Here is a 109,510-nt window from a genome sequence, read left to right as displayed (position 1 = left end):
GCGGCGGCTGTTCTCGGCCAGGCGTATGCTCACTCCGCTGGCCTTTTCCCTCGAAGACGCGCTGGCGGGTCGTACGCGCGCCGGGGTGAGCCCGACAGCGGACGGGGTGCGCGTCCTGTCCGCGCCGGTTACGATGGCAGACACTATCGCGGCACGCTTTCCCGGTCATGTCGTCGGCGCACGCGAGGATTTCCGCCGCCACTACATCGCGATGGACGGCAGTTTCGACGATTACCTCGCCCGCTTTTCGGGCAAGACTCGCAGCACGCTGCGGCGCAAAACACGTAAGTTCGCGCAGGCCGATGGCGGCATGCTCGATGTGCGCAGCTATTCCACGCCGAAGGAGGTCTCGCGCTTCCTCGATCTGGCTCTGCCGCTGTCGGAGAAGACCTATCAGGCCCGGCTTCTCGATGCCGGGCTGCCCGATAGCGAGCAGGAGCGGGCCACAATGCTGGCCGATGCCGCGGCGGACCGGATGCGCTGTTTCCTGCTGTTCCTGCATGGCGAGCCGGTCGCGTACCTGTCGCTCCCGGTGCGCGGGGATACGCTGGTCTATGCCCATCTCGGCTACGACCCCGCGCATGCGGCCCTGTCCGCCGGGACGGTGCTTCAAATGGAGGCGCTGCGGATGCTGTTCGAGGAAGAGCGCTTCCGGTTCTTCGATTTCACCGAGGGGGAAGGCGCGCACAAGGCGCTGTTTGGGACGCACGCCATTGCCTGCTGTTCCTTCGTGCTGCTGCGACCGACCCTCGCCAACCGGATGCTGCTCGGGGCGCGCGCCGGATTCGATGCGGGCGTCGCCTGGGGGAAGGCGCTGGTGCAGGGCAATCGCTCGCTGGCTTCAGCGCGCAGGCTGCTCAAGGCATAGCAAAAGGCCGGAGCGTTTCCGCCCCGGCCTCCTGAAATTTCCAGAGAAGTGAAAGGCTTACGCGCCTTCGACTTCGCTCAGGTCGATCTTCAGGCCCGGGCCCATCGAGGAGGTCAGGGTGACCTTCTTGACGTACTTGCCCTTCGCGCCCGAGGGCTTCGCCTTGACGATCGCATCGGTGAAGGCCTTGAAGTTGGTCTTCAGCTCTTCGTCCTTGAACGACAGCTTGCCGAGGCCCGAGTGGATGATGCCCATCTTCTCGACGCGGAATTCGACCTGGCCGCCCTTGGCGTCCTTCACGGCCTGTTCCACGTTCGGGGTCACGGTGCCCAGCTTCGGGTTCGGCATCAGACCCTTGGGGCCCAGCACCTTACCGAGGCGACCGACGACACCCATCATGTCGGGCGTCGCGATCACGCGGTCGTAATCGAGGTTGCCGGCCTGCATGTCTTCCATGAGGTCTTCCGCGCCGACCTTGTCGGCACCGGCGGCCAGAGCCTTGTCGGCATTGTCGCCCTTGGCGAACACGGCGACGCGAACGGTCTTGCCGGTGCCCGAGGGGAGCGAGACCATGCCGCGGACCATCTGGTCGGCGTGGCGCGGATCGACGCCGAGGTTCATCGCGACTTCGACGGTCTCGTCGAACTTCGCCTTGTGCTCGCGCAGCGTCGAAAGCGCTTCATCGAAGGTGTACAGCTTTTCGGCGTCCAGCTTCTCGGTCAGCGTCTTCTGCTTCTTGCTCAAAGTAGCCATCGGTTAGCCCTCCACCACTTCGATGCCCATCGAACGGGCGGAACCGGCGATGATCTTGACCGCCTGGTCGATGTCGTTCGCGTTGAGATCCTTCATCTTGGTCTCCGCGATCTCGGCCAGCTGGCTGACCTTGATCGAGCCGATGATGTTCTTGCCCGGCTCCTTGGAGCCCGACTTGATCTTCATCGCCTTCTTGATGAGGAAGCTGGCGGGCGGCGACTTGGTAACGAAGGTGAAGCTGCGATCCGCATAGACCGTGATCTTGGTCGGGATCGGAGCGCCCTTTTCAAGGTCCTGCGTCGCGGCGTTGAACGCCTTGCAGAATTCCATGATGTTCACGCCGCGCTGACCCAGCGCAGGGCCGATCGGCGGCGAGGGGTTGGCGGTGCCGGCGGGCACCTGAAGGTTGATGTAACCTTCGATCTTCTTGGCCATGAGAGGCCTCCTTTTCTCACTGTCGCGTGGGCGATTTCGCGCCACGCTCATGGTAAGCGGTGAGCGGCGATCCAGGGATCGCCTCCCGCATGGGGTTTTCCAAAGCTGTGCTCGGGAAGCGGCGCAGATAGCGATTTTGCCGCGAAATGCAAGCGATTCGCCGCCCGGCAAGCCATTGCGCCGAGCCGGTCACGGCCCGGTTCAGGCAAAGGTTTCTCCCTAGGCGACAGGGTGACACGCGTCACCCATGTGTCACCCTGGACCAAGCCTGGTGGCAGCCGCCCCAAGTCCCTGACAATCAAACCTTTTCCAGCACCACCTCTCACCCCGGGGTGACACATCGCCACCTTTGCGGCCTCTTTTCCGAACGGCGATCGCTCCCGAAGGAGCGCCGCGCGGATCATCGCAGAGCGGATCGCAGTAGGAAACCCCGCCGGAGCCTGCGTGCGGTTGCGAAACCGCAGCCGATCCTACACGTATAGGACTAGATGAAGCAGCGCTCCCTCGCCCGAAACCGCCTTCGCCGCCTCAGCTGGCTGCGGTTCGTGCTTCAGCTTGCCACCGTCGCCGGGGTTTACCTTGGTGTCTCGGTCGCAGTGCCCTTCGGCTTTCTGCTGGCGAGCGGCGGGGACGCGCAGAATTTCGTGATGACCAATCCCATGCTGCTGTCCAGCGCAGTGCTCAGCATGGCCGCCGCGCTAATCGTGGCGCGCGCCTGGCTGGCATCCGACGGTTGCCTGCGTCATGCGTGGAGCATCCGCCCGCCGGTCAATCCGCGGCGCACGCTGGGGCTGGCGGCGCTGGGCCTGGGAGGCATCGTCGCGCTGTTCGGACTGGGCGGGATGGCGATCGATGCGCTGGACCTGCCCAAGGTCGATATTTCGATGATCACCGATCTGGCAACCGCCGGACCGGTCAGCTTTGCGCTGTGGATCGTGCTGGTCGCGTGGTTTGCCGCAGGCTTCGGCGAAGAACTGCTCTATCGCGGGTTCCTGATGGACCGGCTGATGCGGCTGCGCGGAATGCGCGGCGCGAAGTGGCCCGCCGCGATCATCCAGGCCACCATCTTCGGGCTGGCGCATCTCTATCAGGGGCTTGGCGGAGTGCTGGTGACCGCGACGGTCGGGCTGTTCCTCGCCTGGCTGCGGATTGCCAATCGCGGCAATCTGTGGGCCTGCATCCTCGCCCACGCGGCAGTCGATACGCTGATGCTCAGCCTTGCCTATAGCGAGAGCCTGGGCTGGCTGAGCTAGCCGGGCAGCTTCAGGAACGACGGAGTTCGGGGCCCGGCAGTTCGGGACGCCCCAGCTCGTGGCGCGGGATCTGCATCCCCTTGGTCCGGCTGGTCAGATGGAACTGGCGGCACAGCTCGCAGCGATAGGCACGCAGCGTGAAGGGTGCGGCCTGCGCCACCCGTTCGGCAGCCTCACGGCTGGCAAAGCGTTTCTTGCGATTGCAGATTCCGGGCCGCGTTTTCATGCAACGCGCCCGGCAGCGGCTTACTTGACCAGTTCGACCTGTTCGAAGTCGAGTTCGACCGGGGTCGCACGGCCGAAGATCGAGACCGAGACCTTGACCTTCGACTTGTCGAAATCGAGTTCCTCGACCACGCCGTTGAAGCTGGCGAAGGGCCCGTCGAGCACCTTGACCTGATCGCCGATCTCGTAATCGATCGAAACCTGCTGCCTGGGTGCGGCCTTGGCCTCTTCCACCCCGCCGAAATAGCGCGCGGCCTCTTTCTCGGAAATCGCCTGCGGCTTGTTGCCCGCGCCGAGGAAGCCGGTGACCTTGGGCGTGTTCTTGACCAGGTGATAGATATCGTCGGTCATGTTCAGCTTGGCCAGCACGTAGCCGGGCATGAACTTGCGTTCGACCTGCACCTTCTTGCCGCGCTTGAGCTCGGTCACCGTTTCGGTCGGCACTTCGACCTCTTCGACCCCTTCGGAAAGGCCAAGGCGCTCAGCCTCGGAGATGATCGCGTCGCGAACCTTGTTCTCGAAACCGGAATAGGCGTGAATGATGTACCAGCGTGCCATTGATTGTCTGCGGGCCTCAGGCGAGCGTGAGAAGGAAGCGGACGACCGCGCCGAAGAGCGTGTCGATACCGAGGAAGAAGACCGAGAGGATCAGCACCAGAATGCTGACGAAGATCGCGGTCTGGATCGTTTCCTGACGGGTGGGCCAGACGACCTTGCTCGTTTCCGCACGCACCTGGCGCGCGAATTCGCCGATCGAGGTTTTCCGCTTGCTGCCTTCGGCCATCGTCGCCGCTCTCACCTGTCTAGAATCAGAACCTGTTCGCGTCTCTCTTTCGGGAAGCCGGGATCGCCTTCCCAATCTCGTGATCGGGCGGGCGGGTCTTGAGCTTCGATGTCGAGAGACCCGGTCGCATCTAGGCCCGCTTGCGCGCAAACGCAAGCACCGGGGAAAATGCGTTGCGCTGCCCGGCACGCGGTTATAGCCTCGCGCGCTTCAAGGGACGCTTCAGGGGGAAATTCGAATATGGCTGCGGATCCGCAGATGACACTGGACGAGCGACTGCTCGGCCCGGTCACCAATGTCGCAGACTTTATCTGGGGCGGAACCTGGGACGGGGCAGAGGTTCTTCCCTTCCCGCCACTCGCGATCGTGCTCCTGGGCGCTGGCCTGTGGTTCATGATCGGCCTCAGGTTCTATCCGATCACCAATCTCGGATCGGCGGTGAAGAACCTGTTCGCTGGCCGCAAGAAAGGCGGCGCGGGCGAGATTTCTCCGTTCGCCGCGCTCTCCACCGCGCTATCCGGCCAGGTCGGCACGGGCAACCTTGCCGGTGTCGCCACCGCGATCGCGCTGGGCGGGCCGGGCGCGATCTTCTGGATGTGGGTGACCGCGCTGTTCGGCATGGCGCTCGCCTTTGCCGAGGGCGCACTGGCGATCCGCTATCGCGAGACCACCAGCGAGGGCACCTATCGCGGCGGCCCGATGAGCTACATCATGATGGGTCTGGGCCCGAAGTGGACCTGGCTCGCGGTGTTCTTCTGCATCGGCACGCTGATCAGCGGGCTGGTGACCGGCAACGCGATCCAGGCCAACGCGGTGGCCGACGGCCTCAATGAACTGTTCGGCATCCAGGAATGGCTCGGCGGGCTGATCGTCGCCATCCTCGTGTTCATCGTCATCATCGGCGGGATCAAGTCGATCGGCCGTGTTGCCGAGAGCATCGTGCCCGTGATGGCGCTGGCCTATATCGTGATGGCGATCATCGCGATTGCGTTGAACATTCAGGACATCCCCGAAACCTTCGGCCGTATCTTCGGCGGCGCGTTCAACGTGCAGTCGGCCAGCGGCGGTTTCGTCGGCGCGGCGGTGATCCTCGCGATCCGCGCCGGCGTGGCGCGCGGCCTGTTCTCGAACGAGGCGGGCCAGGGTTCGACCCCGATCGCGCACGCCGTGGCGCAGACCGACGATCCTGAGTTCCAGGGCCGCATGGCGATGCTGGGCACCTTCATCGACACGATCGTGATCTGCACCATGACCGCGCTGGTGATCCTGACCGTGGAAGGCAACTTCACCCACGCAGGTCAGCCGGTGCTGCATGCGTGGCAGGCGGACCTCGATGGCTTCGCGGTGACCAGCGGCGCGTTTGCCGCCGCCTTCCCCTTTGCGATCGGCAGCATCCCGCTGGGCACGCTGGTGGCCAGCCTCGCGCTGCTGCTGTTCGTGTTCACCACCCTGCTCACCTGGAGCTATTACGGGGAACGCGCGATCACCTTCCTCTACGACCGGATTCCGGGATCGACGCTGGGCGGGGAGAAGATCCTCCACCGGATCTGGCGCGTGCTGTGGTGCGTGGGCATCTTCATCGGTGCGACCCGCGAATCCGACCTGATCTGGCGAATGGGCGATATCGCCAACGCGGTGATGGTGCTGCCCAACCTGCTCGGCCTGCTGCTGCTTTCGGGCGTGGTCTTCGCACTTGCCCGCGGCAACCGGACGGCGGGCAAGGACTTCCACGCGGACACGCCGGAAGAGCCCGAGGAATACTAGCAGGCAATCTCACCCACAAGGAAAAGGGCCGGAGCGCACCCAAGCGCCCCGGCCCTTTTCATTTGGGTTTTCGCGGTTGTCAGACCGCGCCGAAAAGCCGTTCCCAGAAGGTCGGCTGGTGCATCGGCTGGATCTTGCCGTACTTCATCATCCGCATCGTTGCGTCGGTGTGCGGCTGAGGGGTGGTCCAGCTGTCCGGACGGCTGCTACGAAAAGGCATGCTCGACATTGGTCAACTCCTGATTGGGGCACCGAAGTGCATCATGCCGCGAAAAATGCACGCCTCGTGAGTCCCGTTCCCGAGAATCCTGTGGGAACAAAAGGGAGTCATCGCGAACCGCGCGCAAGGCGAGCGATTCCGCGGGGTTCCCGGGCGGCGGCGATTTTCCGAATGTGTGGCAATCGGGGCGCAATGCCCGATGAGGCTACCAGGTGACTACCAAGTCCCGGTGTTTTCCATCGACGCCCACGGCTCTTGCGGGGGCAGCGATTCGCCCTTCTGGAGCAGCTCGATCGAAATCCCGTCGGGCGACCGGATGAAGGCCATGTGCCCGTCGCGCGGGGGGCGGTTGATCGTCACCCCGGCGGAGCGCAACCGCTCGCAGGTCGCGTAGATATCGTCCACCCGGTAGGCGAGATGGCCGAAATTGCGGCCTCCGCTGTATTCTTCCGGGTCCCAGTTATAGGTCAGCTCGACCGTCGGCGCCTTGTGCTCACGCGCGCGTTCCTCGTCGCCGGGAGCGGCCAGGAACACCAGCGTGAAACGTCCCGCCTCAACTTCCGTACGCGCAACCTCGACGAGGCCGAGCTTGCCACAGAAGAAATCGAGCGATTCGTCGAGGTCGCTCACCCGGATCATCGTGTGGAGGTATTCCATCGTCGCGATTCCCCGGTTGGCTGACGGTAGAGAAGGGAATGGCAGGGGCGAAGGGACTCGAACCCATGACCCTCGGTTTTGGAGACCGATGCTCTACCAACTGAGCTACACCCCTGCAGGCGGATGCGCGCTCTAGGGCGCAGGCGGCGGATTGGCAAGCACCTTGCGCGTCCAGTGTATTATCTCGCGCATCTTATGGCATGCGATGGCCTGTGCTAGAATAACAGGTGACCATGCTGCCGATCGTCCCCCCTCCGGTCCTGCTCTCCGCCTACGCCCAGGGCCTGTTCCCGATGGCGGAAAGCCGCCGCGATCAGGATATCTTCTGGGTCGAACCGCGCGAGCGGGCGATCATTCCGATCGGCGGCTTTCACTGTTCGCGCTCGCTCGCCCGCACGATCCGGCGCGATGTCTTCACCGTCACGGTCGATTCGGATTTCGCCGGCACGATCGTCGAATGCGCAGCCCCGCGCGCTGATGCGGAGGACACCTGGATCAGCGGACGGATCGCGGCGAGTTACCAGCGGCTGCACGAGGTCGGCCATGCGCACTCGATCGAGTGCCATCAGAATGGCGAGCTGGTCGGCGGGGTTTACGGAGTCGCGTTCGACCGGGTGTTCTGCGGAGAAAGCATGTTCAGCCGCCGCACCAACGCGTCCAAGGTCGCGCTCGGCTGGCTGCTGGCGCTGCTGGAGCGCGCCGGATGCGAGCTGTTCGACTGCCAGTTCATGACCGGCCATCTCGCCTCGCTCGGCGCGATTCCGATCCCGCAGTCCGAATATCTGGAACGGCTTCACGCCGCACGCGGGCCGCAACGGCTGAGCTTGCCGGAGGCGCTCGCCGAAGTGCAGGCAGAGGCGGCTCAGTCTTCCTCTTCGCCCGGGAAGCTCATCGCGCAGCTCTTGACCCAGACATCATAGATCGGGTGTTCGACCACGTTGAGGCTGGGCGAATTGCGGAACAGCCAGCCCGAGAACACCTTGTTCCAGCTCCGCTCCGTCTCCGCGCCGCGCCGCTCGCGCACGAAGACCTGCACGAAGGCGCCTTCGTCCTGCGGCAGCTCCCACGGGGCGGTCTTCTCACAGGCGCGCAGGCGAATCACCACATCGCCCACCCGAGTCGCCTCGCCCGGCTTCATCTCGAAGTCGCGGCTGACATTGTTGCGCTTGTTGAGCAGGCCGATCGTCGCCACCCGCTCGGCCATCGGGGTGCCGATATCCTCGCCATCAGGCCGGCTGGTCGCGGTGCCGCCCTTGGCCAGCTCTTCGGGAACCTCGGTCTCGATCGGGGTGGGATCGGGCGTTTCGGAGTTGCACGCCGCCAGGGTCAACACGGACAGCGGCAGTGTAGCCAGCAGCAGGGAAACAGGCCTGCGCATGGTCATTACTCGCCCGGAGTCCACGCCTCGTAATCGCCGGTCGCACGCGCGCGCCGACCGCCGCGTTCCAGCGCGCCGCTGGGCAGGTAGGCCTGCGCCGATCCGGTGGCGTTGGGCGAATAATCCGCTTCCCAGATGCGCGGCGGGGGCAGATGGCTCTCGGGCACATCCTCGCCCGCACCGTGGAGCCAACCGTGCCATTCGGAAGGCACGCGGCTGGCATCATTGGCGCCGTCGTAGATCACCCAGCGCCGCTCGGTACCGGTGTAGGAGCCTGCGGTGGGCGTATGCTTGCGCTTCGCCTTGGCGCGATAATACTTGTTGCCGAACGCGTCGGTGCCGACGTGCTCGCCATTGCGCGAGGTAAACAGCGCGGTGCCGATGGTCGCGCCATCCCACCAGGTGAAGATCTTGCCGAGGATGTTCATTGCGGTTGGCGGACTAGCGCAAGCCCGGTGCCGGGCCAAGCCGCTTTCACACGTGGTCTGAAGTCGGGCCGACTACTCGCCCCTACCACTCGACCGCGTCGCCCGGCCCGATCCCCAGCTCCGCCGCGCGTCCGCCGGGAATCTCGAGCACGGCGGAGGTCGGCCCCAGCGCGCTGACGCTGTTGAGCGAATAGGGCGTGGTCTCGGCGGCGATATTGATGATCTTGCGGTCCTGCCCGATGAAAATGATGTCGAGCGGGAGCGGGGTGTTCTTCATCCAGAAGCTGGCGACATCGCCCTGGCGCGGGAAAATCATCGCCTCGTCTGGCCCCAGCTGCGTGCGGAACATCAGCCCGCGCGCCTGCTCCTCCTGCGTGGCTGCGACTTCGGCGGCGAAGCGATGCTCGCCCTTGTCGGTCGAGATGGTGACCGGAACGATTTCCAGCCCCGACTCGGGATGGACTGTCTGCTCCGCCGCCGCGCTCGCGCCGGTCGCCTGCGAATCGGTGGCGGTCTGCGGCGAACACGCTGCCATCAGCAGCATCGCCGCCCCGCTCAGTATCCAGCGTCCGATGCCCATTCCTCTGCCTCTTGCTCGCTCGCGGCGTCGATCAGCGCCCGCGCAGTGTCGAAATCATGGCCCGCGCGCAACAGCGCGGCAAGCTGCTTCTCGCGGCGCTTGGGATCGCCGGAGCGTTCCCCGAACGGGCCCAGCCGCCGTCTGCGAGCGAAGGCCAGCGCGGCCGCACGGCCCTCCGCCTCGCTCGGCTCCACGCCTTCCAGCGACTCGGTATCTACGCCGGCATGGTGCAGCGCCTGGCTGACCCGCCGCGCGCCATAGCCGCGCCGCAGCAGGTCGCGCGTGCGCACTTCTGCAAAAACCTCGTCGTTGACGTAACCGAGCTCGACCAGCCGCTCGACCAGTTCGTCAAGATCGGGTTCATCATCCCCCGCCCATCCCCGCTGGCGCAACTTGCGTTGCAGATAATGCTTGAGTCGGGCCGCAGTGGTCGCGTAGCGGCCTGCATAGCCAAGCGCGAGATCGCGCAGCGATGTGCCGTCCAGAGGCGGCACAGGCTTTCGCTGGCGTCGCGAAGTCTGGTGGGGTTCGCCCATGGGACATAATGATGCCACACTCCTTGAGGATTGGAACCGCCCTCATGAAGGGATTGATGAAAGTTAATGCTGGCACGACCGCCCCAGACCACGCGCATTCGCGCCAGATCTCTTCACGGTTCGGATAACGGGTGACGATAACCCCTATGCTCAAAGAAACACTGGCTCCCACGCCCAATGATTGCGCTCTGCCGCGCCGTCGTGCCGATTTCGCCACCTTCAGCGAGGCGATCGATTACGCGGCGCGCAGCGAGAAGGGCCTCAATTTCCACGACATGCGCGGCACGCTGGAGCGGGCCTATACCTACCGCGAAATGCGGACCGACGCGCTGGAGATGGCGCAACGGCTGGTCGCATCGGGGATCGAGCCGAGGGATCGCGTCGCGCTGATCGCGGAAACCTCGCCCGAATTCGCCGCGCTGTTCTGCGCCTGCATCTATGCCGGGGCCTGGCCCGTGCCGCTGCCGCTGCCGACCGGCTTCGGCGGCAAGGACGGCTATATCGACCAGCTGGTGGTCCAGCTGCAAAGTTCTGACCCCAAGATCCTGATCTACCCGCCCGAAATCGACGAGATGGCGAAGGCCGCGGCGGACCGGCAGGGCTGCGAGGGGATCGACTGGGACAGCTTCGCAACCCGCGACAAAGCGGATGCCGAGCTGCCGCAGGTCAACCCGGAAGACATCTGCTATCTGCAATATTCCTCCGGCTCGACCCGCTTCCCCACCGGGGTCGCGGTGACGCACAAGGCGCTGCTGCACAATCTCTACGGCCATGCGAGCGCGATGGACCTTGGCACCAATGACCGCGTGGTCAGCTGGCTGCCGTGGTATCACGACATGGGGCTGGTCGGCTGTTTCCTCAGCGTGATCGCCAACCAGGTCTCGATCGACTATCTCAAGACCGAGCATTTTGCGCGCCGTCCGCTCGCCTGGCTCGACCTGATCAGTCGCAACCAGGGCAACACGCTCTCCTACTCGCCGACCTTCGGCTACGACATCTGCGCGCGGCGCATTTCCAGCCAGAGCAGCGTGGCCGACCGGTTCGACCTGTCGCGCTGGCGCACCGCGGGCAACGGCGCGGACATGATCCGACCCGACGTGATGCAGAACTTCGTCAACGCCTTTGCCGAAGCGGGCTTCAAGGCGTCCGCCTTCACGCCCAGCTACGGCCTTGCAGAGGCGACGCTGGCGGTCACCGTGATGCCGCCGGGCGAAGGCATCCGGGTCGAGCTGGTCGAGGAAGAGCGCCTGTCTGGCGCGCGCCGCAATCTCAACCGGCCCGCGCGCTATCGCGCGATCGTCAACTGCGGCAAGCCGCTGCCCGACATGGAGGTCGAAATCCGTGGCGAGGGCGACGAGGTCAAGTCCGACCACCAGATCGGCAAGGTCTGGTGCCGCGGCCCCAGCATCATGCATTCCTACTTCCGCAACCAGGAAGCGACCGAGGAATGCCTGATTCCGAGCGATGACGGCAAGGGATCATGGCTCGATACCGGCGACATGGGGTACATGGCCGACGGCTATCTGTTCATCGTCGGCCGGGCGAAGGACATGATCATCATCAACGGCAAGAACCACTGGCCGCAGGATATCGAGTGGGCGGTGGAACAGCTCCCCGGCTTCAACCACGGCGACATCGCGGCCTTCTCTGTCGAGCGTGAGGATGGCGAGGAAGCGCCCGCCGTGCTGGTCCATTGCCGCGTCTCCGACCCCGAGGAACGCCGCGTGCTGCGCGAGCGGATTCGCGAGAAGGTGCAGTCGGTCACCGGGATGCAGTGCCTGGTCGAACTGGTGCCGCCCCGCACCCTGCCGCGCACCTCGTCGGGCAAGCTCAGCCGCGCGAAGGCGAAGCGGCTGTATCTCTCCGGCGAAATCCAGCCCTACAGCCTGGCGGCCTGACCCCTAACCCGGCGAATCATTCCGGAAGCAGCCATTCGGGCTGCACGCCGTCGGTTTCGTCGCCGCCCACCTCGTCGACCGGCTCTATCCCGGCCTCGGCCAACGCCTCCCGAACGCGCGCAACCTGCGTTTGCGGGCCACGCAGGCGCAGCGGGATGCCGATCCTGCGCTGTGCCCAGATCGTGAGGGCGATCGCGCGGCGACCTGCGGCATCGGGCTCTGCGTCTTCGCTGAAGGTGATCTCCGGCAGGCCGCGCAATGGCGGCACGATGCGGATGTCCCACTCGGGCTCCGTCGCCGCGACCCTGCGTTCCAGTTCGCGATAGGCGGCCAGCGTCGCCCCTTCGAGCGGCTGCGCGGTCACCAGCGCGCGGCGGCGTTGGAGATCGATGGTGATGTCGTCCACCGGCACGCCGGCGAGGATCGAGAGCCGCTGCGCAATGGTATCGGCCTGCTGCCTCGCATCCTGCTGGCGCTCGCTCGCCTCGCGCAGCTGGAGCCGCTGCGCCTCGACCGCGTCGGCGCTTTCGACCTGCATGATCTGCACGCTCACCGGACGCCCCAACGCCTCTTCCAGCTCCGCCCGCGCGCGGTCCTCCACCTGTGCGGTGCGGAACAGCGTGTCGGTGTAGACCTGCGCGGTGACCTCGATCGAATCGTCGAGGAAGCGCACCGTCGGGTCGACGCTCTGCGCCTTGCCCTCGAACGCATCGAAAAGACCGTCGCGGATCGTGCGCTCCGCCTGCGCTTCCCAGCCGATCTGGTACAGCGAGAGGCCAAGCGGCACGGCCAGCGCCACGAAGGCGGCGAAGATCAGGAACGCCTGAAAGCGGCTCTGTTTTTCTGTCAGCCGGGTGCTGAAGCCATAGCCGCGGGCCATCGCGGTGGCGGTCAGCGCGATCGCGGTCAGGTTGGTGACGAACAGCAGCAGCGCGCCGAAGAAGACAGTCGAATTGAGCGTCGCCAGACCGTAGCCGACCGCAGCCAGCGGCGGCATCAACGCGGTCGCGATCGCCACGCCGACGATCGTCCCCTCGCGCCCCCGGATCACCGCATAGGCACCCGCGATCGCGGAGAAGATCGCGACCATCAGGTCGAACAGGTTGGGCTGGGTGCGCGAGGCGATCTCCTCCGTCACCACCTGGATCGGGGAGAACATCACGATCAGCGCGCAAAACAGGATCGCGATCACCGTGCCCAGCACCAGCGAGCGCACAGCCCGGCCCAGCCACCTGAAATCCCCCACCGCAAGCGCGAAGCCGACCCCCATGATCGGATCCATCAGCGGCGCGATCAGCATCGCCCCGATGACCACCGCAGGCGAGGACAGCAGCATGCCGAGGATCGCGATCCCCGCCGACATGCAGACCATCAGGACATAGCGCCCGGTCAGCTCGCACTCCGCGCGCCGGGTCTCGATCACCGCCTGCTGGTCGACCGTGCCCGCGACCTCGATCGTCCACCAGCGATTGAAGGCCTTGGCCACGTAGTCGATCCCGATACGACGTTTGCCGGTCGAATTATCCGCGACAGACTGGTCCGTCGTCTGCGAAGGAGAACTGGTGGGCGATTGCATATGTGCGCCATATCGCGGAAAACGCGCCCGGCCAAAGCTTGAAACGCGTGTCTTGCGCGACTAATACAGTCATTGAAGCAGAAGGATTTTTGACCTCTCATGGCGACCCAGAGCGACACCGCAACCGCGACCGAGCTGAACCTCACCCCGCCCGAGCCGATCCCCACCGTGGATGTGGAGAAGGCGGTCGGGCTGGTGCCGGTCGACGAAGGCAAGAAGACCGAGCTGGATTCCAAGGTCGACAGCTTCGTCGCCGATCTGATCGCGCATGACACCCGCTCGCCAGAGTTCAGCAAGCGGGTCGACGAGATTTCCAACATGGGCCGCAAGGAAATCGCCGCCGCCTCCAGCATGTCGAACCGCTTCCTCGACCGGCCGGTTCGCGCGATGGACCGCGACCAGGGTGTGGGCGCGAACCTCGCCGAATTGCGCGTCACGGTGGAAGAGCTCGATCCCGCGCGCCGGGGCAAGAGCGGCATTCTGTCCAAACTGCCCTGGGGCAACAGCCTGAAGGGCTATTTCCGCAGCTACCAGAGCGCGCAGAGCCAAATCCAGGCGATCCTCGACAAGCTGCATTCGGGCCGCACCGAATTGCAGAAGGACAATGCCGCAATCGATGTCGAGCGCCAGCACCTGTGGGAAGCGATGGGCAAGCTCGAACAGATGATCCATATCTCCAAGACGCTCGACGAACGGCTGGAGGACAAGGCCAACGAACTCGACGCGACCGACCCGGAAAAGGCCAAGGCGATCCGGGAAACCGCGCTGTTCTACGTCCGCCAGCGCACGCAGGACCTGCTGACGCAGATGGCGGTTTCGGTGCAGGGGTATCTCGCGCTTGATCTGGTCAAGAAGAACAATGTCGAGCTGGTGAAGGGCGTCGACCGTGCCAGCACCACCACCGTCAGCGCGCTGCGCACGGCGGTGACCGTCGCCGAGGCGATGACCAACCAGCGCCTCGTTCTGAAGCAGATCACCGCGCTCAACGACACCACGGCGGGAATCATCGATTCGACCGGTAAGCTGCTGCGCGAACAGACCGGCAAGATCCACGAACAGGCCGCCGCCAGCACGATCCCGATGCAGACGCTGCAGAACGCCTTCCAGAACATCTACGCGACGATGGACGAGGTCGACACCTTCAAGCTGAAGGCGCTCGACACGATGAAGCAGACCGTCACCACGCTTTCGAGCGAGGTCGAGAAGTCCAAGGAATATATCGCCCGCGCCGAAAGCCAGGCGCAGGCCCAGGCGCAGCTCGACGCATCCGAAGACGCGCTGCTCAAGCTGGAGGGCTAGGTGAACGACCTGACCCGCGACAGCGAGCGACTGCTCAGCGACAGCCGCCAGTTGCTGATCGACAACCGGGTCGGCGGGCGCCACCGCCGGGTCACCGCGATCGGGCGCGAATCGGCGCAGGTGCGCAACCGGCATCGGCTCAAGAAGCTGCGCAATATCGTTATCGCTGCGGCGGCAATCCTCGCCTTTGCGACCATCGCCGGGATCGTGATCGACGGGATCGGCTTTGTCGGCATCGTGCTGACGTTCTTCGCGCTGATCGCGGCGGCGGGCATCTTCTCGGTCTTTCCGCGCATCTCGATCCCGCAGGCGGGCGACCTCAACAAGGGCACACCGCGCCAGATGGTCGCCCGGACGGAGCTGTGGCTGGAATCGCAGCGCGCCGCCCTGCCCGCGCCCGCCGTGGCGCTGGTCGACGATCTGGGCGTGAAGCTCGACCTGCTGGGCCAGCAGCTGGAAACCGCCCCCGCCAGCCATGATTCGATCCGCGACATTCGCGAACTGGTGGGCGAAACGCTGCCCGAAATGGTCCAGTCCTACACCCGCGTGCCCGCCGCTATGCGCAAGGAGGAACACGCCGGGGCGACCGCCGACGAGCGGCTGGTCGAAGGCCTCGCCAGGATCAGCGGCGAGATCGACTCGATCAACCGCAAGATCGCGAACGGCGCGCTCGACGATCTGGCGGTCCAGCACCGCTATCTCGGCTATCGCTATGGCGACGGGCCGGCGGCAGCTGAAGGCTCCAGCGAAGAGGCGCCCCGCTGATGCGCGTCCCGATCAAACACGACCTGCCCAAGGAAGAGGTCCGCCGCCGCCTGCGCGAGCGCATGCCCGAGCTGCCGCAGCACATGCCCGGCGGCGCGGCTGAGATGACCAGCGAATGGCCGAGCGAGGATTGCATGAAGATGTCGGTCGCCGCGATGGGCCAGACCGTGCGCGTCGCGATCGAGATCGAGGAAAAGCAGGTGGTGGTGGCGCTCGACCTGCCGCCGATGCTGTCCTTCTTCAAACCCCTGATCGCCGCGGCAGTGACCGAAAAAGGGACCAAACTGCTCTCCGGCCCGAAATCCTGACTTGATAATGGTTAGCCTGGGAACTTACCTCTTCCTTTGCGGATAGAACAACTTATCGCGCCTTGTGGCTGGTGGCACAGGCTCAGTTTTGGACGGGAAGAGGAACGCGCGAATGACTGCCAGGTGCGGCACAGCACCCGCGTTGCGCGCTCGGCTGCGCGCAGCGACACAAGACGATCACCAGGTACTGGACGATGCACTCGGTCGGCTCGATCTCGCCGATCGGCACGATTACGCCTGCTTTCTGCGGGTGCAATCGCGCGCGCGAATCGGCGTGGAAAGCTGGCTGGCGCGCTGTTGCCCGCCGGAATGGCTGCCACCTGCGCAGACAGGCCTGATCGAGGCCGATCTTGCCGCGCTCGGCTGTGCCGGGAGCGACACGCCCGATGAGGACGTGCCCGCATTCGCCCACGCCGACGAGGGCCCGGTCGCGTGGCTCGGCGCGGCATGGGTGCTGGCAGGCTCCTCGCTCGGCAACCGGATGATGGAGCGCGAACTGACCGGCCGCGCCCCCGAAGGCTGGCCGATGCAGTTCCTGCGCGACGAAACGATGCCCGCTTTTTTCAAGGCGCTGCGTCCGCTGCTCGCCTCCGACGAAATCAACCCGGGCGCGGAGCGGACCGCGCGCGCCGTGTTCGCCCATTTCTCCCGCGAAGCCGATCGCCAGCTTGTGGCGATCGCTGCATGAGTGCGGTCGAAACCCAGGTCGATCTGACCAGCTGCGACCGCGAACCGATCCACCAGCTTGGCCATGTCCAGTCATTCGGCGCAATGCTGGTCGTCTCGTCGGACCATTACATCGCCCACCATTCGGCGAATGCTGCCGAATTCCTCGGTCTGGAAGCGATTGCGCGGGGGGATTCGCTGGATTCGATCCTGCCGGCGCAGACGCTGGAGACCATTCAGGACGCGGCGAAGTGGCTGGCCGAGCCGGACGATACCGAGCGGCTCTTCTCGATCGCCTCGCTTGGGTCCACACGCGAACGCTTCGATTGTTCGATCCACCGCACCGCCGGACTACTGGTGCTCGAATTCGAGCGGCACGATCCGGCAGGTTTCGGCAATCACGTCGCCTCGATCCGGCCGATGATGAACCGACTGGAAGGAATTGAAGGGGTCGAGGATCTGTGCCAGGCCGCCGCAAAGCGGCTCAAGGCGCTGCTCGAGTTCGACCGGGTCATGGTCTATCGCTTCCACGCCGACGGTTCGGGTGAGGTCATTGCCGAAGCGCGCGAGAGTGCAGTCGATAGCTATTCCGGCCTGCGCTATCCCAAGAGCGACATTCCCCAGCAGGCGCGCGATCTTTACCTGCGCAACCGTCTGCGGATCATTGCCGATGTGAAGGATACGCCGGTCCCGGTGGTCCCCGCGCAGCGGCTCGATGGCGATCCGATCGACCTCAGCCTCTCGACCCTGCGCTCGGTCTCGCCGGTTCATATCGAGTATCTGCGCAATATGGGCGTGCGCGCCTCGCTCTCGATCTCGATCATCGTGCGCGGGCGGCTGTGGGGCCTGTTTGCATGCCACCACTATCAGCCCCGCGCGCTGCCCTTTTCCAAGCGGACCGCGGCGGAGGTGTTCTCGCAGCTGTTCTCGCTGACGCTCGACCGGGCGGTGCATGATAGCGGTGCGGCCCGGCGCGCGCTGGGGCAGAACCTGCACGAGCGGCTGATGACCCGGCTCGCGGCCGGGGCCGACCTGCGCGAAACGCTCGAACAGATCGGCCGCTCGATCGGCGATTCGATCCCGCACGACGGGGCGAGCATCTTTATCGACGGCGATTACCGGGCGAGCGGCCATGCTCCCTCCGAAGACGAATTCCGCCAGATCCTGCCCGCCTTGAACAGCGGGCCGGCCGGGCGCATCCTTGCGCGAACCGATCTCACAAGCGCGATTCCCGAAGCGCAGGCTTTTGCCGGGCGCGCGACGGGCGCGTTGATCATTCCCGTTTCGCGCCAGGCGCGCGACTATTTCATCCTCTGGCGGCGGGAACTCAAACAGGTGGTGACTTGGGCGGGCAATCCCGAAAAACCGGTCGAACGCACGGCGGAGGGCGAACGCCTCGTCCCGCGCAAGAGCTTCGCCGCGTGGCAGGAAACGGTCGAAGGGCGCAGCGCCGACTGGACCCAGGCGGAGCTGGATCTCGCCGAAACGCTGCGCATCACCCTGCTGGAGGTGATCCTGCGGCTGACCGACGCCGCCGCGCAGGAACGCAAGCGCGCGGGCGAGCAGCAGGATCTGCTGATCGCCGAGCTCAACCACCGGGTCCGCAACATCCTCAATCTCATCCGCGGGCTGGTCAATCAGTCGCGCCACGAGACGGGCGATGCGGCCACGCTGACCACGCTGATCGGCGGACGGATCGGCGCGCTGGCGGCAGCACACGACAACCTCACCCGCGACAACTGGGGCCCGACCTCGCTCAAGAAGCTGATCGCGGACGAAGCCGACGCCTATCTCGGTGCCAAGACCACCCGACTGGAAGTCGAAGGGCGCGACGTGCTGATCGTGCCGCAGGCCTACACCGTGCTGGCGCTGGTGCTGCACGAGATGATTACCAACTCGGCCAAGTACGGCAGTCTGTCGGACCAGTCGGGCGATCTGCTGATCTCGCTGGAGCGCAACGAGGCGGGCGACCTGCTGCTTGGCTGGCAGGAACGCGGCGGGCCGCCGGTGCGCGCGCCCGAGCGGCGCGGTTTCGGCACGACGATCATAGAGAAGTCGATCCCGCATGAATTGCAGGGCGAGGCCGAGGTCGATTTCGCGCTGGGCGGCCTCAGGGCCCGCTTCACTGTGCCTACACGCTTCCTCGAAGAAACAGACAAGGATCATGTGGTGAGCGACCTGAAAGACCACGCGGATGCAAGTGCGGGCGCAGAAGCTGCGACCGATCTGCCGCAGCGGGTGCTGCTGATCGAGGACAACATGATCATCGCGCTCGATACCGAAGAGATGCTGCGCGAGCTCGGCGTGCCCGAGGTGCTCGTGTCGGGCAGCGTGACCCAGGCGCTCCGCGCGATCGAGAAGGAGGCGCCCGATTTCGCGGTGCTCGACTTCAACCTCGGCGAAGAATCGAGCGAGCCGGTGGCGCGCGAACTTGCCCGCAGGGGTGTGCCCTTCGTTCTTGCAACCGGATACAGCGCCAAGGAAGTGCGGTTCGAGGAGCTGGGCGCCACGGCGATTCTGAAGAAGCCCTACGACAAGTCCGATCTGGCGAAGGCGCTGGCCAAGGGCGCGTAACAGCGCCGGTCAGTTCCCCCGGCGCTCGAAATAGCTCTGCTGATAGAGGAAGCGCGAGGGGACGGGATTGCCCGCAGCATCTCGCGCAGGTTCGAAGCGGATCTGCGTCGCCGACAGCTCGCAAACCTTGGCGTCGGTTTCGGGGAAGCCGCTGCTGCGCGTTACGCGGCAACCGGTCACCCGCCCCTGTGCGGAAACCTCCAGCGCGACGATCGTACGCGTGCCCACCCGCGCGGCACGCCCGCCCGGTGGAATGCCGAAGGCGGAGACGTCGCTGATCCAGCGCGTCAGGACCGGCTCGGTTACCGCACCACCACCACCACCACCCTGCCCGGTGCCGCCCGCGCCGGTTCCGCTGCCCTCGCCGGACGCACCGGTGCCCTCACCCGCGTCTGCCGCGCCGGAGCGGTTGGCGTCGCCGGTAGAGGCGGCGCGCGGGGCCGGGTTGCGGCTGGGGAGCGGGATCGGCGGCTGCGGGGCAGCAACCTCGCGCGGTTTTGCACGCTCGCCCGGATCGCCTTGCGCACCGGCGGCATCCTCTGGCGGGCCCGCCGCCTGTGCCGCGGCGGCAGTCTGGGTGGGTGTCGGGCTAGGCGAGGGGCGCGGTTGGGTGAGGTCGAACGCGGCAAAGCCGGCCTCCTGATCCAGCGGGATCAGGTCGGGCGCGAACGCGCGGATCAGCCCGTAGAAGATGGCGGCATGCAGCAGCACAATGCCGCCCAGCACCGGCAGGCTGGGTCTCGCCCTGTCGTCCGAAAATCCCCGTGCGGTGTCCATGTCCTGCGAAACTCCGCGCGCGCGGCACGGGTTCCACGGGGACATGGTCTCCCGAAAACGAAAAACGGCGGCCTCCCGCTGTGGGAGGCCGCCACCTTTCAAATCGAACGTTGCCGTTCGCGTGTCTGGATCAGAAGCCCCAGATCAGCGAAGCGGTGATCGCACGCGGCGGGCCAATGTTCACGAACTCGCCGCTGGTGGTCAGGCCGGTCGAAGCCGAACCGACATAAACCTCGTCGAACAGGTTCGTGACGTTCACCTGGAAGTAGGCCTTCTCGAGATCCTCGTTGAAGGTGCCCAGCGGCAGGCGGACGTCGATATCGGCCACGGTGTAACCCGGCAGGGTGATCGTGTTGATATCGTTCAGGTAACGATCGCCGGTCCGCTTGACCTGGAAACCGATCTCGACCGGGCCGAGGTTACCCTGGGCGCGCGCACCGATGGTGTATTCCGGAATGCCTGCTTCACGCTTGCCGGCGGTCGGAGCGAAGGTGGTCGCACCGGTCTGCACGTCGTCCTTGATGTCGGAGGCGACATAGGAACCCCAGACATACAGCGACAGCGCACGGATCGGCTGCCACGCGATGCTGCCGTCCACACCGTACTTGTCGACCTGACCCAGGTTGCGGGTGATGGTCCGATCGAGGATCGGATCATAGGCCGACTTCAGACGGTCCTGGTAGCGGCTGAACCAGCCCGAAAGCTGCGCCTGGACCGTGCGGGTCTGGTAGCGAACGCCCAGATCGAACGCGTCCGAGGTTTCCGGAGCCGGAGCCACGCCGACGTAGAGCGAACCGTACAGGTCATCCGTGCCGGGAACCGAGAGGTTCTTGGCGTAGCTGGCGAAGACGCTGGCTTCCGGGGTGAAGTTGTAGGTCAGCCCGACGTTCGGGAGCAGCTTGTTGTAGTCGTACTTGACCGAGGTCGGTGCGACGGCGTTGGGGTTCGCAGCCAGATAGGCGGTGATGTTCGCATCGCCGTTGATGCAGTTCACGTTGCCCGAAGCATCGGTGGTCACGCAGTACTGGTTGAGGTCGCGGGTGAAGAACGGCGCACGGACACCGACCTGGGCGACCAGATCGCCGAACTCGCCGCGATACTCCGCCGAAGCCTGATGCAGGGTCGCGAACGACTTGCGGTTACGCTTCTGCGGAGCAATCCCGCTGCTGTCGAGCAGCGGATCGTCGATCGGGAAGACGCTCACGGGTTCGCCATTGGTCAGCAGCGAACCGGAGGTGCCGGTCTGACGGTGACGCGCACGGTCGAAGGTGTAGGCGAGACGGATGCGCTGACCTTCGGCGATGTCGTAGATCAGGTTGGCGATCACGCCGTACCGGTTCGTCTGCGTGTTGCTGGGCGAGCCGATCGTGACGTAATCCAGCGTGTCGCCGTCGCCGTTCAGGTCCGTACCACCGAAGTAGTAGTACTGGGTCGAACGGGTGCTGCGCTGCGGGTTGCGCGGATCGGTGCGGTAGATGCCGCCGGTGAAGCCGTCGGGCGAGAAGCCTTCGTAGCCGATCGAGGTGCCGCCGCCATTTGCCTTCACGTACTGGAAGCTCGGGTCGACGGTCAGCGTCAGGCTGTCGCTGAGCGTGAAGCGCGAGTTCAGGCGGATGTTGGCGGTGTTCGAGGGGTTGTAACGACGCTCGAACGGGGTGCCGCAGTCGTTGTACTCGTCCTGGACGCCCGGGGTGGCCGGGGCCAGCGTGCAGGGCGTGCCGTCGGACAGCTCGTAGAAGCGGTCTTCGGGGTCGGTGATCGCATAGCCGTCGGCACCGCTGAACCGCGCGGGCGAGCCGTTGAAGTTGTTGCGGTTGATATTGTAGTGGCCGGCGAGCGAGATGAAGTCGCCGTTCACGCCGATCGGCTGGAAGATCTTGGCGTTGTACTGCTGCTTGTCGACGCCGCCGTAGTTCGAGAACACCGAGTCGTTCTCGGTCCGCGAAGCGGTGACGTAGGCGCGCAGGCCGCCCGAGGTGATGTTGCCGGTTTCGAGCTTGGCGAAGCCGCGATACATCATGCGGTCGCCCGGGTTACCGCGCGCGATGATGTTGCCGTAGGTGATGCTGGTCATCACGCCGAACTCTTCGTCCGGGTTCTTCGAACGGATGTTGATCGTGCCGCCGGCGGCCGATGCGGTCGGGCTGTCGACGTCGGTCGAGCCGAGCGTGACGGTCGCGTACTCGATGATTTCCGGATCGAGCATCTGGTTGGTGTAGAGCGCGTAGTTGCCCGAGTCGTTCAGCGGAATGCCGTCGAACGTCTGCGAGATACGGTCGGACGAGAACCCGCGGATGGTGAAGCTGCCACCGAGCGAACCGAACGGGTCGTTGTTGGTGAAGCTGACGCCGGGGACGAGGTTCAGCGTGTCGTTGATCGTCTGGCCGGGAGTCTGACGACGGATCAGTTCCGAGTCGACCTGGACCTTGGCCTTGGGCGAATCGGGAATGTCGATGCCGGCGACGTCGGTCGAACGGGCGCCGCTGACGATGATGACGTTTTCATCATCGAAGTCGACCGAGCCGGTCGACTGGGCATAGGCCGGGGCCGAGGCCGCGGCGGTGAGGCCGACAACACTGGTTGCCAGCAGATATTTGAGCTTCATGGAAGGTTCCTTTGAGGACGCTCTGGACGGGAATCGCAAATGCTACGGGCCGACCCCCAGGGCCGGTCGAGCGCCCCCTAACGCCAAATTTGTGACAGGCAAATTACGCCCCGGGGGTTGCGAGCCCCTTGCGCCACTAGTGGCACCCAAGCACTTGAGAAAAATGGATTTTTAAGTGTTGCCGCAGCGCAACATACGGGAGATTAATGTGATTGTCACATTATGACGCCCGCGAAACGCCGATTTCAGGCCAGTTTGATCTCGCGCAGACGCTGCATCAGGAAATCATGCGCCAGAATCGGTTCCGGCGCGGACGCCTCCTCCCCCTGCGCGATGCACGAGGGCAGCGGATCGATCAGGTAGTCCGGGCGGAAGTGGAGGAAGAAGGGCATCGAATAGCGCGCCCTGCGCACCGCATCGCCGCGCGGATTGACCACCCGGTGCGTGGTCGAGCGCAGGCGGCCATTGGTCAGCCGTTCCAGCATATCGCCGATATTGACCGCCAGCGCGCCCGCCGGGGGGCTGACCGCGAGCCACTCGCCCTTCTTGGTCAGCAGTTCCAGCCCTGCCTCTTCCGCGCCCAGCAGCATGGTGATCGCGTTGATATCGCCGTGCGGCGCCGCGCGGATCGCGCCATCGGGTGCATCCTCGGGCAGTGGCGGATAGCGCAGCAGGCGCAGGACCGAATTGCCATCCTCTATCGCGGGATCGAAGAAGCGCGGGTCTTCACCCAAGTGGATCGCGATCGCGGAGAGCACGCGCCGCCCGCTCGCCTCCAGCGCGAGGTAAAGCTCGCGCATGGTCGCCTCGTACTCGGGCACCTCGGCGGGCCACACATTGGGCTCCATGAACTGGGCCAGTGGGTGGTCGGCAGGCAGATCGCGGCCGACGTGCCAGAATTCCTTGAGGTCGAAGACCTCGGCATCCTTGGCCTGTTCCTGGCCGAACGGAGTGTAGCCGCGCGCGCCTCCGATCCCTTCGATCTTGTAGGAGCGCTTGGTCTCTTCCGGCAGGGCGAAGAAGGCGCGGCTCGCCTCTTCGGCGCGGGCGATCAAATCGTCCGGCACGCCATGATCTCGCACGATGGCGAAACCATATTCGGCGAAGCTCTCGCCCAGATCGCGGGCGATGTCTTCGAGCGGACGGTCGAGCGAGACGGATGCGATAGTCGACATTGGTAACCTTCTAGGCGGGCAGGAAGAGCCCGGCCAGCGCCGCGCTCATCAAATTGGCGAGTGACCCGGCAAGCAGGGCGCGCACGCCGAGTTTGGCGATCACCGGCCGCTGGTTGGGCGCCAGCCCGCCGGTCACCGCCATCTGGATCGCGATCGAGCTGAAATTGGCGAAGCCGCACAGCGCGAAGGTGATGATCGCGCGGGTCCGCTCCGAAATATCGGCGGCACCGATCTGGCCGAGGTCGATGAAGGCGACGAATTCGTTAAGCACGATCTTGGTGCCGAACAGGCCACCTGCGACGCCCGCGTCTTCCCACGGCACGCCGATCAGGAACATGATCGGCGCAAAGATGTAGCCGAGCAGCTGCTGGAACGAGAGGTCGGGATAGCCGAACCACATGCCGACCCAGCCAAGCACGCCGTTGGCCAGCGCGACCAGCGCCACGAACGCCAGCAGCATCGCGCCGACCGCGACCGCCAGCTTGACCCCGGTCTGCGCACCCTGGGCCGCAGCCTCGATCACGTTGGCGGGCCGCTCGCCTTCCTCGAAGGTGTCGGTGGCCTCCACCTCGTGCGTCTCGCGTCGCTCGGTAATGGCGGCGGGCCCTTCGGCGCTGATCCGGCCGCGCGGCAGGTTCAGCTCGCCTTCGGCCTCGGGCGAGGCTTCGTCGACATCGGGCATGATGATCTTGGCCATCAGGATGCCGCCGGGCGCGGACATGAAGGCGGCGGCGAGCAGGAAGGGCAGGTATTCGTTGCCCAGCAGCCCGGCATAGGCGGCGAGGATGGTGCCCGCGACGCCCGCCATGCCCACGGTCATCAGCGTGAACAGCCGACTGGGGGCGAGCGCGGCGAGATAGGGCCGCACCACCAGCGGGCTTTCCGACTGGCCGACGAAGATGTTGGCCGCCGAACCCAGCGCCTCGACCTTGCTGATCCCGGTGAGGAAGCCGATCGCCCCGCCCAGCCAGCGCACGACCACCTGCATGATGCCGAGGTGATAGAGGATCGAAACCAGCGCGGCGAAGAACACGATCACCGGCAGCGCGCCCAGCGCAAAGGTGTTCTGCAGCGGGTTGTCCGCCCCGAACAGGAAGGCGGTACCCGCATCGGCGTAGGAAAGCAGCGCGGCAACCCCGGCGCTCATCTCGCGGATCACCATCCGCCCGCCCGAGGTTCGCAGGATCAGAAAGGCCAGCAGTGCCTGCAGCGCAAAGGCCGAGACGACGACCCGCAACCGGATCTTGCGTTTGGCGTTGGAGAGCAGGAAGGCGAAGGCAAGGATCGCAACGATCCCAAGCAGGCTGGCAAGCACTGGCGGCATATTTGGCTTTCGGGTCGTCTGCGGGAAGAAGTCGCCCCTTCGCCTGTTCGGCGGAGGTAGTCAATTCGTGCGGTGACAACAGGTTCCCGCCGTCATCCCTTTTCTTTTGCCCGCGCCGATCATAAGCGGAGGCGGATGGATCACACAGCACCTGCGCCGGCCCCGGCGATTCCCCGCCCGCTTTTCGTCTATGCGCTGCTTTACGGCGGGATGACGGTGCTGGCGGGCGTGCTCGGCTTCAAGCAGATCGCGCTGCCGCTGGGCTTCACCACGCTGGCGGTCGAGTCGGGGATTTTCGCGTTCCTGATGCTGGTCGCGATTTCCAGCGCGATTTCCCAACTTTACGGGCGCGGCATGGCGAACCGGCTGGTGCTATGGGGATTCGCCCCGCTCGGCCTGTCGATCCTGCTGATCCAGCTGGTCCTCGCCTTTCCGCCCAGCCCGCAGATGCCGCCGGAAAACCTCGCAGCCTTCGAAACCGTGCTCAGCCAGACCGGGCGAATCATGATCGCCGGTCCGATCGCCTATGGCGTCTCGCTGCTGCTCAACGTCTGGCTGTTCGAGAAACTGCGCGGCGACGGAGCCAATGAGAATGGGGGCGGCGGCTTCTGGATGATGCTGCGCGGCGGGCTTGCCTCGGCGGTCAGCCAGGCGGTCGACACGCTGATCTTCATCACAGTCGCGTTCTACGGCCAGTTCGACATCGTGCCGCTGCTGATCGGTCAGGCGATTGCCAAGGTCGTGCTCAGCTTCGTGCTGGTGCCGCTGATCATCTGGGTGCTGGTCCGCTTCGCCAGAGAGGGCTGACGCAGCTGCGTCGGGTCAGGCGCCCAGCGCCTCGACGAAATTCTCGCGCCAGCGCTCGACATTGGCGGTCTTGACCACCTCGTTGAGCTTTTCCCAGCGCGCTTTGCGCTCTTCGAGCGGCATGTCGATCGCGGTGCGGATCGCCTCGCTGGTTTCTTCCATGCTGTAGGGATTGATCATCAGCGCGCCCTCTCCATCGAGCTCGAGCTGCTCGGCCGCGCCCGCAAAGCGGGACAGGACGAGCACGCCGGGGTCCTCCGGGTCCTGCGCGGCGATGTATTCCTTCGCCACCAGATTCATCCCGTCGCGCAGAGGCGTGACCAGCCCGACATGGGCGGAACGGTAGATGCCGAACAGTTCCTGCCGCGAATAGCCGCGGTTGACGTAGCGGATCGGGACCATGTCGACCTCCGACCGCTCGCCGTTTATCTGCCCCGCCTTCTGTTCGAGCGTGTTGCGGATTTTCTGATAGCTGGCGACATCCTGGCGCGAGGGCGGCGCGACCTGAACGTAGAGCGTCTCCTTCACCCGCTCGGGATAGGTATCGAAGAAGCGCCCCAGCGCATCGAAGCGTTCGGGCAGGCCCTTGGAATAGTCCAGCCGGTCGACCCCGATGATGACCTTGCGATAGCGCGAGCTCGAGCGCATTCGCTGCTCCGCCTGCCGCGCATCGCCGGTCTGCCCGCCTTCAAGAAATTCGTCGTAGTCGAGCCCGATCGGGAAAGCGGCGACCTTCACCGATCGTCCGTCGAAGGTCACCGTGCCATCTTCGGAAACCTCCGCCTGCAATTCCTTGCGGCAATAGCCGAGGAAGCTGTCGACCGATTCCTCGTCCTGAAACCCGATCAGGTCGTAGGCCAGCATGGTGCGCACCAGCCGCTCGTGGAACGGCAGCGCGACCAGAAGATTGCGGGGCGGCCAGGGGATATGGAGGAAAAACCCGATCCGGTTCTTGTTGCCTCGCGTGCGCAGCCGCTCGCCCAGCGGGATCAGGTGATAGTCGTGCACCCACACGGTGTCTTCGGGATCGATCAGCGGGCCAAGACTGTCGGCGAAGCGCTGGTTGACCCGCTCGTACCCCTTTCCGAAGCCGGATTCGTATTCGGCCAGATCGATCCGGTAGTGGAACAGCGGCCACAGCGTACGATTGGCGTAGCCGTTGTAATATTCGTCGACGTCCTGCGGTTCGAGGTCGATCGTCGCGGTGGTCACCCCGTGGTTCTTCTGCATGTCGAGATGGCCGGAGAAGGTCTGGGTTTCCTTGCCGGACCAGCCGAACCAGATCCCGCGTCTCTCGCGCAGCGCCGATCCCAGCGCGACCGCCAGCCCGCCCTGAGATCCGGCGGCGCCCCGCGCCTTGGGTACGGATACTCGGTTCGAGACGACGATCAGGCGGCTCATCTTATGAAGCTCCATGGTCTGGAAAGAAGGGTGGCACAGTTGATGATACCCACCAGAGAGTATGTCTGGGGGAAGTTGCCCCAAAGTTCTCCATTGTTAAAATCGAGGTCTTCGGAAAGCAGGCCCGACCTGGTTCGGTGTGACAGCATGGTTTCGAACAGCGCCCGCGCCTCGGTTTCGCGGCCTGCCAGGTGGAGCGCTTCCATCAGCCAGAAGGTGCAGATGTTGAACGCGGTCTCGGGCAGGCCGAAATCGTCCTCCGCATCGTAGCGCAGCATGTGCTCGCCACGTCGCAGCCCCTTCTCGATCGCGGCGAAGGTCTTCTGAAAACGTTCGTCCTCTGGCTTGAGGAAGCCGAGGTCGATCATCTGCAGCAGGCTCGCATCGAGATGACTGCCTCCCAGCGCGGAGGCGTAGTGCTGCCCTTCCTCGTGCCAGGCATCTTCCTCGATGCGCGCGCGGATTTTCGCTGCCCGGTCGCGCCAGAATTCACACTTGTCGATCAATCCGAGCCGTTCTGCGACGGTCGCGATGCGCCCGCATGCGGCCCAGCTCATCAGCACCGAATAGGTGTGGACCTCCTGCCGGGTGCGGAACTCCCACAGGCCTGCATCGGGCTGGTCGTGCATCTTCCACGCCATCTCGCCGACCTGCTCGAGGCTGTCGAAATCCGCCTCTCCCGCCAGGCGATAGAGGCGCTGGTCGAAGAAGGCCTGCACCGTGGGCAGCACGATCTGGCCATAGGCGTCGTGCTGAACCTGGCTGAAGGCGGCATTGCCTTTGCGGACCGGGCCCATGCCGCGATAGCCCGCCAGATGCTGCGCGAAGCTCTCGGTCAGCTCGGGCTCGCCCATCACCGAATAGAGCGGCTGGACCGCGCCGCCTTTCGCATTGTCGACGATGTTGCGCAGGTAAGCGAGGTACTTCTCCAGCACGTCGAGCGCGCCGAGGCGATTGAGCGCCTGCACGGTATAATAGGCATCGCGAATCCAGCAGTAGCGATAGTCCCAGTTGCGCTCGCTGCCCGGCGCTTCGGGAATGGACGTGGTCAGCGCGGCGACGATAGCGCCGGTTTCCTCGTGCTGGCAGATCTTCAGCGTGATCGCGGCGCGGATAACCGCCTCCTGCCATTCCATCGGCGTCGCCAGCCCGCGGACCCAGTGGCGCCAATAATGGTCGGTCAGCTCAAGCATGGTCTCCGTCTCACGCCCGACATTGCCGCCGAACGGCTCGTCCGGGCCGAGGAAGAAGTGCAGGTCGCTCTCCAGCCGGAACGTGCGCTTTTCGAGCACGTAGCCGACCGGCGCATCGGTGGTCATGCGCAGCGCCTGCTGGCCGACCAGATAGCGGACGTGATTGGTGCCGTTGGTGGTCTCGGCGACTGCCTCGCCATAGTTCTTCATCGGCGTGCAGTTGACCGTGATGCGCGGCGTGCCCGCCACGGGCCGCACGATCCGCACGAAGGCGACCGGGCGGTACATCCGGCCCGAGCGGCGAAACCGCGGGGCGAAATCGATGATCTCGATCGCGCTGCCGTCTTCCGCCTCGAGCCGGGTCTTCAGCACCGCCGTGTTGCGCTGGTACTGCTGGGTCGATCTGGCAAAGCCTTCGAGCTCGATCCGCCACACGCCCTCGTGCTGCCGCTCTCCATTGAGCAGCGCGCAGAACACCGGGTCGCCATCGACCCGCGGCACGCATCCCCACACCAGTCCGCCAGTCTCGTCGATCAATCCGGTGACCTGGCAATTGCCGACCGGCCAGAGTTCGAGCGAACTGTGGGTAGGTGTTTGTATCATGCAAGCTCCAGCCATTGGTGCACCGCCTCGACGCCCGGCAGACGATATCGGGCGGCGGTTTCTCGTGGTTCTCCCACAAGCACACCGAACCCGCCTAGTTCCTGCGCGGCGCGAAACCCGTCTTCATCGGTGGTATCGTCGCCGAGGAAGACAGGGGTGCCTCCTGCAAACGGCGGATCGCCCATGATCGCCCGCAGACCGACGCCCTTGTCGCTATCCGTGGTCGCCAGTTCGACCACCATCTTCCCCTCGCGCACATGCAGGCCGTGCTGGCGCGCAAGGTCCTGCGCGAAGGCGCGGATATCGTCCCTTCGATCGGGGCAGTCGCGATAGTGCAGCCCCAGCCCCAGCGTCTTGCGCTCCAGCAGCAGGCCGTGGGTGGAGCGCTCGAATGCGCGGGCCGCATCCCATGCTTCGTCATGGAGCGAGGGCGGCGCGTGTTCGCTGACCGGCGAGCCGTCCGGGCTCGTCACCTCGGCCCCGTGCGAGCCGCTCATCACGATCGCGCAGTGCGGCAGGTATTTGCGCAGATCGGCGATATGGCGGCCCGAGACCAGCGCCAGCCGCCCGTCCAGCTCCCTCGCCTTGCGTTCGAGCGCGGAGGCCAGATGCCCGGGTACGTCGATCGCATCGGGGCTATCGGCCAGTTCGACCAGCGTGCCGTCGAAGTCGAGAAACAGCGCCGGGCTGGAAATCGCTGTCAGATCCGGAGGCGGGGCGAGATCGGCTGCGGCCATGCCCACAGACATAGGGGCAACCAATGCTGCAGTGCAAACTGTTCGTCCCGAAGGCCCCCTAACGCACCCGGGCGCGCGGCTATTCGACCTGAGAAACCATCGCCAACCGCGCTTTCTTCAGCGCATCGGCCTTCAGCTGGTGGACGCGCGGCACACTGACGCCGAGCACGGCGGCGATCTCGTTGAGGTTTAGTTCCTCGATGAAATAGAGCTTGAGAACCAGCTGCAGGCGTTCGGGCAGAGCGCCGATCGCCTGCGCGAGCACGCCGCTATCCTCGCTGGCAAGCAGGTTGGCTTCGGGATCGGGCCGGTGGTCGCTGAAGGCGGTATCGCTGTCCGAATAGCACTCGTCGATCGAGGTCGCGCTGGTCGAGGCGGCAAGGCGCATCGATTCGTAGCGGTCGAGCGGCATTTCCATCGCCTGCGCCATTTCCGCCGCATTGGGCGCGCGACCCAGCTCGGTCCGCAATGTCTGTTCGGCGACATCGCGCTTGCGGGTCCATGCCGCGGCACTGCGCGGGCGGTGCGACTGGCCGCGCAGCAGGTCGACCATCGCGCCGCGCACGCGCATCTTGGCATAGGCGGCAAAGCCATCGTCGCTCGGCCGGTCGTGGCGCTGCGCAGCCTCGGTCAGCGCCATCATCCCGACCTGCATCAGGTCGTCGACGTCGACCGTCGCGCTGCCATGCCCCTCGTAATACCACGCGAGCTTGCGCACGAGCGGGAGGAACTGCGTCACCTTCTCCTGCACGGTGGAGCTATAGGCATGGCGGACGGCGAAAAGGGCTTGGTCGTGCTTCATGCGGCAAGTGCCTCTTGCGGCTGCATGTGCTGGGTCTGGTCGGGCGGCGGCAATTGCGGCTGCTGCGGTGCCGCCTCGGCATCGTCACCGATGACGGCGATCACCTCGATCGGCTGCGCAGCAGGCAGTTCGTTGATCGAGAGGACCAGCAGCCCCGGCGCACGCAGCTTGAGCAGGCTGGCGAGCGCGCGGCGGGCGCGCGGCTGGACCACCAGGGCCGGGGTCAGCGCGCCTTGCGGGCGGGAATTGAGCAGCGCCGAAATCCGCTCGCCGATCGAGCGGGCGAGATCGGGCTCGATCACGATCTCGCCCGTGGTCGGGTCCTGCATTCCGCCCACGACCATCTCCTCCAGCCGCGCGGCGAGGGTCAGCACGGGCAGACGCTCGTCCGGGCCGCAGATCGTGCCGACCAGCATCGAGCCGAGATCCGCGCGCATCAGCTCGACGATCTGCGCCGGGTCGTTCGTCCGCTGCGCGGCCTGCGACAGGCTGGAGAACACGCGCACCGAATGGGTGAGCGAGATGCCGTCCGCCAGCAGCGCCTTGAGGACCGCGGTGATCGCAGCGAGCGAGAGCGGCTGCGGAGTGATCGTGTCGATCAGCTGCGCATGGCGTTCGCGCAGCAGGTCGAGCAGTTCGCGCACCTGGTCCGGCCCCAGCAGCTCGGCCGCGCGGCCTGCCAGCAGCTGGTGGACCTGCGTGGCGATGACGCTTTCCGGGTCGACCACCAGATAACCTTCGGCCACCGCGAGATCGCGCGAACCCTCATCGATCCACTTGGCATCGCAGCCGAAGCTCGGGTCCTTGGTGGGTTCGCCTGCGAGGACATGCGAATCGAGCACCTCGCCGGTGTCGATCGCGAGCAGCTTGCCGCTGCGCAGCGTGCCCGAACCGACCGGCGCTCCGCCGAGCATAATCCGGTACTGGTCGGGCGCGATGTCGAAGCTGTCGGCGATGCGGAACTGCGGGACGACGAAACCGAAGGCCTGGCACATCTGCTTGCGCAGGCCCGTGAGGCGGGCGACCAGCGGCGCGCCTTTCCTGTCGTCGGCCAGCTGGACGAGGCCGTAGCCGAGCTGGATCGTGACCAGCGTCTGGTCCGACACCTCGCCAATGGTGATCCGCGAGGGATCGGGCTTTTCCTCGGGCTCGGGAACGATGATCGCCGCGGCGATCTCGCGCTTCTTGAGCCCGCGCCACAGCAGCAGCGCGCCTCCCGCCAGCGGCAGGAAGATCATCTGCGGCATCGCAGGAATGCAACCGATCGCGCCCAGGATCACGCCGACCGGCAGCCAGATCTTGGAATCGGCCAGCTGGCCGCCGATCTGGCCGGTCAGGTCGCGGGTGTCGGACACGCGGGTGACGATCACCGCGGCGGCGATCGACAGCAGCAGCGCGGGGATCGATGCGACCAGCGCATCGCCCACCGCCAGCGTGACGTAGAGCGATCCGGCCTCGCCCGCGCTCAGCCCGTGGCTCGCCATGCCCAGCACCAGGCCGGCGATGACGTTGACGAACAGGATCAGCAGCGCGGCGATCGCATCGCCCTTCACAAACTTGCTGGCACCATCCATCGAGCCGTAGAAATCGGCCTCGGTCGCGATTTCGCGGCGGCGGGCCTTGGCTTCCTCGGCGGTCATCAGCCCGGCGGCGAGATCGGCGTCGATCGCCATCTGCTTGCCCGGCAGGGCGTCGAGGGTGAAGCGCGCGGTCACTTCGGACACGCGGCCCGCGCCCTTGGTCACCACCACCATGTTGATGATGGTCAGGATGATGAACACGATCAGCCCGACCGCGAAATTGCCGCCGATCAGGAATTCGCCGAAGGCCTCGATCACCTTGCCCGCCGCCGCGCCGCCCTCGTGCCCGTTGAGCAGCACGATGCGGGTCGATGCGACGTTCAATGCGAGGCGCATCAGCGTGGCAAACAGCAGGACCGAGGGGAAGGACGAGAAGTCGAGCGGCTTTTGCGCATTCATCGCCGCCATCAGGATCGAGACCGACAGCGCGATATTGAGCACGAAAAACAGGTCGAGCATCAGCGACGGGATCGGCACGACCATCAGCAGGATGATCGCGAGAATCCCGGCGGGAAGCGCGAGCGCGGGCGAGATGAAGCCAGGCAGCTTCACAGGCCGAGCGCCGCGAATTTGGAGTAGGCTTCATCGATCCGGGCACGCGCGCGTCCGCCCACACCGCCCGAATCACTGCCCCTGAAGGTGGAGCGCAACGTCTCCGCCATGGACGGGCGCGTCTGTGGGCCATCGGTTGCGGCGATCGCCACCGCGCGCGCGCTGCGCCCCGGCATCATCGCGGTGCTGGCGTAGCGCGCCTGGGCGAATTCCTGCGACAGGCCGCCGGTCGCGGGGACGGTGCCGGGTGTGAACGGCATCGCGCCGCCCTGGTCCATCGCGTTGGCGACCTTGGTCTGCAGCAGGCTCATCACCTCGGCGACCGAGCGCGGACGGCCCCGGTCGTAGAAGATCGGGCGGTTGGCGGCGGCGGCCTTGGGCATCAGTGCCGGGGCCGACTGGCCCGCATCGGTGCGATAGGCGTTGAGGAAGGTCTGCGCCCCGCCGAGGCCGAGGAAGTGGGCGAGATAGAGCTCGGCAGGTTCGGGCTCGCGGCCCAGCACGCCGCGCAGGCCGTCGGTATTCTCGCGCGCCAGCTCGGCCGCCATCAGCGCGGAGGTATCAGCATCGTAACGCAGCGAGAGCAGCTGTGCGCGGGTGCCCGCATCGGACACGCCGCCGCGCGGGTCGATCCGGTCGCTGGCCCAGGCATAACCGTATTTGGAGCCGTGCCGGTCCATCGTGCGCAACCAGGTGGAATCGATGAACTGGTACAGGCCCGTGGCGCTGGAGGTGCGCGCCTTGGCATCAGGGTCCAATCCGGATTCGAGCCGCGCCTGCGCCAGCAGGTAATCGAAATCGACCCCGGTCTTCTCGGATGCACGCGCAATCGCGGTTCGCACGTCCGCCGAGCGTGTCGGAGCGGCAGGCGCTTGCGCGGGGCTTGCGGCAGGTACTGGACTTGCGGTGGGCACTGGACCTCCGGAACTGAACTTCCGAAGGTACTAAGCAATCTTCGTGCCAGTTAAGGTCCGGGCGGCAGCCCCTGAGTCAGTAAGACAGCCCGGCGGGGCGCTCGATCCCGCCATTATAGGTGCCCGCAACGCCCGCCATCGCGTCGATCCGCGCCTGGACATTGGTGGCAATAAGGTTGCGCAGACGGCGGTTGATCGTGTTCAGCCGGCGCACCGCGTCGAGCAGGCCGAGACATTCCTCGTCCAGATCTTCCGGGCGCACTTCATCGAGCCGCGCGCAGAGATTCATCTTGTCGTTCGAACAATTGTTGATCCGGTCGATATCGAGGGCGGCAAGAGCCTGCCGCTCGCCTTCGAGGAGGGCAAGCATTTGCCGCAAGGCAGTACGCGTCGTCATCCCGGGTCTCTTACTCGCCGCTATTCTGGAACAGGCCGGAGGCGATGATGCCCTCGGCAATCTCGGTCGGGACCAGCGGATAGGCACCGCTTTCGATCGCGCCGCGAATCCGTGCCACGCGATCGCTGTCGACCGGAGCGCTGTCGCCCGCGTCCGGCATCGAAACCGCGCTCATACCCTGCGTGCTGGCCGCCTGATCGGCCGTCTTTTGCGGAGCGGACACGCGCTCGACCGGCGCGACGCCGCGGCGCAAGCCAGCTGGTCCTCCGATGTTCGGCAATCCGAAATCTCGCATTGCTTGTGTCCTTCCTCATGGCCGTTCGATGGAACGGTCGCTTCACACCCTAGAACGGCACCTGCGCAATGGCTTTAAGGGCCGCGAAACTTTTTTCTCACCGTGCTCAAAACGCACGCATTTCAGCGCAGGCGGACCGCGACCTGGCCGGGGCGGACGACCTGCGCGCGCAGCGGTTCGGCCTTCCTGTCCTGCGCCGGGCGGACCTTGATCCACGATCCGATCGCGCCCTCTTCCAGCGCGACCGCCTGGCGCGAGAGCGAGAAGCCACCGCCCTCGACTACGATCGCCACGGTCTCGCCCCGACTGACCACGATCTCTCCGCTGCCCGGCTGATCGGCCAGCGCGGCCTGCTGCGCCCCCTGCGATACCGCCACGTAGATCCGCCACCCCGCATCGGGGCACAGCACCTGCACGCTGTCGCGGTTCTTGCCGAACCATTCGAGCTGCAGCGGCGTGCCACAGGCATTCAGACGCATCCGCCGATCGACGGGCAGGCGCGCGCCGCCCGGCTGGCCGATCCCGGCGCCGGTGAATTCCATCACCGCACGGTCGATCGCCGCCGGGTCCATCGGCCCGCTGGCGATGGCCGGGGATGCGGCAGCGATTGCGGCCAGCAGGCCGCCAGCAAACAGGGGGGAAAGCTTGGGCATGATCGCAGTGCTCCGGGTCTGGCGTGTCGCGGCGGGCGACGCGCCCACCTCTATTCACCGCGTATCTGCAATTTGCGTGCCATAATCAGGCCGGTCGTGGGCGATCGTCACCAGCGTTTCCGGCGCAGCGGAGGTTTCGACCACCAGCCGCGCATGATGGCCCGCCCGCTCGATCTCATCCGCGAGGCGCGCGGCCTCGCTCGCCCCACGCGCCGCACTGCCGGGCCGGTGGCGCACGATCACCGTCGCGAGCGCGCCCTCGTCCAGCTCTTGCGCGGAGAGCCAGCGGGTCAGATCGGCATCGCCACCCGGTCGGAACACCGCCATCGGCTGACCGAGCGCGACGTCGAGCGCCTGCTCGACCTCCTCGGGCCTCGGCACAGCCTCCTCTGCCGGGTCCCCGCGATAGGACGCGGCGACCACCGCGAACAGGATCAGCGAGAGATCCGCCAGCGAGGTCTGCCAGCCGGTGAGACCGCGAATGCTCACACCACTTCCCGCAAGATGCGCCGCCCGGCGGATGGATCGGCGACCGGTCGCGGGGCCGCCGCGCGAACCCCGTTTTCGAGCCAGTCGAGCACCGCCTGACGGTCGCGTTCCTCCCGCGCGGAGCGGCGCTCGATCGCGGCGGCAAGCGGGCTGAACAGGAAGTTCGCGGCGGCAATGCCGTAGAGCGTAGTGACCACCGCCATCGCGATCGCGCCGGTCATCCCGCCAGCGGTCCCATCCGGCGTCATCGTGCCCAGCGCAACCAGCGTGCCCGCGAGGCCCAGCACGGGCGCCAGCTCCGCCGCCTGGCCCAGCACATGCACCGCGGTTTGCGCCGCCTCGACGCGGGCGCGCGTCTGCTCCTGATGCTCGCAATGCAGCGCGTCGATCGAGCGGCGGCTGATCAGCACGTCGGCCAGATGGTCGAACTCGCCATCGCCGAACCGGACCGGCTCCGCCCGCACGAAGCCCTCTTTCGCAATGTCGCGGATCTGCCGCGCCATCTGCGCGCGGGCGCGGTCGGGATCGAAGGGTCGCGCGGCAAGCGCGGCGATCTTCGCCAGTGCCAGCCGCGTCTCGGCCAGCCCGCAGCGCAGCACCGTCGCCAGCACAGTGCCGCCCAGCACGATTCCCAGCGAGGCGGGGTCGAACCAGTGGTCGAGAAATGTCGCAATCATGTTCACGGCAACAAGAACGGCAGGGTTTCGCGCGGTTTCAGGGTTGAGCGCCCGATTTTTGCCGCCGACCGGCAATCGCTTGCCGCCCTACCCGGCAAGCCTCGCGTTTCTGCGCCTTTCGCACAAGTTGGCACGCCCCTTGCTTACTGTGAGCGACACACGAAGGCGTGGAGACGATTGCAATGAACGAGGGCCTTTTCGGCATCCATGGAGCAGCGCTGGAAGTCCGTGCGCAACGCATGGCCGTGCTCGGCTCCAACATCGCCAATGCCGGCACCCCCGGGTACAAGGCGCGCGACATCGATTTTGGTGCCGCGCTGCAGGCACGCCTGGCGGGCAGCGAAAGCGAAAGCGCCGCCCAGCGCGCCACCGTCTATCGCATTCCCACCATGGCCAGCCTCGACGGCAACACCGTCGAGATGGGGACCGAACAGGCCGCCTTCGCGGAGAACGCGGTCGCCTACACCGCCACGCTCGGTTTCCTGAAGGGTCGCGTCGAAACGCTGACCCGCGCGATCAGGGGCGAATGACCATGCCGGGAAACACCAACGCGCCGATGAGCATGTTCCAGATGGGCTACCGCGCGATGTCCGCGCAGATGGTCCGGATGAACGCTGCCGCGTCCAACCTCGCCAATGCGGGCAGCGTCGCGGGCTCTGCGGACGAAGCCTACCGCCCGATCCGCACGGTCTTTGCCGAGGAACTCGACAAGCAGAGCGGGCTCAGCTCGGTCCGCGTCGACCGCGTCGTACGCTCCGACACCGCGCCGGTGCGTCGCCACGATCCGGGCCACCCGCTCGCCGACGAGAACGGCGATGTGTGGGAAGCGCCGGTCGATGAGAACGCCGAGATGATCGAGATGCTCGAAGCCTCGCGCCAGTACAGCAACATGGTCGAAGCCATGTCCACCGCCAAGCAGCTGATGCTGGAAACGATGAGGATGAAATGACCAGCGTGAACCCATTTGCGAGCGCGGCCGCCGCCTCGAGCACATCGAACACCAACACCCAGGGTCGCACCATGGACCAGCTGGGCCAGGGTGATTTCCTGCGCCTGCTGACCGTGCAGATGCAGCAGCAGGACCCGTTCGACCCGGTCGATAACAAGGAGATGCTGGCGCAGATGGCGCAGTTCTCCTCGCTCGCCGGCACCGCCGAAACCAACACCACGCTGGAGAAGATCGTCGAGAAGCTCGACGCGCTGATCGCAGCCACCGGGGTCGACGGCGCAAGCCCGGCCGCGAACGACGCCTAATAAGGGAGCCTTCACATGTCCTTCTACACCTCGCTCAACGGCCTCAAGAACGCGCAGTCCTCGCTCGGCACGATCGCGCACAACATCGCCAACTCGGAGACCTACGGGTTCAAGCGCGGGCGCACCGAATTTGCCGAAATCGTCGCCGGGTCCGCGCTCAGCAACCCCCGCACGATCCAGGGCATCGGCTCCTCGGTCGAGGCGATCACGCAGAACTTCTCGCTCGGCCCGATCGAACAGACCGGCTCCGCGCTCGACATGGCAATCACCGGCGACGGCTTCTTCACCATGCGCGGCGAGAACGGCGGCACGCTGTATACCCGCGCAGGCTCGTTCACGATCAACGAGAGCGGCGGGATCGTCGACAATGACGGTAACCGTCTGCAGGCCTACGCGGTCGATGCCAATGGCGAGCCGACCTCGAACGCGCTGCAGGATGTCCAGATTCCGGTGACCAACGCCGCCGGTGCCGAATATGCCGGGGTCACGGTGGGCAGCGACGGAGTGATCCGCGCATCCTACGCCGATGGTTCGAACGAACCCGTGGGGATGGTCGCTCTGGCGACCTTCATGGCCCCCAACGGCCTCAAGCCCGTCGGCTCGTCCAACTGGGAATCGACCGGCTTTTCCGGCGCCGCCAGCTACGGCGAACCGGGCAACGGCCAGTATGGCGCGCTGCTGTCAGGCTCGCTGGAGCGCTCGAACGTCGATATTGCCGAGGAACTGGTCGGCCTGATCACCGCGCAGCGCAATTTCCAGGCCAATGCGAAGGCGATCGACACCGCGACCCAGATTTCGCAGACCGTCATGAACCTGCGGACCTGATCCGATGGACCGCCTGATCTACACTGCGCTTTCGGGCATGCAGGCCTCGATGGACCGCCAGCGGGCGATCGCCAGCAACATGGCGAACACCGATACGCTGGGGTTCCGGGCCGAGCTGATCGAACAGCGCGCGATGACCATCGAAGGGCACCCGAACGAGGCGCGATCGATGCAGGTCGCGCGGGTGACCGGTGCGGACATGACGGGCGGCGAGGTGATCGAGACCGGCCGCGATCTCGACCTCGCCATCGCGACCAAGTCGCTGATGGCGGTCCAGGCAGACGACGGCACCGAAGCCTATACGCGCCGCGGAGACCTCTCGATCTCCGCGACCGGGCTGCTGGTGACGGGGGACGGCCACCCGGTGTTGGGGGACACGGGGCCTATCACGGTCCCGCCGGGTGGCCGCATTTCCATTTCTGAAGACGGCACGGTGACCCGCAGCGATCCCGACGCGCCCGAAGCGCCGCCCGCGGAAGTCGGCCGGATCAAGCTGGCGAGCTGGGAAGGTTCGCCCATCGCCAAGGGGCTCGACGGGCTTTTCCGGGTCGAAGGCGGCGGGATCCTGCCCCTCGATGAGGAGGCGCGGGTCCACTCCGGCGCGCTCGAACAATCCAATGTGAAGCCGACCGAAGTGCTGGTCGCGATGATCGAAGAGCAGCGCCTCTTCGCGATGCGCTCCAAACTCGTGTCGACCGCGCGCCAGCTCGACGAGAGCGGCGCACAGCTCATGCGTCTTACCTAACTAGAGGATTTAAGGACATGCCCACATCCGCACTCCAGGTCGCCCGTACCGGGCTCGAGGCCCAGGACGCGCGCATGCGTGTCATCGCCAACAACCTGGCCAACGTCGGCACCACCGGCTTCAAGCGCGACCGCGCCAATTTCGCGACGCTCGCCTACCAAGATGCGCGCGTTGCCGGGCAGAAGTCCTCGGGCGAGACCGCCTATGCCACCGGCCTGAACCTGGGCACCGGCGTCGCGGTCCAGTCGACCAGCCAGATCATGACGGCAGGCACGCTCGACACCACGAACAATGCCTTCGACCTTGCGCTGGACGGGGACGGCTTCTTCCAGATCGCCATGCCGGGCGGCCGCACCGGCTATACCCGCGCGGGCAATTTCACCCGCTCCGCCGAAGGCATGCTGGTGACCCAGCAGGGCTTTGCCGTGCAGCCGGAAATCACCGTGCCCGAAGGCGCGAGCGCAATCGCGATCGCGCCCGACGGCACCGTGTCGGCCACCATCAACGGCGAATCCGAACCGACCGAACTGGGCCAGATCCAGATCGCGCGCTTCACCAACCCGTCCGGCCTGCAGGCGATCGGCGACAACTTCCTCGCCGAAACCGCCGCCAGTGGCGCTGCCGAACTGGGCATCGCGGGCGAAGGCGGGCGCGGCCAGATCCGCCAGGGGATGCTGGAAGGCTCCAACGTCAACATCGTGGAAGAACTGGTCGCGATGATCGAGGCGCAGCGCGCCTACGAAATCAGTTCGAAGATGGTCTCGGCAGTCGACGAGATGCTGCGCAACGCGAACCAGACCCTTTAATCAGACCGCTCGAGGCCCGCTTTCATGAATATCCGCATCCTCCTCGCCATCCCGCTCGCCATGTCGCTCGCCGCGTGCGCGGGCGATACGCGCCCGGCCGGGTTCAGCGCCACGCTGCCCCCGCCGCCCGCCGCGCCGATGCAGCAGGTGGCCGCGGTCACCTACGGCAATGACGGTGCGATCTATCAGGCGAGCCAGGGTTACGCCCCGCTCTACAACGGCACCCGCGCCGCGCGCGTGGGCGATCTCGTCACCATCGTCCTGATCGAGCGGACCAGCACGACCAAGGCGACCAGCGGCAAGACCCAGCGCGACGGCAATGCCGGGCTCGACCTGCCGGACTTCATCCCGGTCGACCCGGGCGATCTCAACGCCTCCGCCGCCGCCTCCTTCACCGGCGCTGGCAATGCGGCGCAGACTTCCAGCCTGCGCGGCGACCTGACCGTGACCATCGCGGAAGTCCGCCCGAATGGCACCGCGCTGGTCCGCGGGGAGAAGGTCATGAACTTCAGCCAGGGCGAAGAATGGGTCCAGCTGTCGGGCATCATCCGCCTCGCCGATATCGACGCGGACAACCGCATCGCCTCGATCCGCGTGGCCGACGCGCAGATCGCCTACAGCGGCAAGGGCGCGGTGCAGCGGGCGGGCAAGCCCGGCTGGCTGTCGCGCTTCTTCTCCATCGTTTCGCCGTTCTGATCCGGAGCCCGAGAGCCATGAACCGATTCTTCCTGCTGATCGCCGCCCTGTGCGCCTTCGCCCTGCCCGCGAATGCGTCGGCAGAGCGTGTGCGCGACATCGGCCAGTTCCAGTCGGTCCGCTCCAACCAGCTGACCGGTTATGGCATCGTGGTCGGGCTCGATGGCACGGGCGACGACAATTTCGCCTATGCGACGCAGGCGATGCGCGGCGTATCGGGCCGGCTCGGCCTGCAACTGCCGCCCGGGGTCAATCCGGCGCTCAAGAACGCCGCCGCCGTCATCATCACCGCCGAACTGCCAGCCTTCGCCAAGCCCGGCCAGAAGATCGACATCACCGTCTCGACCATCGGCAAGGCCAAGTCCTTGCGCGGTGGCGCGCTGATCCTGACCCCGCTCTACGGCGCGGACGGAGAGATCTACGCGATGGCGCAGGGCAACCTGACTGTCGGTGGCCTTGGCATCTCCGCCAATGACGGTTCGAAGCTGACCGTCAACGTGCCGACCGTGGGCCGCATCTCCGACGGGGCCAGCGTGGAACGCGCGGTCAGCACCAATTTCGACTTCAGCGAAGTGCTGCGCTGGAACATGTTCAACGCCGACTTCCTCACCATCAGCCGCGTGCGCGATGCGATCAATGAACGCTTCCCGGGCATGGCGCGGATCGAGGATGCGGTGACGCTCGCGCTGATGCTGCCGCCCGGCGCGGACACCCGCGCGACGCTGATGGCCGAGATCGAGATGCTCGACATCACGCCCGCGGAGCGCGCGGCCAAGGTGATCGTCAACTCCCGCACCGGCACGATCGTGATCTCCAGCGCGGTGCGCCTTGCGCCCGCCGCCGTCAGCCACGGCAGCCTGGTGGTGCGGATCGACGAGGACCCGACGATCGTCCAGCCCGCACCGTTCTCTCGCGGGCAGACCGCGCTGGAGCCGAACAGCAATATCGAGGCCCGCCAGAGCGGTGGCTACGTCACCGCGCTGCCGGGCGGTGCCAACCTCGCCGATGTGGTCGATGCGCTCAACATGCTGGGTGCAAGCCCGGCGGATCTGGTCGCGATCCTCGAGGCGCTCAAGCAGGCTGGGTCGCTGACCGCCGAGGTGGTGATCATATGAGCGCGCTCGCCCCGATGGACTTCTCGCTCACCCGCGCGCCGACCCCGCTGGGCGGCCCGCGCGAGGGTGCAGCCGATCAGCGCGCCGAGCTGCGCGAGGCGGCGCAGGCGTTCGAGGCGGTGTTGCTGCGACAGATGCTGGCCAGCGCGCGCAAGACCGATTTCGGCGGCAACGACCTGTTCGAAGGCAGCGACGATACCTTCACCGAGATGCGCGACGAGCGCTTTGCCGATCTGACCGCGAAATCGGGCCAGCTCGGTTTCGCCGACGCGATCGAACGGCAGCTTGAACGCTTCCTCCCCGCTCAACCCGAACCGGAAGACAAGGGATAATGGCCTCCGATCTCCTCTCCATCGGCGCCAGTGGCGCGCGCGCGGCACGCGCCGCGCTCGAAGTGACGGCGAACAACATCGCCAACGCGTCGAGCGATGGTTACGTGCGCCGGTCGGTCCGGATCGAAGAGGTCTCGGGCGGCAGCATCGCGGGCCGTGGCGGCGACGTGTCGGTTTCCGGCTCGCGCATCGCGGAGGTCCGCCGCAACGCCGATGCCTTCCGCCAGGCGGAACTTCGCCGGACCAATGCCGACCTGCAGCGCGCCAATGTGGAGTTGGGCGGCCTGCAGAATATCGAGGCGGCGGTCGAACAGTCGGGCCTGTTCGATTCGATCGTCGAGTTCGAGGCCGCGCTGCAGCAGCTCGCGGGCGATCCGACCGACAGCGCCCGACGCGCGGCGGTGCTCGGCCAGGCCGAAACGCTGGCCAGCAAGTTCAACATCACCGCCTCCAGCCTCGCCTCGGTCGGCGAAGGCCTGCGCTTCGACGCAAACGCCGATGTCGAGAACCTCAACACCTATGCGGCCGAACTCTCGCGGGTGAACCTGCGACTGGCCCGGGCCGGTACCGGCAGCAATGATCAGGCCGCCCTGCTCGACCAGCGCGACAGCCTGCTCGAACGGATGAGCGGGTTTGCCAATGTGAACACGTCCTTCGCGCCCGACGGGACCGTAACCGTGGCCCTCGGCGCATCGCCGGGCACCGCGTTCGTATCCGGCGGGACCGCCGCCACGCTGACGTCGAGCACGAATGCCGACGGCACGCTGGCGTTCGCGATCGACGGTGCGCCGTTCAACCCGGGCTCGGGCAGCCTCACGGGCGCCTCGCTTGCGCTTAGCGATCTGGCCGCGATCAGCACCCGGCTCGACGGGGTGGCCAGTTCCATCGCCACCGCGATCAACACCGCACAGGCCAACGGCGTCGCGCTGGACGGGACTGCTGGCCAGCCGATCTTCTCGGGCACGACCGCCAGCACTTTGCGCTTGGCGATGACCGACGGTGCCGGTCTTTCCACAGCTCCGGCCGGGTCGCCCGCGGGTTCCCGCGATCAGCAGAACCTTGCCGAAATGCGTCAAGCGCTGAGCGCGGCCAATCCCGCCGAGGGGCTCAATTCGATCCTGTTCGACACCTCCAGCAAGGTCGCCGGGCGCACCGTGACCCAGAGCGCGCTGGAAACGATCGCGTCCTCCGCACGGATCGCGCTGGAAGAACAGTCGGGCGTCGATCTGGATAACGAAGCCGCCAACCTCATCCGCTACCAGCAGGCCTTCCAGGCCTCGGGCAAGGCGATGCAGGTGGCGAGCGATATTTTCGACACCCTGTTGGGGATTGGCCGATGATTAGTCTTAGCACGGGCGCCTTCTACGAACGCTCCGCCACCCAGATCGGATCGCTGCGCTCGCGCGCGGAGAGCCTGCAGAAGCAGATCGGCACCGGAGAGCGGCTGGAGCGATCGTCCGACGATCCGGTCGCCGCAGCGCGCCTGCGGATGCTCGACCGCGAGGAGCGGATCACCGCGGTCGATACGCGCAATGCGGACCAGGCCGAGAACAACATGCGGTTTACCGACGAAGCGCTGGGCCAGATCGCGACCATGATCAGCCGCGCGCGCGAACTCGCGCTGCACGCGGCCAACGCCACCACCAGCGACGAGCAGCGCGCCTCTATCGCGACCGAACTGGATGGCCTGCGCGAAAGCCTGCTGGGCCTTGCCAATGGCCGCAATGCCTCGGGCCATTCGCTGTTCGGCGGGCAGGCCGTCGGCAATGCCTATGATATCGACCCGGTTACCGGCGCGGCCACCTATGCCGGCACGCCCACGCTCGACCTTGTCGAGATCGGCGAGGGCCAGACGATCCAGCCGGGGATGACCGGGCAGGACGTGTTCGCCTTCACCGACGCGGGCGGCGCATCGACCGATCTGTTTGCGCAACTGGCCTCGCTCAGCACCGCGCTGCGCGGCGGGGGCGCTGGCGCGGCGGATGCCGCGCGCGACGCGCTGACCACGCTCGACACCGGGTTCGACAAGGTCACCACCGCGCAGACAGTGCTCGGCTCGCGCATGGCGTGGCTCGAGATCATGAGCGAGCGGCGGGTCGATAATGTCGAACGGATTACGGAAGAACGCTCGGTCATGGGCGGCGCCGATCCGGCGGTCACCATGACCCGGCTTCAGGAAATGATGACCGTGCTCGAAGCCAGCCAGGCCAGCTTCGTGCGTCTCGCCAATCTCAACCTGTTTTCGATGCTGCGCTGATCGCGCTGCTTAGGGGGATACTGATTCATGTACGCGATTATTGGCATCGTCATTCTGCTGGTCCTGGTCTTCGGCGGCTTCGTCATCAGCGGCGGGGCGATGGGCCCGGTGCTGCACGCGCTGCCCTATGAGATGATGATCATCGGGGGCGCCGCGGTCGGCGCGACCATCGCGGGCAACTCGCTCGCCCACCTGAAGGCGATCGGCGGCGCGTTCATGAAGATCTTCAAGGGCCCGCAGCATGACAAGCAGGACCACATCGACGCGATCGCGCTGACCACCCAGCTGATGAAGGTGCTCAAGACAGATGGCCCGGTGGCGCTGGAAAGCCATGTGAACGAGCCCGAAAACTCGACCATCTTCAGCGCCTACCCCAACCTGATGAAGAACCACGCGCTGATCAGCCTGATCAGCGACACGCTGACGCTGCTGGTGGTCTCGTCCGGCACGCTCGAAACCCATGCGGTGGAAGAGGTGATGGACAATGCGATGAAGACCCATTTCCACGAGCTGCACGAGCCGCAGCACGCGCTCCAGACGCTCGCCGATGCGCTGCCCGCATTGGGCATCGTCGCCGCCGTGCTGGGGGTGGTGAAGACCATGAGCTCGATCGACAAGCCGCCGGAAATCCTGGGCGAGATGATCGGTTCGGCGCTGGTCGGCACCTTTTTGGGCGTGCTGCTCGCCTATGGCATGGTCGGCCCGCTCGCCACCCGGCTCAAGCAGGTGATCGAGCAGGACGAGCAGATCTTCCATGCGGTCAAGCAGGTGATCATCGCATCGCTCTACGGCCACCCGCAGCCGCTGGTGGTGGAAAGCGCGCGTTCCAGCCTCGGCCACACGGTGCGCCCGGGCCTGACCGAACTGCTCGACGCGCTGCGGGGTCGCTGAGATGGCCGCCGCCAAGGGTGACAATCTCCCCCCGATCATCGTCAAGAAGGTGACGGTGGTCGAAGGCGGGCACCATGGCGGTGCGTGGAAGGTCGCCTATGCGGACTTCGTGACCGCGATGATGGCGTTCTTCCTCCTGATGTGGCTGCTGGGCGCAACCACCGAGGATCAGCGCCGCGGGCTGGCCGACTATTTCACCCCCACGCTGGTCAAGATCAAGGATAGCGGCGCGGGTGCCAACGGCCTGCTTTCGGGCGCATCGCTAACCGATGTCGACGACTATCCCAACCGGCAGGGGCAGACCGGCAACAAGGGGCTGACCGTGCCGCGCGATGCGATGGGCGGGCCCAAGGAAGCCGCGCGGATGATCGAGAGGATCACCTCGCGGACCAAGGACAGGCTCGAGAAAGATCCCCGACTTGCCAAGCTGATGAGCCAGATCAAGATGGTCGACACCACCGAAGGCGTACGGATCGACCTGGTCGACGATGCCGACTTCTCGATGTTCAACCTGGGCACCACCGTGCTGACCCGCGACGCTGCCGAGCTGCTCGCCGCGATCGCGCAGGCGATCGAGCCGGAGAAGCGCGAGATCATCGTGCGCGGCCATACCGACAGCCTGAAATGGAAGAACCCGGGCCGGATCAACAACTGGTCGCTCTCGGCCGGGCGCGCCGAGGCAACCCGCCAGACGCTGATGAACGAGGGCATTCCCGACGACAGCTTCCGCCGGATCGAAGGCGTCGCCGATACTGAGCTGCTGGTGAAGGACGATCCCGCAGATCCGCGCAACCGCCGGATCTCGATCGTCCTCGCGAACTGAGCCACTACGCTCGCCCGTCGGCGGAGGCCCGCAAGGGAAACCACCGCCAGACGGGCGAGACAATGCTTTACGCGATCGCGCGCCGGAGCCGGTTCGACAGGTCGTTGCGGGCGGTGATCGCTCTTCATGTTACCAACGTCACTAATGCGGATGGTAAACAGGAGCTTGCTTCGCAGCTCGTCCGCGCCCTCTCACCAGCACCGTTCGTGAGAACCGGCAGCGGGCTGCCGTGCTGTGGCACGGGCATTCCCATCCGCTTTGCCATGGCGCGCACGCCCCCTCCCCACTCGCAAGCTTGTCGAGCCACGCACGGGTCGGCGAGGTTTCGCGCATGACTCCGCTCGCGGCCAGGTAATTGGTTCGTACTCGATGAGCCGAAGCACCGCGCAAGGCCATGGTGCTGCAATGGTGTCATGCCGATCGGGAGCAGGTGAGGACACTGCGCCTCGATCGCGTCGTGGCGCAGGCGATCTTCCCCCCGCCTAGTTCCCTGATGCGCGGCATCGCGCTTGGCGCGTAGCGCACCGGGGCACGCGCCCCACCCTGTATCCACCGCGTAGCCAATCGCCCGTCAGTGTCGGGGGCTGCGCCGCAGCACGAACGCCGCGCGCCGGATATCGCCCCGAATGCGGCGGCGGGGGCAGCGCATAAGCAAATGGCCCGCCGCTCGAAAGCGACGGGCCAAGTGCCTTTGGTTGTGGTTGGAATGAAAGCTTAGCGGAGCAGCGAAAGCACGTTCTGCTGGCTCTGGTTGGCCTGGGCCAGCATCGCGCCCGAAGCCTGGCTGAGGATCTGCGCCTTCGCCAGCGCAGTCGTTTCGGTCGAGTAGTCGGTGTCTTCGATCCGCGAGCGCGCATCGGAGAGGTTGGTGATGTTGTTGTTGAGGTTGGTGACCGCCGATTCCAGCTGGTTCTGCGAAGCGCCCAGGCCAGCGCGGGTGGTCGAGACAACCTTGATCGCGGCGTCGAACTTGGCGATGTCGCCGGCAGCCAGCGCAGTCACGTCGACAGCGGCGGCGGCGGCCAGATCGGCGTCGGCCGTCAGGTCGGTCGACAGGTCGATATCGACCGTGTCGCTTTCGTTGGCACCGGCCTGGATGGTGACCACACCGGCCGTACCAGCCGTCGCGTCGAACAGCTTCTGGCCGTTGAACTCGGTGTTGCCCAGCACGTTGCCGATCTGCGTGTTCAGCGCGTCCATTTCGGACTTCAGGTTGGCAAGATCGTCGGCCGAGTAGGTGTTGTTGGAGGCCTGCACGGTCAGCTCGCGCTGGCGCTGCAGCATGTTGGTCACTTCGTTGAGCGCGCCTTCAGCGGTCTGCGCCATCGAAATGCCGTCATTCGCGTTGCGGATGCCCTGGCTCATGCCGCGGACCTGCGAGGTCATCGAAGTGGCAATGGCGAGGCCGGCGGCGTCGTCCTTGGCCGAGTTGATGCGCTTGCCGGTGGACAGGCGCTCCATCGCGGTGCCCAGTGCCTTGCTGGCCGACGACGATGCATTGGCTGCCTTCATCGCGCTGATGTTCGTGTTGATAACGCTCATTTCCAAAGTCTCCCTGACAAAAAGATCGCTGCCTCGGGGTGGATCGGTTCGCAGCAGCTGGGACCAAGACCGGCAGGGAAACCGGGAAGTTAAGGGCTGCGGTCGGAAAGATTCACGGTATGGGTATTTTCACCCGTGAGGAAAACACTCCGACTAAAAGTAACCATATTTTGTGCGTCCACCGGCAAAAACCTGCCTCGGCCAAGGGGCATAATAAGGGTTGAACGGGGTCAACATGATTGGGGTTAACGAGAGCCCGCGTTTCGCGCGGCAACATGGTGCTGTGGCATCGAGACTGACAGGGATCGCAACATCGCTGTTTTTCGATCGACCGGTTCTGCTGGCCGATGCAACAGACCCCAAGAGCAGCCACGAAGGCCGCACCATCGTCATCGAACGATCGGACACCGCGTCGATCGCGCTGGCCGGCAAGGGCGGCCATCTGACCTATCGCGATCCGGGCCACGAAACGACCATCGCTGCACTGGTCGCGATGCTGTGCGCCAATGGCGGGCCGGTCGCGGCAGATCCGGTCTCCCTCGCGGTGATCGCGCTGGCAGACCGGCTCGCGCAGACCGATATTCCCGTGCTGATCCACGGGCCGACCGGCACCGGCAAGGAAGTGCTGTCCAAGTTTATCCATCAGCGTAGCACCCGCGCCGACAAGCCCTTCATCGCGGTCAACTGTGCCGCGATCCCCGAAACGATGCTGGAAGCGCTGCTGTTCGGGCACGAGAAAGGCGCCTTCACCGGCGCCAACGCGACCGGCGAAGGCTTCTTCCGCGCGGCCGATGGCGGGACCCTGCTGCTCGACGAGATCGCCGAGATGCCGCTGCCGTTGCAGGCCAAGCTGCTGCGCGCGCTGCAGGAAGGCGAGGTCGTGCCGATCGGCGCGACCAGTCCGGTCAAAGTCGATGTGCGGGTGATCGCCTGCGCCAACCGCGATCTTCCCGGCGAAGTTGCCGCCGGGCGTTTTCGCGAAGACCTGTTCTATCGCCTCAACGTCTTTCCCATGACGCTCGCCCCGCTGGCGGAGCGGACCGGCGATATCGCCCCGCTCGCCTTCGCGATGATCCTGCGTCACCGGACCAAGGGGCAGGCGATCCCGTGGCTGTCCGAAGCCGCGCTCGCCACGCTCAAGGCGCACAAGTGGCCGGGCAATGTCCGCGAGCTGGAAAACGTCATCCGCCGCGCATTGCTGCTGGCGTCGGGCAAGGGCGAAATCTCGAACGAACATATCGTGTTCGACACCCCCGTCCGCTCGGTCGCCGCGCAGGAACGCGCCGAAGCGCAAGCCCAGACGCCGGTCTATCAGGGCGTCTACGAGGTTCCGCCCAGCGGTGCGCGTCGCCTGTCCAAGATCGTCCGCGAATCCGAAGCCAACGCGATCATGCAGACGCTCGACGCGTGCAACGGTCGCCGTGCCGAAGCCGCCCGCCAGCTCGGCATCTCCGAACGCACGCTGCGCTATCGTCTCGCCTCCTTCCGTGAGGCCGGGATCGCCGTGGGAGGCGCAAGATGAACCCCGTATCCGGCAATGGCGGCGGCGCGATCGATCAGGTGATGGCGCTGCGCCAGCAGATCATCGACCGCACGCAGGTGCTGCAGGAACTGCACCAGGACAAGACCGCCGCGCCGACCGAGGCGCAGCCCGCACAGGATAATGGCGGGTTCGCGGATTCGCTGCGCAGCGCGCTCGACGGCGTCAATGCCGCGCAAACCCGCTCGGGCGACATCACCGCCGCCTACGAACGCGGCGAAACCACCGATATCGCCAAGGTCATGCTCGCCCGTCAGGAAGCGGGCGTGGCCTTCGAAGCAACCCTGCAGGTGCGCAACAAACTGCTCAGCGCCTATCAGGAAATCATGCGGATGGGGGTCTGATAGATGGCCGGTCTGGTTCCCGCCAACGCGCCGCAGGGTGGCGCAGGGCAGCATCCGCCGGGGCAAGGCTCCGTGCTGGAGCCGCTGATGAACGGCCAGGGCAACATGGGCCAGCGCGCCCGTGCCTTCGCCGCGCAGCCGGTGGTGAAAAAGGCGCTGCCGTGGTTCGTCGGCATGGCCGGGCTCGGCATTGCCGCGCTGTTGTGGGCGACCCTCGCCCCCGGCCCGCAACGCGTGCTCTACTCCTCGCTCGACGATGCGAGCCGCGCCTCGGTGGTCGCCACTCTCGACCAGGCGGGGATCGACTACCAGATCAATAACGACACCGGCGCGCTCAGCGTGAGCGAGAGCGATCTGTATCGCGCGCGCATGGTGGTTGCCTCCAACGGTTCGATCGCAGCGCCGGAAACCGGCGCGCAGATGATCGAGAACCTGCCGCTGGGCGCCAGCCGCACGCTGGAAGGCGACCGCCTGCGCGCCGCGCAGGAACGCGAGCTGATGCTGACGATCCAGGAAATCGACGGGGTCGAGAGCGTCCGCGTGCATATCGCCAAGGCGGAACGATCGGTCTTCGTGCGCGAGAACGTCGCGCCTTCGGCCTCGATCATGGTCCGGATGGCTCCGGGCCGCGAACTCGCCGAAAGTCAGGTCTCCGCGATCGTCAACCTCGTCGCCGGATCGGTGCCGGGGCTCTCGCCCGATGCGGTGCGCGTGGTCGACCAGCACGGCAAGCTGCTGACCGACAAGCGCGAAGGCGCGGGCAACGAACGGCTCGACCTGCAGACTCAGATGGAAGCCAAGCTGACCGCGCAGGTCGACCAGCTGCTCTCCCCGATGATCGGAGCCGACGCCTTTTCCAGCCAGGTGCAGGTCGAGCTCGACATGAACGAGGTCACCTCGGCGCGCGAGAGCTACGACAAGGACGGCGCGATCCGCCGCGAGACGACGCAGCAAAGCTCGACCTCGCAGGCTCCCGCCGCGGGCATCCCGGGGGCGACGGCCAACACCCCGCCCGCCGATCCGCAACTGGCGGACCGCGCACCGCAGGATACCCCGCCCGCCGACGGGGCGCAGACGATGGGCGACACCTCCGCCTCGCGCACCTACGAACTGGGCCGCGAAGTCTCGGTCTCCAACCTCACCCCCGGCGCGCTCAAGCGGGTCTCTGTCGCGGTCGCGATCGACAAGAACGCGATGGCCAATGCCAATGCCGCCGACATCAAGAAGATCGAGGAACTGGTTGCCGCGGCGGTCGGCGCGCAGGATGCGCGCGGCGACAAGGTCACCGTGATGATCCGGCCCTTCACCGAGGCGGTGATCGACAAGCCCGCCTTCTACGAAACCGGCTGGTTCGCGATGGTCGTGCGCAACGCGGTTGCCCTGCTCGCGGTGCTGCTGGTGCTGCTGCTGGCGGTTCGCCCCGCGCTTAAGATGCTCAAGGGCAAGGGAGCCAAGGGCGACAAGGCAGGCGCAGACGCAGGCGGTGCCAACGGCGCGGCGCAGATCATGCTGCCCGCCAGCGGGTTCGACCGGGAAGACCTAGACGCGCAGATCCAGCTCGCCCAGCGGATCGCCCGCGAGCAGCCCGATGACGCGGTGCTTGCGCTCAGGCGCATGCTCGCCGAGCCGGTGACGAGCGAGGCCGCACGATGAGCGATCTCGCCGCCACCCCCGCCACGGGCTCCACCGCCGGGATCGACCGGGCCGCGATCATGGTCATGCTGATGAACGAGGAGGACGCCACCGGCATCCTCTCGCAGCTCGCGCCGGAAGAACTGCGCCAGCTCGCCGCACGCATGTGCAGCCTGGGCGAGATCGACCCGAGCGCCATCGCCGAGGCGATCTCCGGCTTCTCCCGCTCGATCGACAATGGCAGCATTTCCGCCCACGGACGGGTCCACAGCGTCAAGCGGATGCTGACCAGCGCGGTCGGCGACATGAAGGCCGACAGCCTGATCCGCCAGGTCGCGCCCGACCAGAAGGAAGAACCCTCTGCCGCGCTCGGCATCCTGCGCTGGCTCGATCCGGAGGTCATCGCCGACCTGCTGGTCGACGAGCACCCGCAGGCGATCGCCGTGCTGCTGCTGCAGCTCGATACCGATACCGCCGCCGCCGCGCTCGCCGCGCTGCCGCGCGAACTGCACACGCCGGTGCTGCACCGGGTCGCCCGGCTCGGCCCGGTGTCGCGTCAGGCGATCACGATCCTGGAAGAAACCATTGATGCGATGATCGAGAAGCTGCACGGCTCGGTCCCCATCACCATGGGCGGGGTCAAGGAAGCAGCCGAGATCATCAACCGCGCGCATCGCAGCGTGGAAAAGGAAGTGATGCCGCAGATCGGCAAGATCGACAAGGTACTCCACCAGCAGCTCGAACACGAGATGTTCAAGTTCGAGCATCTCTTCGCGCTCGACACCAGGCAGATCGGCACGCTGTTGCGCGAGATCGAGAACGAAACGCTCATCAACTCGCTGCGTGGCCTCGACGAGGAGGATCGCGAGATCTTCTACGCCGCGATGTCGACCCGTGCGGCCGATGGCCTGCGCGACGAGATCGAGACCATGGGCCGCATCAAGCGCGCCGATGTCGATGCCGCACAACGCGAGGTGATCGCGATCGCCAAGCGCCTGATCGCCGACGGCGACCTGATCATGGGCGATGCCGACGATGACTACGTATAGGCTGCCGGTCACCCAGCTGCGCGAGCGGCGCGGGTTCACCCCCAACGCCGCGTTCCGGGGCGCGCACACGCAGGCGCAGCCCGCCTACGCCGCCAATTCGGATACGCCTGCAAAGAGCGATCCGGTGGCCGAGGCGCATGCCCGAGGGTACGAGGAAGGCCGCGACGCCGCGATGCGCGAAATGGCCGCGATCCGCGCGGAGGAAGACGCTGCGCGCCATGCGATCACGCTCGCCTTCGCGCGCTTCGACGAAGACAGCGCGCAGGCGCTGCGCGAACGCCTGCAGGAAACCGTGATCGCGCTGTGCGAGGATGCGGTGCTGCCGCTGGCGCTCGACACCGAAGGGCTCGCGCGCCGGGTTGAGGCCGCCGCAGCGCTGCTCCAGCGCAAGACCGACGAGCGGGTGATCCGGATCCATCCGACCGACCTCGCGCTGGTCCAGCCGCTGGTCGACCCTGCGCTCACCCTGCTGGCGGACCCGTCGATCGAACGCGGCGGGCTGCGGATCGATACCGAGGATGGCGGGGTCGAGGATGGCCCCGGCCAGTGGCGCCAGGCGATCGCCGAAGCGCTCTCGCAATGCTGAAGGCCCGGTAATGCTGAACCTGATCGACGATACGCTTGGCGATTTTTCCGGCGGGTCGGTCGACCTCGCCCCACGCCGCTTCGGCCGCGTGGCCGCCTGCGATGGCGGCCTGATCGAGGTGAGCGGGCTGGGCGTGCCGATCGGCAGTGTCTGCTCGATCGTCCACGGCGGTGGGCAACGCCATTTTGCCGAGGCGATCGGCTTCCGTAACGGCAACACGATCATGATGATGCTGGGCGACACCGTGCTGCTGCGCCCGGGCGCGATGGTCCGCCCCGAAGGGCGCCCCGGGATGGTCCCGGTGGGCCGCGAATTTCTGGGGCGCGCGGTCGATGCGTCGGGCCAGCCGATCGATGGCGGCGGGCCGGTGCTCGCACGGCGCGAATGGCCCGCAGGCGGGTGGCGCACCGGCGCGCTCGACCGGGCGAGCGTCTCCCAGCCATTCGATACCGGCATCCGCTCGCTCAACGCACTGACCACGCTCGGCGTGGGCCAGCGCGTGGGGATCATGGCGGGATCGGGCGTCGGCAAATCGGTGCTGATGGACATGATCGTGGGCGGCGCGGAAGCCGATGCGATCGTGGTCGGCCTGATCGGCGAGCGCGCGCGCGAAGTCTCGGACTTCGTGTCGCGCCACATGAACGGCCCTGCGGGGGAGCGGACCGCGATCGTCGCGGTGCCCGCCGATCACGCGGCCAACCTGCGTCTGCGCGGCGCGATGCTCGCGACCTCGATTGCCGAGGAGATGCGCAGCCAGGGCAAGAAGGTGCTGCTGATCCTCGACAGCCTGACCCGAGTGGCCCACGCCGCGCGCGAGATCGGGATGCTGCTGGGCGAGCCCGGCGCGGCGCGCGGCTATCCGCCCTCCGCGCTCTCGACCATCACCAAACTCATTGAACGCGCCGGCAATTCCGCCGAGACCGGTGGAGCGATCACCGGGATCTACACCGTGCTCGCCGATGGCGACGACCAGAACGATCCGGTGGTCGATACCGCCCGCTCGATCCTCGACGGGCATATCGTGCTCTCGCGCGACATCGCGCAGCGCGGGCGCTACCCTGCGGTCGATGTCGGCGCGTCGCTCAGCCGCGTGATGAACGACATCGTGCCCCCGGCGCATGTCGTCGCGGCACGCAAATTCCGCGCGCTCAACGCCACTTACGAGGAAAACCGCGATCTGGTGCTGATGGGTGCCTATCGTCCGGGGCAGGACGCAACGCTCGACAAGGCGATCGCGATGCACGCCGGCATGTCCGCCTTCCTCGGCCAGGATATCGCCGAACATGTCGGGCTGTTCGAGGCGGTCGGCCAGCTTGAGGAGCTGATGGCGGATGACGCCTGAGCAGCGCCGCTACAGGCGGACCCGGCTGATCGAGAGGGTCCGCACGGTCGAACAGCGCCAGTCCGCGCTCGCCGCCGCAGAGGCGGAGGCCCAGCGCGCCCGGCTCGACGCGGTGTCGGCCAAGACCCGCGCACTCGCCACCCACTACGCCTCGCTGACCGATGCGACCGATGCGCAGAGCCTGCGCCGGTCGGGCGCGATGAGCAGCCAGCTGCGCGACTTGAGCGCGACGGCGGAACGCCACGCCCGCGATGCGCGCAACCAGTCCGAGGCATCGCTGGCCGCGCTCGCCCAGACCGAACGCCGCCGCCGCCGTGCGGAAGAGGATTACCGGGCCGCCGCCTCCACCTTGCGTGACAAGCTGGCCGCGCGCTGAGCGCCCGATTCCCAGTCGCTTCCCGGCTTTGGCACGCATCTTGAATAGCGCGTGCGGAACTGGAGACGGGAACCCCAATGACAGCGCTATTCCTAGACCTCGGCATCGCCAAATCGACCCGCATTCCCGGCTTCCCGCTCGACGGGCTGCCACCGCTCGAGCCGGGCGGGACGCTCCGCGGTGCCTTCGCCGAGGCGCTGGGCAAGGCGGCCACAGACAGCGATGCAGAGGGCGCGGATGCGTCGGTTGAGGGCGGTGGTGGCGATGACGTCCTGCCCGACGGGGCAGACCCGCAGGCGCTGGCGAGCGACGCTGGCGGGCTGCCGATAGCGGTCGCCATTCCCACCACTTCTAGCACGCCCAACATCGACACCGCGACGCCGAGCGAGACCGGCAAGGCAACGGCAATTGCCGCAGCGCCCGGCAAGACCTTGCCGGATGCGCAGCCCGATATTGCCGTTGCCCTGCCCATTTCGCCCAAAGAAGGCGACGGCGCTGCAAAGGCACAGCCGACACGGGACGGCGCGGCGACGACGCAGCAGGCCAACGGCGCGGCACAACCGCTCGCACTGCTGGCGATGCGCGGGCTGACGATACCTGCGGGCGCAACCGGCACCGGGCAGCCCGGCGGCGATCAGGCACCTGGCGCCTCCCCCGTAGGTCGCACAGCGGGTGCCGCAGGGATCGCCACCGCGCTCGATCCGACGGCGCTGGCCACCAGGGGAGAGGACGGATTCGCCCCCGGCGAGGGCAAAGGCGAGAGCAAGGGCGACGGCGCGCAGCGCGGCGATGCGAAGGGCGAGGCGGCAGGTCGGCTCGCCACGAAACTCGCCTCCACCGCCGCCTCCGGCAAGGCCGATACGGACAGCGCGCAGCAGGGCTTCAACATCAACGTACGCGCGGCCGACCGGGCCGGTGCGACCGATGATCAGCAGGCAGGCACATCCTCACCCACCGGCACCGCCACGCTCGTCGCGGGTGCCGCGCCGAGGGGCGCAGCGCACGCACCGCTGGGCCCGGCGAACGGCACCGCCAACGCCATGCCCGGCTTCCCCGAACTGGCCGCGCTGGTCGACCGGATCGCCGCCGCGCGCGACAGTGCGGGCGGTGGCAGCGCGACCGTCTCGCTCGCGCATAAGGAACTCGGCAATCTGTCGCTGACCTTTGAGACCAGCGGCCGCACGCTCGATGTGCAGGTCTCCGCACAGGACAATGAAACGCAGCGATCGCTCGCCGCGGCGCTCGCCGCGGATCGCCCGCATATCCGCGCGGTGGAGGCACAGCAGGCCCCGACCCAGCAACACCAGCAGCAGGCGGGCGCGCAGGGTGGCACCACGACGCACGGCGGCCAGGCCGATGCGCGCCAGTCTGGCGCTGCGGGCGATGGCCAGTCCGACCGGCGCGACAATGCGCGTCAGGCGGGCCGCGACACCGCCCCCGGCGCAGGCTCCGGCCAGCCCGGCTCCGGCCCGAAATCCGACGGCGGAATTTACGCCTGATTAACCATCAGAACCTAGACGGAATTAACCATGAGCAACGACGCCCAGACGACCGCTGACGACGCGCCCAAGAAGAAGAAGGGCGGCTTCATGAAAATGCTGCTGATGGCCATCGTCCTGCTCGGAGCAGGGGGCGGCGGCACCTATGTCGCCTTTGCTACCGGCATGATCGGGGGCGGGACCGAGAAGAAGGAAGATACCGGCCCCGAATACGTGCTAAAGGGCGAGGAAGACCCCTACGCCATCAAGAGCGAGAAGGGCGAGGAAGAAGGCAAGGTCGTCCACGGATCGGGCGGCAGCAAGTACCGCACGGCCTATTACGAATTCCAGGACGAATTCACCTCCAACCTCGCGGGCGGAATGGACCTCGTCCAGATCAGCCTCGCCGCCTCGACCCACAAGGACGGGCGCGTGCTGATGTGGCTGCACGACCATGAACTCGCAATCCGCTCGCGCATCCTGGTCGAACTCGCCTCCACCGACGCCGCCGACATTTCCAGCGCACAGGGCAAGGAAAAGCTGCAGCAGCGCCTAACCAAGGCGATCAACGACGAGCTGATCGCGCACGAGGGTTTCGGCGGGGTCGACAACGTCTATTTCCGCTCGCTGATCATCCAATGATCGAAACCGCGTCTTCCACCGGCACACGCACCGCGCAGCACTGCGAGCAGCTGTTGTCGAACTCGCTCGAGACGATCGACGTCGCGGGCGATTTCGCGCGGCTCGGCACCCGGCTCGCGCGCGCGCTCCAGCCGCGCTTCGCCGCGCTGTTCGATACCCGCAAGCTCGAGGTCGAACTGGTCGACACCGCCTCCTGCGCGGCGGACGCTCTGGAGGAGACGCTGGGTCCGGCGATGCACCACGCGCGTTTCGCGCTGCCGGTGAAGGGGCTCGGCATCCTTGCCAGCGCCAGGATCGGCGCGCTGATCGGCGAATTCGACCGGATGCTGGGCGGTGACGGCGATGCGCCCGAAGACGCGCCCGCCCTGCCCGCCTCCGCCGATCGCTTCTCGCGCCAGATCGAAGGCGAAGTGCTCTCCGCCTGTGCAGAGGCCAGCGGCCGCGAAGATCTGGCCGCCGCAGCCCGCGGGACCGTGCTGCGCGAGATCGTCCCGTCCTCGGCGCAAGCACCGGTCCATCTGGCGACCTTCGCGGTCAGCCGGCCCGATACGCCCAAGTTCATGCTCACCATCGCGGTGTGCGAGACCACCTTCGTCCAGTTCGCTGGCGAGGCGCCCGTGGGCAAGCCGGTCCGCCGCACGCTGGGTGAACTGCCGCTCGACCGCTCGCCGCTCGCCCATGTCGAGATGACTGCGACCGCAACGCTGGTCGACATGACGCTGCCGCTGCACCGGATCGCCGGATTGCAGGTCGGCGCGCTGCTGCCGGTCTCGATCCATCGCAGCGTTCCGCTGTCGATTGCCGACATCACCATCGCCCTGGGGGCGGTGGGCGCGCTCGACGATCGGGTCGCGCTCGAAATCCATTACACCGCACTTGCGAAGGACATCTAAGCCATGACCATGCCATTCGATGGCTACGGCCTGATCCAGGAAATCGACGTTCGCCTGACGGTGGAGCTAGGACGCAAGAACCTGCCGCTGCGCGAGATCATGGCGCTGGGCGAGAACAGCCTGGTCGAACTCGACCGGCTGACCGACGAGCCGCTGGACATCATGGTCAATGGCCGCCTGATCGCTCGCGGCGAAGTGGTCGCGCAGGGCAATCGCTTCGCGATCCGCATCCTCGAACTCTCCGGCGCGGGCGCACCTGCGTCCACCCCGACCAGCGCGCCGCAGCCGACCGTGCGCGGCGCGGACGGCGCACCGATCGAAGACCGGCGCGCACCGCCGCCGACGGTGGAGCAGCTGTAATGCTGATCTACATCCTCAAGCTGCTGATCCTGCTGCCGCTGATCGGGGGGATGATCTGGGGCAGCCTGAAGCTGGCCAAGCGGATGCAGGGCCAGCTGGGCGCACCCGGCGGTGGCGGGGAGAAAGCGGTCCGCATCGTCGAGACCACCATGCTCTCCCCCACCCTGCGGCTCGCGGTGATCGAGTTTCACGGGCGTGAGATACTCGTCTCCACCTCCAAGGGCGGGCTGACCCGTCTGGCCGAGGCTCCGGCGCGCGCCAGGACGCCCGACACCGCTAGCCACACCGGCACCACGACCATCGCACAGGAGCACGCTGCGTGATCGCACGCCTCGTCAGATGGGCCGCCACGCTCGGCGCGCTTGCCTATACCGGGATCGCGCACGCGGCCACCGCCGTGCCGACCGACAGTGCCGCCGCTGGCGCGCTCGACCGCGCCTTCGGCGAGCTTGGCGGCGCGGGCGGCGAACCGCTGAGCCTCTCGCTCCAGCTGCTGCTGGTGATGGGGCTGCTGACCTTCCTGCCCGCGATCCTACTGATGATGACCAGCTTCACGCGGATCATCGTTGTGCTGGCGATCCTGCGGCAGGCGCTGGGCCTGCAACAGTCGCCGCCCAATCAGGTGCTGATCGGGATTTCGCTGTTCCTCTCGCTGTTCATCATGGCCCCGACGCTGGACCGGGTGAATACCGCCGCGATCGAGCCCTATTCCGCCGGGCAGATCAACGCCGAGGTCGCGATCGAACGCGCCGGAGGCGAATTCCACAAATTCATGATCCGCCAGACGCGCGAGAACGACCTGCAGATGTTCGCCGACATCGCCAATGCGCCCAAGTTCGCCAGCCCGCAGGACGTGCCCTTCTCGATCCTGCTGCCCGCCTTCGTGACCAGCGAGCTGAAGACCGCGTTCCAGATCGGCTTCATGCTGTTCCTGCCCTTCCTCGTGATCGACCTCGTCGTGTCCTCCGTCCTGATGAGTCTGGGGATGATGATGATGAGCCCGATGCTCGTTTCGCTGCCTTTCAAGCTGCTGCTGTTCGTCCTGGTGGACGGGTGGTCGCTGCTGATGGGCTCCCTCGCCTCAAGCTTCGTGTGAGCCTGACCAATGGATGAAATGTCCGTCCTTCTCTCGCTGGCCGACCGGATGCTGTGGACCACCGCGCTGGTCGCCGCGCCGATCCTGCTCGCCGCGCTGGGCCTGGGCCTGGTGATCGGGCTGATCCAGGCGGCGACCTCGGTCAACGAACAGACGCTGACCTTCGTCCCCAAGCTGGCGGCAGTGGCCTTCGTGCTGGTGGTGCTGGGCGCATCGATGATGGCGCTGGTGACCGATTTCACCCAGGACATCTTCGTCGAGATCGCCCGGATCGGGGATTAGGGCCGCGCCATGATCGCGCTCGATTTCGGACTTGGCGGTTTCGAGGCCGACATCTGGCGGGTCGTGTTCCTAATGACCCGGGTGGGCGCCGCGCTGCTCGCCGCGCCGTTCTTCGGCGCGTCCAACGTGCCGGTGGTGGTGCGCATCTCGTTCACCGGCGCGATGGCGATCTTCATTTCGATCTGGCTGCCCGAAGTCGCCACGCCCCCCGCCCTGCTGACGCTGGACGGCATGCTCGCGCTGGCGGGTGAGGCGCTGATCGGCCTGATGCTGGGCTTCGTCCTGCAGATCGCCTTTGCTGCGCCGACCATCGCCGCCGAAGTGATCGGCGGCAGCATGGGGCTGAGCATGGCGACCACCACCGATCCCAATGGCGGCGGCAGCACCACCGCCTTCGGCCAGTACTTCATCATCGTGCTGACGCTGATCTTCCTCGCCACCAACGCGCATCTGCACTGGCTCGCGCTGGTCACCGAGAGCTATCGCGCGTTCCCGCCGGGCCAGACGTGGATCGGGCCCGAGCGGTTCGAGACGATCTTCATGTTCGGCGGCACTTTGTTCGAAACCGCGCTGCGGATCGCGCTGCCGGTCACCCTGATCCTGCTGCTGGTCCAGATCGTCACCGGCATCCTCAGCCGCTCGGCCCCCTCGCTCAACCTGTTCGCGCTGGGCCTGCCCGCAGGTGTGCTCGCAGGGATCGCCGCGCTGATCATCGCCGCCCCGCTGATCTACGACCAGTTCACCGATCTGGTGCAGGTCGCGCTCGCCCAGGCCGAAAGCGTGATGGAATCATGAGCGAGACCGCGGGCGAGAAGACATTTGCGCCAACCGAGAAGCGCCTGCGCGATGCCGCGAACAAGGGCGATGTGCTGCGCTCGAAGGATCTGGGCACGGCGGCGGTCATGCTGGTCGGCGCGGCCTGGCTCGCCTTTGCCGGACCTTGGCTGCTGAGCGAGATTTCCAACCTTCTGCGCGAAAGCTTCCAGTTCGATTCGAGCGAGATCGTCGATTTCCGGCCCGACCGGCTGATGATCGAAGGGCTGACCGCCGCGCTGCCGCCGATCTTCGCACTCGCGGTCCCGGTCATTCTGGTCACGCTGGTCAGCCAGCTGGCGTTCGGGCGCGGGCGGTTCGTCGCCAAGAACCTCGAATTCAAGCACACCCGGATCAACCCGGCCTCGGGCCTCAAGCGGATGTTCGGCCCCAACGGGCTGATCGAGATGGGCAAGGGCATCCTCAAGGTCGTGCTGCTGGGCGGACTTGCGGCGCTGTGGTGGAGCTATTCTTACGAGAACCTGCTGGGCCTGGGGCGCGGCAACCTGTCGCAGCAGCTGACCACCGCGTGGTGGTCGGTCATTTCGCTGTTCCTCGTCCTGTGCGGCGGGCTGGTGGTGATCGCGGCGGTCGACCTGCCGATCCAGTGGGTCCGCCGGAACAAGAAGCTCAAGATGAGCCACCAAGAAATGAAGGACGAGAACAAGGAGAGCGAGGGCTCTCCCGAAGCGAAGTCCGCCCGTCGCCAGCGCCAGCGCGATATCGCCGCAGGCTCGGTCTCCGGCGCGATGCGCGAGGCGCAGTTCGTCATCACCAACCCGACCCACTTCGCGGTCGCGCTCAGCTACGACCCCGAGAAAGCCTCCGCTCCGATCGTGCTCGCCAAGGGGCGTGGGGAGAAAGCGCTGGCGATGAAGGAGCTGGCGCGCGAATTCGGCCTGCCGACGCTCGAATATCCGCAGCTCGCCCGCTCGGTCTACTTCACCAGCCGCGAACGGCAGGTTATCTGCGAGGATCTGTACGGCGCGATCGCTGCCGTGCTGGCCTATGTCCTCTCGCTCAAGCGCGGCGAAATGCCGCCGCTGCCCGCGATCGAGGTGCCCGTCGCGCTGCGCTTCGATGCAGATGGGCGACTGAACTAGCGCGCCCTTCCCGCGCGCCCGGCAAAATCGCCGACCGCCCATTAATTCGCGCCGCGCCCTGCCGTTCTAGCGGGTGATGGAAACGACCGGCACCACCTCCGCCTCCTCGATCGCGACCCGTCTGGGTGTCGGCAGCGGGACCGACATGATCGCGCTGGCCGAAGATCTGGCGCGCGCGCAGTTCGAACCGCGCCAGCAGCGGCTGGAAAGCCGATCCGAAGTGCTCGAGCGGCAGATCTCGCTCGCCTCCACGCTGCGCAACATGTTGTCGGGCTTTGCCAGCGCGCTGGGCGACCGGGTCCGCAATGGCGACCTGTCCGCGCAGCCGAACATCACCAATTCGGCGATCGCGAAGGTTTCCGCCCCGATCGGCACCTCGGGCAAGGGTACCTATTCGCTGGAGGTCACCCAGCTCGCCAAGGCGCAGACCCTCGCCGGGCCGGCCTACTCCGCCGCGACCGACACGGTCGGCGCGGGCCAGCTGACGATCCGCTTCGGCGCGACCGATAATGCCGGCTTTACCGCGGACACGTCCAAGGACGCGGTCACAATCGACATCGCGGCGGGCGCAACGCTGGCCGACGTGGCAAAGGCGATTAACGCCAAGGGATCGGGCGTCACCGCCTATGTCTCGCAGACCACCAGCGGCGCACAGCTGGTCCTCAAGGGGCCCGAGGGCACCAAGAACGGCTTCGTGATCGAGGCGAGCGAGGATGCGGCGAATCCCGGCCTCGCCAACCTCGCCTGGGCACCGGGAGACGATCCCGCACGCCTGCTCGCGACCTCGGGCGATGCCGCCTACAAGCTCGACGGGCTGGAGCGTACCAGCGCCAGCAACACAATCGAGAACGCCGCGCCGGGCCTGTCGCTCGACCTGACCGGGACCAACCCGGGCAACCCGACCACGATCGGCTTCGGCGATCCCAAGGCGGCGGTTATCAGCGCGATGACCGATATCGTCGGCGCGCTGAACGAGATCGCCGCCGAGCTGAATTCGGCAACCGACCCGCTGACCGGCGACCTCGCCCGCGATTACGGCGCCCGCGCGCTGCGGCGCGAATTCTCCTCGCTCGGCAGCACGGTCATCATGCCCAACGCCGCCGAGGGCACTCCGCGCACGCTCGCCGAGCTGGGCCTCGGCATCCAGCGCGACGGCACCTTCAAGCTCGACAATGCGCGGCTGGAGCAGGCGCTGGCCAAGGATCCGGAAGCGGTCGCGGCGATGTTCACCCCCGGCATCAACGGGATTTTCGCCACGATCGACAAGATCGCGCGCAACAACGCGATCTCCACCGACCCCGGCTCGCTCGCAGGATCGGTGTCGCGCTACACCGCACTCTCGCAGGATCTCACCGAAGACCTCACCGAACTGGCCGAAAAGCAGGAGACGCTCAGGGCCTCGATGGTCGCGCGCTTCTCCGCTTCGGAGGCGCGCATCAGCTCCTCGCAGTCGACTCTGGAATTCCTCAAGAGCCAGATCGAAGTGTGGAATTCGCAGCGTAACTGATCATGCTGGCAGCGAACCGACCCCGCGACGCCTATCGGCAAAGCAATTTCGACGCCCGCATTAAGGGCGGCACAGCGCAAGACATCGTGGTCTATTGCCTCGACGAACTCGCGCTCACGCTGGGGATGCTGCGGCAGGCGGACCTGCGCGGCAACCGGGCGGGGCGCAGCGAGGCGATCACCCGCGGGATCGCGATCCTCACCGCGCTGGAAATGGGCGTCGACCGGGAGAACGATCTCGCCGCCAGCCTGCTGCATTTCTACGAAGGCGCGCGGCACCTGCTGCTCGCCTCGGCCGCCGTGACGGACGAGGCCGCGATCGGCCAGCTTCGTACCGACGTGATCGAGATCCGCGACGCACTGCGCAGCGCGATCTGATTAACCCTTTTCGGACCCATCTTCCTCGCGCCCTGACGGCCACGGATTGACAAACTCCGGGCCGCATCCGAACATTGCGCAGCCTGCAAGGCATTGAACTCTCGCATATTTGCGGCCCGATAGGGTATCCGCAGCGCAGGGCCAGCCGATGGGGGGGCGTTAAGGATCATGGGGCCGGGATGGACAATGTCTTCGTAATTGACGGAAATGGGGAACGACGGGCCGAAATCGGCCACGTGCTGATGGAAGGGGGCGGCCACGCCGAACCCTTCGAGACAATCGACGAATTTATCGCCTTCGGCTCGAACGAGGGGACCGCGCTGGTCAGCGACGATGACGGCGCGGCGATCCGCCTGTGCGAGAAGATGCGTGACAAACCGCGGCTGGTGCCGGTCGTCGGCTATGCTCTTTCGCCCGACATCGGCCAGGTGGTTGCGGCAATGCAGGCCGGTGCGGTCAGCTATCTCGGCTGGCCGTTCACCCGCGCGACCCTGACCGAGGAAATGGCGCGGATCGCCCCGCTGGTGAAGCGCACGCTGGCCGAACAGCGCCGGCGCGCGCATGCTAGCGCGCTGCTGGCCGGGCTGACCGCTCGCGAGCGCGAGGTGCTGGTCAGCCTGACCACGCTGGGCACCAACAAGGCGATCGCCAAGGAGCTGGAGATCAGCCCGCGCACGGTCGAGAAGTATCGCGCCGCGATCCTCGTCCGGCTGGGCGTCGAAAACAGCGCGCAGGCGATCAGGATCGCGGTCGAAGGTGGGGCGTTCGATGCCGCGCAGTCGGTCGGCTCCACCAGGGGCTCCGCCGCACGGCGCGCGGTCGGCGACGTCATCGGCTAGCCGGGCGCACGCGCATCCGGCGGTTTTCGAACCGGGCTCCCGCCGCCCTCAGAGCCAGTCCTGGTCGAAGCGCAGCGGGCCGTCGCTGTAGAGATAGGCACCGTCGAACTGCGCATATTCGCGCAGCGCGTCCCAGTTGGACGTGTACAGATCGCCGCGGCGAATCTCGGCCAGTTCCAGCTCGCGCAGCTTGCCCACCGCACGGTTGGCGTGGATCGCGCTGACCCCGCACATGTCGGCAAGGTCGATCTGGGTGAAGGGCGTGCGCAGCGAACGGTTGTTGGCCTGCCCGATCAGCTCCAGCCGGCGGTGCAGTTCGCAATAGATATGCGCGATCCGGCGCGGCGCATCGAGCTGTTCGAGCATCTGGATCCACTTGCGGTGGATCGCCGCATCCAGCAGCGTCGCGAACCACAGCGCGCGGGCGATCCGGGGCTTTTCCTCCAGCGCGGTGCGCAGCCGCTGGTGCGGCGCGATGCCCAGCGTGACCGGGCCGGAGGCGACGATGTTGTGATCCAGCCGCTTGAGCGCGAAGGCATGCAGATCGATGAAGTCGCCGGGCACGTGGATGCCAACGATAAAGCGGCGGTTGCCGCTCTCGATCGTGCGGAACACGTATCCCGAGATCAGGATCGTGCTGCTGTTCGCGATCGTCCCGCGCGATACCAGGACTTCGCCCGATTCCGCCTCGCGAGTCTCGCTGATCAGCGATTCGATATAGGCCTGGTCGTCATGGCCCAGCTTGTCGCGAAGTCGCCCGGCGAGAAAATCACCGGTATTCGGAAATTCCATCGCCCCGTGTCTTTCCACCTGTTTGCGATTCAGTCGCCCGGTTAGCGAGCCGTGATGCAGCCAGTCTATTGATGCATGTTAGCTTCACCGAATTTGCCCCCAGAACTTGCCCAGAATGCAATCAAAGCGCGAAAAGCTCGCTCTTCACCGCCAGTTCGCCATCACCATACAAGTAGTCGGGCGCAAAGTCTGCATACTGCTCCAGTCCAGCCCGATCGGGCGAGCTGATCCTGCCCTTGCGGAAGGTCGCCAGGTCGCGTTCGCGCAGTTCGCGCAGCGCCCGATTGGCATGAACCGGGGTCGCGCCGCACATCTCGGCAAGGTCGACCTGGGTCAGCGGAGTCTGGAATCCGTCCTCGTCCGCCAGCCCGACCATTTCGAGCCGACGCCACAATTCGGAAAAGACATGCGCGATCCGGCGCGGCGTGGTCAGCTGTTCCAGCTTCATGATCCACTGGCGGTGCATCGCCGCATCGAGCAGAGTGGACGACCACAGCAGGCGCGCCAGATGCGGCCTGTCTCGCAGTACCTCGCGAAGCTTTTCGTGCGGCACATAAGCCAGCTTCACCGGCCCGATCGTATCGACATTATGGTCCAGACGCTTGAGCGCGAAGCAGTGCAGATCGACGAAGTCGCCTGGTACATGCACGCTCAGCGCCGACCGGCTGCCGGTGCCGTCGAGCCCGCGGATGATGAACCCCTCGACCAGCAACGTGCTTCGCGAACAGGCGGACCCGGCCTCGACCACGCGGGTATCGGTTTGGTAATTTGCGATTTCTTCCGGCAGGTTTTCCAGCAGGCGACGGTCCTCATGGCTCAGGCTGTCGCGCAGGCGGCCATACAGGAAACGACCCGTCAGCGGGAATTCCGCCAGTTCCTGCTCGAGTGTCATTGTCCCTCCTGGCCGTTTGCTTGTCACGGCTCGCGTTGAGCGCTGATCTAACGGCTCGCGCGGCCCGGGTCGAGCCCGCTGCGATCACGCAGGCAAGGCAACTGCAGCCCCTTGAAATACCACAAGGCTTGATATGCACGCGCGTCGGGTCCACCTCGCCAAGCGAGTATGGATATGATGACCAAAAACCCGCCCGCCGACCACGCGCCCATCGCGAGTGCCGAACCGATCGACCGCGGCGCGCTGCGCGCCGCGTTTCGGCAGGAAGAGGCGGCCTGCGTTGCCGATCGCCTGCGCGAAACCCAGGTTTTCACCCGCGATCATGCAGCAATTCAAGCCTATGCGGTCAAGCTGATCCAGGATGCGCGCAAGCGCGACGTCAGCGGGATCGACGCGTTCCTGCACCAATACGGGCTCAATACCGAAGAGGGAATCGCGCTGATGTGCCTCGCCGAGGCGCTGCTGCGGGTGCCCGACGGACGCACTGCCGACGCACTGATTCGCGACAAGATCGGTGAAATCAACTGGCGAGAACATCTCAACGAATCGGACAGCACCTTCGTCAACGCAGCGACTTTCTCGCTCATGCTGACGGGCGAAGTGCTCGAACGGCCCGAACAGACGCAGAAGGCGATGGGCCGCACGCTGCGCGGGGCCATGAACCGGCTGGGCGAGCCGGTGATCCGGCAGGCCACCTTCCAGGCCATGCGGATCCTTGGCGGACAGTTCGTGTTCGGCCGGTCGATCAACGAGGCGCTCAAGCGCGCCGGGCCGGAGCGCGCGCGCGGCCTGACCCACAGTTTCGACATGCTCGGCGAGGCGGCGATGACCTTCGCCGATGCCGAACGCTATCGCAAAGCCTATCTCGACGCGATCGAGCGTCTTAAGGACGAGAGCGACGGGACCATTTCCGGCAGCCCGGGCATCTCGGTCAAGCTGACCGCGCTCTATCCCAAGTACGACATCTTCCATGCCGAAAAGGCGAAGAAGGCGCTGATCCCGATCGTGACCGAGCTGGCGGTGCGCGCGCGCGACGCCAATATCCACTTCACGATCGACGCCGAGGAAGCCGACCGGCTGGAGCTTTCGCTCGACATTATCGAGGCGCTGGCGTCGGACGATTCGCTGTTCGCCCGCCCCGACGGCACCCGCTGGGAAGGCTTCGGCATGGCGGTGCAGGCCTATCAGAAGCGCGGCGTGCCGCTGTGCCGCTGGCTGATCGATCTGGCCGAGAAGTACGATCGCAAGTTCATGGTCCGGCTGGTCAAGGGTGCCTACTGGGATACCGAGATCAAGATCAGCCAGGTCGCCGGGCTCGACGACTTCCCCGTGTTCACCCGCAAGGTCGCGACCGACGTTTCCTACATGGCCTGCGCCGATGTGATGCTGAGCGCGCCCAAGCGGATCTACGGCGCCTTCGCGACCCACAACGCCTACACCATCGCTGCGATCGTGCAGCGCGCAGGCGCGGGCACGCAGTTCGAATTCCAGCGCCTGCACGGCATGGGCGAGGAGCTCTACGCCGCGCTCGCCAAGGCGCAGGGCAATGCGAAGACGCCGGTGCGGATCTACGCGCCGGTCGGAGGGCACAAGGACCTGCTCGCCTATCTGGTGCGCCGCCTGCTGGAGAACGGGGCCAACAGCTCGTTCGTCAACCGGATGGCCGATTCGGACCTTTCGGCGATCGAGCTGGCGGGCGATCCGGTGGCCGAGCTGGCCGCGCTGGAGCCCAAGCGGAACCCTGCGATTCCGTTGCCCAAGGACATCTTCCCCGGCCGCCGCAACAGCGCCGGTGTGGACCTCGCCGATCCGCTGGTGCGCGAACCGCTGCTCAAGCGGCTGCACGACATGCGCGAGCGGCAGTGGGAAGCCTCGCCCACCTTCAAGGCCGAGATTCCGGGCGAAATCGCCCCGATCACCGCGCCGTTCGACCACGGCATGCGGATCGGTACGCGTCGCGATGCGAGCGCGGAAGAGGTCGATGATGCGATCGGTCGCGCAGCCGCGATCCAGCCCGGCTGGAACGCGCTGGGCGGTGAAAAGCGCGCGCTGCTGCTGGAAGCGGCAGCCGACGCTTTCGAAGCGCATACCGACGAGATCCTCTCGCTGTGCCAGCTGGAAGCGGGCAAGACGCTGGTCGACGCGGTGCTCGAAATCCGCGAAGCGGTCGATTTCCTGCGTTACTACGCGAACGAGGCACGGCGGCTGTTCATCGACCCTACCGAGCTGCCCGGCCCGACGGGCGAGCACAATTACCTCAAGCTCGCGGGGCGCGGCGTGTTCGCGACGATCAGCCCGTGGAACTTCCCGCTGGCGATCTTCATCGGCCCCGCCGCCGCCGCGCTAGCAGCGGGCAACACGGTGGTCGCCAAGCCGGCCGAGCAGACCCCGCTGATCGCCGCTCTCGCGGTCAAGCTGTGCCACCAGGCGGGCATTCCCGAAGAGGTCTTCCAGCTGCTGCCCGGCGGCGGCGAGGTCGGCCAGCTGATCACCAGCGACGTGCGCATCGCAGGCGTGGCCTTCACCGGCAGCACCGCGACCGCGCAGGCGATCAACCGCGGCCTCGCCGCGCGCGACGGCGGGATTGCGACGCTGATCGCGGAGACCGGCGGCCAGAACGCGATGATCGTGGACAGCACCGCGCTGCCCGAACAGGTCACCCGTGACGTCATCTCAAGTGCCTTCCAGAGCGCGGGCCAGCGCTGTTCCGCGCAGCGCGTGCTGTACATCCAGGAAGACGTCTATGACGAGATGCTGACGATGATCCGCGGCGCGTTCGAAGCGCTCGACGTCGGCGACCCGACCCGGTTCGACACCGATGTCGGCCCGGTGATCGACCATGACGCGCAGGCTGCGCTGGAGCGGCACGTGGCGCGCTCGGAAACGATTGGGCGCACGATCTGGCGGGGCAAGGAGGATTCCTCCCTCGCACGCGGCAGCTTCGTGGTCCCCACGATCATCGAGATCGAGGGCATCGGCCACCTCCAGCGCGAGAATTTCGGCCCGGTGCTGCACATCGCCAAGTTCAAGGGCAAGGACCTTGGCCAGGTGGTGGACGACATCAACGCGGTCGGCTTCGGCCTGACTTGCGGGCTGCACAGCCGGGTCGAGGAAACCCGCCGCTTCGTCGAATCGCGGATCAAGGTCGGCAATTTCTACGTCAACCGCAACCAGATCGGCGCGGTGGTCGGCAGCCAGCCGTTCGGCGGCGAAGGCCTGTCGGGCACCGGCCCCAAGGCGGGCGGCCCCAACTACGTCGCGCGCTTCGCCACCGAACGCGTGGTGACGGTGGATACAACCGCGGCGGGCGGCAACGCCACGCTGCTGGCAAGCCTGTGATCGGGTAACACCGCAGTTCCAGTGTGGTGGCGGACCTGTTAAAGGTCCGCCCCATGCTCAAATCGCTCAAGCTGATCGTCGCGCTGGTTGCGCTCGCCTGGTCCACCACCGCCTTTGCGGAAGTGCGGATGTCGTTCCATTCCTTCGACGGGTCGGTCCTGTTCGGCCGCTACCCGCATGCCTTCGTGGTGCTGGAAGGCACTACCAGCGATGGCCGCAAGGTGGACGAGAATTTCGGCTTCACCGCCAAGCACACGACGACGGCAGTGCTCAACGGCCCGGTCGAGCACAAGATCATGACCGAGAGCGAGAGCAGCGTGCGCAGCACCAACCGGCATTTCACGGTGACGCTCAGCGACGCGCAATATGCCCGCGTCAAGCGAGAGGTCGCCGCGTGGCGCAACGCGCCGGGCAAGTTCTACGACCTGGACCGGCGCAACTGCATCCATTTCGTGGGCCGCATGGCGCAGCTGGCCGGGCTCAAGGTGACCTACCCCGCCAGCATGCTGCGCCGGCCCAAGCAGTGGCTGAACCACGTGGCCAAGCTCAACCCGCAGCTGGGCGCAAAACAGCTGTAGGGATAAGCCGCCAGCGCAGGCTTGCGCGCACGGCCAGCGCTGCGCATCACAGCGCCATGGCCATTCTCTCCGACCGCTGGATTCGCGAACAGGCACAAAAGCACGGCATGATCGAGCCGTTCGAGGAGGCGCAGCGGCGTGACGGCTGCATCTCCTACGGGCTCAGTTCCTACGGCTACGACGCGCGCGTCGCGCCGGAGTTCAAGATCTTCACCAATGTCGACAGCGCGGTGGTCGACCCGAAGGATTTCGCGGCGAACAGCTTCGTCGATCGCGAGACCGACGTCTGCACGATCCCGCCCAACTCCTTCGCGCTCGCGCGCACGGTCGAATATTTCCGCGTGCCCGAGGACGTGCTGGTCATCTGCCTCGGTAAATCGACCTACGCGCGCTGCGGGATCATCGTGAACGTCACCCCGCTGGAGCCTGGCTGGGAAGGCCACGTGACGCTGGAGTTTTCCAACACCACCCCCCTGCCCGCGAAAATCTACGCCAACGAAGGCGCGTGCCAGTTCCTGTTTCTGCAGGGCAACGAGCGGTGCGAGACGAGCTACAAGGACCGCGCGGGCAAATATATGGGCCAGCGCGGGGTCACGCTGCCGCGGTTGTAGGATTGGGTTGGCGTCTCCCACCGTCACAGGCACTCTGGAAGCTCTGGACTCCGATCGATTGACGAAACTCGTTCAACGATGGATGTAGAGAGCGTGATTCATCGCCTATCAGGTTACGTCGCGTTGTTTCGCGCTCATTATTTCACCGGCAGGAATAAGCCTGCAAACGCCAGATGTGCATTCGATAAAGCAAAGGCCAGAATAGGCACTCGACTTGATTTTCAAGCCCCGTTCGATGCCCGCATCTGTATTCTCGAAGGCCGTCATGCCGAAGCCCGCAACCGACTTCGGGAATGCGTAGCGACGCTTGAAGACAGATCAGACGATGAAGCGTCTTACATTGTTCTGTGGTGCCAGCATTATCTTCGGCTTTATGAAGGTAGCAGCCAAGCCCAAATCTTGAAAACGCAGACCTACCCCCTCTCCCCTCCCGGGCACATCCCACGGTTCTTGCCGTTCCTCGAAGACGAAGATATCGCTCGCATTATCAGAACAGATTTCAGCGCCCTCACGGGCGTCGCGCGCGCGCCAATCATAGCCAAGGTTAGGAGCATCAGCTACCAACCTCCTTCCAAGTGATTGAATATTCATTCAGAAGGCAAAAAAGTAGAGGCAGCGAGGAAGTTTCGCGATTCCGGCCACCTCGCCGTCCATTCTCTATTTTCCTACTCAGCTGAGCGCTGACAGAGTGTGGCCATGCATCCCACTTTCAGTTCGCCCTTCCAACCAGAACCACGTTCCATGGCCGCTCAGCCGAGGGCAGGGTTTTCTCCCCTGGACACTGTGTCAGGTGTGTCAGGCTGGCGCGCCTGTGGCGAAAAAGCCGCTTTGACACGCCAGCCCTTCCGCAGCACACAAACACCACATCCTCGTCATTCCCGCGAATGCGGGAATGACGCCAGCGCGGGGGTGACGAGGGAGAAGAGGAGAGAGTGCATATGACTGACGGGCAATTCGACATCGTGATCTACGGCGCGACCGGGTATACCGGGCGTCTGGTCGCCGAGCATTTCCTGCGCGAATATGCCGACAAGCCTGACGCGCCGACATGGGCGATGGCAGGCCGCAATCCGGACAAGCTCGCCGAGGTGAAGCGCGCAATCGGCGCGCCCGATAGCACCCCCACCATCGTCGCCGACGCTGCCGACGCCACCAGCCTCGACCGGATGTGCGAGCAGGCGAAGGTCATCATCACCACCGTCGGCCCCTACCAGCTCTACGGCGAACCCCTGCTCGCCGCCTGCGCCAAGAGCGGCACGCACTACGCCGACCTTTGCGGCGAGCCCGCGTGGATGCGGCAGATGATCGACAAGTACGAGGCGGACGCCAAGGCCAGCGGCGCGCGGATCAGCTTCTCCTCGGGCTTCGATTCGATCCCCTTCGATCTGGGCGTGCTGATGCTCCAGAAAGAGGCGCGCGAGCGCTTCGGTGCGCCGTGCAAGACGGTGCGCGGGCGCGTGCGGGCGATGAAGGGGACGTTCAGCGGCGGCACTGCCGCCAGCCTTGCCGAGAGCATGAAGGCGATGGCGCGCGACCCGTCGCTCATCAAGATCATGCGCAGCCCCTTCGGCCTCACCCCCGGCTTCGACGGGCCGGACCAGCCGGGCGGCATGGTGCCCAAGTACGAGAGCGATCTGGGCAAGTGGGCCGCGCCCTTCGTGATGGCGCCGATCAACACAAAGAACGTGCACCGCACCAACTTCCTGCTCGGCCACCCCTATGGCGCGGACTTCCGCTACGACGAGATGGTCCTGACCAGCCCCGGCGAAGCAGGCAAGGCGGCGGCGAACGCTGCCGCCGAGATGATGAAGAACCCGTTCGGCGCGAAGCCGCCCAAGCCCGGCGAAGGCCCTACGCTCGAAGAGCGTGAGAACGGCTATTACGACGTGCTGTTCGTGGGTGAGACGGCCAGCGGCGAAACGCTGCGCTACGCGGTCAAAGGGCGGTACGATCCGGGCTATGGCTCGACCAGCCGGATGATCGGCGAGACGGGCATTGGGCTGCTTCAAAGCGATGCGCCGGGCGGGATCGGCACGCCGGGCTCGATCCTCGGAGAAAAGCTGGTCGAGCGGCTGCGCGAACATGCCGAACTGACCTTCGAAGTGGAGGAGTGAGCATCTGCGGGAGCCGTAAGGCACGCATGCGGTTTACAGATACGACACAACCACGGGGAGACCGATTGAGATGGCGTTTCTGGCTTCGGTAATCGGTCGCATGTTGCTGGCGCTGATCTTCATCATCTCGGGCGTGACCAAGGTGATGAACGTCGCCCAGACGCAGGCCTTCATCGACAAGGTGACCACGCTGCCGGCCAATCTGGCGCTGCCGGTCGGCATTTTCGAGCTGGTGTTCGGTGTGTTTCTGGCAATCGGCTTCCTCACCCGGATCAGCAGCCTGCTGCTGTTCGGCTTCACGCTGGCGACGGTGTTCTTCTTCCACAATCAGCTGGGCGACCAGCTGCAGTTGCAACTCGCGCTCAAGAACCTCGCCATCGCGGGCGGGCTGCTGATGGTGTTCGCCTATGGGCAGGCGCGCGGATCGGTCGATGTCTGGCGCGAACGGGACCGCGCGCGGCGCGCCGAAATCCGGGCGGCGCGGGCGGAGGGACGTGAAAGGGGTGCCCGCGAGGCCGAGGCACGAAGTGCCAGCGGCCCCGCGGACGGCCAGGCGGGATGAAGGGGGGAGGCCCCGCCTAGAAGCTGAAGCGTGCGCTGACCGAGAGGTTGCGCCCCGCCATCGGGATGAAGTCGCGCGTGAAGCTGGTCGCGCGGCGGCCTTCGACGTCGAAGATGTTGTCGACCTTGGCCAGCAGCGTCACGTTGTCGTTGCCGCGCAGCGGACGCCAGGCGACCGAGGCGTTGACGAAGGTGAAGGCATCGGTTGCGCTCTCGAACGCGGGCACATCGTCCTGCTCGCCAAAGTACTGGACCTCGCCGCGCACTTCGAACGGGCCGGTCTTGGCGGTCAGCGCGCCGGTCAGGCCCAGCGGCGGAATGCGGGGCACCGGGCTGCCGTCGGCCAGTTCGGCCTTGACGTACTCGGCACTCGCTTCACCGAGCAGGGAGAATGCGTCGCTCTCTACGAACGGCACGGCGAGCTCTGCCTCGACCCCATAATAGGTCGCATCCTGCTGCAGGTAGTTGAACAGCGGGAGGCCGCCCTCTTCTCCGGCCGGCACGGGGCTGCCGTCTTCTTCGACGAGAGTGCCGGTGTTGTTCAGGTAGATGTAGTTGTCGAACCAGCTCTTGAACGCGGTCAGGCTGATGGTCGCCGGGCCCACATTGCCGCGCACGAAGCCTTCCAGGCCCCACGCACGTTCGACCTCGAGGTCCACGTCGCCCAGCTCGTACTGGCCGGTGGCGACGTGCGGTCCGTTGGCGAACAGCTCCTCGCCCGCAGGGGCACGGCCGACGCGCGATCCGTTCACGCCGACCCGCAGGCCCCCGATGTCGTAGGAGACACCCAGCGCACCGGAGAAGATGTTGAAGTTGCGATCGACGTTCAGCGGGGTCGAGGACACGCTCGAGGTTTCGAACCGGGCCGCACCTTCGAGCTGGAAGTCGCCGAAGCTCAGCTCCTGAAGCGTGAAGAAGCCGTACTGTTCGGTCTGGTTGGGGGCGACGAAGGCCTCTTCACCCGTCGCGGAGAAGTCGCGAATGTAGAACTGGCCGCCGAACGAACCCCGCAGGTTGCCGACGGGAGCCTGGATGAACTCCGCACGCCCTTCGAACCCTTCGACATCGAACACGGTGCCGACCTCGGAGCCTTCGAATTCGGTGTGGGTATAGTCGCTGTAGCCGACGCGGGTCTGCAGCCGGTCGAGGAAGCCCGAGCCCAGGTCCAGGTCGCCGCGATATTCGGCGCGATACTGCTTGAGGCCGATCGACACGCCCGCGTCGCCTTCCTCATCGCCGCCGTCTTCATGTTCATGCCCGCCGGCCGGGTTTTCGGGCACACCATAGGTGGTCTCGTAATAGCCACCACCGAAACCGAAATTGCTGCCGCCCGAGAAGAAGGCGAGGCCGGCGTTGACCGACTTGGTCTCTACGAAGGTGTTGGGCACGATACCCTGCTGGTTCGCGACCTCGCGCAGTTCGGCGGCCTCCTCGGGTTCGCCGTCGCTGTCATGCTCGGCCGCATCGGCGAGCAGATCGGCGCGCAGGCCGTCGCTCAGCACATAGCCAGGCACGTGGATGTCGCCAGAATTGAGATAGCTGCCATCGATGTGGGCGACGAAACCGCCACCCAGCGGCGCGTCGACCGAAGCACCGACACGGTATTCGTCGTTGACGCTGTCATAGCTCGCCAGCCCGTCGATATGGATCGGCTCGTCAGGGATGCTGCGCGGAATGCGCTTGTCGATCACGTTGACCGCGCCGCCGATCGCCTGGCTGCCGTAAAGCAACACGGCGGGGCCGCGCAGAACCTCGATCCGCTCGACGGTCAGCGGGTCGATGCTGACCGCGTGATCGTCCGAGGTGTTCGATGCGTCGAGCGATCCGATCCCGTCGCTCATCACCCGGACGCGCTCTCCGCTGAAGCCGCGAACCACCGGGCGCGAAGCGCCGGGCGAGAAGCCGCTGCCCGAAACGCCGGGGAGATCTTCTAGAATCTCGCCCACTTGACCATTCATGTTTCTCTGCAGCTCGACCCCCTCGACGACCGAGGTGCCGGCAAGCACGTCGAGCTGGCTCAGGCTCCTGCCCGCAGTGACCACGATGTCCGCCTGCTGGCTGGTGCGATTGTGGAAGTCGTCGCCGACATCGTCACTGCTACTGTCCGCAGGATCATCGGCCGTTTGCACCTGAGCGGCACAGGGAACGGCGGCCAGGGCAATGGCAAGCAGCGGCAGGCTGCCAATGGAGGAGAGCTTCATAAGGGGGAACGATCCTGTTTGTGTGTTACTTTATATCATCCGCAGCTAACGTTTCATTCTTGCGAGCGCAAGACCGATATTGCGCTTCGGCGATCCGAATCGTTCGTTCGTCGGTAAGTCTATGAAAATCAGGCAACCGGCGAAGCGCGCGCAGCCGCTGCGCAGGACGCGGAAGATTCTGGGCGAACCGCGCTGCGCGGACGCCCGGCAAAGCCGGATTGTTCTGAAGAAAATGGAGCGGGCGAGGCGATTCGAACGCCCGACCCCAACCTTGGCAAGGTTGTGCTCTACCCCTGAGCTACGCCCGCTCACTTGGCGTTTCCGGCGGGCCGCGAGGGCCTCTCCGGAACGGGAAGCGGGCAATTAGCAACGAGGGCCCGGTACCGCAAGCGCTAAATTACAGGTTTTTGCAGGCCCTTCACATCCCCCGCGAAAGGCCCACATTGGGGCAAACCGAAAGCCTGCAACCGCACGACAAAGAAGGGGATCGCACTTGGCCAGCATGGGGCTCAATATCGAGGAACAGAAAGCGGTCGAACGCTTCCAGAAAGAAGTCGTCGAACCGTCGATGACGAAGCTGGTGGTGCTCGATTTCTGGGCCGAATGGTGCGGCCCGTGCAAGGCGCTCGCCCCGATGCTGGAAAAGGTCGCGGCGCAATATGCCGACAAGGGCGTGGTCCTGAAGAAGATCAATGTCGATGAAGAGCAGTTCATCGCCAGCCAGTTCCAGGTCCAGTCGATCCCCACCGTCTACGCCATGTTCCAGGGCCGCCCCGTGGCCGACCTGACCAGCGCGCGCAGCGAAAGCCAGCTTACGCAGGCGCTCGACCAGATTCTCGCGCAGCTTCCGATCGATCCCAATGCGGCCGGTGCCGATTCGGATGCCACTAATGGCATGCCCGAAGTCGAGCAGCTGATTGCGATGGGCGAGCAGCTGCTGGATGCGGGCGAGACCGAGAAAGCCGTCCAGCTCTACACCGAGATCGTGACCGCCGCCCCGCCCGAAATCGCGAGCCGTGCCGAAATCCAGTCCGGCCTGATTCGCGCGCTGCTGGCGAACGGGCAGCACGATCAGGCGCAGGCTGCCTTCGACGCGCTGACCGACGAGCAGAAGGCCGACCCCGCCGTGGCACAGGCCGGTGCGCAGCTGGAACTCTCGGGCGAGAAGGTCGACGAGGGCGAACTGGCCGCGCTGCGCGAGAAGGCCCAGGGCGGCGATATGGACGCACGCTACGCCTACGCCGAAGCCGCCTTCGCCGCCCGCCAGCGCGATGCCGCAGCGGATGAGCTGCTGAGCATGGTCGAGGCGGATCGCGAATGGAACGAAGGCGCAGCGCGGACCAAGCTGCTGCAGATCTTCGAGGCTGTCGGTCTGGAAGATGCATGGGTGGTCGCCACCCGTCGTCGCCTGTCCAAGATCCTGTTCGGTTAGGCCCGATGCGCCTGTCCATCTTCCCGCTTACCGGCGCGATCCTGTTCCCCGGCCTGCAATTGCCGCTGCACATGTTCGAGCCGCGCTATCGCGCGCTGGTCAGCGATGCGCTGGCGCGCGACCGGCGAATCGCGATGATCCAGCCCAAGACCACGCGCGATGGATCGCCGCTCTACGACATCGGCTGCGTGGGCAAGATCGCCGATGTCGAGGCGATGGATGACGGACGCTACAACCTCGTGCTCGACGGGGAGAGCCGCTTTCGCATGATTCGCGAGCTCGATGTCGCCACCCCCTTCCGCCAGATCGAGGGCGAGCTGATCGCCGAAGACGGCGACGAAGTGCTCAGCGGGATCGAGCGCGCCGGGTTCGAACGCGAAGCCCGCCGTTTCGCCGATGCTCAGGGCTATTCGGTGGACTGGGATGCGGTCGCCCAGCTCGACGACCAGTCGCTGATCAACGGGGTCAGCCAGATCGCCCCCTTCGATGCCGCGTCCAAGCAGGCGCTGCTGGAGACACCGGACCTTGCCGCCCGGTGCGAGCTGCTGATCCAGCTGATGTACTTCTTCGGCCGCCAGAACGGCACGGACGACCGGGTTACCTTGCAATAGCCGGGGCCGTAACCGGTTCAAGCGCGCCGAGCATGGCCCACAGCGCGGTGAACGCGTGCCGCTCCGCATCGCGCTTGTTGTAATTACGCGTCTGCACCACCAGCACGGCATCGTGGGTGGGCACCACGGCGACGATGTTACCGCCATTGCCCTTCATCATCCACGCAGGCACATATTGCTCGCCCGCGCGCAGCGGGGTTGCCCACCACAAATCGCCGTAGAATTGGTGTTCGCCCAGCGTGTGGCGCGGGGTCAGCATCGACTCGATCCAGTCGCGGTCGATCACCTGCCGGCCGTCCCACTCCCCGCGATCGAGGACGAGGCGACCGATCTTGAGCAGCGCGTCGTCCGAAATGGTCAGTTGCCCGCCTGACTGGATCTCGCCGCTACGCGAGGTCCGCCAGATGGGGCGCGCTATGCCGAGGGGGTCGAACAGGCGGCGCTGGACGTAATCGTCGAACCGCTCGCCCGTCGCCGTCTCGACCACCTGGCCGAGGAGGAACACGCCCGCCGTGCAATAGGAGAACGGGCCATAGCCGTTCTCCCCCCGGGTGAAACTGCGCGCGGGGAGGTCCAGCGCGAAGGCGCGCCATTCGCGTGTCCGGTACATCCGCTCCTCCTGCCCGGGAGACTTGCCGTCCCGGTCATCGCAGTCGAGCGCGCTGGCCATCGCGAGCAGGTCGCCCACCGTGATCGAATCGAACGGCTCGCCCCGCGAGTGGCCGAGGTAGGGCCACACTGCCACGTCGCGGCCGGCCAGCTTGCCATCCATGATCGCCATGCCCACCGCCAGCGCGGTGATCGACTTGCCCGCCGACTTGATATCTACCGGAGTGCCGGGGGCCTTGCCGTCGAACCGCTTGCGATAGGTGATCTCACCACCCTGCGTGCTGGCTAGCGCGGCGATATCGCCCAGCTCGCCCTTGTCGATCGCAGCCTCAAGCTGCTCCAGATCGTAGCGCGGCAGCGGTTGCGCCGCCGCAGCGCTGCCCAGCAGGCAGACGAGAAACGTCGCGACGATGATCCTGATCGACATAAGCTCCTCCCGCAAGCGACGTTGCGCCGCTGGCCCCTAACCGCGCGTGAACCGCGCGCGTCCGGAAAGTCGGAGATGTCAGAGCGCGAAGGCGCCGCGCAGCCCGTCGATCACATATTGCGCGGCCAGCGCCGCGAGCAGCACGCCGAGCAGGCGGGTGATGACCGATTCGACCTTGTCGCCGAACAGCCGCATCAGCGGCCCCGCCGCGATCAGCGCGACGGCAGTGATCGCGAGCACAGCGGCCAGCGCGCCCAGCACAACGGCCATCTGCTCGACGGATTCCGCCTCATTCATCAGGAGCATGATCGCGGCGATCGCGCCCGGCCCTGCCAACATCGGCATCGCCATGGGGAAGACAGAGACGTCCTCCACCTCCGGGCTTGCAGCGATCCGCTCCGCGCGTTCCTCGCGCCGCTGGGTGCGCTTTTCGAAGACCATTTCCCACGCGATCCAGAACAGCATCAGCCCGCCCGCGATCCGGAAGCTGTCGAGCTCGATATGCAAGGCGGCGAGCAGGTCGACCCCGAACAGCGCGAACACCAGCAGGATTGCCGCCGCGATCAGGCACGCGCGCAGCGCCATGTTGCGCCGCTGCTGCGCGCTCGCGCCCTTGGTCAGCCCGGCATAGATCGGCGCGCAGCCCGGCGGGTCGACCACCACGAAGAAGGTCACGAAGGCGGAGAGGAAAAGCTCGAACATAGGGGCGCGGCGCTCTCTCGGTCAGTCTTCAGGCGGTGAAACGAGGCGCTTGTCGACAATCGTCTCCCACGCGCCAGAAGTGTAGTAGTCCGCGCGGACGTGTTTGGTTCCGTCCGGCAGATGCTCCCACACCCAGCGCAGCGTGCCATCGCGGGAGATCTGCTCGCCTCGCCTGGCGTCGCCCGCCGGCCCGAGCGCGGGCGGCGGTGGCACGCTCGCCCCGTTCTTCGGGCAGTCGGCCACCAGCCCCTGCACCGCGTCGAAGGCGGTGGCGACGATTTCATCGGGATCGCGTTCGACCGGGGCAGGCTGCGGATCGTCATAGCCGCCGACGTCGTAGGCCCAGTCGTATTCATCGTCGTTGCGATCGCGCGTCCACACGGTCACGAAATCGCCGACCAGGCCTTCGGGATCGCGGAAGCGCCCCATGCTCACCGCCATCCGCCCGTCGCAGCTCATCATCACGGTGCGCGGCGACCACTGGACTGCTGCCGGCGGATTTTCGAGCGTCGCCAGCACCGCCTGCGCAGGCACCGGGCCGTTGCGGCCGTGCAGCAGCGCACCGTCGGCGGCGAAATCGCGGAACGCGGTCCACTGGCCCTTCTCGCGCGCGGCCCGGGCGAACTCGCTCTCGCGCGCGACCACCAGGCTCGGCTGGGCAGTATATTGGGTAGAGGCGAGCGCGCGGTCGATCCGGTCGCGCGGGATACGCGGCTGGCCGCCCGCTGCACACGCAGCCAGCGTTGCGGCAAGCGCGATCAGCGCGATGGTCGACGTGGCGCGCATTATAACCCCTCCGGCGGTTCCAGCCCTTCATGCCTATAGGCTGCGACCAGCGTATTGCGAAGCAGCACCGCGATCGTCATCGGGCCGACCCCGCCGGGCACCGGAGTGATCGCGCCCGCGACCTCTTTCGCGGCCTCGAAGTCGACATCGCCGACGAGACGCCCCTTGGCCTCGCCCTCGGCTGGGTCGAGCCGGTTGATCCCGACATCGATCACCGTCGCGCCGGGCTTGAGCCAGTCGGCCTTGACCATCTCCGGTCGGCCGACCGCGGCGACCACGATATCCGCACGGCGAACGACCTCGGGCAAGTCCGCGGTGCGGCTGTGCGCGATGGTCACCGTGGCATTCGCGTCGAGCAGCAGCTGCGCCATCGGCTTGCCGACGATGTTGGAGCGGCCGATGACGACCGCGTTCATCCCCGACAGGTCGCCCAGCCGGTCGCGCAGCATCATCATGCAGCCCAGCGGCGTGCACGGCACGAAGCCCTCCTGCCCGACCATCAGCCGCCCCGCGCTTTCGACATGGAAGCCGTCGACATCCTTGCCCGGATCGATCGCGGCGATCACCGCCTGTTCGTCGAGGTCACCGGGCAGCGGCAGCTGGACGAGGATGCCGTCGACCGCCGGATCGTCGTTGAGCTGCTCGACCAGCGCGATCAGCACATCCTCGGTGGTGTCGGCGGCCAGGCGATGCTCGAAGCTTTCCATATTGGCAGCCACGGTCGCCTTGCCCTTGGAGCGCACATAGACATCGCTCGCCGGGTCTTCACCGACCAGCACCACCGCGAGACCCGCCTTGCGCCCCGCCTTCTCGGCGAAGGTCGCGGCGTGTTCGCCGACCTTTTCGCGCAAGTTTGCCGCGAAGGCCTTCCCGTCGATAAGCTGTGCGCTCACGCAAGGCTCCGGATGACGGAACTGAGGATGATCAGGAATATCTGCAGCACGATGATCAGCACCAGCGGCGAGAAGTCGATGGCACCGGTCTGCGGCAGCATCTTGCGGATCGGGCTGAGGACCGGATCGAGCAGCGAGTTGATCGAGCGGTACACCGCAACGACGAAGTCGTTGCCGCGGCTGACGACGTTGAACGCGAGCAGCAGGCCGATCACGAACTGGACGATGATCAGCATCACGAACACGTTCGTGAGCAGTTCGACGATCTGGTAGATGGTGTAGAGGGCTTGCATGGTGGCCCTGTCTCCTGAGGTTTCGATTGAGCGTCTTAGGAGAGTAAGACGCCTCTGAGCGAAGGCAAGGCCGCCCTAGCCGTTTTCGGCCGCCCTGACGAGCGTACCCGCACCGCGGGCGGTGAAGAACTCGAGCAGCATCGCATGATCGACCCGCCCGTCGAGGATGACCGCCGCCTCGCACCCGGCGCGGGTCGCGGCGAGGCAGGTCTCCAGCTTGGGGATCATCCCGCCGGTGATAACGCCCTCAGCCCGCAGCGCCTCGATCTTCGCTTCGTCAAGCTCGGTCACCAACTGCCCGTTGCCGTCGAGCACGCCCGCCACATCGGTCAGCAGCAGCAGCCGCGCCGCGCCGAGCGCACCGGCGAGGGCGCCGGCCATGGTGTCGGCGTTGATGTTGAAGGTCTCGCCATGTTCGCCCGCGCCGATCGGAGCGATCACGGGGATCAGGCCGCCGCTGGTCGCCAGCTCGATGACCGAGGCATCGATCGCAGCCGGTTCGCCGACGAAGCCGAGATCGACCACCCGTTCGATCGCGCTGTCTTCGGTGCGCGTATCGCGGGCGACCTTGCGCGCGCGGACCAGGCCTGCATCCTTGCCCGAGATACCCAGCGCGCGCCCTCCGGCGGCATGGATCGCGGCGACGATCTGCTTGTTGATCGCGCCCGAGAGGACCATCTCGGCAATCTCGACCGTTGCCTCGTCGGTCACCCGAAGGCCATCGACGAAGCTGCTTTCGACCCCGAGCCGCCCCAGCATTGCGCCGATCTGCGGGCCGCCGCCGTGAACCACCACGGGGTTGATGCCGACCGCCTTCAGCAGCACGATATCCTGCGCGAAGCTGGCCGCGGCGGCGTGATCGCCCATCGCGTGCCCGCCATACTTCACCACGAAGGTGCGCCCGGCGTAGCGGCGCAGGTAGGGCAGCGCCTCGATCAGCACGCTGGCCTTGGCGCCGGCATCCAGCGACGGGTCGGCGGCGGGGGCGCCCCGGGAGTTGGTGGTCTCGCTCATACCCCGCGCGCTAGCCGCACGCGCGCGGTTTGGGAAGGCGGGACGGTGCCCCGCCCGCCCTGTCGGCTTACTCGTCCGGCGTCACTTCGTCGGTCGACGCGCCGTCGGTGGTGTCGGCCGTTGCCGTGTCGACCTGGTTGACCCCGTTCACGTCCTCGAGCGCGTTTTCGGTCAGCTCCGATTCGTCGGAGAGGTCGGTGTTGAGCCGTTCTTCCTGCGTGGTCGTGGCGCTGTCGGGCAGGGCCGGCTCATCGCCATCGGCGTTGAGGAACACGATCACCGCGGCCACTGCCAGCACCACGATCACCGCGAGCCACAGCCACTTGCTCGATCCCTTCTTCTGAATCACGTCGTCATTGGCCATCTGGTGGTCTCCTGTTGCGTTGGGTTACCCGGACAAGCCGCGAGGGCGCCACGCAGTTCCGAGAACGCGCGCGCCTGACACACCTGACACACAGTCCAGAGACCAAAAAACCCTCCCCGCCCGCTGGGCGCACATGCGTCGTCAACAGGGCAGGAACATTCAACAGGGCCATGCCCGCGATGCTAGCGGGGCCGATCCGAGTAGGACAGCAGCAATCCCGCTGCCCTGCCCGAACCGCTTTTATGCAAAGGCGCGGATATTTGCGCCGCGTTGCGCATTATCCATCCCGGGCGCTCAGCGTCGGCACGCGCGGATGCCTGCCGGCACAACAAGGTTTTATCGCATGGCAGAGGAAGAGGGCGCCGATCAGGACCAGGCGGACGGCGTCGACGCCGCGAAGGAAAGCGGCCACGATATCGTGCGCGAGGATCTGGACGATCACGAGCGCGAGATCGTCTCCAGCCACGAGGTCGCCAGCGCGCGGCTGGTCCACGAAATCATCCGCCAGCGCGGGATCGACGAGCTGGAGCGGCCGGCATCCTCGCTGCTGTGGTCGGCGATTGCGGCGGGCTTCGTGATCGGCCTGTCGCCCTATGCGATCGGGATCTTCACCGCCGAGGTGCCCGACGGGCCGTGGATGCCGCTGCTGATGGCGCTGGGCTATTCGATCGGCTTCATCGCGGTGATCGCGGGGCGGCTGCAGTTGTTTACCGAAAGCACGATCACCGCGGTCATCCCGCTGGCGACGACCCCGTGCTGGCGCAATTTCAACCGCACCATGCGGCTGTGGGCGATCGTGCTGGCGGGCAACATGGTCGGCACCTTCGCCTTCGGCCTGTTCGTCCATTTCAACATCGCGGGTCAGCCCGAGATCGGTCAGCAGATCACGCTGGCCTCGCTCGACGCGATCACCCACCAGATGTCCTCTCCGTTCCTGAAGGGCATTCCGGCAGGCTTCATGCTCGCCGCGCTGGTCTGGGCGATGCCCAATCTCGAACGGCAGGAGATTTTCATCATCGCCGCGATCACCGGGCTGATGCACCTTGGCGGGGTCGCGCACTCGATCGTCGGATCGGCGGAACTGTGGATCATCATGCTCGACGGGAAGATCGGCGTGGCGCAGGGCCTGTTCGGATTTCTCGTCCCCGCGGTGCTGGGCAATGTGGTGGGCGGCGGGCTGCTGTTCGCGCTGCTCGCCCACGCGCAGGTCGTGCCCGAGCTCGACAATGGCTACGTCTATGGCGAGGAGCGCCCCCGCACGCGCCGCAACCGGAGGCGCTAGCCCAAGCCCTCTCCCCAAAGCGTTGCGACATGGGCGCACGGACCTATGATCGCCACGGGCTTTTCGAAAAGGGGCGGACATGAGCGAATGGGATGACACGCGCGAGGGCCGGACGGCGCAGACCGGAGTGACCTTCCAGCGCCCGGCGATCGTCGCGGGGCTTTATCTGGCGACGCTGGTCCTTGGCCTCTCGGTCTTCGTCGGGCTGATCCTCGCCTATGTCTGGCGCGGGGAGAATGATGGCGAGCCGTGGGAGGAAAGCCACTTCACCTATCTGATCCGCACCTTCTGGATCGGTTTTGGGGTGAGTGTCGCGATGGTGGTAACCGTGCTGGGCGTAGCAGTGTGGATCGCCGCGGCGGACTCGTCCCGAAGCGATCCGTCCGCAGCGCTGGTCACGCTGGTGGTCGTCGGGTTCGGTTTGCTGACGATCATCTGGTATTGCGTGCGCAGCGTCCTGTCGCTGGTCGCTGCGGCCAACCGGCGGCCCATGCCCAACCCGCAGACTTGGTGGTTCTAGGCGGGCCGACGCGCGGGCCCGGTGGCAATCCGCAACTGAACTCCCGCTTTTTTTGAATGACTTACGCCGCGCCGTTTACCTCCTGTTGAGAGGTTTCGCGCGAAGAGCGCGCGCATGGGTGAGGAGTCTCATTACCGGCGCACCGGCCTGCGCAGCAGCCAGCGTGGCACGCCGCGCGCCAACCCCCGCGCCTCCTCATGGCGCGGCGCGATCACCCCGCTGACCATCGTGCTGCCGCTGGGCCTGTTTGCAGTGCTGTTTCCGTGGAAGGCGGTGATGGGAGAGGCGGCCAGCGACAAGCCGTCCGCGCCCGTGCCCGTCTCCGCGCAATTCGCGCTGTGCGTGGGCGGATCGCGTCATACCTGCGTGGTCGATGGTGACACGATCTGGCTCAACGGAGAGAAGATCCGCATCGCCGATATCGACGCGCCGGAGATTTCGCGGCCTTCCTGCGAGGCCGAGCGGATCGCCGGCACCCGCGCGACCGAGCGCCTGACCCGGTGGCTCAACGAAGGCGCGTTCGAAGTCCACCCCAACCCCGACGGCCGCGACACCGACCGCTACGGCCGCAAACTGCGCGTCCTCGCCCGCAGCGGCGAGAGCGCGGTCGAGACGCTGGAGGCAGAGGGGCTGGCTACGCGCTGGGGCGGCAGTGGGCGGGAGTGGTGTTAGGAGTTCATATCGATAATCGAAGTCGGCAATCCGAATAAGATCAAAGGACAAGGATTGCCGACGCCCCGAGCAACACGATCCATTAATTTGCTCCAATGGGTCGTAGCTGTCCCGTACTTATCGGTAGCAAACTTCTTGGACCACGCTTCCTGAAAGGGCATGCCGGCGGCGGTCCACTTCTTAATCTGTTGGCGCTGCCGTGTGGTGGGATCGATTTCGAGGGTATCGAGGACGTCGAAGCTGTCAATTGCGTTATCGGCTGCGAACTGGCGGACCCGCGATAGCATTTCAGCTTGCATACCGCTTCCGCGCGTAATGATCGCAGCTACGCTAATAACGCCCTCTGCGTGAAGCCGCTTGAAATTTTCAAGGTCGCGATCGAAAAATGGGTCCTTATTGTTCCACTCAATCTCGAGCGCAAAGGTACCGTTTTCGAAGCGGCGAACATGATCGATTTCATGGGTAATCGATTCTTTCACTACACCATCGACCGTTTTGGCGATTTCGAAATTGTGTTTCGGCCATTTTGCGCCAGTCAGTCCGCGCCGTAACCGCTGCGTCATCTTCGCTTCGCCGCCGCCGCTGCCGATTATCTCAGAAATCGGAAGCGTCAGATCGGAGAGCGCGTTTTCAATCTCGGCTTCCGCATCGGGGAAATCCCGTTCTACGATGGCTTGCGCGTGATTGATCGAAACGATCTCGAAGCCGCGCTCTTTCAGCGTATCGAACATTACTCTGCTGCAATAGCCTCACTACTGCTGTTGTAACCGTAGGTCTTCCAGTCGGGCTTGTAGCTTTCATCCGCCTGATTGCCCCACACCGTCCAGTCTTTGCGTTTGCCACGGCTGAACAGCTCAATGCGCGGTCCCCAGCTGCATTCCTCAATGATTTTGTATTGCTCGTCAGGCTTTCGAGAATGCTCCCGTTTCTGGCTGCGAATAATGTTGACCTGCCTCCGCCCGGGGGCAAGCGTGCGCGCATTTTTCCCACGCACGCCAAAAAGCAATATCTCGGTCACATTCCGGAAATAGAACCCGACGCCGCGCCCATCTGGCCCACCGTCTTTGCGCACCTTTTCCCAGATAATGTTGGAAACATAGCGGAAGCCCCAAGCATCCATTACCTTCAAGCCTTCGGGCAACAGTGCATTGGGCACCCAAAGATAAAGATGCGCCGGGTTGTCCGCGATCGCCTCGACGGGGAGATCACAAATGTCACCCAGCGCCATCGTTCCATAGCGATTGAGACGCTTATGCTCTGGCGCGACCTTCCCGGTACGGTTCTGAAACTGCCAAGGCGGATCTGCGAGAATTGTACCGTAAGGAGTATCTCCCGCGGCTTTCAGTAAATCGGTTGCAGCGCAAGGAACGCCATCGGGGTCGAGCATTGCGGCCTCCTGTAGGAACAAAACAAGATCTGAACTACCGGATTTCCAACGTCAACCCCGCCAGTCCATTCCGGACCTACTCCGCCGCTTGCACGCCCCCGGCATCATCGCCGAACAGCCCCGGACCGTCGTCCTCGGCGCCGTCGACTTCGTTCGCGGCCTTGGCCTTGTTGCGCTTGTCGAAGGTGCTCCACACCGTGTTCCAGTCGCCCTTGGTGGCGCCCTTGGAATATTCGGTCGCGCGCTGTTCGAAGAAGTTGGCGTGCTCCACGCCGTTGAGCAGCGGGGTCAGCCAGGGCAGCGGGTGCTCGTCGATCATGTAGATCGGCTGCAGGCCCAACTGGCCCAGCCGCCAGTCCGCGATGTAGCGGATGTACTTCTTGATTTCCTTCGCGGTCATGCCGCTGACCGGGCCCATTTCGAAAGCGAGGTCGATGAAGTTGTCTTCCAGCCGCACCGACTTCTGGCAGATGTCGATGATGTCTTCCTTCACCGCCTTGGTGTAGCAGTCCCGCTCGCGCACGAATTCGTGGAACAGGCGGATGATGCCTTCGCAGTGGAGGCTCTCGTCACGGACCGACCAGCTGACGATCTGGCCCATGCCCTTCATCTTGTTGAAGCGCGGGAAGTTCATCAGCATCGCGAAGCTGGCGAACAGCTGCATGCCTTCGGTGAAGCCACCGAACGCGGCGAGCGTGCGCGCGATATCCTCGTCCGTGTCGACCCCGAACTGCTGCAGGTAGTCGTGCTTGTCCTTCATCTCCTCGTATTCGAGGAACATGCCGTACTCGCTCTCGGGCATGCCGATCGTGTCGAGCAGGTGGCTGTAGGCCGCGATGTGGATCGTCTCCATGTTGGAGAAGGACGCGAGCATCATCTTGATCTCGGTCGGCTTGAACACCCGGCCGTATTTCTCGTGATAGCAGTCCTGCACCTCGACATCGGCCTGGGTGAAGAAGCGGAAGATCTGGGTGAGCAGGTTACGCTCGTGCTCGGACAGTTTTTGCGCCCAGTCGCGGCAGTCCTCGCCCAGCGGCACTTCCTCGGGCATCCAGTGAACCTGCTGCTGGCGCTTCCAGAAGTCGTACGCCCACGGATATTCGAAAGGCTTGTAGGTCTTGCGGGCTTCGAGCAGCGACATTGGGTGTTCTCCGGGGCGCGGGGGCCTTCTTCGGTGTTTACGATCTTACTGGGTGGACCAACATAAGGAATCACAGCGGTGATTCGATAGCAAGGGCGGGCACTGGGTGGTGGATAAGCCGTGAGAGGGGCGCGCCCCTCGCCGGGAAGGCGCTCAGAGCGGGGTTATCGCGCGGACGAAGAATATGATGCCCGCCAGGATCGCCGCCCCGAAAGCGATCGCCACGAACAGCCCCGGCATCGAATCGCCATCGATCGAGCGCATCCAGCGCTGGTGTTCTTCCTCTTCCTCCAGCGCGGCGAGTTCGTCGGGCGACAACGCGTTGCGCTTCACCTTCTCCCACATCCACGCACACGCGGTGATGAAGGCGAGGGTGAGCATTGCTGCCGCGAAGCCCCACCCCTCGCCCATCATATGCTCGAGCTCGTCGGCGAAGTTTTCCTGAAAGATGATCAGCGCAGGCCAAGCGATCATCGTTAGCGCGGCCCTCAGAAGAAGGGCGGTCGGCAACCTGGGCGAGTTGTCCTCACCGTGATCAAGCGCAAGTATGTCCGCAATTTCGGTTTTGCCCGCCGCGCGCGCCTTGCGGATACGCCAGTCTCGCACATGCCACGCGGCCCACGGAAGCATGAGCACGACCGGCACCGTCAGTGCGAAGATGCCGAGCGGCCACAGCTCGCCCCAGCTCACATCCGCCGCGCCGATATGCAGAGCCACCTCTTCCCCCATCGGCTCAGAATGCCGCACTCACATCATCGCCGCAAGCGCACGCATGGCCGCTCCCGCCCCGCCGCTCCGGAACGATTCCCCCCCTCCATCCATTGGTTTCGTGTAAGACAGGCCGACACAGGCCTTTGAAAATAAAGAACGATTGGAGCAATTTATGTTCGAGAAGATCCGCATCAAGGAACACATGGAAATCGTCGATTCCACCGGCCAGCACGTCGGCACGGTCGATGAGGTCGAAGACGAACGCATCAAGCTGACCAAGTCGGATGCGATGGACGACCAGCACCACTTCATCGCGCTCGACGCGGTCGAAAAGCTCGACGACAACCGCGTCGTGCTGAAGGAAGGCACGCCGCTGCCCGTTGGCCTCGGCAATAAGGCGACCACGCCCGCGTAAGTCTGGCGCATCGGCAGAACGTGCGGGTGCCCCCTAAGGCCCCTCACGCCAGAACCCCGGCCCGCATATCGCGCGCCGGGGTTTTTGCTGTCACAGCCGCGGCAGCCGATCAGGCTCGGGACATCGCCAGCATCCGGCGCGTGGTGCGAAGCGCCGCCTCGAACGGCTCGTGCGAACGCTCGATCTTCACCATCACGCTCGCGCCGAGCCAGAGATTGTACAGCGATGCGGCAACGTCGCCCGTATGGCCTTCGAAACGCAGAGAACCATCGGCGATGCCCGCCCGCAGCATGGCCTCCAGCCGTGAGACGACACCGCCCGTTCCGGCCTTGAGCGCCAGCCGCATCGGCTCCGACAGGTCGGCGACTTCCGCGCCAAGCTTCACCGCGAGGCATCGGCCTTGGCAATCATACGCAACCTGATTCTCCCGCCAGTCGGCGAAATAGAGCATCAGCCGCTCGGCGGCGGTCAGGCCGGACCTGGCGATGATCGCGTCCATCCCGGCCAGGTAATCCTCAAAATAGGCGGCGACCATCGCCTCCCCGAAGGCGTCCTTCGACGCGAAATAGTGGTAGAAGGAACCCTTGGGCACACCGGCCGCAGTGAGGATTTCGGTCAGGCCGACACCCGAATAGCCCTTGCGCCCCATGATCGCCTGTCCGGCGGAGAGAATGGCGGAGCGGGTATCCTGCGCAGGTGAAGCGGTGGCCATGGGCATGATATAGGCGCAGCTAGACCGGTCGTCTAGCCGAGGACGCTTCGGAGATCGACTCGGCTTACGCCAGCTTTCACGAGTATCAGCTTTATTTACCTACGCACGCCGATCGGTGAGGTCAAACTAGGCATAGGGACGCTCTAGACGACCGGTCTAATCATTCCTATATCCCGCTTCATCGACCCGGCTGCGGTGTCGCCGCACCCTCGCATCGAAGCGAGTGGCGGCGACGGCGCGGCCGACCGGTCTATCCATGGGTGGCCAGTTTGTGCCGCAACGAAGGAGATTATCATGAAGGTACTGATGGTACTGACCTCGCACGATCGGCTCGGCGACACGGGCAAGAAGACGGGCTTCTGGCTCGAAGAGCTGGCCGCGCCCTACTACGCGTTCAAGGATGCCGGGGCTGACATCACGCTCGCCTCGCCCGCTGGCGGACGCCCGCCGCTCGACCCCAAGAGCAGCGAGCCCGATGCCCAGACCGACGACACGCGCCGTTTCGAAAGCGACGATGCTGCGATGAAGCAGCTGGGCGAAACCGTGAAGCTGGCGGATGTGAAGGCGGCCGATTTCGACACCGTCTTCTACCCCGGCGGCCACGGCCCGCTGTGGGATCTGGCCGAGGACAAGACCTCGATCGCGCTGATCGAAAGCTTCATCGCCGCCGACAAGCCCGTCGCGCTGGTGTGCCACGCACCCGGCGTTCTGCGCCATGTGAAGGCACAGGACGACCGTCCGCTGGTCGAGGGCAAGCGCGTGACCGGCTTCACCAATACCGAGGAAGAAGGCGTCGGCCTGACCGACGTGGTGCCCTTCCTGGTCGAGGAAGAGCTGAAGGCCAAGGGCGGCAATTATTCCAGCGGCCCGGACTGGGGCCCCTACGTGCTGGAGGACGGCCTGCTGATCACCGGGCAGAACCCCGCCTCGTCCGCCCCCGCCGCCAAGGCCCTGCTCAAGGCGCTCGAAGCAGCCGGGTGACGGCTCAGGCCGCGATCATCCCCCGCCCGGGCGCGATTGCATGATCGCCGCTTGGCGAACCTGACAAAAACCCCGGCGCGCCCTTCAGCGCGCCGGGGTTTTCTTTGAATGACGCATCCATTCGGGACGCGGATTTCGGCTATCAGTTTCCTTGCACAGCCCCAATCAGTGCCAACCTACTGACAGGCGAGGCATTCCTCGTAATCGGTCTGTTCGCCCGTGCCTGCGGCCAGCTCGTACTTCGCCGCTTCGGAGGTGTTGTCCGCCTCCACGCCGCCGGCGAAGCCCGCGCGCTGGATGCTCTTGGACCGCAGGTAGTAGAGCGACTTGATCTTCTTCTCCCACGCGTGGAAGTGGAGCATCATCAGGTCCCACTTGTCGACATCGGCGGGGATGAAGAGGTTGAGGCTCTGCGCCTGGTCGATCATCGGCGAACGGTCGGCCGCGAATTCGAGCAGCCAGCGCTGGTCGATCTCGAAGCTGGTCTTGTAGACCGCCTTTTCTTCCGGCGTCAGGAAGTCGAGGTGCGCCACGCTGCCGCCGCGTTCGAGGATCGAATTCCACACATTGGTCGAATCCTTGCTCTTCTTGGCGAGCAGTTCCTGCAGGTACGGGTTCTTCACGATGAAGCTGCCCGACAGGGTCTTGTGGGTGTAGATGTTCGCCGGGATCGGTTCGATACAGGCGGAGGTCCCGCCGCAGATAATGCTGATCGACGCGGTCGGCGCGATCGCCATCTTGCAGCTGAACCGCTCCATCGCGCCCATTTCCTCGGCATCGGGGCACGGGCCACGCTCATGCGCGAGCATCATCGAGGCTTCGTTGGCCGCGGTGCTGATGTGCTGGAACATCTTGATATTCCACGCCTTGGCCATCGGCCCTTCGAGCGGCAGGTTCTTGCTCTGCAGGAAGGAATGGAAGCCCATTACGCCCATGCCGACGCTGCGTTCGCGGCTGGCGGAATACTTGGCCCGCGCCATTTCGGGCGGAGCGCGGTCGATATAGTCCTGCAGCACGTTGTCGAGGAAGCGCATCACGTCCTCGATGAACTGCTTGTCGCCGTTCCACTCGTCCCACTTTTCGAGGTTGAGCGAGCTGAGGCAGCACACCGCCGTGCGGTCGTTACCCAGGTGGTCGCGGCCCGTGGGCAGGGTGATTTCCGAGCACAGGTTCGAGGTCGAAACCTTGAGGCCCAGATCGCGGTGATGCTTGGGCATCATCGAGTTCACCGTGTCGGAGAAGACGATATAGGGCTCACCCGTGGCGAGGCGCGTTTCGACCAGCTTCTGGAACAGCGAGCGCGCGTCGACCGTCTTGCGCACGGAGCCGTCGCGCGGAGAAACGAGGTCGAATTCCTCGCCCGCACGCACTTTCTCCATGAACTCGTCGGTGACGAGAACGCCGTGGTGGAGGTTCAGCGCCTTGCGGTTGAAGTCGCCCGAAGGTTTGCGGATTTCGAGGAATTCCTCGATCTCCGGGTGACTGATGTCGATATAGCACGCGGCCGAGCCACGACGCAGCGAGCCTTGCGAAATCGCCAGCGTCAGGCTGTCCATCACGCGGACGAAGGGAATGATCCCGCTGGTCTTGCCGTTGAGGCCGACCGGCTCGCCGATCCCGCGGACATTGCCCCAATAGGTGCCGATCCCGCCGCCCTTGGAGGCGAGCCACACGTTCTCGTTCCAGGTGTCGACGATGCCGTTGAGGCTGTCTTCGACGCTGTTGAGGTAGCACGAAATCGGCAGGCCGCGATTGGTGCCGCCATTCGACAGCACCGGGGTCGCGGGCATGAACCACAGGTTCGAGATGTAGTCGTACAGCCGCTGGGCGTGCGCCTGATCGTCGGCATAGGCATCGGCCACGCGGGCGAACAGGTCCTGATAGGATTCGCCCGGCAGCAGGTAACGGTCTTCCAGCGTTTCCTTGCCGAATTCGGTCAGGTTCGCATCGCGCGCGGAATCGGTGACGATCTCGAACCGGCGCGGGTTGATCTTCTTGCTGTCGGAGGTGTCGCCGGCGCTCGCCGCGACCGCCCTGGCCATCGCCTCGGCGGTGGCTTCGGCGACCAGTTCGCCCGAGCCGCGATCATCCTTGTCCATCGTAACTGCCTTCTTCTGGGCCTTGCCGGATGCCTTCGCACCCTTTTGCCCTTTGCCGCCGGCGGTCTTGCCGCCCGTCGATTTGCTTTGGGGGCGTGCCGTGTCTTCGCCCATTGTGGAAATATCGGCCTCGCCAGTGCTGAATTCCATAGCTCGCCCCTAACGCATTGCCCGAATGGTGCGCCGTGGTGACGCCCCATGCTGTTTCCTAAACCGCGCACTGGCGGATCTTGCCCGCACTATCACGCGTCCCTCGCGAGAGCCCTGCTGCAAGTCTCCCGGACCGCGTCCGCATCGCGAAGGACAGCAAACATGAATCAGGCAGGCGGGTGGCGCAAGGGTGCGGCGGCGCAAAAAACCATGGGACGGGCCACCAAAGGGTCTGGACGAGTCGACAAAGGCACTGCCCGCGCCGATTCGGGAGGCACGGCCTGCCGCAACCAAACTGTGGGAAAATCGAGCCGGGCGGATTCAGCTTGGCGGGACAGTGCGCTAGCAGCACGCGCTTCGCGCAAAATCGAGGCTGGAAAACACGGCCGACAACCAAAAAGGCCCCCGCCATTGCTGGCGGAGGCCCGTGCCGGAAAGCTCCGGCGAATCAGGCGAAAAGCCTCATTCCATTTCGTCGGCGCGTTCGTTGAGCGCGTCGGCCCGTTCGTCGCCGATGTCGTCGATTTCCTCGGCGCGGGCGTTGAGCGCATCTTCCTGCGCATCGGTCGGCGCTTCATCGGCGCGCTCTTCCATCGCCGCAGCCTGATCGTCGCCGTAATCCTCGACTGCGTCGGCACGCTCTTCGAGCATGTCGCCACGCTCTTCGACGGCGTCATCCTGACCACATGCGCTCAGCGCGAGGGCGGCGACCGGCAGGGCGGCAAAAAATGCGAACTTCTTCATGACGTCTGTCCTTGCTGTTGCTTCCGCCCCGGTGGGCGGCACACCCCACCAATGGCTCAGCGCCCCGATTCAGCCATAATTAGCAATTGTTATGTCAGCGAAAAATGGGATCAGGCCGGGATTGCGCCGCGACAGGCCTGCTTGGCGCGGTAGAGCTCGCGGTCGGCGGCATCGAAGGCGCTGTTCGAATCGCGGTGGCCTTGCGCTCCGCCCAGCCGCGCCAGCCCGAAGGAGAAGCCCAGCGGCCGATCGTCGATCAGGGCGGCGGGCTGCTGGTGCAGCGCATCGCGAATCCGCACCAACACCTGCCCGGCCGCATCGGGGTCTAGATCCGCAAAGTAGATCACGAACTCGTCTCCCCCCCAGCGGGCGGCGGTGTCAGCCTCGCGGGTATGCGCGCGAATTCCGCCGGCAATCGCGCGCAGCGCGCGGTCGCCCGCAGCATGGCCCAGAGTGTCGTTCACTTGCTTGAACCGGTCGCAGTCGAGCACCGCGATCGTTCCGCTGCCTCCGCTGGCGAGCGCCGCCTGGAGACTTTCGTTGAGACCGCGCCGGTTGAGCAGCCCGGTCAGCGGATCACTGCCGGCAAGACTGCGGACCTTCTCCATCCGCTCGCGCGTCGCCTGCGCGGCAAGCTCCACCGCGGCGAGCAGCTGGCCCGCCATGTCGGGGCCGCCTTCCGGAATGCGCTCCACCATCTCGCCGCGCTGCACCCGGCGCAGCTGTTCGGTCGCGATCCCGATCGGCTTGAGCAGACCGGCCATGCCCAAAATTGCCGCGCCGGTGCCCAACACCGTGGCAAGCAGGATCGGCCAGAAAACCGCCCAGCTCCACGTACCCAGCCAGGCCATCGTGCCGGCAAAAGCGAGGATCGGCAGGTGGACCGAAACGAAGCACAACAAGAAGATGCGCAAGATGTAGTGGCGGGGAAACACCCGCCGGGTGGCACAATAGAACCGCACCGAAAATGGCCTCCGTGATGGAACGAGGCCTCCCGTCCGGGGAGCGGCTATCAGGGAAGGGGTTAACGGTTTCTCACCCCGGCCTGTCCGCCGACGGGGACGGGCTCAACGCGGTAGCAGCACGGTATCGCGGGCAATGCTGTCCGTCTGCGGATGGTCGAGAGTGAAGTGCAGCCCCCGGCTTTCCTTGCGTTCGAGCGCGCAGCGCACGATCAGCTCCGCCGCCTGGACCAGATTGCGCAGCTCGATGAGATCGGTCGTGACCCGGAAGCTGCCGTAATAGTCGTCGATCTCGCTCTGGAGCAGGCGGATGCGGTTCGCCGCCCGTTCGAGTCGCTTGGTCGTGCGCACGATGCCGACATAGTTCCACATGAAGCGGCGGATCTCGGTCCAGTTCTGCTTGATGACGACCGCCTCGTCCGAATCTGTCACCCTGCTTGCGTCCCACGGACGGATTTCGGGCGGGGCGTCGAGCTCGTCCCACATCGACAGGATATCGCGCGCCGCCGCCTCGCCGAAGACGAAGCATTCGAGCAGGCTGTTGGAGGCGAGGCGGTTGGCCCCGTGCAGCCCGCTTTCGATACACTCGCCCGCCGCCCACAGGCCGGGCAGATCGGTGCGCGCATAGAGGTCCACCAGAACCCCGCCGCAGGTATAGTGCTGCGCGGGCACCACCGGGATCGGTCCGGTGGTCATGTCGATGCCGAGGCCGAGCAGCTTCTCGTGGATCGTGGGGAAATGCTCCTTCACGAATTCGGGCGGCTGGTGGCTGATGTCGAGATGGACGTAGTCGAGCCCGAAGCGCTTGATCTCGGCGTCGATCGCGCGCGCGACCACGTCGCGCGGCGCCAGCTCCAGCCGTTCTGGATCGTAGAATTCCATGAATCGCTTGCCGGTGCGCGGGTTGTAGAGCCGCCCGCCCTCGCCCCGCACCGCCTCGGTAATCAGGAAGTTCTTGACCTCCAGATTGTAGAGGCAGGTCGGGTGGAACTGCATCATTTCCATGTTGGCGACCCGCGCGCCCCCGCGCCACGCCATCGCGATGCCATCGCCGGTCGCTCCGCGCGGCGCAGTGCTGAACAGGTAGCAGCGCCCCGCCCCGCCTGCCGCGAGCACGGTCGCGCGCGCGACATGTGCCTCGACCTCGCCGGTTTCCTCGTTGAGCGCGTAGGCGCCCCACACCTGGCCCGCGCCCGAATATCGCAGCTCGTGCCGCCCGGTGATCAGGTCGACGCAGGTGCGGCCCGGCAGCAGGGTGATGTTGGGATTTTCCTCCGCCGCCTTGAGCAGCGCGGACTGCACCGCCCAGCCGGTGGCATCGTTCACATGCACGATCCGGCGATGCGAGTGCCCGCCCTCGCGGGTCAGATGCAGCGCACCGCTTTCCTTGTTGAACGGCACGCCCAGCTCGATCAGCCGGTCGATCGCATGCGGCGCGCGCTCGATCACGAATTCGACCGTCTCGCGATCATTGAGCCCCGCGCCCGCGACCATCGTATCGCGGATGTGATCTTCGAAGGTGTCCCCCGCGTCGAGCACGGCGGCGATCCCGCCCTGCGCCCACGCGGTACTGCCACCGGTGAGCGTGCCCTTGGCGAGCACCAGCACCTTCTTCTCTTCGGCAAGGGCCAGCGCCGCGGTGAGGCCCGCCGCGCCCGAGCCAATCACGAGGACATCATGTTGCGCGCTTTGCTGTGTCATATCCGATGCAGCTATGACGGCTTTTGTCATTGGACAAGCGAGAAGGGATTGGGTTGGGCGAAGATAAACCGACAGCAGCAGGGATCGCATCAATGTCCAGCAAGCCTTTCGCCGCACTCTTCGCGGGCCTCGCCATCGCCGTATCGGGCGTAGCCGCGCAGGAGCCCGCCTCGAAGGTATTCCTCCAGTTTGCCGACGGGGCGCAATCCGCAAAGGTCGAGCGGACGGGCACCACCTGTTCGATGCTGTTCATGAGCGCGGCGGACAAGACCGCGGTCACGGTGCTGATCGGCCGCACGAGTGTGACGAGCCAGCTGTACCTTCTGACGACGGCCGATGTCGGGGTGGATCGCGAGGAGTTCGACTTCCGACGCCTGACGACCGAGGGGATCGTCACCGATCGCAAGGCCTTCATCAAGAAGGAACAGGGGCCGGGCATCTTCGAATACGCGTCATCCCTCAAAGCGCTGCAGCTCGATTTCGATGATATTCAGAAGACCGGCGGTTTTCTGCTGACCAGGCCGAACGACGAAAGCGCGGCCGTGCTGGTCAAGTTCGACGGCGTCGAGCGCGACCGGACCATTGCGGCAATGGGCGAATGCCTCGCGAGCCTGCCCTCGCACTGGTCGCTGGACGACTAGGCACCGTCTGCCGTCACTTTTCGCTTGATCGCGCCCGGTTCGCGGTGTGCAAACACCCATGGACCCGGAAAAGCGAAAGCAGCTGGAAGAACGGCGCGCGGCGCTGAAGGCGACCCCGCCGCCACCCAGCGTGAAGGGGACCATCATCCCGCGCCTTGTGGAACGCGGCGTTCCGCACGAGCCGCGCTTCAACGGGATCTGGACACCCCCTCACATCCGCATCGCGGGCAATGGCGTGTGGTGGCCCGATTGCCCCGAACCTGCCGATAGCGACCACTGCTGGCTCAATGACGCGGACGGCCCCGATGGCAGCCGGACCGCGCAAAAGCGCATCGATGCAATCGGCACGATGATCGCCCGAGCGACCGCACCTGACACCACGATCCGCTTCTCCTACGATACCGGTCTCGAAACCGACGTGGCGCTCATGGCAAGCGATGGAATCGCCCATCTCGATGTGTTGCTCGATTTCGGCTGGACGATCTGGATCACGGGTTACCCCGAGCACTGGCTGATCGAGCTGGATGGCGACCATATCGCGCGGCTCGCCCTGCCGCCCGGCTCGGAGGGCTAGAGGCAGCCCCGGCGCGATCGGGCGGTCTTCACGCGGCCCGCGCGGAACCTGAGCCGGCGCTGGAAGGGGGCGCGGGAGGTCCGGCCCATGCTATGCCCGCATCGATACAGGTTCGGTTCCGGCCATGGTGCTTGGCCGCATAAAGCCGCCGGTCGGCCAGCTTGAGGCACGCATCGGTCAGGCCGCCCGCCTCGCTCGGCATTGCGATCCCCGCGCTGAAGCGCAGCCGGTAACCGGGGGCGAAATCGAACTCCTCCAGCGCCGCCTCGCTGCGGACCCGTTCGATGATGTCGCGGGCATCCTCCAGCCCGGTTGCGGGCAGGATGACGAGGAATTCCTCCCCGCCCCAGCGCCCGACGATGTCGGTCGGACGGACGCAGCGCTCCACCACCCGCGCGAACTGGCTCAGCACTTGGTCGCCGGCATCGTGGCCGAAGGTGTCGTTGCACGATTTGAAGTGGTCGATGTCGAGCAGCGCGAACGAGGCACGCGGCTGCGGGGCGTCCGGGCCGGGCAGGGACGCGCTTACCCGCTCCAGCGTCGCGCGGCGATTGGCCAGCCCGGTCAGCGGGTCGGTCATCGCAAGGCGGCGGAAGCGGCGGCGGTTCCGCAGCAGGAAAAAGATCAGCGTGCCGAGCAGGAGCAGCGTGGTGGTCGAGCCCGCGATCACCGCGATCGCGAGCCGCAGGCGCGTGCTGCTCGCCCGCTCTTCCTCAGCCAGGCGATGCTGCAACTCGCGGGTCTGGAAACGCGCCTGGAGGGCAGCCGTCCCGCTCTGCATTTCGGTGTCGTGGAAGGCTTTCGCAGCCTCGCTCGCCTCCCGCATCTGCTCGTAGGCCTGCGCGTTGCGCCCCAGCGCGAAAAGGGCCTGCGCCCGGATCTCCAGCGCCAGGAGCCAGTCGTCGGAGGCGTTCTCCTGCTTGCCCTTCGCGATCATGGGATCGAGGATCGCAAGAGCCCTCCCCGGATCGCCGCGCTCGACAAGCAGTTTCGCCATCAGCGCGGTGGCAGGCAGGGCCATCGCCTCGTCCGGTTTGCCGAGGCCCTGATAGGCGCGCTCGCATTCGGGCGCCGCATCGGCGATCTTGCCCCCTTCAAGCGCGGCCTGACACACGCCGAGCAGCGCGTAATCGACGGCATACTGGTTGTCGTAACTGCGGGCCTGTTTTGCCGACTCCCTGAAATCGGCAACGGCCTTGATCCAGTCCCCGTCTTTGAGCTCGGTATATCCGCGCACAAGAAGCTCGTTCGCGGCAAGGTCACTCATTCCCAGCTTCAGCTGGATGGCGAGTGCTTCGGAATGCAGCTGCTTCGCATAGTCGAAATCGTGACTGTTGGAGACGAGATAGGCGAGCGCCGAGGCCGCCTCCGCGCGCGCGGGCGAGGACTTGTCGTCGGCGCTGTTGAGATAGGCCTGCGAGGCAAACGTGAAGGCTTCGCGCGGCTTTTCCTGAAAGCTGTAGTTGAAGGCCAGATCGACCGCGCGGCAGGTCTTCGCGCTGCTTCCGTCCGGCAGCGACTGATAGCTGCGCACCAGGGAGGCAAGCGCTTTGCGCTTCGCCCGGTCGTCGGGCAGGTCGTAATAGGCGTTCATCTGCAGCAGGATATTGGCCGGTGCCCGCTCCGAGAGCTTGCTGGCCGCGCTACGCGCCTTTTTCAGCGCAGGCGCGGAATCCAGACCGCCCATGTTCAGCGCCTTTGCCTGGACGATGTACAATTCGGCCAGCCGGCGCTTGTCCAGCGGATCGGTATCCGCGATTTCCTGCGCAATGCTGTCGAGCGCCGCGAGCGGGTTGCGACCGACCTCGATTTCAAGCCGTTGTATGAGCGGGTCAGCGCTTCCCACGCAGGCGCTGGCCTGTCCGGCGCAAACGGCGCATGCCAGCGCGATCAGGAAGAAGGCCTGACGCAGCCATGCGGGCCGCAGGTGATACAAAGGTGGCAAATGTGCCATGCAGCCGTTCTAGCGGCTGGTGATTGACCAATGGTTATCGCGCCGTGCACCAGTTCGCGGACAAACCGGCGCAAAGTCAGATTGTTACCCCGCGCCGGTCAGCTGGACAAACACGTCTTCCAGATCGGGTTCGAGGGTCGAGACATCCTGGATCGCGTAGCCGTGGCCTTGCACGATCGTCAGCACCTGGCCCGCGGTCATCTGGTCGCGGTCGTAAGTGACCTCCAGCGTGCGCGGCGCGGTGACTTCGGACCGGGTGAAAGCCGGGTCCATCAGCGCGCCCGCCAGCGGCTTGTCGACCTCCAGCCGGATGATCTTCTCGCGCGCCATGCTGACCAGTTCGCGGGTCGGCTTGTTCGCGATCAGCTCGCCATGGTTGATGATCGCGATCCGGTCGCACAGCTGCTCGGCCTCTTCGAGGTAGTGCGTGGTCAGCACCACGGTGACGCCTTCCTTGTTCAGCTGCGTCACCAGCTCCCACAGCTGGCGGCGAAGTTCGACGTCGACGCCCGCGGTCGGCTCGTCCAGCACCAGGATCGGCGGGGAGTGGACCATCGCCTTGGCGATCAGCAGGCGGCGTTTCATGCCCCCCGACAGCGTGCGGGCGTAGGCGTCGCGCTTGTCCCACAGATGCACCGCTTTCAGCAGTTCCTCGCTGCGCCGCTCGGCTTTCGGGATGCCGTAGAAGCCGCCCTGATTCTCCAGCACCTCGAACGGGGTGAAGAACGGGTCGAACACGATTTCCTGCGGCACGATGCCGATCGCGCGCTTGGCATTGCGGGGGTTTTTCGCGGTGTCGAAGCCCCAGATCTGCGCGCTGCCGCTGGTCCGCGTGACCAGCCCGGCAAGGATGTTGATCAGCGTGGACTTGCCCGCGCCATTGGGGCCCAGCAGGCCGAAGATGCCGCCCTGCGGGACATCGAAGCTGACGCCCTTGAGCGCCAGTTTGCCCTCGGCCTCACCCTTGGCGGGGGCATAGCGTTTGGTCAGGTTGTCGATCGAAATTGCGGGCCGGTTTTCCATGTCGCCGCCCTAAAACGCATCGCCCCGCTTGGCCACCGCTTTGCGCGCGTCCTGTTGCGCACATGCTCTTGCCGAGCGGGGAGCACGAAGATATGCGCTTCTCCCATGTCGATCATGCCGCCCCCGCCCGAAATCTCCAAGGTGACCACCCGCCGCGTCTGGTGCGATGGCGCGACCGACATTCGCACGGGCGCCAATTACAAGCCCGCAGCCCTCGGCCATCCGAAGGTCTATCTGGAGATCGACGAGCACGGCTATGTCGATTGCGGCTATTGCGACCGACGCTTCGTTCTCGAAGGCGGACCTGCCGACGGTGTCGACCAGGCCAGCTTGCGCGATATCTCCGAAGGCGCGGACCCGGGGCACCCCTAGGGACCCATCCCCAAATATCGGCAGAGCGCCCGGCGGCATGCCCGACCGGGAGCATCCGCGATTCTCAGGCGTTGTTCAGACAGGGCGTGCTACAAAGGCACCTCAGAGGGACGATTTTTTGCCGAGGATATCGCCATGACCAATCGTTTTCGTTTCGCCATCCCGATGCTGGCCGCACTCGCTGTCGCCAGCACCCCCGCGCTTGCCGAGAGGCAGACCGGGCAGGAACGGCTGGACAAGCTGCTTGAAGGCCGCGTGGCGGGCGAGCCGACCAACTGCGTCCCGCATCGACCCTCCGCGCGACTCTACATCATCGACAAGACCGCAGTGGTCTACGACACCGGATCGACGATCTACGTGAACTACACGCAGGATCCCGAGGCGCTGGACGACGACGACTATCTGGTCGTCCGCGATCCGTCGCCCAGCCTGTGCCGCACGACCCAGATCACCACCCGCGACCGGACGGGCAACTTCTTCAGCGGAGCCGTCTTCCTGACCGACTTCATCCCCTACAAGCGGGTGAAGGACGAAGGCTGACCGGCCCCATCTTCCGATAAGCGAGAGGCCGTCCGGAGCGATCCGGGCGGCCTTTTTCGTGCGAGCGGCGCGCCCGCGCCTAGTGTTCGCGTGCCCGCCCCGTCTCGCACAGCGCCTGCGCGGGGCATTGACCGCACGCCATGCTGGACGGGCGGCAGAAGGCACGGCCGATCTCCTTCATCAGCAGATGATGCTCGTCGAAGTCTGCCGCGCTCCACTCGGGCGGCATCGCGGGCATGATCGCGGCGTAGGCGCGCGCGGTATCGGCCTTGTGCGGCACCAGCCCCATCCGCTGGAGCACCCGGCGGTGATGCGAATCGAGCACCAGCGCCTTGCGGTCGAGCGTGGAGGCATTGACCACCCCCGCAGCGATCTTGCGCCCCACGCCGGGCAGCTGCTCGAGCCACGCCATCGCCGCGTCGGTCTCCATCGGTTCGAGATGCGACAGGTCGACCGCGCCGCGCCGCTCGACCAGATCGGTAAGGCACGCTTTCAGCCGCGCCGCCGCAACATTGGGGTAGGTCTGGGTGGCGAGCTGAGCCTGCAAGGCTTCCAGCGGCGCATCGGCCACCGCCTCCCACGATCCATATTCGGCCAGCAGCCGGTCGGTCGCCGCATTGGAGGTTTCCGAGCGGGTGCGCGCGCCGATCACGCCCTGCACCAGCACCCATTCGGGCGCGCGCCTCTCCCTCGGTGCACGCTCGATCCGCCCGAACCGCTGGATCAGCCGCGGCTGAAGCTGGCGTAGCGTTTCGGTCCGCGGATCATCGCCAAGGGGAAGCTGCATCGCCCCGGCATAGGCTGGCGCTCGCAAGGACAGCAAGAATCCGCGCGGATGATGGTCAGCCGCCCAGACCCGTTTTGGCGACGATCTTGCGGCCGACGAACCACGAGATGGGAACCGCGAGAACGAAGCCCGCCGCCGAGGCGACCGCAATCGGCTGCCACCCGGCCTGCATGTCCATCGACAGGACGGTGATAACGGCGATGCCCATGAGAGTGGTCGCGACGATCGGCAGAAGGATCAGCGTTATTCGAAACATCAAACGGCTCCCGCATTGATGGCGATGATGCCTCAATACAGCGGGCCTGCCGCAAGATCATTGACGCCGATCAATCCGCCGCGGACCTTCCCGGCGCGTCAGATGTCGATGGCGATCTTTCCGAAGTGCTTCTGATCCTGCTCGTGACGGAAGGCATCGGCCAGATCGGCCAGCGCAAACCGATCCGAGATCACCGGTTCGATCCCCGCCGCCTCGATCGCGGCGACCATCCGCAGCTGCATCGCGCGGCTGCCCACGGTGAGCCCCTGCAACCGCCCCATCTTGCGCATCAGCGCGGCGGTTTCGACCTCGCCTTTCTGGCCGGTCAGCACGCCGATGAGGTGGATGTGCCCGCCCGGGCGGATCGCCTTGATCGCCTGATTGACCGTGCCCGGCCCGCCGACCTCGACCACATGATCGACCCCGCCCTTCGACCAGTCGAACGCTGCATCGCCCCAGTCGTCGGTGCTCTTGTAGTTGATCGTGTGATCGGCACCCAGCTCGCGCGCCCTGGCCAGCTTCTCGTCCGAGCTCGAGGTGATGATCACCCGCGCGCCCGCGGCCTTCGCAATCCTCAGCGCGAAGATCGAGACGCCGCCGGTGCCCTCCAGCAGCACGGTCTGCCCGGCCTGCAGATTGCCGTCCTCCATCAGCGCGCGCCACGCCGTCAGCCCGGCGCACGGCAGGCACGCGGCCTGCGCGAAGTCGAGATTGTCGGGCATCCGGGTGAAGGCGCGGGCGGGCTTCACCACCTTTTCGCGCGCGAACCCGTCGATGCCGTCGCCCGGCGTGGTCTCGAAACTGCCCATTGGCGGGCGACCATCCTGCCATTCGGGAAAGAAGACCGACATCACCCGGTCGCCGACCGCGAACTCCTGGACACCTTCGCCGACCGCCTCGACCTCGCCCGCGCCATCGGACAGCGGAATGCGCCCGTCCTCGGTGGGGATCATCCCCGCGACGACCGCATAGTCGTGAAAGTTGAGCGAAGAGGCGTGCAGCTTCACCCGCACCTCACCGGGGCCGGGTTCGCCCGGGGCGTCGATGTCGACGACCTCGAGCGAATCGGGACTGGCGGGATTGCGGACTTTGACGGCTTTCATATCGGGCTCCAGCGTCTGGAAAGAACTTGCATAGTGGGGTGAGGCTTCGCGCTCTCAGGCCGGCACAGGAAGCGGGTCGGTGACGCGGTCGAGCGTGGGATAATCGACATATCCCTCCGCCCCGCCGCCGTAGAACGTGGCCTCGTTGGCCTCTTCGTAAGGGCCGCCCGCCGCGATCCGCGTCGGCAGATCCGGGTTGGCGATGAACAGGCGACCGAAGGCGACCGCGTCGGCGTGGCCGTCGCCGACCCATTGCGCGGCTTCCTCGGTCGAGAATTCGCCATTGGCGACGAACACCCCGTCGAACCGCTGGCGCATGTCCTTGACGATTGCGTTGCCCTCGTCCGATCCGCCGCTGCCGGTATGGCCGTTGGGTCGCACGACGTGGAGATAGGCGAGCCCGCGCCCGGCGAGCTTGGCCGCTGCTTCGGGGTAGGTCTCTTCCGGCTTGGCATCGGACGAGCCGCCCGGCCCGCCCATCGGCGAGAGGCGCACACCGACCCGGCCTGCGGGCAGCACCTCGGTGACCGCGGCGACCACTTCGTCGAGCAGGCGCAGCCGATTTTCGAGACTGCCGCCATACTCGTCCTCGCGCCGGTTGGTCCCGCTGCGCAAGAACTGGTCTATCAGATATCCGTTCGCCGCATGCACCTCCACACCGTCGAACCCGGCGCGGGCCGCGCAGCGCGCCGCATGCCGGTAATCGTCGAGCAGGCGCGGGATCTCATTGAGGTCGAGCGCGCGCGCCTCGGGGAAGGGCACGGTCGGCCCCTCGCTCAGCCGGTCGCCGACGAAGGCCTCGCCCTCGGGCGTCCATACGCTGGCGGAAACGGGCGCGTCGCCTTCGGGCTGGAACACCTGATGGCTGATCGCGCCGACGTGCCAAAGCTGGCAGAAAATCCGCCCACCCGCATTATGCACCGCGTCGGTCACCAGCTTCCAGCTTTCGACCTGTTCTTCGGTGAAGATTCCCGGCGTCCAGGCATAACCCTGCCCTTCGTGGCTGATCTGCGTGGCCTCGGAAACGATCAGGCCGGCGCCCGCCCGTTGCGCATAATAGAGCGCGTGAAGCGGGGTCTGCTCGCAGTCGCCCGCGGTCGAGCGGCTGCGGGTGAGCGGGGCCATCCACACCCTGTTGGGCGTGGTGATATCCGCCATGTCGAGCGGGTCGAGCAGCGGTGCGTGGGTATCGGTCATGGAAAGCTCCGGCATTGGTTTGCGCCGCGCAGAATCTCGCGGCCATTTGCCGATCACAACGCGGGCGCGAAGTGTAGCGTTCCAGTCATCTTGCACGAGAGCACCGGGCGTGTTCCAGGCCGATCTTGCTGCTTCAGGCGGGGCCGAGAAGCTCCGCCCGGCAAGTGTCTCCGGAGCTGCCGTCCGCAATCGCGAAGCGGACGGTACCGGAGCGCTCGGGTATCGCGACCAGGCAACCCGGCAAGGTCAGCGCCATCGGATCGAGCGCTTTTCCCTGCACGACATAGCGCGCCAGATCGCTGTCGAATTGCCCGCCGATGCGCCGCGTCATCGCCGCTCGGATCCGCGCATCGGTAAGCTCCTGCCGCTCATTCCCGTCGATCAGATCGGCAATGACCGCGTCGAGAGAGGAACCGCGCTCCCGGGCGAGAATATCCCAGTGCCAGGCCAGCAACGCGCCGCGCTGATAGGGCAGGCGCTGCGCCTCCTCGCTTTCGAAGATGCGCTCCGCCAGCTCGCCCGCAGGCAGCTCCCGCACGGGCGATGCAAGGTATGCGTTCGCCAGATCGGACATGCCGGCGAGAAAGTCCTGCGTGTCGATCAGCCCGGCGGCGAGTTGCAGCTTCCATGCGAAATATTCGGTCGCGCCTTCGGTGAACCACATCCGCTGCGCGTCCGTCTCTTCGTCGGTGGGCCCCATCCGGCGGGTGATCCATTCGTGCACGATCTCGTGCGCGATCGTGTGGCGCAGCCGCTCGGCATCGGCATTCTCGCTCGCCAGCAGCAGGAAGCTGCGATGCAGGCCGGTGCCCACGACCGCCGAACCCTGCGGCGGCGCAGGGATCGGGTTCACGGCAAAAAGGTAGGACGGGAAGGGCGCATCGTCGAACCGCTGCGCCCCCTGGTCGAGCATTCCGGCAAGCACGCCGGACATCGCGTCCGCGTTCATCGCGAAGGAACCGCGAATGGCGCTGCGAACCGTGGTGTCCCCCGCCTGCCTTGTATCGAACGCGAAATCACCGAGTGCGAGCACGGAATTCGCCAAATCCTCGAGTGCACAGCCCGTCGCGCAATCGCCGGGCGCAAAGCTGAAGGCCGCGCGCTGCGGGAGCGATTGCAGGTCGAGCGTCAGCGGCACGCCGCCTTGCGACCATGCGGGAAGGACAGTCGGGCCGAGGAGGAAGGCGTGGCTCGGTGCGGTTCGGACGCGCATTCCGGGCAGGCGGTGGGTCTCCCAGTCGGGCTCTCCCTCGTAATCCTGCGCCACCGTATAGGTGATCCAGCCGCCACCGGGGGCTACACGGTAAGCCTCCCCCTCACCGGGGAGCCGTTCCAGCCCGCGAAACGCGATGTCTCCGCGCGATTGCGACAGGTTTTCTTCCGGTCCCCAGGAATCGGGAAAGGTCAGCACCGATCCCGCCGCGGAGTCGGGCAGGTCGAGCCTTACCGTGATGGCGTCGAACCGGTCCGGCTGCTGGATGCCGAACGAGAGAATGCCGGCCTGCGCGGCGGCGCGGTCACTGGCATCGGGCTGGGGAGGAAGGGAAGCGCATCCGGCAAGCGCCAGAATGCTAAGAGCTGCCACCAATGCGCGAACCATCGTCGTACCCCCCGATACGCCCGGCTATTCCCATTCGATCGTGCCGGGCGGCTTGCTCGTATAGTCGTAGACCACCCGGTTGATCCCGCGCACCTCGTTTACGATGCGCGTCGCCACGCGTCCGATGAACGCCCCGTCGAAGGGGTAGACGTCGGCGGTCATCCCATCGGTGCTGGTCACCGCGCGCAGGGCGCAGACGCTGTCGTAGGTGCGCCCGTCGCCCATCACGCCGACGGTCTTCACCGGCAGCAGCACCGCGAAGGCCTGCCAGATCGCGTCGTAGAGGCCCGCATTGCGGATTTCCTCGAGATAGATCGCGTCCGCCTTGCGCAGGATGTCGCAGCGTTCCTTGGTGACTTCGCCCGGAATGCGGATCGCGAGGCCGGGGCCGGGGAACGGGTGGCGGCCGACGAACATGTCGGGCAGGCCGAGTTCGCGGCCCAGATCGCGCACCTCGTCCTTGAACAGCTCGCGCAGCGGCTCGACCAGCTTCATGTTCATGCGTTCGGGCAGGCCGCCGACATTGTGGTGGCTCTTGATCGTCACCGACGGGCCGCCAGTGAAGGACACCGATTCGATCACATCGGGGTAGAGCGTGCCCTGCGCGAGGAAATCCGCGCCGCCGATCTTGTTCGCCTCTTCCTCGAACACGTTGATGAACTCGCCGCCGATGAACTTGCGCTTCTTCTCGGGGTCGGTCTCGCCGGCGAGGCCCGCCATGAAGCGTTCCTCGGCGTCCACAACCACCAGCGGGATGTTGTAGTGGTCGCGGAACATGGTCTCGACCTGTTCGCGCTCACCCAGCCGCAGCAGGCCGTGGTCGACGAAGACGCAGGTCAGCTGTTCGCCGATCGCTTCGTGGATCAGGATCGCGGCGACCGAGGAATCGACCCCGCCGGACAGGCCGCAGATGACCTTGGCATCGCCGACCTGCTCGCGGATCTCGGCGATCTTGGTCGCGCGGTATTCGGCCATGGTCCAGTCGCCCGAGAGGCCGCAGACATGGCGCGCGAAATTGGCGAGCAGTTTCGCGCCATCAGGGGTGTGGAACACCTCGGGGTGGAACTGCGTGCCGTAATAGCGGCGCTCGTCATCGGCGATCAGCGCGAACGGAGCCCCGTCGCTGGTGGCGACGATGCGGAAGCCTTCGGCAAATTGCGTCACCTTGTCGCCGTGGCTCATCCACACCTGATGCCGCTCGCCGACGTTCCACAGCCCTTCGAACAAGACGCAAGGCTCGGTCACGGTGAGGAAGGCGCGGCCGAATTCGCCGCCCTCGCCCGTCTCGTGCCCGGGCTTTACCTCGCCGCCCAGCTGGGTGGTCATCACCTGCTGCCCGTAACAGATGCCCAGAATCGGAAGTCCTGAATCGAACAGCACCTGCGGCGCGCGGGGGCTGCCTTCGTCGCACACGCTGGCGGGCGATCCGGACAGGATGATGCCCTTGGGCCTCATCCGCTCGAAGGCCTCTTCGGCCTGGCTGAACGGAGCGATCTCGGAATAGACGCCCGCCTCGCGCACGCGGCGCGCGATCAGCTGGGTCACCTGGCTGCCGAAATCGACGATGAGGATGGAATCGGGGAGATGGTCTGGCTGCATGGCCGCGCGGTAAGTGCTGCCCCGCCGCCTGTCCAGCGGGTGCCGTAGCGGTGCAGGTGAGGTTTCATACCGCGAGTTGCATCGGATCGAACCTGTCGCCCGCCCGCCAAATTTCCGAAAATCTGGCGCAAAAGCAATATTGATGCCCACAAGACGCCTGAAAATGCCCTTAAGCAAGCCCACGCAGTCAGTTGCAAAAAACTGCACCGCCCTGCGTGTTTTCTCACTTTCATATAGTAGGGCGTAAGATTATTTCCCCTCTCGAGCCGGCGGTGGATCGACCTCTCCCCCCCCTAAGATCCCCGCCGGCCAATTTTCCTCCAGGCTGATGCGCCCCAAGCGGGCCTGCCATTGCCGGAGGGCGGTTCCTCTCTCTCCAAAGGAACCTCAAGGCCCGCGTGCTCCTCAGGGCACGCGGGCCTTTTCGCGTGTGCGCTCGACATTGCGAGACGCGAGAGGCAGGGTTTGGCACGGGAATGGAACAGGGGAGAATCGCAATGTCCAAGCCGCTTCTTGCAGGCGTGCCCGCCCTGCTGCTCGCCAGCGCGGCGCTGGCGCAGCCGGCCGGCGATACGCGCCCGGTGATGGTGATTCTCGCGCATCCGGACGACGAGCTGCCGATGGCCCCCGCGCTCTCCGCCCTCGCCCGCGCCGGAGCCGACGTGCGGCTGGTCTATGCGACCAGTGGCGATGCCGGGCCGGGCGTTTCGGATTTGGAACCGGGCGAAGCGCTTGCTGCCGCGCGCGAGGATGAAGCGCGCTGCTCCGCCAAGGCGCTGGGCCTCGGTGCGCCGATGATGCTCGGCTATGACGACGGAAAGCTGGCGGACGAGGCGCGCGACACTCCCGAGGACGATGGCCTGATCGCCCGGCTCGCCAGCGAAATCGCGGCGGCCGGTCCCGAGACGATCATCACCTGGGGTCCGGACGGCGGATATGGCCATGCCGACCACCGGCTGGTCAGCGCCTTCACCAGCCAGCTGGTCGAGGCGATGCCCGCGAGCGAGCGCCCCGCGCTGCTCTATTTCGGCATTCGGGCGGATCGGCAGGCACCGGTCGCGGAACTGGCTAACTGGGCGAAGACCGATCCCGCGCTGCTCAGCGTGCGAATCGGCTATGACGAGACCGACCTGGCCGCCGCCGCCGCCGCGACCCAGTGCCACGCGACTCAGTTCGACGCCGCGAGTCGCGCAATGCTCGCCCCGGTGTTCGATCAGGCGATCTGGCAGGGCGCGGTCGATTTCCGCCCCGCCTTCGCTTCGAGAGGCGGCTCGGCGGACTGAGAGCGCGTCAGCCGGTCAACACTCCACCACGTTGACTGCGAGCCCGCCCTGGCTGGTTTCCTTGTACTTGTTGCTCATGTCGAGCCCGGTCTGGCGCATCGTCTCGATCACCTGATCCAGCGTAACGAGGCTTTCCGCGCCCGTTCGGTGCAGCGCGAGGCGCGCGGCGTTGACCGCCTTGACCGCGCCGATCGCGTTGCGTTCGATGCATGGCACCTGGACCAGCCCGCCGACGGGATCGCAGGTCAGGCCGAGGTTGTGCTCCATCCCGATTTCCGCCGCACTGGCGACCTGATGCGGGGTCGCGCCCCATAGCGCGGCGAGGCCACCGGCGGCCATCGAACACGCCACGCCGACCTCGCCCTGACAGCCCATCTCCGCGCCCGAAATGCTCGCCCGCTGCTTGTACAGCAGGCCGACCGCACCTGCGGTCAACAGGAACAGCCGCCGCTTCTCCGCGCAGTCGGCATCGTCTGCGGTCTTGCAATAGAAGCGGATCACGGCGGGGATGATTCCAGCCGCGCCATTGGTCGGCGCGGTGACCACGCGGCCCCCGGCGGCGTTCTCCTCGTTTACCGCCATCGCGTAGCAGTTGAGCCAGTCGAACAGCTGCTCGCGCTCGTTCGACAGCGGATTGCCGGAAAGCTTGTCCCACAGGTCGGGCGCGCGCCGCTGGACCTTGAGGCCGCCGGGCAGGATGCCGCGCTGGGTCAGCCCGCGATCAATGCACCCGTCCATCGCCTGCGCAATCCGGTCGAGCCCGGCGATGGTTTCCTCGCGCGGGCGCATCGCGTCCTCGTTGGCGAGGATCAGATCCGCGACTGAGAGATCATGCTCGGCGCACAGCGCAAGCAGTTCCTGCGCCGAGCCGAACGGATGCGGCACCTTCGCGCCCGCCTTCACCTGATCGTCTTTCGGCGGCTTCTTCAGCTGCGCCTGCGAGGCGACGAAACCGCCGCCGGTCGAGAAATAGGTGCCCTCACGCAGCAGTTTGCCCGATGCGTCGTAAGCGCGCAGGACCATGCCGTTGGGGTGCAGATCGGGGATGATGTGCCCGACCAGCTCAATATCGGCCTGCGAATCGAACGCGATTTCGCGCTGATCGCCTAGTTGCAGCCGCTTGTCCTCGCGAATGCTCGCCAGCGTGCGCGCCGCCTCGTCGGGGTCGGTCCGTTCGGGCCGGAAGCCCGCGAGGCCGAGAATGCTTGCATCCACCGTGCCGTGGCCCACGCCGGTCAGCGCGAGCGATCCCTGCAGTTCGACCGCCACCCGCTCGACCTGCGGCAATTCGCCTGCTTTTTCGAGGGCGCGGACGAAACGCCGGGCGATCCGCATGGGCCCGACCGTGTGCGAGGAGGACGGGCCGATCCCGATCCGGAAAATGTCGAGTAC

General features: G+C 65.9%; 117 protein-coding genes and 2 tRNA genes (2 of these 119 only partly in view). 61 read left to right on the top strand and 58 right to left on the bottom strand.

Translation table 11 applies throughout. The features are described 5' to 3' along the window. Positions 1–868, top strand: partial view of a GNAT family N-acetyltransferase gene (locus tag KYN89_RS08960; protein ID WP_222824726.1) — the 3' portion only. 41 nt of this gene lie to the left of the window's left edge; only the last 868 of its 909 coding nucleotides appear in the window; its start codon lies off the left edge, out of view; the stop codon is at positions 866–868. A 57-nt stretch (positions 869–925) separates the two neighbouring features. On the opposite strand, the gene rplA is transcribed toward KYN89_RS08960, so the two are convergent. Both rplA and rplK read right to left on the bottom strand, forming a co-directional pair. Next, complete coding sequence (rplA, locus tag KYN89_RS08955) at positions 926–1,621, bottom strand: 50S ribosomal protein L1 (protein WP_197635397.1); 696 nt, start codon at positions 1,619–1,621, stop codon at positions 926–928. A 3-nt stretch (positions 1,622–1,624) separates the two neighbouring features. Continuing rightward, positions 1,625–2,056 carry a 50S ribosomal protein L11 gene (rplK, locus tag KYN89_RS08950; protein ID WP_222824725.1) on the bottom strand — a complete coding sequence of 144 codons (432 nt, stop codon included), beginning with the start codon at positions 2,054–2,056 and terminating at the stop codon, positions 1,625–1,627. 488 nt (positions 2,057–2,544) lie between these two features. On the opposite strand from rplK, the gene KYN89_RS08945 reads away from it, so the two are divergent. Further along, on the top strand, positions 2,545–3,309 hold the full coding sequence (locus tag KYN89_RS08945) for a CPBP family intramembrane glutamic endopeptidase (RefSeq protein WP_222824724.1): 765 nt from the start codon (positions 2,545–2,547) through the stop codon (positions 3,307–3,309). A 10-nt stretch (positions 3,310–3,319) separates the two neighbouring features. On the opposite strand, the gene KYN89_RS08940 is transcribed toward KYN89_RS08945, so the two are convergent. From KYN89_RS08940 to secE, 3 genes are read right to left on the bottom strand one after another with little or no spacing between them, the layout of a single operon-like run. Continuing rightward, positions 3,320–3,535 carry a hypothetical protein gene (locus KYN89_RS08940; RefSeq protein WP_197635395.1) on the bottom strand — a complete coding sequence of 72 codons (216 nt, stop codon included), beginning with the start codon at positions 3,533–3,535 and terminating at the stop codon, positions 3,320–3,322. Positions 3,536–3,555: 20 nt separating this feature from the next. Continuing rightward, complete coding sequence (gene nusG, locus KYN89_RS08935) at positions 3,556–4,092, bottom strand: transcription termination/antitermination protein NusG (RefSeq protein WP_197635394.1); 537 nt, start codon at positions 4,090–4,092, stop codon at positions 3,556–3,558. A gap of 16 nt (positions 4,093–4,108) precedes the next feature. After that, on the bottom strand, positions 4,109–4,318 hold the full coding sequence (secE, locus tag KYN89_RS08930; protein ID WP_197635393.1) for a preprotein translocase subunit SecE: 210 nt from the start codon (positions 4,316–4,318) through the stop codon (positions 4,109–4,111). A gap of 240 nt (positions 4,319–4,558) precedes the next feature. Between secE and KYN89_RS08925 the strand changes: the two genes are divergently transcribed. Then, positions 4,559–6,082: an alanine/glycine:cation symporter family protein gene (locus KYN89_RS08925; protein ID WP_222824723.1), complete on the top strand. Its 1,524-nt coding sequence runs from the start codon at positions 4,559–4,561 to the stop codon at positions 6,080–6,082. Between the two features lie 79 nt (positions 6,083–6,161). Here KYN89_RS08925 and KYN89_RS08920 read toward each other — a convergent pair whose 3' ends face one another. From KYN89_RS08920 to KYN89_RS08910, 3 genes are all read right to left on the bottom strand, one after another. After that, positions 6,162–6,311, bottom strand: coding sequence for a hypothetical protein (locus KYN89_RS08920; RefSeq protein ID WP_222824722.1), 150 nt, complete (start codon positions 6,309–6,311; stop codon positions 6,162–6,164). Positions 6,312–6,518: 207 nt separating this feature from the next. After that, complete coding sequence (locus KYN89_RS08915) at positions 6,519–6,959, bottom strand: VOC family protein (protein ID WP_010234070.1); 441 nt, start codon at positions 6,957–6,959, stop codon at positions 6,519–6,521. A 39-nt stretch (positions 6,960–6,998) separates the two neighbouring features. Next, positions 6,999–7,074 (bottom strand) — tRNA-Trp (locus KYN89_RS08910). A 118-nt stretch (positions 7,075–7,192) separates the two neighbouring features. Between KYN89_RS08910 and aat the strand changes: the two genes are divergently transcribed. Then, positions 7,193–7,879 carry a leucyl/phenylalanyl-tRNA--protein transferase gene (aat, locus tag KYN89_RS08905; protein WP_222824721.1) on the top strand — a complete coding sequence of 229 codons (687 nt, stop codon included), beginning with the start codon at positions 7,193–7,195 and terminating at the stop codon, positions 7,877–7,879. Here the strand turns inward: aat and KYN89_RS08900 are convergent. From KYN89_RS08900 to KYN89_RS08885, 4 genes are all read right to left on the bottom strand, one after another. Beyond that, complete coding sequence (locus KYN89_RS08900) at positions 7,822–8,343, bottom strand: DUF2155 domain-containing protein (RefSeq protein ID WP_222824720.1); 522 nt, start codon at positions 8,341–8,343, stop codon at positions 7,822–7,824. The genes aat and KYN89_RS08900 overlap by 58 nt on opposite strands. Beyond that, a complete protein-coding gene (locus KYN89_RS08895; protein ID WP_197635388.1) occupies positions 8,343–8,765 on the bottom strand; it encodes an NADH:ubiquinone oxidoreductase subunit NDUFA12 in 423 nt (140 codons plus the stop codon). The genes KYN89_RS08900 and KYN89_RS08895 overlap by 1 nt, the downstream gene beginning before the upstream one ends. 82 nt (positions 8,766–8,847) lie before the next feature. Further along, entirely contained in the window at positions 8,848–9,345 is a 498-nt protein-coding gene (locus KYN89_RS08890) for a DUF192 domain-containing protein (protein ID WP_248285086.1), read from the bottom strand. Beyond that, on the bottom strand, positions 9,321–9,830 hold the full coding sequence (locus tag KYN89_RS08885) for a regulatory protein RecX (protein WP_222824919.1): 510 nt from the start codon (positions 9,828–9,830) through the stop codon (positions 9,321–9,323). Before KYN89_RS08885 ends, KYN89_RS08890 begins: the two co-directional genes overlap by 25 nt. Before the next feature lie 197 nt (positions 9,831–10,027). On the opposite strand from KYN89_RS08885, the gene KYN89_RS08880 reads away from it, so the two are divergent. Then, positions 10,028–11,779 (top strand): fatty acyl-AMP ligase, encoded by a 1,752-nt coding sequence (locus KYN89_RS08880; RefSeq protein WP_222824719.1) that lies wholly within the window; start codon positions 10,028–10,030, stop codon positions 11,777–11,779. A 16-nt stretch (positions 11,780–11,795) separates the two neighbouring features. Here KYN89_RS08880 and KYN89_RS08875 read toward each other — a convergent pair whose 3' ends face one another. Further along, a complete protein-coding gene (locus KYN89_RS08875; protein ID WP_222824718.1) occupies positions 11,796–13,355 on the bottom strand; it encodes a TIGR00341 family protein in 1,560 nt (519 codons plus the stop codon). A gap of 99 nt (positions 13,356–13,454) precedes the next feature. Between KYN89_RS08875 and KYN89_RS08870 the strand changes: the two genes are divergently transcribed. From KYN89_RS08870 to KYN89_RS08850, 5 genes are all read left to right on the top strand, one after another. Next, positions 13,455–14,654, top strand: coding sequence for a toxic anion resistance protein (locus tag KYN89_RS08870; RefSeq protein ID WP_222824717.1), 1,200 nt, complete (start codon positions 13,455–13,457; stop codon positions 14,652–14,654). Continuing rightward, positions 14,655–15,419: a hypothetical protein gene (locus KYN89_RS08865; RefSeq protein ID WP_222824716.1), complete on the top strand. Its 765-nt coding sequence runs from the start codon at positions 14,655–14,657 to the stop codon at positions 15,417–15,419. Beyond that, positions 15,419–15,727, top strand: coding sequence for a polyhydroxyalkanoic acid system family protein (locus tag KYN89_RS08860; protein ID WP_010234043.1), 309 nt, complete (start codon positions 15,419–15,421; stop codon positions 15,725–15,727). The genes KYN89_RS08865 and KYN89_RS08860 overlap by 1 nt, the downstream gene beginning before the upstream one ends. A gap of 112 nt (positions 15,728–15,839) precedes the next feature. Then, positions 15,840–16,415 carry a biliverdin-producing heme oxygenase gene (locus KYN89_RS08855; protein WP_222824715.1) on the top strand — a complete coding sequence of 192 codons (576 nt, stop codon included), beginning with the start codon at positions 15,840–15,842 and terminating at the stop codon, positions 16,413–16,415. Continuing rightward, entirely contained in the window at positions 16,412–18,967 is a 2,556-nt protein-coding gene (locus KYN89_RS08850; protein ID WP_222824714.1) for an HWE histidine kinase domain-containing protein, read from the top strand. The genes KYN89_RS08855 and KYN89_RS08850 overlap by 4 nt, the downstream gene beginning before the upstream one ends. Before the next feature lie 9 nt (positions 18,968–18,976). Here the strand turns inward: KYN89_RS08850 and KYN89_RS08845 are convergent, their stop codons facing one another. From KYN89_RS08845 to KYN89_RS08830, 4 genes are all read right to left on the bottom strand, one after another. Further along, complete coding sequence (locus KYN89_RS08845) at positions 18,977–19,744, bottom strand: energy transducer TonB (protein ID WP_222824713.1); 768 nt, start codon at positions 19,742–19,744, stop codon at positions 18,977–18,979. A 130-nt stretch (positions 19,745–19,874) separates the two neighbouring features. Continuing rightward, the gene (locus KYN89_RS08840) at positions 19,875–22,349 is read right to left on the bottom strand and encodes a TonB-dependent receptor (RefSeq protein ID WP_222824712.1); all 2,475 of its coding nucleotides are present in this window, start codon (positions 22,347–22,349) and stop codon (positions 19,875–19,877) included. 245 nt (positions 22,350–22,594) lie between these two features. Further along, a complete protein-coding gene (locus tag KYN89_RS08835) occupies positions 22,595–23,524 on the bottom strand; it encodes an isopenicillin N synthase family dioxygenase (protein ID WP_222824711.1) in 930 nt (309 codons plus the stop codon). Between the two features lie 10 nt (positions 23,525–23,534). Beyond that, a complete protein-coding gene (locus tag KYN89_RS08830) occupies positions 23,535–24,848 on the bottom strand; it encodes a NupC/NupG family nucleoside CNT transporter (RefSeq protein WP_222824710.1) in 1,314 nt (437 codons plus the stop codon). 135 nt (positions 24,849–24,983) lie between these two features. On the opposite strand from KYN89_RS08830, the gene KYN89_RS08825 reads away from it, so the two are divergent. Next, positions 24,984–25,655, top strand: coding sequence for a queuosine precursor transporter (locus KYN89_RS08825; protein ID WP_222824709.1), 672 nt, complete (start codon positions 24,984–24,986; stop codon positions 25,653–25,655). Between the two features lie 15 nt (positions 25,656–25,670). On the opposite strand, the gene KYN89_RS08820 is transcribed toward KYN89_RS08825, so the two are convergent. From KYN89_RS08820 to KYN89_RS08770, 11 genes are all read right to left on the bottom strand, one after another. Further along, positions 25,671–27,056 carry an alpha,alpha-trehalose-phosphate synthase (UDP-forming) gene (locus KYN89_RS08820; protein ID WP_222824708.1) on the bottom strand — a complete coding sequence of 462 codons (1,386 nt, stop codon included), beginning with the start codon at positions 27,054–27,056 and terminating at the stop codon, positions 25,671–25,673. After that, entirely contained in the window at positions 27,053–28,852 is a 1,800-nt protein-coding gene (locus KYN89_RS08815) for a glycoside hydrolase family 15 protein (RefSeq protein ID WP_222824707.1), read from the bottom strand. Before KYN89_RS08815 ends, KYN89_RS08820 begins: the two co-directional genes overlap by 4 nt. Continuing rightward, positions 28,849–29,589: a trehalose-phosphatase gene (otsB, locus tag KYN89_RS08810; protein WP_222824706.1), complete on the bottom strand. Its 741-nt coding sequence runs from the start codon at positions 29,587–29,589 to the stop codon at positions 28,849–28,851. Before otsB ends, KYN89_RS08815 begins: the two co-directional genes overlap by 4 nt. Positions 29,590–29,668: 79 nt before the next feature. Next, positions 29,669–30,391, bottom strand: a complete 723-nt coding sequence (locus KYN89_RS08805) for a sigma-70 family RNA polymerase sigma factor (RefSeq protein WP_222824705.1) — start codon at positions 30,389–30,391, stop codon at positions 29,669–29,671. Next, entirely contained in the window at positions 30,388–32,523 is a 2,136-nt protein-coding gene (locus KYN89_RS08800) for a flagellar biosynthesis protein FlhA (protein WP_222824704.1), read from the bottom strand. Before KYN89_RS08800 ends, KYN89_RS08805 begins: the two co-directional genes overlap by 4 nt. After that, positions 32,520–33,365 carry a transglycosylase SLT domain-containing protein gene (locus KYN89_RS08795; protein WP_222824703.1) on the bottom strand — a complete coding sequence of 282 codons (846 nt, stop codon included), beginning with the start codon at positions 33,363–33,365 and terminating at the stop codon, positions 32,520–32,522. Before KYN89_RS08795 ends, KYN89_RS08800 begins: the two co-directional genes overlap by 4 nt. A 148-nt stretch (positions 33,366–33,513) precedes the next feature. Next, complete coding sequence (locus KYN89_RS08790; protein ID WP_226661269.1) at positions 33,514–33,834, bottom strand: hypothetical protein; 321 nt, start codon at positions 33,832–33,834, stop codon at positions 33,514–33,516. A 10-nt stretch (positions 33,835–33,844) separates the two neighbouring features. Next, a complete protein-coding gene (locus KYN89_RS08785) occupies positions 33,845–34,087 on the bottom strand; it encodes a flagellar biosynthesis anti-sigma factor FlgM (protein WP_222824702.1) in 243 nt (80 codons plus the stop codon). 164 nt (positions 34,088–34,251) lie between these two features. Further along, entirely contained in the window at positions 34,252–34,782 is a 531-nt protein-coding gene (locus KYN89_RS08780; RefSeq protein WP_222824701.1) for a flagella basal body P-ring formation protein FlgA, read from the bottom strand. A 54-nt stretch (positions 34,783–34,836) separates the two neighbouring features. Continuing rightward, positions 34,837–35,271 carry a hypothetical protein gene (locus KYN89_RS08775; RefSeq protein ID WP_222824700.1) on the bottom strand — a complete coding sequence of 145 codons (435 nt, stop codon included), beginning with the start codon at positions 35,269–35,271 and terminating at the stop codon, positions 34,837–34,839. After that, positions 35,268–35,948, bottom strand: coding sequence for a MotA/TolQ/ExbB proton channel family protein (locus KYN89_RS08770; protein ID WP_248285085.1), 681 nt, complete (start codon positions 35,946–35,948; stop codon positions 35,268–35,270). Before KYN89_RS08770 ends, KYN89_RS08775 begins: the two co-directional genes overlap by 4 nt. A gap of 182 nt (positions 35,949–36,130) precedes the next feature. Between KYN89_RS08770 and flgB the strand changes: the two genes are divergently transcribed. From flgB to KYN89_RS08705, 13 genes are read left to right on the top strand one after another with little or no spacing between them, the layout of a single operon-like run. Next, positions 36,131–36,478, top strand: coding sequence for a flagellar basal body rod protein FlgB (flgB, locus tag KYN89_RS08765; protein ID WP_197635367.1), 348 nt, complete (start codon positions 36,131–36,133; stop codon positions 36,476–36,478). Positions 36,479–36,504: 26 nt separating this feature from the next. After that, entirely contained in the window at positions 36,505–36,897 is a 393-nt protein-coding gene (flgC, locus tag KYN89_RS08760) for a flagellar basal body rod protein FlgC (RefSeq protein ID WP_010234009.1), read from the top strand. Beyond that, entirely contained in the window at positions 36,894–37,202 is a 309-nt protein-coding gene (locus KYN89_RS08755; protein ID WP_222824698.1) for a flagellar hook assembly protein FlgD, read from the top strand. Before flgC ends, KYN89_RS08755 begins: the two co-directional genes overlap by 4 nt. Positions 37,203–37,217: 15 nt before the next feature. Then, on the top strand, positions 37,218–38,027 hold the full coding sequence (locus KYN89_RS08750) for a flagellar hook-basal body complex protein (RefSeq protein WP_222824697.1): 810 nt from the start codon (positions 37,218–37,220) through the stop codon (positions 38,025–38,027). Between the two features lie 4 nt (positions 38,028–38,031). Continuing rightward, positions 38,032–38,772, top strand: a complete 741-nt coding sequence (locus tag KYN89_RS08745; RefSeq protein ID WP_010234001.1) for a flagellar basal body rod protein FlgF — start codon at positions 38,032–38,034, stop codon at positions 38,770–38,772. A gap of 17 nt (positions 38,773–38,789) precedes the next feature. After that, on the top strand, positions 38,790–39,578 hold the full coding sequence (gene flgG / locus KYN89_RS08740; RefSeq protein ID WP_010233998.1) for a flagellar basal-body rod protein FlgG: 789 nt from the start codon (positions 38,790–38,792) through the stop codon (positions 39,576–39,578). A 24-nt stretch (positions 39,579–39,602) separates the two neighbouring features. Continuing rightward, a complete protein-coding gene (locus KYN89_RS08735; RefSeq protein WP_054526353.1) occupies positions 39,603–40,274 on the top strand; it encodes a flagellar basal body L-ring protein FlgH in 672 nt (223 codons plus the stop codon). Positions 40,275–40,291: 17 nt separating this feature from the next. Continuing rightward, positions 40,292–41,389 (top strand): flagellar basal body P-ring protein FlgI, encoded by a 1,098-nt coding sequence (locus KYN89_RS08730; protein WP_222824696.1) that lies wholly within the window; start codon positions 40,292–40,294, stop codon positions 41,387–41,389. Continuing rightward, positions 41,386–41,721 carry a rod-binding protein gene (locus KYN89_RS08725; protein WP_197635361.1) on the top strand — a complete coding sequence of 112 codons (336 nt, stop codon included), beginning with the start codon at positions 41,386–41,388 and terminating at the stop codon, positions 41,719–41,721. The genes KYN89_RS08730 and KYN89_RS08725 overlap by 4 nt, the downstream gene beginning before the upstream one ends. Then, entirely contained in the window at positions 41,721–43,061 is a 1,341-nt protein-coding gene (gene flgK, locus KYN89_RS08720; protein ID WP_222824695.1) for a flagellar hook-associated protein FlgK, read from the top strand. Before KYN89_RS08725 ends, flgK begins: the two co-directional genes overlap by 1 nt. Then, on the top strand, positions 43,058–43,978 hold the full coding sequence (flgL, locus tag KYN89_RS08715) for a flagellar hook-associated protein FlgL (RefSeq protein WP_222824694.1): 921 nt from the start codon (positions 43,058–43,060) through the stop codon (positions 43,976–43,978). The genes flgK and flgL overlap by 4 nt, the downstream gene beginning before the upstream one ends. A 27-nt stretch (positions 43,979–44,005) precedes the next feature. Continuing rightward, positions 44,006–44,869: a flagellar motor stator protein MotA gene (gene motA, locus KYN89_RS08710; protein WP_010233987.1), complete on the top strand. Its 864-nt coding sequence runs from the start codon at positions 44,006–44,008 to the stop codon at positions 44,867–44,869. A 1-nt stretch (position 44,870) separates the two neighbouring features. Next, entirely contained in the window at positions 44,871–45,692 is an 822-nt protein-coding gene (locus KYN89_RS08705) for a flagellar motor protein MotB (protein WP_054526356.1), read from the top strand. Between the two features lie 714 nt (positions 45,693–46,406). On the opposite strand, the gene KYN89_RS08700 is transcribed toward KYN89_RS08705, so the two are convergent. Beyond that, positions 46,407–47,234, bottom strand: a complete 828-nt coding sequence (locus tag KYN89_RS08700; RefSeq protein ID WP_222824693.1) for a flagellin N-terminal helical domain-containing protein — start codon at positions 47,232–47,234, stop codon at positions 46,407–46,409. 235 nt (positions 47,235–47,469) lie between these two features. Between KYN89_RS08700 and KYN89_RS08695 the strand changes: the two genes are divergently transcribed. The 19 genes from KYN89_RS08695 (at position 47,470) to KYN89_RS08605 (ending at position 63,493) form a co-directional block, all read left to right on the top strand. Beyond that, positions 47,470–48,756: a sigma-54 interaction domain-containing protein gene (locus KYN89_RS08695; RefSeq protein WP_222824692.1), complete on the top strand. Its 1,287-nt coding sequence runs from the start codon at positions 47,470–47,472 to the stop codon at positions 48,754–48,756. After that, positions 48,753–49,118, top strand: a complete 366-nt coding sequence (gene fliE / locus KYN89_RS08690; protein WP_197635354.1) for a flagellar hook-basal body complex protein FliE — start codon at positions 48,753–48,755, stop codon at positions 49,116–49,118. The genes KYN89_RS08695 and fliE overlap by 4 nt, the downstream gene beginning before the upstream one ends. Before the next feature lie 3 nt (positions 49,119–49,121). Beyond that, on the top strand, positions 49,122–50,771 hold the full coding sequence (gene fliF, locus KYN89_RS08685; protein ID WP_248285084.1) for a flagellar basal-body MS-ring/collar protein FliF: 1,650 nt from the start codon (positions 49,122–49,124) through the stop codon (positions 50,769–50,771). Further along, positions 50,768–51,799 (top strand): flagellar motor switch protein FliG, encoded by a 1,032-nt coding sequence (locus tag KYN89_RS08680; protein ID WP_222824691.1) that lies wholly within the window; start codon positions 50,768–50,770, stop codon positions 51,797–51,799. The genes fliF and KYN89_RS08680 overlap by 4 nt, the downstream gene beginning before the upstream one ends. Beyond that, positions 51,786–52,385: a FliH/SctL family protein gene (locus KYN89_RS08675; protein WP_248285083.1), complete on the top strand. Its 600-nt coding sequence runs from the start codon at positions 51,786–51,788 to the stop codon at positions 52,383–52,385. Before KYN89_RS08680 ends, KYN89_RS08675 begins: the two co-directional genes overlap by 14 nt. A 10-nt stretch (positions 52,386–52,395) precedes the next feature. Continuing rightward, the gene (locus tag KYN89_RS08670) at positions 52,396–53,727 is read left to right on the top strand and encodes a FliI/YscN family ATPase (RefSeq protein WP_222824689.1); all 1,332 of its coding nucleotides are present in this window, start codon (positions 52,396–52,398) and stop codon (positions 53,725–53,727) included. Continuing rightward, entirely contained in the window at positions 53,717–54,103 is a 387-nt protein-coding gene (locus KYN89_RS08665) for a hypothetical protein (RefSeq protein ID WP_054523548.1), read from the top strand. The genes KYN89_RS08670 and KYN89_RS08665 overlap by 11 nt, the downstream gene beginning before the upstream one ends. A 77-nt stretch (positions 54,104–54,180) precedes the next feature. Then, positions 54,181–55,602 carry a hypothetical protein gene (locus KYN89_RS08660; protein WP_222824688.1) on the top strand — a complete coding sequence of 474 codons (1,422 nt, stop codon included), beginning with the start codon at positions 54,181–54,183 and terminating at the stop codon, positions 55,600–55,602. A 30-nt stretch (positions 55,603–55,632) separates the two neighbouring features. Then, on the top strand, positions 55,633–56,223 hold the full coding sequence (locus KYN89_RS08655; protein WP_222824687.1) for a flagellar basal body-associated FliL family protein: 591 nt from the start codon (positions 55,633–55,635) through the stop codon (positions 56,221–56,223). Continuing rightward, complete coding sequence (locus KYN89_RS08650) at positions 56,220–57,116, top strand: FliM/FliN family flagellar motor switch protein (RefSeq protein WP_222824686.1); 897 nt, start codon at positions 56,220–56,222, stop codon at positions 57,114–57,116. The genes KYN89_RS08655 and KYN89_RS08650 overlap by 4 nt, the downstream gene beginning before the upstream one ends. Positions 57,117–57,119: 3 nt before the next feature. After that, on the top strand, positions 57,120–57,476 hold the full coding sequence (fliN, locus tag KYN89_RS08645; RefSeq protein ID WP_010233958.1) for a flagellar motor switch protein FliN: 357 nt from the start codon (positions 57,120–57,122) through the stop codon (positions 57,474–57,476). Further along, positions 57,476–57,799, top strand: a complete 324-nt coding sequence (locus KYN89_RS08640; RefSeq protein ID WP_222824685.1) for a flagellar biosynthetic protein FliO — start codon at positions 57,476–57,478, stop codon at positions 57,797–57,799. Before fliN ends, KYN89_RS08640 begins: the two co-directional genes overlap by 1 nt. After that, positions 57,796–58,572 carry a flagellar type III secretion system pore protein FliP gene (fliP, locus tag KYN89_RS08635; RefSeq protein ID WP_222824684.1) on the top strand — a complete coding sequence of 259 codons (777 nt, stop codon included), beginning with the start codon at positions 57,796–57,798 and terminating at the stop codon, positions 58,570–58,572. Before KYN89_RS08640 ends, fliP begins: the two co-directional genes overlap by 4 nt. Before the next feature lie 9 nt (positions 58,573–58,581). Next, on the top strand, positions 58,582–58,854 hold the full coding sequence (locus KYN89_RS08630; protein WP_010233953.1) for a flagellar biosynthetic protein FliQ: 273 nt from the start codon (positions 58,582–58,584) through the stop codon (positions 58,852–58,854). A 9-nt stretch (positions 58,855–58,863) separates the two neighbouring features. Continuing rightward, a complete protein-coding gene (gene fliR, locus KYN89_RS08625) occupies positions 58,864–59,649 on the top strand; it encodes a flagellar biosynthetic protein FliR (RefSeq protein ID WP_222824683.1) in 786 nt (261 codons plus the stop codon). Then, positions 59,646–60,770, top strand: a complete 1,125-nt coding sequence (locus tag KYN89_RS08620) for an EscU/YscU/HrcU family type III secretion system export apparatus switch protein (protein ID WP_222824682.1) — start codon at positions 59,646–59,648, stop codon at positions 60,768–60,770. The genes fliR and KYN89_RS08620 overlap by 4 nt, the downstream gene beginning before the upstream one ends. Before the next feature lie 76 nt (positions 60,771–60,846). Beyond that, positions 60,847–62,277, top strand: a complete 1,431-nt coding sequence (fliD, locus tag KYN89_RS08615) for a flagellar filament capping protein FliD (protein ID WP_222824681.1) — start codon at positions 60,847–60,849, stop codon at positions 62,275–62,277. 2 nt (positions 62,278–62,279) lie between these two features. Continuing rightward, positions 62,280–62,654, top strand: coding sequence for a flagellar protein FliS (locus tag KYN89_RS08610; RefSeq protein ID WP_222824680.1), 375 nt, complete (start codon positions 62,280–62,282; stop codon positions 62,652–62,654). 179 nt (positions 62,655–62,833) lie between these two features. Further along, on the top strand, positions 62,834–63,493 hold the full coding sequence (locus tag KYN89_RS08605; RefSeq protein WP_222824679.1) for a response regulator transcription factor: 660 nt from the start codon (positions 62,834–62,836) through the stop codon (positions 63,491–63,493). A gap of 48 nt (positions 63,494–63,541) precedes the next feature. On the opposite strand, the gene KYN89_RS08600 is transcribed toward KYN89_RS08605, so the two are convergent. Both KYN89_RS08600 and KYN89_RS08595 read right to left on the bottom strand, forming a co-directional pair. Continuing rightward, complete coding sequence (locus KYN89_RS08600) at positions 63,542–64,285, bottom strand: Crp/Fnr family transcriptional regulator (RefSeq protein WP_054523540.1); 744 nt, start codon at positions 64,283–64,285, stop codon at positions 63,542–63,544. Positions 64,286–64,406: 121 nt separating this feature from the next. Further along, positions 64,407–65,177, bottom strand: a complete 771-nt coding sequence (locus KYN89_RS08595) for a Crp/Fnr family transcriptional regulator (protein WP_222824678.1) — start codon at positions 65,175–65,177, stop codon at positions 64,407–64,409. Positions 65,178–65,345: 168 nt separating this feature from the next. On the opposite strand from KYN89_RS08595, the gene putA reads away from it, so the two are divergent. The 6 genes from putA (at position 65,346) to KYN89_RS08565 (ending at position 72,381) form a co-directional block, all read left to right on the top strand. After that, on the top strand, positions 65,346–68,516 hold the full coding sequence (gene putA / locus KYN89_RS08590; RefSeq protein ID WP_222824677.1) for a bifunctional proline dehydrogenase/L-glutamate gamma-semialdehyde dehydrogenase PutA: 3,171 nt from the start codon (positions 65,346–65,348) through the stop codon (positions 68,514–68,516). Between the two features lie 53 nt (positions 68,517–68,569). Then, complete coding sequence (locus KYN89_RS08585) at positions 68,570–69,094, top strand: hypothetical protein (protein WP_010233931.1); 525 nt, start codon at positions 68,570–68,572, stop codon at positions 69,092–69,094. Positions 69,095–69,150: 56 nt separating this feature from the next. Beyond that, a complete protein-coding gene (gene dcd / locus KYN89_RS08580; protein ID WP_010233928.1) occupies positions 69,151–69,705 on the top strand; it encodes a dCTP deaminase in 555 nt (184 codons plus the stop codon). A 78-nt stretch (positions 69,706–69,783) separates the two neighbouring features. Next, positions 69,784–70,284 carry a hypothetical protein gene (locus KYN89_RS08575; RefSeq protein WP_222824676.1) on the top strand — a complete coding sequence of 167 codons (501 nt, stop codon included), beginning with the start codon at positions 69,784–69,786 and terminating at the stop codon, positions 70,282–70,284. Between the two features lie 359 nt (positions 70,285–70,643). Then, a complete protein-coding gene (locus tag KYN89_RS08570; protein ID WP_222824675.1) occupies positions 70,644–71,819 on the top strand; it encodes a saccharopine dehydrogenase family protein in 1,176 nt (391 codons plus the stop codon). A gap of 70 nt (positions 71,820–71,889) precedes the next feature. After that, positions 71,890–72,381, top strand: a complete 492-nt coding sequence (locus KYN89_RS08565; RefSeq protein WP_054526373.1) for a DoxX family protein — start codon at positions 71,890–71,892, stop codon at positions 72,379–72,381. A 16-nt stretch (positions 72,382–72,397) separates the two neighbouring features. On the opposite strand, the gene KYN89_RS08560 is transcribed toward KYN89_RS08565, so the two are convergent. Together KYN89_RS08560 and KYN89_RS08555 are read right to left on the bottom strand one after the other, a co-directional pair. Then, a complete protein-coding gene (locus tag KYN89_RS08560; protein WP_222824674.1) occupies positions 72,398–74,581 on the bottom strand; it encodes a TonB-dependent receptor in 2,184 nt (727 codons plus the stop codon). Positions 74,582–74,814: 233 nt separating this feature from the next. Next, positions 74,815–74,889: transfer RNA gene (locus KYN89_RS08555), tRNA-Gly, on the bottom strand. A 194-nt stretch (positions 74,890–75,083) separates the two neighbouring features. Between KYN89_RS08555 and KYN89_RS08550 the strand changes: the two genes are divergently transcribed. Together KYN89_RS08550 and KYN89_RS08545 are read left to right on the top strand one after the other, a co-directional pair. Next, positions 75,084–76,013 (top strand): tetratricopeptide repeat protein, encoded by a 930-nt coding sequence (locus KYN89_RS08550; protein ID WP_222824917.1) that lies wholly within the window; start codon positions 75,084–75,086, stop codon positions 76,011–76,013. A gap of 5 nt (positions 76,014–76,018) precedes the next feature. Continuing rightward, a complete protein-coding gene (locus tag KYN89_RS08545; protein WP_010233913.1) occupies positions 76,019–76,624 on the top strand; it encodes an LON peptidase substrate-binding domain-containing protein in 606 nt (201 codons plus the stop codon). Here KYN89_RS08545 and KYN89_RS08540 read toward each other — a convergent pair. The 7 genes from KYN89_RS08540 to KYN89_RS08510 all read right to left on the bottom strand — a co-directional run bounded on the left by KYN89_RS08540 (position 76,611) and on the right by KYN89_RS08510 (position 81,712). Continuing rightward, entirely contained in the window at positions 76,611–77,660 is a 1,050-nt protein-coding gene (locus tag KYN89_RS08540; protein WP_222824673.1) for a serine hydrolase domain-containing protein, read from the bottom strand. The two genes, KYN89_RS08545 and KYN89_RS08540, sit on opposite strands and share 14 nt — an antisense overlap. Positions 77,661–77,738: 78 nt before the next feature. Further along, positions 77,739–78,362, bottom strand: a complete 624-nt coding sequence (locus tag KYN89_RS08535; RefSeq protein ID WP_222824672.1) for a MarC family protein — start codon at positions 78,360–78,362, stop codon at positions 77,739–77,741. A gap of 21 nt (positions 78,363–78,383) precedes the next feature. Continuing rightward, positions 78,384–79,148: a hypothetical protein gene (locus tag KYN89_RS08530; RefSeq protein ID WP_222824671.1), complete on the bottom strand. Its 765-nt coding sequence runs from the start codon at positions 79,146–79,148 to the stop codon at positions 78,384–78,386. After that, on the bottom strand, positions 79,148–80,041 hold the full coding sequence (folD, locus tag KYN89_RS08525; protein ID WP_222824670.1) for a bifunctional methylenetetrahydrofolate dehydrogenase/methenyltetrahydrofolate cyclohydrolase FolD: 894 nt from the start codon (positions 80,039–80,041) through the stop codon (positions 79,148–79,150). Before folD ends, KYN89_RS08530 begins: the two co-directional genes overlap by 1 nt. Continuing rightward, entirely contained in the window at positions 80,038–80,334 is a 297-nt protein-coding gene (locus tag KYN89_RS08520) for a YggT family protein (protein ID WP_222824669.1), read from the bottom strand. The genes folD and KYN89_RS08520 overlap by 4 nt, the downstream gene beginning before the upstream one ends. Positions 80,335–80,409: 75 nt before the next feature. Continuing rightward, on the bottom strand, positions 80,410–81,348 hold the full coding sequence (gene argB / locus KYN89_RS08515) for an acetylglutamate kinase (protein ID WP_222824668.1): 939 nt from the start codon (positions 81,346–81,348) through the stop codon (positions 80,410–80,412). A gap of 67 nt (positions 81,349–81,415) precedes the next feature. Continuing rightward, positions 81,416–81,712 (bottom strand): hypothetical protein, encoded by a 297-nt coding sequence (locus KYN89_RS08510; protein WP_222824667.1) that lies wholly within the window; start codon positions 81,710–81,712, stop codon positions 81,416–81,418. 343 nt (positions 81,713–82,055) lie between these two features. Between KYN89_RS08510 and KYN89_RS08505 the strand changes: the two genes are divergently transcribed. The 3 genes from KYN89_RS08505 (at position 82,056) to KYN89_RS08495 (ending at position 84,186) form a co-directional block, all read left to right on the top strand. Further along, complete coding sequence (locus KYN89_RS08505) at positions 82,056–82,994, top strand: formate/nitrite transporter family protein (RefSeq protein WP_222824666.1); 939 nt, start codon at positions 82,056–82,058, stop codon at positions 82,992–82,994. A gap of 79 nt (positions 82,995–83,073) precedes the next feature. Next, positions 83,074–83,514 (top strand): DUF4870 family protein, encoded by a 441-nt coding sequence (locus KYN89_RS08500; RefSeq protein ID WP_222824665.1) that lies wholly within the window; start codon positions 83,074–83,076, stop codon positions 83,512–83,514. Between the two features lie 114 nt (positions 83,515–83,628). Continuing rightward, positions 83,629–84,186, top strand: a complete 558-nt coding sequence (locus tag KYN89_RS08495; protein WP_222824664.1) for a thermonuclease family protein — start codon at positions 83,629–83,631, stop codon at positions 84,184–84,186. On the opposite strand, the gene KYN89_RS08490 is transcribed toward KYN89_RS08495, so the two are convergent. The 4 genes from KYN89_RS08490 to KYN89_RS08475 all read right to left on the bottom strand — a co-directional run bounded on the left by KYN89_RS08490 (position 84,183) and on the right by KYN89_RS08475 (position 87,443). Continuing rightward, on the bottom strand, positions 84,183–84,917 hold the full coding sequence (locus KYN89_RS08490) for a BglII/BstYI family type II restriction endonuclease (RefSeq protein WP_222824663.1): 735 nt from the start codon (positions 84,915–84,917) through the stop codon (positions 84,183–84,185). The two genes, KYN89_RS08495 and KYN89_RS08490, sit on opposite strands and share 4 nt — an antisense overlap. Next, complete coding sequence (locus KYN89_RS08485) at positions 84,917–85,573, bottom strand: MT-A70 family methyltransferase (protein WP_222824662.1); 657 nt, start codon at positions 85,571–85,573, stop codon at positions 84,917–84,919. Before KYN89_RS08485 ends, KYN89_RS08490 begins: the two co-directional genes overlap by 1 nt. A gap of 76 nt (positions 85,574–85,649) precedes the next feature. Continuing rightward, complete coding sequence (locus KYN89_RS08480) at positions 85,650–86,714, bottom strand: ribonucleotide-diphosphate reductase subunit beta (RefSeq protein WP_222824661.1); 1,065 nt, start codon at positions 86,712–86,714, stop codon at positions 85,650–85,652. A gap of 153 nt (positions 86,715–86,867) precedes the next feature. Then, a complete protein-coding gene (locus tag KYN89_RS08475) occupies positions 86,868–87,443 on the bottom strand; it encodes a hypothetical protein (protein WP_222824660.1) in 576 nt (191 codons plus the stop codon). Positions 87,444–87,597: 154 nt separating this feature from the next. Between KYN89_RS08475 and KYN89_RS08470 the strand changes: the two genes are divergently transcribed. Continuing rightward, on the top strand, positions 87,598–87,840 hold the full coding sequence (locus tag KYN89_RS08470; RefSeq protein WP_197635314.1) for a DUF2171 domain-containing protein: 243 nt from the start codon (positions 87,598–87,600) through the stop codon (positions 87,838–87,840). A 109-nt stretch (positions 87,841–87,949) separates the two neighbouring features. Here KYN89_RS08470 and KYN89_RS08465 read toward each other — a convergent pair whose 3' ends face one another. After that, a complete protein-coding gene (locus KYN89_RS08465) occupies positions 87,950–88,552 on the bottom strand; it encodes a TetR/AcrR family transcriptional regulator (protein WP_222824659.1) in 603 nt (200 codons plus the stop codon). Between the two features lie 294 nt (positions 88,553–88,846). On the opposite strand from KYN89_RS08465, the gene KYN89_RS08460 reads away from it, so the two are divergent. Continuing rightward, the gene (locus KYN89_RS08460) at positions 88,847–89,533 is read left to right on the top strand and encodes a type 1 glutamine amidotransferase domain-containing protein (protein ID WP_222824658.1); all 687 of its coding nucleotides are present in this window, start codon (positions 88,847–88,849) and stop codon (positions 89,531–89,533) included. A gap of 176 nt (positions 89,534–89,709) precedes the next feature. Here the strand turns inward: KYN89_RS08460 and KYN89_RS08455 are convergent, their stop codons facing one another. The 4 genes from KYN89_RS08455 to nadB all read right to left on the bottom strand — a co-directional run bounded on the left by KYN89_RS08455 (position 89,710) and on the right by nadB (position 95,189). Beyond that, positions 89,710–91,782, bottom strand: a complete 2,073-nt coding sequence (locus tag KYN89_RS08455; protein ID WP_222824657.1) for a ribonucleoside-diphosphate reductase subunit alpha — start codon at positions 91,780–91,782, stop codon at positions 89,710–89,712. 462 nt (positions 91,783–92,244) lie between these two features. Next, positions 92,245–92,526: a hypothetical protein gene (locus tag KYN89_RS08450; RefSeq protein WP_010233872.1), complete on the bottom strand. Its 282-nt coding sequence runs from the start codon at positions 92,524–92,526 to the stop codon at positions 92,245–92,247. Between the two features lie 110 nt (positions 92,527–92,636). Then, the gene (locus KYN89_RS08445) at positions 92,637–93,440 is read right to left on the bottom strand and encodes a GGDEF domain-containing protein (RefSeq protein ID WP_222824656.1); all 804 of its coding nucleotides are present in this window, start codon (positions 93,438–93,440) and stop codon (positions 92,637–92,639) included. A 153-nt stretch (positions 93,441–93,593) separates the two neighbouring features. Continuing rightward, entirely contained in the window at positions 93,594–95,189 is a 1,596-nt protein-coding gene (gene nadB, locus KYN89_RS08440) for an L-aspartate oxidase (protein WP_222824655.1), read from the bottom strand. Positions 95,190–95,281: 92 nt separating this feature from the next. Between nadB and KYN89_RS08435 the strand changes: the two genes are divergently transcribed. After that, on the top strand, positions 95,282–95,830 hold the full coding sequence (locus KYN89_RS08435) for a hypothetical protein (RefSeq protein WP_222824654.1): 549 nt from the start codon (positions 95,282–95,284) through the stop codon (positions 95,828–95,830). A gap of 58 nt (positions 95,831–95,888) precedes the next feature. Next, positions 95,889–96,404, top strand: coding sequence for a hypothetical protein (locus KYN89_RS08430; protein WP_222824653.1), 516 nt, complete (start codon positions 95,889–95,891; stop codon positions 96,402–96,404). A 28-nt stretch (positions 96,405–96,432) separates the two neighbouring features. On the opposite strand, the gene KYN89_RS08425 is transcribed toward KYN89_RS08430, so the two are convergent. Together KYN89_RS08425 and KYN89_RS08420 are read right to left on the bottom strand one after the other, a co-directional pair. Next, positions 96,433–98,358 (bottom strand): GGDEF domain-containing protein, encoded by a 1,926-nt coding sequence (locus KYN89_RS08425; protein ID WP_248285082.1) that lies wholly within the window; start codon positions 98,356–98,358, stop codon positions 96,433–96,435. An 84-nt stretch (positions 98,359–98,442) separates the two neighbouring features. Further along, positions 98,443–99,381 (bottom strand): ABC transporter ATP-binding protein, encoded by a 939-nt coding sequence (locus KYN89_RS08420; protein ID WP_222824652.1) that lies wholly within the window; start codon positions 99,379–99,381, stop codon positions 98,443–98,445. 114 nt (positions 99,382–99,495) lie between these two features. On the opposite strand from KYN89_RS08420, the gene KYN89_RS08415 reads away from it, so the two are divergent. Together KYN89_RS08415 and KYN89_RS08410 are read left to right on the top strand one after the other, a co-directional pair. Next, positions 99,496–99,753 carry a zinc-finger domain-containing protein gene (locus KYN89_RS08415; protein ID WP_222824915.1) on the top strand — a complete coding sequence of 86 codons (258 nt, stop codon included), beginning with the start codon at positions 99,496–99,498 and terminating at the stop codon, positions 99,751–99,753. Between the two features lie 135 nt (positions 99,754–99,888). Further along, on the top strand, positions 99,889–100,293 hold the full coding sequence (locus KYN89_RS08410) for a hypothetical protein (protein WP_248285081.1): 405 nt from the start codon (positions 99,889–99,891) through the stop codon (positions 100,291–100,293). A 79-nt stretch (positions 100,294–100,372) separates the two neighbouring features. Here the strand turns inward: KYN89_RS08410 and KYN89_RS08405 are convergent, their stop codons facing one another. The 6 genes from KYN89_RS08405 to guaA form a co-directional block, all read right to left on the bottom strand. Then, positions 100,373–101,080 (bottom strand): endonuclease III domain-containing protein, encoded by a 708-nt coding sequence (locus KYN89_RS08405; RefSeq protein ID WP_222824651.1) that lies wholly within the window; start codon positions 101,078–101,080, stop codon positions 100,373–100,375. Positions 101,081–101,135: 55 nt separating this feature from the next. Beyond that, the gene (locus KYN89_RS08400; RefSeq protein WP_222824939.1) at positions 101,136–101,336 is read right to left on the bottom strand and encodes a hypothetical protein; all 201 of its coding nucleotides are present in this window, start codon (positions 101,334–101,336) and stop codon (positions 101,136–101,138) included. 98 nt (positions 101,337–101,434) lie between these two features. Next, complete coding sequence (locus tag KYN89_RS08395) at positions 101,435–102,439, bottom strand: zinc-dependent alcohol dehydrogenase family protein (protein ID WP_222824650.1); 1,005 nt, start codon at positions 102,437–102,439, stop codon at positions 101,435–101,437. Positions 102,440–102,493: 54 nt separating this feature from the next. After that, entirely contained in the window at positions 102,494–103,636 is a 1,143-nt protein-coding gene (locus KYN89_RS08390; protein WP_222824649.1) for an alkene reductase, read from the bottom strand. Between the two features lie 133 nt (positions 103,637–103,769). Then, a complete protein-coding gene (locus KYN89_RS08385) occupies positions 103,770–105,221 on the bottom strand; it encodes a M61 family metallopeptidase (RefSeq protein WP_346727216.1) in 1,452 nt (483 codons plus the stop codon). Between the two features lie 39 nt (positions 105,222–105,260). Beyond that, positions 105,261–106,835, bottom strand: coding sequence for a glutamine-hydrolyzing GMP synthase (gene guaA / locus KYN89_RS08380; RefSeq protein WP_222824647.1), 1,575 nt, complete (start codon positions 106,833–106,835; stop codon positions 105,261–105,263). A 497-nt stretch (positions 106,836–107,332) separates the two neighbouring features. On the opposite strand from guaA, the gene KYN89_RS08375 reads away from it, so the two are divergent. Continuing rightward, positions 107,333–108,118 (top strand): PIG-L deacetylase family protein, encoded by a 786-nt coding sequence (locus KYN89_RS08375; protein ID WP_222824646.1) that lies wholly within the window; start codon positions 107,333–107,335, stop codon positions 108,116–108,118. Positions 108,119–108,133: 15 nt separating this feature from the next. Here KYN89_RS08375 and KYN89_RS08370 read toward each other — a convergent pair whose 3' ends face one another. Further along, a protein-coding gene (locus KYN89_RS08370) for an L-serine ammonia-lyase (RefSeq protein WP_222824645.1) crosses the window boundary here: on the bottom strand, positions 108,134–109,510 show its 3' portion. It continues 9 nt past the right edge of the window; only the last 1,377 of its 1,386 coding nucleotides appear in the window; its start codon lies off the right edge, out of view; its stop codon occupies positions 108,134–108,136.

The sequence above is a fragment of the Alteriqipengyuania abyssalis genome, from assembly GCF_019857185.1.
GTDB lineage: Bacteria > Pseudomonadota > Alphaproteobacteria > Sphingomonadales > Sphingomonadaceae > Alteriqipengyuania > Alteriqipengyuania abyssalis.
The sequence above is the reverse complement of the archived record's forward strand: the minus strand, read 5'-3'. Positions and strand labels throughout refer to the sequence as shown.

Coding starts and splice junctions, on each gene's coding strand:
- KYN89_RS08840 (WP_222824712.1), bottom strand. CDS start 22,349: ATGAAGCTCAAATATCTGCTGGCAACCAGTGTTGTCGGCCTCACCGCC.
- KYN89_RS08750 (WP_222824697.1), top strand. CDS start 37,218: ATGTCCTTCTACACCTCGCTCAACGGCCTCAAGAACGCGCAGTCCTCG.
- putA (WP_222824677.1), top strand. CDS start 65,346: ATGGATATGATGACCAAAAACCCGCCCGCCGACCACGCGCCCATCGCG.
- KYN89_RS08670 (WP_222824689.1), top strand. CDS start 52,396: ATGCTGAACCTGATCGACGATACGCTTGGCGATTTTTCCGGCGGGTCG.
- KYN89_RS08850 (WP_222824714.1), top strand. CDS start 16,412: ATGAGTGCGGTCGAAACCCAGGTCGATCTGACCAGCTGCGACCGCGAA.
- KYN89_RS08920 (WP_222824722.1), bottom strand. CDS start 6,311: ATGTCGAGCATGCCTTTTCGTAGCAGCCGTCCGGACAGCTGGACCACC.
- KYN89_RS08675 (WP_248285083.1), top strand. CDS start 51,786: ATGACTACGTATAGGCTGCCGGTCACCCAGCTGCGCGAGCGGCGCGGG.
- nadB (WP_222824655.1), bottom strand. CDS start 95,189: ATGACACAGCAAAGCGCGCAACATGATGTCCTCGTGATTGGCTCGGGC.
- KYN89_RS08600 (WP_054523540.1), bottom strand. CDS start 64,285: ATGGAATTTCCGAATACCGGTGATTTTCTCGCCGGGCGACTTCGCGAC.
- rplA (WP_197635397.1), bottom strand. CDS start 1,621: ATGGCTACTTTGAGCAAGAAGCAGAAGACGCTGACCGAGAAGCTGGAC.
- KYN89_RS08480 (WP_222824661.1), bottom strand. CDS start 86,714: ATGTCGCTGCTCGAAGCCCGCAAGACCTACAAGCCTTTCGAATATCCG.
- KYN89_RS08550 (WP_222824917.1), top strand. CDS start 75,084: ATGGGGCTCAATATCGAGGAACAGAAAGCGGTCGAACGCTTCCAGAAA.
- flgC (WP_010234009.1), top strand. CDS start 36,505: ATGAGCATGTTCCAGATGGGCTACCGCGCGATGTCCGCGCAGATGGTC.
- KYN89_RS08410 (WP_248285081.1), top strand. CDS start 99,889: ATGACCAATCGTTTTCGTTTCGCCATCCCGATGCTGGCCGCACTCGCT.
- KYN89_RS08780 (WP_222824701.1), bottom strand. CDS start 34,782: ATGCCCAAGCTTTCCCCCCTGTTTGCTGGCGGCCTGCTGGCCGCAATC.
- aat (WP_222824721.1), top strand. CDS start 7,193: ATGCTGCCGATCGTCCCCCCTCCGGTCCTGCTCTCCGCCTACGCCCAG.
- KYN89_RS08605 (WP_222824679.1), top strand. CDS start 62,834: ATGGACAATGTCTTCGTAATTGACGGAAATGGGGAACGACGGGCCGAA.
- fliE (WP_197635354.1), top strand. CDS start 48,753: ATGAACCCCGTATCCGGCAATGGCGGCGGCGCGATCGATCAGGTGATG.
- KYN89_RS08455 (WP_222824657.1), bottom strand. CDS start 91,782: ATGGAATTCAGCACTGGCGAGGCCGATATTTCCACAATGGGCGAAGAC.
- dcd (WP_010233928.1), top strand. CDS start 69,151: ATGGCCATTCTCTCCGACCGCTGGATTCGCGAACAGGCACAAAAGCAC.
- secE (WP_197635393.1), bottom strand. CDS start 4,318: ATGGCCGAAGGCAGCAAGCGGAAAACCTCGATCGGCGAATTCGCGCGC.
- KYN89_RS08400 (WP_222824939.1), bottom strand. CDS start 101,336: ATGTTTCGAATAACGCTGATCCTTCTGCCGATCGTCGCGACCACTCTC.
- KYN89_RS08565 (WP_054526373.1), top strand. CDS start 71,890: ATGGCGTTTCTGGCTTCGGTAATCGGTCGCATGTTGCTGGCGCTGATC.
- motA (WP_010233987.1), top strand. CDS start 44,006: ATGTACGCGATTATTGGCATCGTCATTCTGCTGGTCCTGGTCTTCGGC.
- flgL (WP_222824694.1), top strand. CDS start 43,058: ATGATTAGTCTTAGCACGGGCGCCTTCTACGAACGCTCCGCCACCCAG.
- guaA (WP_222824647.1), bottom strand. CDS start 106,835: ATGCAGCCAGACCATCTCCCCGATTCCATCCTCATCGTCGATTTCGGC.
- KYN89_RS08855 (WP_222824715.1), top strand. CDS start 15,840: ATGACTGCCAGGTGCGGCACAGCACCCGCGTTGCGCGCTCGGCTGCGC.
- fliR (WP_222824683.1), top strand. CDS start 58,864: ATGATCGCGCTCGATTTCGGACTTGGCGGTTTCGAGGCCGACATCTGG.
- fliN (WP_010233958.1), top strand. CDS start 57,120: ATGACCATGCCATTCGATGGCTACGGCCTGATCCAGGAAATCGACGTT.
- otsB (WP_222824706.1), bottom strand. CDS start 29,589: ATGGCCGCAGCCGATCTCGCCCCGCCTCCGGATCTGACAGCGATTTCC.
- KYN89_RS08420 (WP_222824652.1), bottom strand. CDS start 99,381: ATGGAAAACCGGCCCGCAATTTCGATCGACAACCTGACCAAACGCTAT.
- KYN89_RS08755 (WP_222824698.1), top strand. CDS start 36,894: ATGACCAGCGTGAACCCATTTGCGAGCGCGGCCGCCGCCTCGAGCACA.
- KYN89_RS08925 (WP_222824723.1), top strand. CDS start 4,559: ATGGCTGCGGATCCGCAGATGACACTGGACGAGCGACTGCTCGGCCCG.
- KYN89_RS08585 (WP_010233931.1), top strand. CDS start 68,570: ATGCTCAAATCGCTCAAGCTGATCGTCGCGCTGGTTGCGCTCGCCTGG.
- KYN89_RS08805 (WP_222824705.1), bottom strand. CDS start 30,391: ATGAAGCACGACCAAGCCCTTTTCGCCGTCCGCCATGCCTATAGCTCC.
- KYN89_RS08610 (WP_222824680.1), top strand. CDS start 62,280: ATGCTGGCAGCGAACCGACCCCGCGACGCCTATCGGCAAAGCAATTTC.
- KYN89_RS08655 (WP_222824687.1), top strand. CDS start 55,633: ATGAGCAACGACGCCCAGACGACCGCTGACGACGCGCCCAAGAAGAAG.
- KYN89_RS08650 (WP_222824686.1), top strand. CDS start 56,220: ATGATCGAAACCGCGTCTTCCACCGGCACACGCACCGCGCAGCACTGC.
- KYN89_RS08530 (WP_222824671.1), bottom strand. CDS start 79,148: ATGCGCGCCACGTCGACCATCGCGCTGATCGCGCTTGCCGCAACGCTG.
- KYN89_RS08815 (WP_222824707.1), bottom strand. CDS start 28,852: ATGATACAAACACCTACCCACAGTTCGCTCGAACTCTGGCCGGTCGGC.
- KYN89_RS08430 (WP_222824653.1), top strand. CDS start 95,889: ATGGACCCGGAAAAGCGAAAGCAGCTGGAAGAACGGCGCGCGGCGCTG.
- argB (WP_222824668.1), bottom strand. CDS start 81,348: ATGAGCGAGACCACCAACTCCCGGGGCGCCCCCGCCGCCGACCCGTCG.
- KYN89_RS08570 (WP_222824675.1), top strand. CDS start 70,644: ATGACTGACGGGCAATTCGACATCGTGATCTACGGCGCGACCGGGTAT.
- KYN89_RS08575 (WP_222824676.1), top strand. CDS start 69,784: ATGGATGTAGAGAGCGTGATTCATCGCCTATCAGGTTACGTCGCGTTG.
- KYN89_RS08895 (WP_197635388.1), bottom strand. CDS start 8,765: ATGAACATCCTCGGCAAGATCTTCACCTGGTGGGATGGCGCGACCATC.
- KYN89_RS08375 (WP_222824646.1), top strand. CDS start 107,333: ATGTCCAAGCCGCTTCTTGCAGGCGTGCCCGCCCTGCTGCTCGCCAGC.
- KYN89_RS08465 (WP_222824659.1), bottom strand. CDS start 88,552: ATGGCCACCGCTTCACCTGCGCAGGATACCCGCTCCGCCATTCTCTCC.
- KYN89_RS08485 (WP_222824662.1), bottom strand. CDS start 85,573: ATGCTCGACCCCGATGGCGTTCCTTGCGCTGCAACCGATTTACTGAAA.
- KYN89_RS08820 (WP_222824708.1), bottom strand. CDS start 27,056: ATGAGCCGCCTGATCGTCGTCTCGAACCGAGTATCCGTACCCAAGGCG.
- KYN89_RS08680 (WP_222824691.1), top strand. CDS start 50,768: ATGAGCGATCTCGCCGCCACCCCCGCCACGGGCTCCACCGCCGGGATC.
- KYN89_RS08495 (WP_222824664.1), top strand. CDS start 83,629: ATGGGTGAGGAGTCTCATTACCGGCGCACCGGCCTGCGCAGCAGCCAG.
- rplK (WP_222824725.1), bottom strand. CDS start 2,056: ATGGCCAAGAAGATCGAAGGTTACATCAACCTTCAGGTGCCCGCCGGC.
- KYN89_RS08545 (WP_010233913.1), top strand. CDS start 76,019: ATGCGCCTGTCCATCTTCCCGCTTACCGGCGCGATCCTGTTCCCCGGC.
- KYN89_RS08880 (WP_222824719.1), top strand. CDS start 10,028: ATGCTCAAAGAAACACTGGCTCCCACGCCCAATGATTGCGCTCTGCCG.
- KYN89_RS08415 (WP_222824915.1), top strand. CDS start 99,496: ATGCCGCCCCCGCCCGAAATCTCCAAGGTGACCACCCGCCGCGTCTGG.
- KYN89_RS08735 (WP_054526353.1), top strand. CDS start 39,603: ATGAATATCCGCATCCTCCTCGCCATCCCGCTCGCCATGTCGCTCGCC.
- KYN89_RS08830 (WP_222824710.1), bottom strand. CDS start 24,848: ATGCCGCCAGTGCTTGCCAGCCTGCTTGGGATCGTTGCGATCCTTGCC.
- KYN89_RS08470 (WP_197635314.1), top strand. CDS start 87,598: ATGTTCGAGAAGATCCGCATCAAGGAACACATGGAAATCGTCGATTCC.
- KYN89_RS08700 (WP_222824693.1), bottom strand. CDS start 47,234: ATGAGCGTTATCAACACGAACATCAGCGCGATGAAGGCAGCCAATGCA.
- KYN89_RS08520 (WP_222824669.1), bottom strand. CDS start 80,334: ATGCAAGCCCTCTACACCATCTACCAGATCGTCGAACTGCTCACGAAC.
- KYN89_RS08860 (WP_010234043.1), top strand. CDS start 15,419: ATGCGCGTCCCGATCAAACACGACCTGCCCAAGGAAGAGGTCCGCCGC.
- KYN89_RS08395 (WP_222824650.1), bottom strand. CDS start 102,439: ATGAAAGCCGTCAAAGTCCGCAATCCCGCCAGTCCCGATTCGCTCGAG.
- flgB (WP_197635367.1), top strand. CDS start 36,131: ATGAACGAGGGCCTTTTCGGCATCCATGGAGCAGCGCTGGAAGTCCGT.
- KYN89_RS08875 (WP_222824718.1), bottom strand. CDS start 13,355: ATGCAATCGCCCACCAGTTCTCCTTCGCAGACGACGGACCAGTCTGTC.
- KYN89_RS08825 (WP_222824709.1), top strand. CDS start 24,984: ATGGATCACACAGCACCTGCGCCGGCCCCGGCGATTCCCCGCCCGCTT.
- KYN89_RS08695 (WP_222824692.1), top strand. CDS start 47,470: ATGATTGGGGTTAACGAGAGCCCGCGTTTCGCGCGGCAACATGGTGCT.
- KYN89_RS08460 (WP_222824658.1), top strand. CDS start 88,847: ATGAAGGTACTGATGGTACTGACCTCGCACGATCGGCTCGGCGACACG.
- KYN89_RS08490 (WP_222824663.1), bottom strand. CDS start 84,917: ATGTTCGATACGCTGAAAGAGCGCGGCTTCGAGATCGTTTCGATCAAT.
- KYN89_RS08510 (WP_222824667.1), bottom strand. CDS start 81,712: ATGGCCAATGACGACGTGATTCAGAAGAAGGGATCGAGCAAGTGGCTG.
- KYN89_RS08945 (WP_222824724.1), top strand. CDS start 2,545: ATGAAGCAGCGCTCCCTCGCCCGAAACCGCCTTCGCCGCCTCAGCTGG.
- KYN89_RS08790 (WP_226661269.1), bottom strand. CDS start 33,834: ATGACGACGCGTACTGCCTTGCGGCAAATGCTTGCCCTCCTCGAAGGC.
- KYN89_RS08500 (WP_222824665.1), top strand. CDS start 83,074: ATGAGCGAATGGGATGACACGCGCGAGGGCCGGACGGCGCAGACCGGA.
- KYN89_RS08540 (WP_222824673.1), bottom strand. CDS start 77,660: ATGTCGATCAGGATCATCGTCGCGACGTTTCTCGTCTGCCTGCTGGGC.
- KYN89_RS08845 (WP_222824713.1), bottom strand. CDS start 19,744: ATGGACACCGCACGGGGATTTTCGGACGACAGGGCGAGACCCAGCCTG.
- KYN89_RS08405 (WP_222824651.1), bottom strand. CDS start 101,080: ATGCAGCTTCCCCTTGGCGATGATCCGCGGACCGAAACGCTACGCCAG.
- fliD (WP_222824681.1), top strand. CDS start 60,847: ATGGAAACGACCGGCACCACCTCCGCCTCCTCGATCGCGACCCGTCTG.
- KYN89_RS08870 (WP_222824717.1), top strand. CDS start 13,455: ATGGCGACCCAGAGCGACACCGCAACCGCGACCGAGCTGAACCTCACC.
- KYN89_RS08725 (WP_197635361.1), top strand. CDS start 41,386: ATGAGCGCGCTCGCCCCGATGGACTTCTCGCTCACCCGCGCGCCGACC.
- KYN89_RS08770 (WP_248285085.1), bottom strand. CDS start 35,948: ATGATTGCGACATTTCTCGACCACTGGTTCGACCCCGCCTCGCTGGGA.
- KYN89_RS08640 (WP_222824685.1), top strand. CDS start 57,476: ATGCTGATCTACATCCTCAAGCTGCTGATCCTGCTGCCGCTGATCGGG.
- KYN89_RS08900 (WP_222824720.1), bottom strand. CDS start 8,343: ATGACCATGCGCAGGCCTGTTTCCCTGCTGCTGGCTACACTGCCGCTG.
- nusG (WP_197635394.1), bottom strand. CDS start 4,092: ATGGCACGCTGGTACATCATTCACGCCTATTCCGGTTTCGAGAACAAG.
- KYN89_RS08660 (WP_222824688.1), top strand. CDS start 54,181: ATGACAGCGCTATTCCTAGACCTCGGCATCGCCAAATCGACCCGCATT.
- KYN89_RS08665 (WP_054523548.1), top strand. CDS start 53,717: ATGACGCCTGAGCAGCGCCGCTACAGGCGGACCCGGCTGATCGAGAGG.
- KYN89_RS08425 (WP_248285082.1), bottom strand. CDS start 98,358: ATGGCACATTTGCCACCTTTGTATCACCTGCGGCCCGCATGGCTGCGT.
- KYN89_RS08450 (WP_010233872.1), bottom strand. CDS start 92,526: ATGAAGAAGTTCGCATTTTTTGCCGCCCTGCCGGTCGCCGCCCTCGCG.
- KYN89_RS08390 (WP_222824649.1), bottom strand. CDS start 103,636: ATGACCGATACCCACGCACCGCTGCTCGACCCGCTCGACATGGCGGAT.
- KYN89_RS08705 (WP_054526356.1), top strand. CDS start 44,871: ATGGCCGCCGCCAAGGGTGACAATCTCCCCCCGATCATCGTCAAGAAG.
- KYN89_RS08915 (WP_010234070.1), bottom strand. CDS start 6,959: ATGGAATACCTCCACACGATGATCCGGGTGAGCGACCTCGACGAATCG.
- KYN89_RS08940 (WP_197635395.1), bottom strand. CDS start 3,535: ATGAAAACGCGGCCCGGAATCTGCAATCGCAAGAAACGCTTTGCCAGC.
- KYN89_RS08435 (WP_222824654.1), top strand. CDS start 95,282: ATGTCCAGCAAGCCTTTCGCCGCACTCTTCGCGGGCCTCGCCATCGCC.
- KYN89_RS08835 (WP_222824711.1), bottom strand. CDS start 23,524: ATGTCGACTATCGCATCCGTCTCGCTCGACCGTCCGCTCGAAGACATC.
- KYN89_RS08505 (WP_222824666.1), top strand. CDS start 82,056: ATGGCAGAGGAAGAGGGCGCCGATCAGGACCAGGCGGACGGCGTCGAC.
- KYN89_RS08595 (WP_222824678.1), bottom strand. CDS start 65,177: ATGACACTCGAGCAGGAACTGGCGGAATTCCCGCTGACGGGTCGTTTC.
- flgG (WP_010233998.1), top strand. CDS start 38,790: ATGCCCACATCCGCACTCCAGGTCGCCCGTACCGGGCTCGAGGCCCAG.
- KYN89_RS08630 (WP_010233953.1), top strand. CDS start 58,582: ATGGATGAAATGTCCGTCCTTCTCTCGCTGGCCGACCGGATGCTGTGG.
- fliF (WP_248285084.1), top strand. CDS start 49,122: ATGGCCGGTCTGGTTCCCGCCAACGCGCCGCAGGGTGGCGCAGGGCAG.
- flgK (WP_222824695.1), top strand. CDS start 41,721: ATGGCCTCCGATCTCCTCTCCATCGGCGCCAGTGGCGCGCGCGCGGCA.
- KYN89_RS08890 (WP_248285086.1), bottom strand. CDS start 9,345: ATGGGCATCGGACGCTGGATACTGAGCGGGGCGGCGATGCTGCTGATG.
- KYN89_RS08620 (WP_222824682.1), top strand. CDS start 59,646: ATGAGCGAGACCGCGGGCGAGAAGACATTTGCGCCAACCGAGAAGCGC.
- KYN89_RS08560 (WP_222824674.1), bottom strand. CDS start 74,581: ATGAAGCTCTCCTCCATTGGCAGCCTGCCGCTGCTTGCCATTGCCCTG.
- KYN89_RS08745 (WP_010234001.1), top strand. CDS start 38,032: ATGGACCGCCTGATCTACACTGCGCTTTCGGGCATGCAGGCCTCGATG.
- KYN89_RS08730 (WP_222824696.1), top strand. CDS start 40,292: ATGAACCGATTCTTCCTGCTGATCGCCGCCCTGTGCGCCTTCGCCCTG.
- KYN89_RS08475 (WP_222824660.1), bottom strand. CDS start 87,443: ATGGGGGAAGAGGTGGCTCTGCATATCGGCGCGGCGGATGTGAGCTGG.
- KYN89_RS08535 (WP_222824672.1), bottom strand. CDS start 78,362: ATGTTCGAGCTTTTCCTCTCCGCCTTCGTGACCTTCTTCGTGGTGGTC.